We start from the raw sequence: 96,316 nt of genomic DNA on the forward strand, positions 1-96,316 counted from the left end.
CATCCTGATAGAAAATCGCCGGCGTCGCCTGCAACCCCATCTCTTCCATCAGCGCCATGTTCGCTGCCAGCTTCTGCTGCACCGCTTCCGGTACCTGTTCCAGTGCCTTCAACTTGCTGGCCTTGCCGGCCATTTCATGTTCCTGCAATGCCTTGGCCGGGTCTTTTGCTGCCAGCAGCGCCGCCGACTTGCCCGGGCTGTCTTCGCGAATGATGCCGACCATGATATGGCGCAATTGCACCTTGCCCGACTTCACCCACGGCCGCGCCTGTTCCCAGAACATGTTGCAGTACGGGCAGTTCGGGTCGCTGAACAGGTACACCTTGCGTGGCGCATCGGCCTCGCCATCGGCGATCCAGGCGGTTTTCTCCATCTTCGCCCAGATTTCCTTGCTCATCGGCGCATAAACCAGCTTTTCCAGCGGCTCGGCGCTCAGGTCCTTGCCTTGCTCGTCGAACAGGTTGCCAACCAGCACGTGCTTGCCGTCAGGGGTGAGGTACAGGGCCAGGGCGTTGTTCTGGTACTCGGCGGCGTAACCGCGCAGGCCATTGGGTGCATTGAAGCTGCCCTTGATCACGGCGCCCTTGGCTTGCAGTTGCTGAACGGCCTTGGGCAGCTCTTCGGCCTGCAAGGTCGGGGCGGCCAGCAGGGCCAGGGACAGGGGCAGCAGTGCAGTCAGTCGCATGTCAGTTTCCTTGTACGGCGGAGGTGGGCGCAGAGGCCCGGTCGAAAGGTTCCAGGGCGTGGCGCAGGCTGGCCTTGGACAGCTCGCCCAGGTGGCTGCCGACCAGCCGCCCTTCGGCGTCGTAGAACAGGGTGGTGGGCAGCGCCATGGAGCCGACGCGCTGCGCCAGCAGACCGGTGCCGTCGAACAGCACGTGGGTCAGGCTCAGGCCGGTAGTGGCAAGGAAGGTGCTGACGTTTTCCGGGGTCTCGCCCTGGTTGACGAACAGGAACGTCACGTGCGGATAGTCGCTTTGCGCCTGTTGCAGCACTGGCATTTCCCGGCGGCAGGGCGGGCACCAGGTGGCCCAGATGTTGATCACCAGCGGCTTGCCACGGTAGCTGTGCAATGCGACGGATTGGCCGCCAGCGTTGCGCAGGGCAAGTTCCGGCAGTTCGGTGCCTTTGCTGTACAGGTGCCCGCCCAGGCTGGCCAGGCCCCAGAACAATGCGCCACTGAACAGCGCCCAGCCCAGCGGGCGACGCAGGCCCGGCTGGCGCCAGCCCTGCCACAGGGCCGCGAGGACGATACCGGCCAGGCCCGACCAGAACAGGAAGCCACCGTCGCGGATGTCGATGATCTGCAACGGCTCATCGCGGTACATCGGCCAGTAGGCCAGCACGAAGCCTGCACGGGCAGCCAGCACGCCGATCAGGAACAGGTTGAACAGCGCAGATTCCGGGCTTTCACCACCACGCCGGGCGACCCACCAGCCGACAACGCAGGCGATTCCCAGGGCGGCGAGCATCAGCAGGTGGTTGAGGGCCATGGTCAGTGGCCCGAGGGTTACGGTCAGCATCAGCCTTGGCTCCTGGTCTGGGCCCAGTGTTGCTGGAATGCGGCGGCGTCGACTTCACCGGTGATACGCCGTGCACGGCGCTCATCGCCTTCCGGGCCGATCCAGATGATGCTGGGCGGGCCGGGTACCTGATAGCGTTGCAGCAGGGCCTTGCTGGCCGGGCTGTCGGCGGTCACGTCCAGGCGCAACAGGTGCACGCCGGCCAGGCCGGTTTGTACATCGCTGCGGGCGAACACCTGTTTTTCCATGACCTTGCACGACACGCACCAGTCGGCATAGTAGTCGAGCATCACCCACTGGCCACGGGCCTTGGCCGCATCCAGTTCACGTTGCAAGTCTTCGGGGCGGCTCACGGTCACGAAGCTCTCCTCGGCATGCTGACCAGCAACGGGCATACCACCACCGGCGAACGGTCGCAGCGGTTGCCACAGATCGTCGCCACCTGCCGCAGCGCCTACCAGCAACAAGCCGCCCCACAGGGCACCCAACAGTGGCACGGCGCGCAATGCTGGCAGGCGCTGCAGGGCCGGCCAGCTGGCCCAGGCCAGGGCGATCAGCCAGGCGCCGCTCAGCGCCAGCAGCAGGGTGGCGGGCAGCAGGCTGCGCAGGGTGTACAGCGCCATGGCCAGGAACACGAAGCCGAACACCGCCTTGACCCGCTCCATCCAGGCGCCAGGGCGCGGCAAGTAGCGGTTGCCCAGGGTGACCAGCAACAGCAGCGGCACGCCCATGCCCAGGCCGAGGCTGAACAGCACCAGCGCACCTTGCAGCACGTCGCCGCTCTGGGCGATGTACAGCAACGCGCCGGCCAGAGGCGCGGTCATGCACGGCCCCATCAGCAGGCCCGACAACGCGCCGAGCAGCGCTGCACCGTAGAGGTTGCCACCACGGGTACCTTGCCCGGCACGGTCCAGGCGGTCACGCAGGGCGGCAGGCAGTTGCAGTTCGAAGGCGCCGAACATCGGCAGGGCCAGCAGCACGAACAGCCCTGCCAGGCTGCCCAGCAACCAGGGTTGTTGCAGCCAGGCTTGCAGGCTGGCGCCCAGTAGCGCGGCGACTACGCCCAGCGCGGCGTACACCAGCGCCATGCTCAGCACATACACCCCGGCCAGCAGCCAGCCGCGTCGGGCGCTGGCACCATTGCCCAGCACCAGCCCGGCAAGAATCGGCAGCATCGGCAGCGAGCAGGGGGTAAAGGCCAGCAGCAGGCCCAGGCCGAAGAACGCCAGCAGGCTCCAGGCCAGGTGGCCCTGTTGCAGGCCACTGGCCAATGCCTGGTCGCTGGCTTGTTCGGCGGCCGGCGCCACGCTGCCGCCAAGGTCGATCGAGGTGGTTTGCGGCGGGTAGCACAGGCCGGCGTCGGCGCAGCCCTGCCAGCCCAGGCGCAACTGGCCCTGTGCATTGGCCGGCAGCAGCAGTTCGAGCTGGTCGCGATACACCGCGCTGTCACCGAAGAACTCGTCATGGTGGTTGAGCGCCGCTGGCAGTTGCGGGTGCTGCTCGGGCGGCAGCCCGTCGAATTTCAGGCGTTTCTGGTACAGGTAGTAGCCAGGCTTGATCTGGAAGTACAGGCGCATCTGGCCGTCGGCCTGGCGGTCGTGGGTGAGCACGAAAGCCTGCTCCACCGGCAGGAAGTCCGGTTTCACGTCGAACGGGTTGGCCTGCAACGGGCCGGCCAGCAGCAGTGTAAGGAAGAGCAGGAGAACGCGCATGTCTTCGCCTTGGCAGATCTAGGAATGGGGCCATGCTGGATTGGGTCGATTAAATGAAGGTTAACTCAGGTGACTGGTCAGAGAGCGCATCAGGGCTTACAGGCGCATGTCGTGTAATTGTGCGCGCCTGTGAGATCGAGCGCCGCCCGCGCGGCGCTTCGCGGGGCAAGCCCGCTCCCACATTTGTTTCGGGCCAATTATTCCTGAGGCAGGGGCGCGCGGCCCCTTGGTGCCCGTCTAAATAGCGAGTCGAACAAACAAGGCGGTCGCGCGCAAATGCCACAGGCCACACTGGCCCGAAACAAATGTGGGAGCGGGCTTGCCCCGCGAAGCGCCGCGCGGGCGGCGCTCGATCTCCCAGGCGCTGAAAATCCCCAGGCGAACACCTGCCAGCCACACCCCCAATCCCGCCCATCAGCCTGGACACACCGCGACATATTGTCGGCTTGACTTTGCTTATGCCCACATTCTTGTTATAAAGTTGACGCAGAAGTCAGTTTTTTCTGACTCGCGCGACAAGGTTCTCACCCTTCCGAGTTCCCCGCACAAGAATCAAAAAAAACATGGGCAGACCCCCTGCTGCCCAGAGGATCAAGCATGTCCAACCGTGATATTTCCCGGCGCGCCTTCCTGCAAGGCGGCCTGATCGCTGGTGTCGGCGTGACCATGGCGCCACTTGGCAGCCAGGCATTTGCCGCGCTGATGGAAGAACGCGTTACCACCTCGCCGCAGAAGTGGATGAACCATGACGGCAAGGCGCGCTTGCGTAACGATGCCCTGTCCAAGGTGTGCGGCGACAAGGTGTTCGCCCGCGACATCCGCGCCAAGGATATGCCCGGCTGGCCGGCGCAGCAGGGCCATGCGCTGTTGCTGAAGGCGACCAAGGCCGACCGCATTTATGCAGGCCATGACCTGAGCCTGCTCGGTACCGACTTGCAGCCCGACCGCATCGTCACTGCCGCCGACCTGGAAAACGACGGTATCGCCTGGCCCGAGGCGCACTCGCCCGACCCGCTGTTGCCGCCCGGCAAGGTGCCGATGTTCATCGGCCACCCGGTCGCCATCCTCATCTGGCACGACTTCGAACGCTTCCGCCAGGCCAAGCGCAAGCTGCAGTTCAACGACAAGGCAATCCGCTACGGTGCCCAGGCGCCGCTGTACCAGCGCGACCCTTACGGCAGCTTCCGCTTTGTGCGCGTGGGCGGTGCCACGCCGTTTGATGACGATGAGTTCTCCAGCCTGAAGAACTCCATGCTGTTCCCCACCATTCTCAACCGCAAGCCGGTGTGGTCGAAGCAGCCCAACCAGCATGGCGACCTGACCGAGCAGGGGCTGTTCTACGCCAGGCGCATGGCCGAGCAACTGGACAACCCGCCCGAAGACTGGCTGGTGTTCGACGAGCGCTACAAGACGCCGTCCATCGAACCCGCCGCGCTGGAGCCCGACAACGGCAATGGCTGGTATGACCCGGCCACCGGCACGCTGCACTTCGTGGTCGCCACCCAGTGCCCGTTCGAAGTGGCGCAGGAATGCGTGCACATGATCAAGCCGTCGCGTTTCGCCCTGAACACGCTGAACATGCACCCGGGCTACACCGTTGGCTACGGCTCGAAAGACAACAACATCTTCGTCTTCTACGCTGCCGTGGCCGCGCTGTATGGCGCCGGTGTGCCGATCCGCCTGGCCAACGACCGCTACGAGCAGTTCCAGAGCGGCATCAAGCGCCATGCCTTTGATATCCGCTACCAGCTGGCCGTGGACAAGAAGGACAACAGCTTCAGGATCTTCCGCGCCGACATGAGCTGCGATGGCGGCGGGCGCATCAACTACAGCCCGTCGGTAGCTGCGGTGGGGGCTACTGCCGCGCAATCGATCTATTACATGCCGCAGAACGACTTGTCGGTTACCGCCTACTATTCGCGCGGTGTCGAAGCCGGCTCCATGCGCGGCTACGGCACCTTGCAAAGCATGGCGGCCACCGAAATGATGGTGGACGAGATTGCCGGGCGCCTGGGCGTCGATGCCATCGACCTGCGCCGCGCCAACGCGCTGAAGTCGGGCATGAAGAACACCCAGGGCGCGGTCCCGGCCGGTGCCCTGCGCTTGTACGAGATCCTCGACAAGGCTGCCGTGGATGACCGGTGGCGCAACCGCGACGCCCGCAAGCGGCAGATGGACGCGCAGGATCAGGACCACTGGTACGGCGTGGGCTTTGCCATCTGCCAGAAAGACTTTGGCACCGGCTCTGAAGCACCGATGGCCAGCGTGGAATTCAGCCGCGACGGCCGCATCAGCCTGCGCCACATCGGCACCGAACTGGGCACCGGCATGTCCACCTCGCAGGCCTTGGTGGTCAGCGATTTCCTGGGCCGCCCGGCCGACGAAGTAAAAACCGCCGTGACCGAATGGCCAGAGCTGCAACTGAGCACCAGCGGCAACCCGTACCTCATCAGCCAGCCTGAACAGAACGCTGCGCTGCGCAACCCGCGTTGGGTGGGCAAGCTGGCGTCGCCCTCGTCGGCGACCAACTCGGCGTTCTACTTCAGCCATGCCACCCGCGAAGCGGCGCGCGTGCTGTTCAACCACGGCCTGTGGCCGGCAGCCATGGCCATCTGGAGCCAGGGCCCGCATGGCGGCCAGGCCAACCCGCTGGTGGTGCGCCGGGAAAACGCGGTATGGGTCAACGGTGAGCTGACCGGCAACGGCTTGCAGCCGATCCCGTTTGCCCAGCTGGCACAAAAGGCCCACGACATGGGCCTGGTCACCGGCGCCAGCGTGCACGGTTTCAACCGCTGGAGCTGGGCCGAGGCCGATTTTGTCATCGACGGCGTACGCGAGCGCTTGCCGCTCGATGCCCTGGCGGTGAAATACGGCGATGGCGCGGTGAACGCCAAGAAGGCGCAGATGAGCAGCCACGGCTACCAGCTGCTCGACCGGCAGAACGCCAGCTACCCCGACACCCAGCTGAACAATGCCATGGTCACCTACTACAGCCCTGTAGCGACCATCGTTGAGGTCAAGGTCAACAAGGGCACCTTCGAGACGCAGGTGCTCAACCACCACAGCTGGATCGAGTGCGGCCGGGTGCTGGTGCCGGAGCTGGTCAAGGGCCAGCTCGAAGGCGGTATCGCCATGGGCATCGGCCACGCGCTGACCGAAGAAATGCCGTTGTACGAGGGCGGGCCCGGGGAGGGCGACTGGAACTTCAACCGCTACCGCCTGCCGCATGCGCGCGACGTGGCAGTGTGGACGCAGACCAGCGAAATCCTCCCGCCGCTGTCACCGACCGACCCGTCCAAGGGCATCGCCGAAGTGGTGATGATCCCGGTCGTCGGTGCCATCGGCAACGCCGTCGCGCATGCCATCGGCAAGCGCGTGCGCGATCTCCCCATCACCCCAGCCCGTATCAAGGAGGCCCTCAATGGCTAACCGTCCACTGCAACTGACCCTCAACGGTCAACCGGTCGGCCCGGTCGAGGTCCCCGATGACCTGGCGATGATCGACTACCTGCACGAACACCAGAACCTCACTGGTTCGCGCCTGGGCTGTGGCCAGGGCATCTGCCACGCCTGCGTGGTGATCGTCGACAACCCCGACGGCACCAGCGAGGAAGTGCGCACCTGCATCACCGGTGCCCACTACTTCGAGGGCAAGAAGGTCCGCACCATCGAGGGCCACGCCAGGCGCGACGAGAGCGGCAACCTGACGCTGAACCCTATCCAGCAGAAGTTCGTCGAGCTGTTCGCCTTCCAGTGCAGCTACTGTGCACCGGGCTTCGTCAACGCCGCCACGGTGCTGGTGGAAACCGCCCAGCGCCAGCCGCTGAAGCACAGCGAGGTGCAAGACCGCATCGAGGCCAGCCTCGGTCACCACATCTGCCGCTGCACCGGTTACGTGCGTTACTACGATGCCACCCGCAAGGTGCTCGACGACCTCGGTCTGGTCAAGGAGGGTTGAGCATGGGTTTCGTACGTAGCGCACTCGCGCTGGCCCTTGGCCTGGCGGTCAGCTCGGTTGCCCTGGCGGCCGACGAGGCGCAGGTCAAGCGCGGTGAATACCTGGCCCGCGCGGCGGACTGCATGGCCTGCCACACGGCCGAAGGTGGCGCGCCGTATGCCGGCGGCCTGCCCATTCATTCGCCGTTCGGCACCATTTATGGCAGTAACATCACCCCGGACAAGCAGTACGGCATTGGCAACTACAGTGCCGACGAGTTCTTTGCTGCGGTTACCCAGGGCAAGCGCAAGGACGGCGCCAACCTTTACCCGGCGATGCCGTATACCTCGTACCACCTGATCAAGCGCGAGGATTCGGACGCGATCCTTGCCTACCTGATGACCATCCCGCCGATCAACCGCCCGGCCCCGCAGACCGCACTGCGTTTCCCGTTCAACGTGCGCATGGGCCTGAGTGGCTGGAACATGCTTTACGGCAAGAGCGTGCAGCTGCAACCGAGCGAGGGTAAAAGCCCGGCCTGGCAGCGTGGGCAGTATATGGTCGAGGTGATGGGCCATTGCGGCGAGTGCCATACCCCGCGTAACCCGATTGGCGCATTGCAGCAGGACCAGCGCCTGACCGGCGGCCTGCTTGGCGGTTACCTGGCGCCCAGCCTGCTGGCCCAGGACCTGGCCGAGCGCGGCTGGACCCAGCCGGACCTGACCACCTTCCTCAAGCATGGCATCAGCGCCCAGGGCAGCATGTTCAACGAGATGTTCCCGGTGGTGCATCACAGCACCCAACACCTGGAGGACGTCGACCTGGCGGCCATGGCCACCTACCTGCTGGGCGACCAGCCGCCCAAGGCCAAGGTGATCGAGGCGGTGCCGCTTGCGCAACTGACCGACAGCGCCAAGCGTGGCCGCCAGCAGTACCTGAACGTCTGCGCCGGCTGCCATGGTGTCGACGGCGAGGGTAAGCCGCACATTGCCGTGGCCATGCAGGGCAACACCGTGCTGCGCCAGGCTGACTCGCGCAACCTGGTCAAGGTTATCCTCGAAGGCATCCGTGAACAGCAGTTCACCGGCTTTGAGCGCATGCAGCCGATGCCAGGCTTTGCCGACAAGCTCGACGACCACCAGGTGACGGATATGGTCAACTACCTGCGCCAGGCCTGGGGTGGATTGCCCGGTGACCTGAACGTACAGCAGCTCGCCGAGCTGAAGGCGGAGTAAACGTGCAGCATCTCGATCTACAGGTGATCCGCCAGGCGTTGCAGTGGTCGTGCAATGGCCAGCGGGTGTGGCTGTGCACGGTGCTTGCCACCTATGGTTCGGCGCCGCGTGCGCCGGGCTCGCTGCTGGCGGTGAATGCCAGCGGTCAATGGCTGGGTTCGCTGTCGGGTGGTTGCGTAGAGGACGACTTCCTTGAGCGCGTGGGGTTGGGAGAATTCCCCGAGCCGGTGGCCATTGTGCGGTATGGCGATGGCAGCGACGCGCGTTCCAGCATCCGCCTGCCGTGTGGTGGCGTGCTTGAGGTGCTGGTGGAAAACCTGGCAGCCGAGTGCGAGGTGCAGGCGCATCTGCGTGAACTGGAAAGCGCCCTGTCGGGCCAGCGCCGGGTGCTGCGCGAGGTGCGCTTGCCCGAGGGAACTCGCCAGCTGGCCGTTGACCACAGCCAGGGGCCACGCGTCGAACGGCAAGGTGCCGGGGTGCGCCTGCGTGTCGGCGCTGCCCAGCGCCTGCTGCTGGCCGGCTATTCGAGTGTGGCGCATTTCTGTGCGGAGTTCGGCAGGGGCATGGGCTTTGAAGTCATCCTGTGTGAGCCGCGTGACGAGGTGCTCGACGGCGTGCGGCTGGACGGCATCGAGGTGCGCCGCGAACTGCCGTCGGAATTTATCGCCAAGGGCGGTTGCCATGCCGACACGGCGGTGGTTGCATTGACCCATGATCCGAAAATCGATGACCTGGCCATGCTTGAAGCGGTGCGTACCGACGCGTTCTACATTGGCGTGATGGGCTCGAAAGCCACCTCCGACAAGCGCCGCGAGCGGTTGCAGCGCATTGGCGGCCTGGGCGGTGCCGAGCTGGCGCGCATTCATGCGCCAATCGGCCTGAACCTGGGCAGCAAGACCCCAGCCGAAATTGCCCTGGCAGTGCTCGCCGATATCCTGCGCCTGCGCAACGGCATCGGGCGGGCTGCGCTGTGAGCGTGGTCGCGCTGGTGCTGGCGGCCGGGCGCGGTATGCGTTTCGGTGCTGACAAGCGCCGGGCGGCACTGACTGATGGGCGCAGCTTGCTGGCGCATAGCGTGGAGCGGGCGAGGGCGGTGTTCGACGATGTGCGCGTGGTGCTGCGTGCGGGGGAGCGGGCCGAGGATTTTGGTTTGCCTGCCGGTTGCCGGGTCATCGTCAGCCCGGATGCGGCGCTGGGGATGGGGCACAGCCTGGCGGCCGGGGTCGGGTCGTTGGGCGACAGCCACGCGCAGGCGGTGGCGATCCTGTTGGGTGATATGCCGTGGATAGAATCGGTAACCTTGCAGCGTCTGGTCGAGGCTTCCCGCGCTTCGAACATCGTGTTGCCGCGCCATGCGGGGCAGCAGGGGCATCCGGTGATCTTCGGGCGCGATTTCTGGCCGGCGCTGGGGCAGTTGTCTGGGGATGAAGGGGCGCGGGGGGTGGTGCGCGCGCAGCGGGATTGTTGTGTGGAGGTTGAGGTGGAGGATGCAGGGGTGTTGCGGGATGTGGATACGCCGCAGGGGTTGATGTAGGCCTGGGGTGTTCGCCGCAGCATGTTCTGCGCCTGTGAGATCGAGCGCCGCCCGCGCGGCGCTTCGCGGGGCAAGCCCGCTCCCACATTTGTTTCGGGCCAATCCATCCTGTGAGATGGCCTCTGTCCGCCTGGTTTGTTCCCTTCGATATTGAAGGGGTAGCAGTTTCTCTTCAGCAATCTCCTGTCATACAAAAGGGGCGCGCGCCTAAGGCACAGGAATAATTGGCCCGAAACAAATGTGGGAGCGGGCTTGCCCCGCGAAGCGCCGCGCGGGCGGCGCTCGATCTCACTGGCGCAGAATATGTTGTGGCGAACACCCGCCCCAGGCCGAACTCCCCCAACCCAGCCACAAAAGGTCCATAATCCCCCCTTAATCCCTGCATAGTGCAATGCCAGCCACACCACTCCGGGAGCCCCACCATGCACGTTCTGCTCTGCGAGGACGACGACCTGATCGCCGCCGGCATCTGCGCCGGCCTTACCGCCCAGGGCCTGACCGTGGACCGGGTGGGCAACGCCGCGGCTGCGCGGGCAATGCTGCAGGCCGCGCAGTTCGACGTGATGATTCTCGACCTCGGCCTGCCCGATGAGGATGGCCTCAAGCTGCTGCGCCGCTTGCGCGAAAAAGGCGAAACCTTGCCGGTACTGGTGCTCACTGCCCGCGATGCGGTCACCGACCGCGTCGACGGCCTGCAGGCCGGCGCCGACGACTACCTGCTCAAACCGTTCGACCTGCGCGAACTGGCCGCACGCCTGCACACCCTGCTGCGCCGGGTGGCCGGGCGGGCGGTGAATGTGATCGAGCACGGGCCGCTGCGGTATGACCCCAGCAGCTGCGAGGCAACCCTGGCCCGGCAACCGGTCGACCTGTCCCGCCGCGAGCAGGCCTTGCTCCAGGCGTTGTTGCAGAACCCTGGGCGGGTGCTGTCCAGCGAACAACTGAAAGACTGCGTGTACGGCTTCAGCGACGAAGTCGAGAGCAACGCCCTGAACGTGCATATCCACCATCTGCGGCGCAAGCTGGGCAACGGTATCGTCGAGACCGTGCGTGGCCTGGGTTACCGGCTGGGCCCGGCACAGGCACCGCAAGAGGCTGCATCGTGAGCCTGCGGGTACGCCTGAGCCTGATCCTGGGCAGCGCCTTTGTGATCATCTGGGTGCTGGCCGCTGCGTGGATGCTGCGTGACTTGCGCCAGCAGATGATGTTTTCCCTCGATCAGCGTCTGGTGGCGTCGGCACGCATGGTCGCCGGGCTGATCGACCAGTTGCCCCAGCCACTGACTGCCAAGGGCGGCGAAGCACACTTTTCCGCCGACCAGTTCAGCGTGCCGGATGGCATGGCCTGCCAGGTCAGCTCGCTGCGTGGCGAAATCCTCGCCAGCAACCATAAGCACGATGGCGCCATGGACGATGAGCGCAGTGGCTTCCGCGACCAGACCATCGATAACGCACTGTGGCGCACCTTCACCTATAACCATGGCGATGTACGCATCACCACTGCCGACCGGCACATGGAGCGCGAGGCGCTGAACCAGTCGATCCTGCTGGCGGCTTCGGCGCCGGTGCTGATGGCCCTGCTCGGCAGCCTGGGGCTGTTGTGGATTGGTCTGGGCAAGGGCCTGGAGCCGCTCAACCGTATGCGCGACGCCTTGCGCCGAAGGCGTGTGGACAGCGTCGAGCCGTTGCAGGTGGCAGGCATGCCCAGCGAGCTGCAACCCTTGCTGGAAACCCAGAACCAGCTGTTCCTGCGCATTGCCCAGACCCTCGAGCGCGAACGGCGCCTGACCGACGACGCGGCCCATGAACTGCGCAGCCCGCTGACGGCAATCAAGACCCACCTGCAAGTGGCGCGTATGACCGATGGTGCGGTGCGCGAGCAGGCGTTGGAACATGCCGAGCAAGGTGCCGACCGCATGCACCGCACGCTGGAGCAGTTGCTGATGCTGGCGCGGGTGGAGGGTAGCCTGTCGTTCGACGATGGCGTGCAGTGCAGCGCCGAGCAGGTGGCCCGGCAGGCAGTACAAGACGCCGGTGGGGGGGATAACCGCCGCATTGTCTTGCGTTTGCCTGAAGAGGCGACGCAGATTTACCTGGGTATGCCGGCACCGTTGGCGGTGGCAGCGCTGCGCAATCTGCTGGACAACGCCTTGCGCCATGGCGGCGATGAGGCGGTGGAACTGGAAGTGCAGATGGCTGGCGGGCAGGTGGGCTTCATGGTGCGCGACCATGGGCCGGGCATTGCCGAGGCGGACCTTGAGCATTTGACCGAGCGCTTCTGGCGTAACGGGCAGAGTGGTGGTTGTGGGTTGGGGCTGGCGATCGTACAGGCGATTGTGCAGCGGTGTGCCGGTAGCCTGCGCTTTGACAGCCGTAGCGATGGGTTGCGGGTGCTGTTGCAAGTGCCGGCGCGCTCGGGGCATTGATCTTCATCGCCTGTGCCGGCCCTTTCGCGGGCGCGCCCGCTCCCACAGGTACTGCACGGGTTTCAAGATTTGTGCGGTCCCTGTGGGAGCGGGCGTGCCCGCGAAGGGGCCGGCACAGGTAAAGCAAAATCCTGCAACAACGGCTAAATCCTCCCCGCACTCAAGCGTTTTCAAAGCGATAACCGCTCATTCGCTTGCTTGCGAGGATTCACCCATGTCCACCGCTTCCAGCCTTGCCCAGCTCCCGCCGGCCAGCGTGCCGCAGCCACTCTACGAATTCACCGACTCCCCGCTGTTGCAACGCCAGCAGCAACAGGAGTCCAACGCCCGCAGCTATCCACGGCGTATTCCGCTGGCGCTCAAGCGCGCCCGCGGCATCCATGTGGAAGATGTCGAAGGCCGCCAGTTCATCGATTGCCTGGCCGGCGCCGGCACGTTGGCGCTGGGCCATAACCACCCGGTAGTGGTCGAGGCGATCCAGCGGGTATTGGCAGAAGAGCTGCCCCTGCACACCCTGGACCTGACCACGCCGGTCAAGGACCGCTTCGTTCAGGACCTGTTCGGCATCCTGCCCGAGGCACTGCGCCGTGAGGCCAAGGTGCAGTTCTGCGGCCCGACCGGCACCGACGCGGTGGAGGCGGCGCTCAAGCTGGTACGCATGGCCACCGGCCGCAGCACCGTACTGGCCTTCCACGGCGCCTACCATGGCATGAGCCAGGGCGCGTTGAGCCTTATGGGCAGCCATGGGCCGAAGCAGCCACTGGGGGCCTTGCTGGGTAGCGGTGTGCAGTTCATGCCGTACCCTTACGACTACCGCTGCCCGTTCGGCCTGGGTGGCGAAGCCGGGGTCAAGGCCAACCTGCATTACCTGGAAAACCTGCTGCTCGACCCGGAAAGCGGTGTGCCGCTGCCGGCGGCGGTCATCCTGGAAGTGGTGCAGGGTGAGGGCGGGGTGGTTCCGGCCGATATCGAGTGGCTCAAGGGTGTGCGCCGGATCACCGAGCAGGCCGGCGTGGCGCTGATCGTCGACGAGATCCAGAGCGGTTTTGCCCGCACCGGGCGCATGTTCGCCTTTGAGCATGCCGGCATCGTGCCAGATGTGGTCACCTTGTCCAAAGCCATTGGCGGCAGCCTGCCGCTGGCGGTGGTGGTGTACCGCGACTGGCTGGATACCTGGAAGCCGGGTGCCCACGCTGGCACGTTCCGTGGCAACCAGATGGCCATGGCGGCGGGCTCGGCGGTAATCAATTACCTGGTGGAACACCGGTTGGCCGAGCATGCCGAGGCCATGGGGCTGCGCTTGCGCAAGCACCTGTTGCAGTTGCAGCGCGATTACCCGCAACTGGGTGATGTGCGCGGGCGCGGGTTGATGCTTGGGGTGGAGCTGGTGGATCCGCAGGGCAAGCGGGATGCCTTGGGCCACCCGGTTGCCAACCGCGAGCTGGCGGCCAAGGTGCAGCGTGAATGCCTGAAGCGCGGGTTGATTCTGGAGCTGGGTGGGCGGCATGGCGCCGTGGTGCGCTTCCTGCCGCCGCTGATCATCAGTGGCGAGCAGATCGATGACGTGGCGCAGCGCTTTACCGAGGCCTTCATCGCGGCAGTCTGACCGACCGCCGGGGCCGCTGTGCGGCCCCTGTGGGAGCGGTCGTGCCGAGGCGTCGAACCGCCGCGAACACCGGCGCAGCCGGTGCCATGCACCGCGTTGGATTCTTCGCGGGCACGCCCGCTCCCACAGGGTACGCGGTGCGCTCGGCATCAGTTCTCTGCGCGACAGCGCAGCCCAATGGGCTAGGCAATCTCCCACAGAGGTCCTGCTAAAATCAGTCGAATGTGCGCCCGGCCCGCCAATACCCCATCAAGGTCAGGCATTCACGCTGCAACCCGCGCTCCTTGATCAGATACCGACGAATATCCATCACCGTCGCCGATTCCCCCGCCACCCAGGCATGAAACGTACTGCTGGCGCTGCTGGCCTGTTCCCACAGGATCCGCGTATCGATATCCACGTCTTCCAGCTTCGCCCGGGGCGCGGCAGCACCCTGTGGCAGGCTGGCCAGTTCACGCACGGCATGTTGCATGGCGTGGCCATGTTCGCATTGCAGCACTTCGCGCGGCAGCCAGTGCAGCTGGGTGGCAGGGCCGTGGTGCAGGTCCAGGCAGTCGGCCTCCAGGGGCACTTCGATGAACGCCTGTACAGCCAGGTCAGGTTGCTTGCCAGCCAGTTGTTCAAGAATGCCAGCGATGGCCGGCAGCGCCGTCTCGTCGCCAACCAGCAGCACATTGTGCACCCCCTGTGGCGGTTTCCATTCGTAGCCGCCGGGGTCGCCTGCATAGGCCAGGTTGGGCGCGACCATCTGCAAGCCGTCACCCACCTGCGCATGGGTAGCCCAGGCCGAGGCCGGGCCGTTCACGCCATGCAGCACGAAGTCGACATCCACCTCCATGGCTTCGCGGCGCAGGGCGCGAATGGTGTAGGTGCGCATCGGCGGGCGCTGGGCGGCAGGCAATGCGCTGTGCGCGGTCTTCCAGTGCAGGTCGTTGCTCAGGCTGGGCAATGAGCCGTCAGGGGCGGGGAACAGCAGCTTGACGCGCTGGTCCGGCGCCAGCGTGCTCATTTCGGCGACATCCGGGCCGGTGAACACCAGGCGGGTCAGCGATGGGCTGAGTTGAATGCGGCGGACAAGCACCAGGTCGAAGATGCGGTAGGCGCCGGTGGCCGGCGTGCGGCCCTTGATCAGGCGGCGCAGGCCTTGCTGCAGCGCTTGGGTGATGCTGGCGGAGCTGGACATGCAGGAGCCTCTTGCTGGCGGTTTTCTCTAGGGACGAGCCGCCAGCACTGCAAATTAGCCCCGCACGAGTCGTTACCAGCCGCGCCCCGAGTTCACCCAGAAGTTCACCGACAGCGAGGTGGATACCGACTCCACCTGATGGAACCAGCCTTCAGGCAGGAACAGCAGGTCACCGGCCTGCAGCACCACGCGCAGGAACGGCACGTCGCGTGCTGCCGGGAAGCGCTGGTAGTCCGGGGCGTCGGGGTTGAAGTCGCAGCCGTCCAGGCCGCCTTTGGGGCTGGTCGACCAGGTGCCCACGGCCGGGCGGTGGTGCGGGGCGGCGAGGATGAACGACTTTTGCCCCCAGACCTGGGCAAACAGGTTGTCGGTGTCGTCACGGTGCAGGGGTGTCAGCGTGCCCTTGGGGCCGATCCAGATGCGCGGTGCGATGAATTTTTCGCGTGCGAAGTACTGCGGGTAGCGGATCAGCGTCAGCAGCTTTTCCGGCACGATGTTGTTGCCCATGTAGGCCGGGGTTTCACCTGGTTTTGCCGGGGTATCCAGCGAGGCGATGAACTCGGCCATGGAGGTGGAGCGGAAATCGCGGTCGGTGGAGAAGGTTTTCTTCACGTAGTCGCCGTGCCGGGTGATGCCCTGCAGCTCGGCGAAATGTTGCAGGGAGGCTTCGCGGCCCATGGTGAACAGCGGCCAGTCCTGCAGGGCATCGCTGATGACCACCGGGGTGCCATGCACCAGGTACTCGCTCTGGAAGCGTGCCAGCGGCATGTCGCTGCGGGCAATGCGCGCCACCTCGCGCTGCACCGGCAGTGCGGCCGATACCCGTTCGCTGAAGCGTGCCGGGGTGGGGTAGCGCTGGTTCATCGATGCCTTGGCAACCGGGGTACCGCGGCGGGCGTTGCTGATGATTTGCGGCAGCAGCGTGGCCAGGCCCATGTTGCCGGTGATTTTCAGGCGTGCGCTGGCGAACAGTTCCTCGACGTTGGCGGTGCCGCCCATGATGCCGAGGAAGTCGCGCTCGGCCACCTCGATGGTGACGTCCGGCGCGCTGTGCCGGCCGGCGCCAGTGCGGCTCATGTCGCGCACCTCCGACCAGAAGGCCCGGTCGTGGCCGAAGACGAACTGGAATACGCCTTCGATGCCGACGGCATGGGCGTTGGCGAACAGTTTGCTGAGAATGCTCTGAAGGTCCACGGTGTGCCTCTGGCGGTCTTTCGTTGTGCAGGGATAACGAGCGCCTGCGCCAAGGATTTAGCCGTTTGGGCGGGTAATTTTCCGGCGTGCTGCTACGTCCCGTAGGGATGCTCACATTGTTGACCCAAGGAACCCCTATGGCACTGCACCCTGATCTGGCGGCATTTCTGGAACTGGTCGAATTTGGCCGGCTGACGGGCAGGAGCCTGCCCATGCACGCGATGGACGTGGCCCAGGCCCGGGCCGAGTTCGCCGGCAGCTCGCAAGTGCTCGACCCGAGCCCGCCGGGCGACGTCCAGGTCAGTGAGCTGCGCATCACTGCGCGTGACGGGGCCAGCCTGGCGGCCCGCTTGTACCGCCAGGGCGATGCCGGCGATGCCCTGCAGCCGGTGATCCTCTACCTGCATGGTGGCGGCTACGTGGTTGGCAGCCTCGATTCGCACGATTCGGTGTGCCGTCGGCTGGCGGCCCTGGGCGAGTTTGCGGTGCTGGCGGCAGACTACCGGCTGGCGCCGGAGCAGCAGTTCCCGGTGGCCCTGCATGACGTGCTGGACGCCGCTAACTGGCTGGCGGAGCAGGCGGCGGCGCTGGGGCTGGATAACCGGCGGGTGGTGTTGGCGGGGGATAGCGTGGGTGCAAGCCTGGCGGCGGTATTGGCCATTACCGCTGTCGAGCAACCCGAAGCGCTGGCGTTCAAGCCGCTGGCGCAGTTGCTGTTCTATCCTGTGACGGATACTTCCTGCCAACGGGGCTCGCACCGCGAGCATGCCGAGGGCTACCTGCTGGAGACGCCAACCCTGGAGTGGTTCTACCAGCACTATGCGCCGCAGCCCGAGCAGCGGCTGGACTGGCGTGTGTCACCGCTGCTGTCGACGCTGCGCACACCGTTGGCGCCGGCGTACCTGTTCGTGGCCGAGTATGACCCGCTACATGATGAAGGCATTGCCTATCGTGACTGGTTGCTGGCGGGCGGGACGGCGGTGACCTTTGCCCGGATGGAGGGGCTGACCCATGATTTCCTGCGCATGTCGGGGATTGTTGGGCAGGTGGAGGGGATTTACCGGGACGTTGGGGAGTGGTTGCAGCGGGTAGCTGGCCAGTCTTGACTTGATATTGCCGGGGGCGCTTTGCGCCCCTATCGCGACACAAGGCCGCTCCCACAAAGACCTGTATGCCGCTGATCAATGTGGGAGCGGCCTTGCGTCGCGATGGGCCGCAAAGCGGCCCCAGGTGATCACCCGCGAACGCGCTTCTTCAGCACGTCCACCAACCGCTCGATCTCTGCCTCGGTATTCAGCAGCCCGGGCGCCGTACGCACCACCGGCCCGGCATCGCGCGACACCGCATCCACCACGATACGCTGGCTGTTGAGGTATTTGGCCACCTCATCGGCATCCTGCCCCTTGACCCGGAAGAAGCAGAACCCCGCCGAATAGCGGGTGCTGCGTGGCGTCACCAGCTCGATGCCCGACAGTGCCTCAAGCCGCTGCTTGAGCAAGTCGTTCAGCCCGTGAATGCGCGCCTGTACCGCCGCCTTGCCCAGTTGCAAGTGCAACTCGAACGCCTTGCCCAGCGCCCAGCGGTGCTCGAACGCATGGTAGCCACCGGGCGTCATCACCGTAGCGAAATCCTCGTTTTCGGAAAACGTGGCGATGGTCGGGGTCAGCTGCTTCAGCTCTGTAGACGCTGCGCAAATGATTCCGGTACCCCGAGGCCCGAACATCCACTTGTGCGTGCCGGCGATGAAGTAATCGCAGTTGAAGTCGGCAAAGCGACTATCTTCAACGCCAAAACCATGCACGCCGTCGATCACATAGATGATCTGGTCCTGCTCGTCACGCTGGCGATTGACCTCGCGCACGAGTTTGCCGATCTCGCCCACAGGCAACTTCACGCCACTGCCCGAGTGCACCCAGGTCATGCCCAGCACCCGGGTTTTCGGCCCGATGGCGGCTGAAATGGTAGCCAGCACCTGGTCGGTGCTGACCTTGGCGGGGTCTTCGAACAGGCGCAGGCGGCGTACGGGTGTGCCGTCGCGCGTGGTCCGAAAACCCATGGTATGGCGTGCTGCCGAGTGCTCGTGGACGGTTGTGAGTATTTCCTGCCCCGGCGCGATTTTCAATCCGCCATAGATCAGCCCCAGGCCCTCGGTGGTGCTGCCGGTCAGGGCGATCTGCCGTGGCGTTACTTCAAGGTAACGTGCAGCCCATTCGCGCACTGCGGCTTCGTGCTTCCACTCCGACTGGCTGTCCCAGTCGACCATGCGTGCCGGTTGTCGGTCGAATTGGCTGCGCAGGGCCTCGATGGCCTCGCGCACGGGCTTGGGGTGCGAGGTAATCAGGAAGTTGGCGAAGTGCGCATAGGCAGGGTCCAGCTCGAACAGGCCGCGAAACGCGGCCCAGTTATCTGCACTGGCGGGTTGCGCCGCTGCGGCACGGGCGGTAGGCAGCAGCGGGCCGGGGCCGGTCAGGGGCAGGGCGGCCGCCAGCAGGCCGGCCTGCTTGAGAAAGGTACGACGATGGTTCATCAAGGTGCTCGACAGGGTCAGTGGGACGAAGTGGCAACAGGCTGCCCGGCGCGCTGTACTTGCTCCCACACCCGCAGGAAGTTGCCGCCCCAGAGCTTGGCGATATCCGCTTCGGAGTAGCCGCGGCTGATCAGCTCGGCGGTGACGTTGCGGGCCTGGCTGGCGTCCTGCCAGCCGTCGATGCCGCCGCCTTCGTTGAAGTCCGAGCTCAGGCCGACATGGTCGATGCCCACTTTGCGCACGGTGTAGTCGATGGCATCGCCGTAGTCCTTCAGCGTGGCTGGCGGCTCTTCGTCGAGAATGCCGTACAGCTCGTTGGCGTACTGGCCAACCTTCTGCTCGGGCCAGCCGGCGATCACCGGGTCGCCGGGCATCAGCGCGTAATTGAGGTTGGCCAGCGGCGGCAGGTCGTAGCGGGCACGCAGGGCGTTGAGTTTGTCCTGGGTCTTGCTGGTCAGCGGCTTGAGGTAGGTGGAGAAGGCCACCAGCTGGATCACCCCGCCGCTGTCCTTGATCAGTTGCAGCTCCTTGTCGGAGAGGTTGCGGTTGATGTCGACCATGGCCCGTGGCACCGAGTGCGAGGCCACCAACGGCGCGCGGCTGAGGGCGGCCACCTGGGCCAGCGCCTTGCTCGACATCTGCGACACGTCGATGATCACGCCCAGGTCATTCAGCCGTTGCACCGCGCGCTTGCCGGTTGGTGACAGGCCATCCAGCGCATCGACGGTGTCGTTGAAGAACGGTAGCGGGCGTGAGGAGTCGGCCCAGCTGTTGTTGCCCACATAGCTGAAACCGAACATGCGTACGCCGCGTGCGGCCCAGCGGTCGAGCTGGTCGATATCATCGCCCAGCGCATAGGCGTTGAGCATGCTGAGGAATACCGCGAACTTGCCTTCGCCATGCAGGCGCCGCATGTCTTGCGGGGTATAGGCAATGCCGACCTGTTGCGGGAAGTCGCGGACCATGGCGGTGATGGCGTTGAAGCGCACTTCCTGGGTGTGGCGAGCGGCCTCGACAAAACCTGGGGTAGGGCGGTGCGGGCCATCGTTGCCGGTCCAGGATTCTGGCCAGGCGAAGATGGTCAGGGCGGCGCTCGACAGGCGCCCGCGGGCCGCCTTGGCCAGGTCGAAGCGGCCACCGCCGTCCTTGTCGGCTTCGCTGCCTTCAGTGCCAAACGTCAGCGGCAGGGTGATATGGCTGTCGAACGAGATGATGCGTTCCTGCAGGTCGTTGGCCTGGCGGGTCACCTCGCGGGAATAGCCGGCAGGTGTGGCCAGGTAATACCAGGCGGCAAACCCGGCGCCGGCGGCAACAGCCGTGGCCAGGCTGATAAACAGGGCTTTCTTCCAGCGTGGAGTCGTCATCTTGGTCTCAGTAGGTTCACCGTCGAGGGATGGGCACAGAGGCCGCCGCTACCTGCAGTGAACGAGCTCGCAGCCAGAAAATTTAGCCCACCACGGAGCCCGCCCGGGCTTAAATTTTGCCGGCCGTGCAACGTTCTAGCCTTGGACGGGCCGTGCTCCATGGCCGCAATGAATGCACAGGTATGCAATGACGATTTCCCGACGCGGTTTCATCGCCGGTGTGGCATTGACGGGTGTGGTGGTACCTGGCGCGCTGGGTGCGCTGTATGTGCAGCGCCAGCGCGAGGCCGAGGCATTTCCGGAAACGCCGGGCGAGGCCGTGGTGGAGTTGGCCGATACCCGGTTGCAGCAGTTGGGTGACACCTTGCGCGGCATCTGGCGCTGGACCCTGCAGGGCAAGGATGCGGGGCTGGATGGCCTGCCAGCAGGCGAACTGGAGCTGTTTCTTGACGTTGCCGCCAGCGGACGAGCCCTGCGCGGCTACCTGGATACCCCCGAGCGCCTGCGCGCAGACGAGGAGCCACGCTACCGTGTGGTGGGCGACCTGCTGGCGGACAAACCCGGCACGTTGCGCTGGCGCCTGTTTTCGGCCCAGGGGCGTTACGAGTGCCATATCGTGCTGGACGAGGTCTGGGGCCGCTTCGGCAATGCCGGGCCGGCAACCCTCAGCGGGCGCATTGCGCGCATGGACCGTGCCTTGACGCTGCCCATCGAGGATAACCACTTTTTGGCGTTGAAGCGCACGTTCCCTGAGGCGCGCGAGCGTACTCCGCTGAACCCGCAACTGCTGGCCTGGCTGATCGCTCCCGAGCATCGCCTGTTCCACCAGCTGTGGCATTCGTCGCGTGACAAGTGGCACAAGCTGGACAAGGACAAGCAGGGCGCCCTGCGTGGCCTGGGTTGGCAGCCGGGGCCGCGCGACGGCGAGCGCGATGCACGTGGCCGGCACAAGGACCGCAACGGCTCGGGCGAGGACTTCTTTTTCATGCACCGGCACATGCTTGGCAGTGCCCGCGCCCTGCAGGACTTGCCTTCATGGTCGCGGTTCCCGTTGCCGCAGCCGGAGCTGGAGCGTGACCGTGCCGGGTTTGCCCGCTACTTCGACAACCATGACGGCAATGCCCTGCCGCCTACCTGGCTGGCCAGCGGTGACGCGGACTACACCCAGTGGGTGCGTGACATCAAGACGCCAGATACCTTCCATGGCAACTTCCAGGTCTGGGAGTCACGCTACAGCGACCCGGAGTACCTGAGCACCCTGACCTTGGGCCAGTTCGGCTCAGAGGTGGAACTGGGCCTGCATGACTGGCTGCACATGCGTTGGGCATCGGTGCCCCGCGACCCGTCCAACGGCATGCCGGTGCCGACGGCACGCACGCCGGATGACTTTGCCGAGCGCTGGTTCGCGGCGGACAACGACTTCCTCGGTGACCCGTTTTCTTCCCATGTGAACCCGGTGTTCTGGCACTTTCATGGCTGGATCGATGACCGCATCGAAGACTGGTTCCTTGCCCATGAGCGGCTGCACCCGGGCGAAGTGCGGCGCCTGGAGGTCAATGGCGTGCAGTGGTTTGCGCCCGGGCGCTGGGTCGAGGTGGCAGATCCGTGGCTGGGGCCGGACACGCACGGTTGCTCGACAGTGCCGGGGTTGCGGCCCGGGCGCAGCGTGGAGATGGATCCTGAGACCATGAAGCTGGCATTGCGCATCATCTACAGCGATGAAGACCTGTTCGACAAGTTGCAGCCCAAAGTGCCGCAAAGGCCGTGGTATGCGCGTAACCTGAAGGTGGCGCGGCGTTCGGGCTGACGGGGGGGCGCGTCGCGCCCCAATCGCGACACAAGGCCGCTCCCACAGGTCGGCGCAAGGCTTTAATATTGCGTGGTCAATGTGGGAGCGGCCTTGCGTCGCGATTGGGCTGCGCAGCAGCCCCCGAAGGCGACCCGGACTAACGTTCGACCTGCCACCCCCCACCCAATGCCTTGTACAACGCCACACTACCCTGCAACCGGGCCAGGCGCAGTTGCGCCTGCTGGTCCTGTGCCACATACAAGGTGCGTTGGGTTTCCAGCACGCTCAGCAAGGTCTCGGCCCCCGCGCCATAGCGCTGCTGGGCCAGGTCAAACGCCAGCCGTGCCTGCTGCACTTCTTCATCCTGCCACTGCCGCTGGCGGTCTACACCCTGGATCGCATTCAGCGCTTTCTCGACATCGGCAAAGCCGGCCAGGATGCTGCTGCGGTAGGTTTCCAGCAATTCCGCCTGCTCGGCCTCGGCCAGTTCACGTGCGGCGCGTAACCGGCCGTTGTTGAAGATCGGCGCAACCAGCCCGCTGGTAAGGGTGTAGTAGGAACTGTCGAACAGGTGGGCAAAGGTGTTTGCACCTGCGCCCAGGCTGGCTCCCAAGGTCAGCTTGGGCAGCATGGCGGCGCGGGCAACCTGCACGTTGGCGCTGGCGGCGGCCAGCCGGGCTTCTGCGGCGGCAATATCCGGGCGGCGGGTGAGCAGTTCGCTCGGTACGCCGCTGCCGATGGCGGGCCACTGCAAGGTATCGATCGCCTCCCGGCTGGTGGGCAGTGACTGCACCGGGTCGCCCAGCAGGGTCGCCAGGGTGACCCGGCTGTCCTGCCACTTCTGTTCCAGCAAAGGCAACTGGCGTTGCTGGGTGGCCACCAGGCTGCGCTGTTGGGCCAGCTCCAGGCGGGTGGCGGAGCCGCTGCGTTGGCGCGCCTCGACCAGGCCCAGCACGTCCTGGGCATTGCGCAGGTTCAGGCGGGCGATACGCAGCTGTTCTTCCAGGGCCAGGCCTTGCAGGTAGCTGTCCGCTACCGCACTGACCAGGGTCAGTTCCACGGTCTGGCGGTCGAAGCGGCTGGCATCCAGGCTGCGCAAGGCGTTATCGCGGGTGGCGCGCAGGCCGCCCCAGAAGTCGATCTCGTAACTGGCGCTGAGCTGCGCGTCGAACGAGGTGCTGGTGGGTTCGTTGCGGCTGACGTCGAGCTGGTCGTTGCCGTCGCCGTGCAGCAGGCGCTGGCGGCTGCCATTCAGCCCCAGTTGCAGTTCTGGCAGCAGCGGCGCGCCGGCAATCACCGCTCGGGCCTGGGCCTGGCGTACCCGCGCCGTGGCGGCGGCCAGGTCGTGGGCGTTGTGCATGGCATGCTGCACCAGACGGTCCAGTTCATGGCTGGCAAACGCCTGCCACCACTGCGCTGATGGCGGGGTGGCCGCTTGGGCTGCGCCTTGCCAGGAAGCCGGAGCGACGATGCCGCTGGTGGGTGTCGGTGGCGTGCTGCAGGCGGCAAGGCTTACACACAAGGACAACAGGCAGATACGGCTAGGCAGTGTCATGGGTTATTCGCTGGTAAGGGCTTTGACCGGGTCGAGGCGGGCGGCTTTTCGCGCAGGCATGAAGCCGAACACGATGCCGGTTACGACGGCGCAGGCGAAAGCGCCGAGCATGGCAGGCAGGGCAAAGGCCACCGCCACTTCGGCCAGCATCAGGCCGCCGCCGATGGCCAGGGCCAGGACGATACCGGCCAGGCCGCCGACCATCGACAGCATCACCGCCTCGCTGAGGAACTGGCGCAGGATGTCGCGCTGGCGCGCACCGGTGGCCATGCGGATACCGATTTCCCGGGTGCGCTCGCGCACGGTCATCAGCATGATGTTCATCACGCCGATACCGCCCACCAGCAGCGAGATCGCGGCAATCGCCCCCAGCATCAGCGACAGGCTGTTCTGCGTGCGTGCCTCGGCCTGGATCAGCGCCGCGTCGTTGGTCAGCTCAAAGTCCTGACGGCCGTTGTGGCGCTGGCGCAGCAGGCGGTCGATGGCGGCTTCGGCTTCGTTGACCCGGGTGGAGTCCTGCGCAGCGACGGTGATGTAGTCCGGGTCGCGCTGGCCGAACAGGCGGATGGCGGCGGCGGAGTAGGGCACCGCAATGCGTCCGTCGCTATCCTGGTCGCCAGAGCTGGCACCCTTGCCGGCCAGGATGCCGACTACCTGGAACGGCACGTTGCCGATCAGGATGTACTGCCCCAGCGGGTCGCGCCCGGGGTCGAGCATCTTTTCCCGCACCTTCTGGCCGATCACGGCCACTGCCGCGGCATTGGCCTCGTCGGCATCGGTGAAAAAGCTGCCTTCCACCGCCGGCCAGTTGAAGATCTCGGGGAACCAGGTGTTGTTGCCGCCCACGTAGAACTGCTGGCTGCTGTTGCCGTGGCGCACCATCATCTTCTCGCCGATTACCGGCATCACATGCTTGACTTGCGGCAACTGGCCGATGGCGGCGACGTCATCCAGGGTGATGGTACCGGCCTGTTCGCCCAGGCTTGCCGGCTTGCCGTTGAGGTAGAGGATGTTGGAGCCGAAGGCGGCCATCTGCGCCATGACCTGCCGCTTGCTGCCTTCGCCCACCGCCAGCATCACCACGACCGAGGCCACACCGATGACAATGCCCAGCAGGGTCAGGGCGGTGCGGAAGCGGTTGACCCACATCACCCGCCAGGCGGCTTGCAGGGCTTCGATCAGTTCACCTTTCCATGCCCCGCGCAAGGTCGCGCCGCGGTCCAGGCGTTGACGCAACTGGTCGGCTTGCAGCCCTTGCCCAATCTGGGTCGCAGGTTGTTCGGCGGCCGAGTCGCTGATGATCAGGCCATCACGAATTTCGATCACCCGCTGCGCCCGCGCCGCCACATCACGGTCGTGGGTGATCAGGATGATCACATGGCCTTGGCTGGCCAGTTCGTCGAGCAGCGCCATGACCTCGGTGCCGCTGTGGCTGTCGAGGGCACCGGTGGGTTCGTCGGCGAGGATGATATGGCCGCCGTTCATCAGGGCGCGGGCAATCGACACCCGTTGCTGCTGGCCGCCAGACAACTGGTGCGGGCGGTTGCCGGTGCGGCTGGCCAGGCCCAGGCGGCCGAGCAGGGCGCTGGCGCGGGCGTGGCGTTCGCTGGCGTCGATGCCGGCGTAGATGGCCGGCATCTCGACGTTTTCCTGTGCCGAGCCCGAGGGGATCAGGTGGTAGCCCTGGAACACGAAGCCGAATGCCTCGCGGCGCAGCCAGGCCAGTTCGTCGCTGTCCAGCGTGGCCACGTCCTTGCCGGCGAAGCGATAGCTGCCGGAGCTGGGGCGGTCGAGGCAGCCGAGGATGTTCATCAGGGTCGACTTGCCAGAGCCTGAGGCGCCGACGATGGCGACGAATTCGCCAGGGTGGATGCTCAGGCTGATGCCGTGGAGGATGTCGACCTTGGGGGTATCGAGACCGCCGTAGGATTTGCGGATGTCGACCAGCTCGATCAGGGGGGCGCTCATTCAGCCTCCGCTCAGCGTGGGGGCACCGATGACCAGGCGCTCGCCTTCGTTGAGGCCGTCCAGTACCTGCACCCGCAGGCGGTCGCTGAGGCCGGTGCGTACCTGGCGCTGTTCCACCTTGCCGTCCACGGTCAGCACATGCGCCAGGCGCAGGCCTTCGCCGTCGTCCAGCGCCGCCAGCGGCACGGTCAACACTTGGTTGGCCTTGCCCGCTACAAAGAATACCTGTGTGGTCATCTCGGCCATCAGCGCACCGTCCGGGTTGTCGACATCCAGCAGTACGCTGTACTGCACCACCTGGCTGCCGGCGCTGCCATTGCTGACGCTGGCCGGGCTACCGCCACCCTGGCTGGCCTGCTCCAGCGGCTTGGGCGGAATCGGCAGCACTTGCCGCACGGTGCTGGTCCAGCGGCGCTTGCCGCCGGCCAGGGTGGTGAAGTAGGCGGTCATGCCCGGCTTGACCTTGCCGATGTCAGCCTCGGAGACCTGGGCCCAGACGGTCATCGGCGAGAGCTTGGCAATGCGCAGGATCAACGGGGTTTGCTGCTGGGCATTGAGGGTTTGCCCTTCGCGGGCATCCACGGCCACCACCGTGCCGTCCATGGGCGCGTAGATGCGCGTGTAGCCCAGCTCGGCCTCGTCGCTGCGCAGGCTGGCCTGGGCCTGGCGGATCTGCGCCTGGAACATGTCGATGCGCGCCTGGGTCACTTTCAACTGTGCGGCTGCCGTTTGCACGTCTTCTTCACGGGTGGCGCCGGCGGCGGCCAGGTCGCGCTGGCGCTTGAGCTGTTGCTGGGCCAGCAGGCCCTGGGCGCGCTGTTCGGCCAGTTGGGCCTTGAGGTTGTCGATCGAGTAGCGCCCGGCATCCAGCCGGGCTTGCTGGGTCGAAGGGTCGATCTCGACCAGCAACTGGCCTTTGCGCACCGTGTCGCCAACCTCGACGTGCAGCTTGTGGATCTGCCCGGAGGCCTGCGCGCCAACATCCACGTAGCGCCGGGGTTGCAGGGTGCCCAAGGCGGTAACGCTGCTTTCGATGTCGGCGCGTGTGACGGTCACCGTGCTCAGCGGCTGGGAGCCGTAGGGCAGGGCCTTCCAGGCCAGCAGGCAGCCCGCGCCGAGCAGGCCCAGGCCCGCGAGCACGACACGGCGGCGGGTGTTGGTTAAAGGTCGCATGCAGACTTCCAGCCAGAGTGAGGGCCGCGCGCTGCCAGGTGACGGCGCGCGCACCGAGGTCACAGATAGACGAAACCCCGACCAGTGGATTTAACCCAGGCAGGAGGAGTGTTGGCGTGTTGCTGAGAATCATTATAGTTTGTAAGATCGCACGTTGACATCACTCGGTCCCGCGCCGCTGCCTGAAAAGGCTTTCTGGCAAGGCTGGCAGGACATCTCAGGTAACGTCGTGGAACATTACTATCGCGAACTGGTGGGTTTCCTCTCCGCGCGCCTGGGCAGTCGCCAAGCTGCCGAAGACGTGGCGCATGATGCTTACCTGCGGGTGCTGGAACGCACCGATGCCGAGCGCATCGAGCACCCGCGCGCGTTTCTTTACCGTACCGCGCTCAATCTGGTGGTCGACCGCCACCGGCGGCATCAGGTGCGCCAGGCCGAGCCATTGGAAGTGCTGGACAGCGACGAGCGCTGGCACACGGCGGCGCCGTCCCATGATTTGCAGCTGGACCAGCGCCTGGCACTGATGCAGCGTGCGCTGGATGAGCTGAGCAAGGTGTGCCGTGACTGCTTCCTGCTGCGCAAGCTCGACGGCCTCTCGCACCCGCAGATTGCCGAACACCTGGGCATTTCCCGTAGCGTGGTGGAGAAGCACATCGTTAACGCCATGAAGCACTGCAGGGTGCGCATGCGCGAGTGGGAGTCCTGAAGGGCGCGTCAAAGGCAAATGAAAATTCCGTCAGTCAATCACTTGATTTATGCGGTTTTCCCGACTTCTATCAAAGGAGACCCCTGCCGACCGTAGCGTTGGCAGTAGCCGTCACTGGCGCAGTATGGTCATGGAGCGTAACCATTACCCAACTGCCCAGGTCCGACCATGGCTAACAAGACCCTGCGCATCCTCATCGCCGACTCACACCCCTGCCAGCGCCTCCAGCTGGAGCGGCTGCTCAATGGCCTGGGCTATTACCGTATTGCCCCCGTAGACAGCTTCGAGGAGTTGCAACGCCTGGTGCAGTGCGCCTTGCAGCCTTTTCACCTGCTGCTGGGCAATATCGAACTGGCCAGCCATGCCGGGGTCGACCTGGCGCGCTTCTGCCGCGTCAGTACGCAGATCCAGCACGCCCTGCTTTACCACTCCGCGCAGTTGAAAGTGCCTTCAGTGCCGCAGACTGAACGGCAGGCGGTCAGCCTGAGCTTGCCGCAGGTGCCCGATAACGAGGCGCTGGAGTCGTTCATGGCGATCATCGACGCGCCGCTGCTGGTCGGCAAGCTACCGCTGCCAGGCGCCATGCCGGTTGCCACGGCCCGGCCCCGGCCACGGGCCAACTTTGCGCACACGGTGTTCAGCCGCTAGCGCCGTAACAGCCTAGCACCATGGGGCTGACTGAGTGGCATTAGGGGCAAGGGGGCAGCTATTTGCTATCCTCTTGCCCTTTGCCGATTTGCGGACCTTGCCATGACTGCCATCGATACCGCTCGCCCGCCCCGGTTCAGCCGCGGCGACCACCGGACCCTGGGCCTGGCGGCGCTGGGCGGCGCGCTGGAAATCTACGATTTCATCATTTTCGTGTTCTTTGCGCTGACCCTCAGCCAGCTGTTCTTCCCACCCGAGATGCCTGAGTGGCTGCGCCTGCTGCAAAGCTTCGGCATTTTCGTCACCGGCTACCTGGCGCGGCCGCTGGGCGGCATCCTGATGGCGCACTTCGCCGACCACCTGGGGCGCAAGCGGGTGTTCAGCCTGAGCATCCTGATGATGGCCTTGCCATGCCTGCTGATCGGGGTGATGCCGACCTATGCCGACATCGGCTATGCCGCGCCGCTGATCCTGCTGGCGCTGCGCATTCTCCAGGGGGCGGCTGTGGGGGGCGAGGTGCCGAGTGCCTGGACCTTCGTCGCCGAGCATGCGCCCGCCGGGCGGCGGGGTTACGCCCTGGGCTTCCTGCAGGCCGGGCTGACCTTTGGCTACCTGCTGGGGGCGCTGACCGCGACCTTGCTGGCGCAGGTGTATACCCCACAGGAAATCCTCGACTACGCCTGGCGCTACCCGTTCCTGCTGGGCGGGGTGTTTGGTGTGATCGGCGTGTGGCTGCGCCGCTGGCTCAGCGAAACGCCGGTGTTCCTTGCCCTGCGCGCACGCCAGGAGCAGCCTGTGACGTTCCCGCTGCGGCGGGTGCTGGGTGAACACCGGCGGGCATTGGTCCCGGCGGCGCTGCTGACCTGTGTACTGACCTCCGCCGTGGTGGTGCTGGTGGTGATTACCCCGACGGTGATGCAACAACGCTTCGGCATGACAGCCGGGCACACCTTTGCCCTGAGCAGCGTGGGCATTGTCTTCCTCAACATTGGCTGTGTACTGGCAGGGCTGCTGGTCGACCGCGTGGGTGCCTGGCGTGCGTTGATGTTCTACAGCCTGCTGCTGCCGCTGGGTATTGGCGCGTTGTACGCCAGCCTGGTAGGGCAGTGGGGCATGACCTGGCTGGCCTATGCGCTGGCGGGGTTGAGCTGCGGCGTGGTGGGGGTGGTGCCGTCGGTGATGGTCGGGTTGTTCCCGGCTGAAATCCGAGTGTCGGGCATTTCCTTCACCTACAACGTGGCCTACGCACTGTGGGCCAGCACCACGCCGCTGGCACTGATTGCACTGATGCCGTGGAGCCCGTGGGTGTGTGTCGGCTTTTGTCTGGTCATGGGCACCGTGGGGTTGCTGACGGCCTTGTATTTCGGGCGCCGTGAGCCGTTGGCGTTTGCGGCGGAGCCGATGCCGATCATGTGCGGTGACAAATGAGCCGGAAACGGCAGAGGGATAGTGAGGCAGACTTCCGGGCGAGGGTTATTGGAATAACCTATTAGCCAAATTTAACCTGGAAGGTTAATTTCTCATGGAAAAGAGAACGCCTCATTGCTCGCTGGTGCGGGTAAAAGAGCTGGCTAGCGCTGGCCGCATCAGTCCTACCACTGCCGCCCTGCGAGGCGCGCAGGCTCTGGATATGGCGTATACGGACATGCTTGCTGTGGTCTGTGCGCTGGAGCGCAGAGATTTTTATAAAAGCATGACCAGTTATACCGACCACCGCGTATGGCAAGATGTTTACCGGCCGCTCACGGTGAAAGGCTACCTGTACCTGAAACTGTCTGTGGTAGATGACGTGCTCATCGTGTCATTCAAGGAGTTGTGAACATGAGATGCCCGATTTGTGGGGGTGCCGAGCTCGCACCAGACACCAAGGACATGCCATACCGGTACAAGGGGCAATCGACCGTGATCCCTGATGTCGCAGGTAATTACTGCTCTGCCTGTGGTGAGGCAGTACTAAGCCATGACGAGGCAATGCGTATCAGCGATCTTATGTCGGCATTCAACCGACAGGTCAATGCGCTAGAAGTCGATCCTGAATTCATTATTTCCGTGCGCAAGAAATTTGATCTGGATCAGCGGGAAGCAGGGGAAATCTTCGGTGGCGGGGTCAATGCTTTTTCACGCTACGAGAATGGCAAAACGAAGCCACCAGTGGCACTGGTAAAATTGTTCAAGCTTCTTGATCGTCACCCGGAGTTGTTCGAAGAAGTCAGAACCGCCTAACCCGGGTCGATGCAAAAAAGCCCCCGGTTTTTACGAGCCGGGGGCTTTTTGTTGCAGCAAGAGCTGGGGCGTTACATGTTCGGGTAGTTCGGCCCGCCAGCGCCTTCAGGGGTAACCCAGGTGATGTTCTGGGCCGGGTCCTTGATGTCGCAGGTCTTGCAGTGCACGCAGTTCTGCGCGTTGATCTGGAAGCGCTTGTTGCCGTCCTCCTGGGTGACCACTTCGTACACGCCGGCCGGGCAGTAGCGCTGGGCCGGTTCGTCGTACAGCGGCAGGTTGCTGGCGATCGGCACGTTCGGGTCGGTCAGCTTCAGGTGGCAGGGTTGTTCCTCTTCGTGGTTGGTGCTGGAGAGGAATACCGAGCTGAGCTTGTCGAAGCTGAGCTTGCCGTCCGGTTTTGGGTAATCGATCTTTTTCGAGTCCGCCGCGAGCTTGAGGCAGGCGTAGTCCGGCTTGGTGTCGTGCAGGGTGAACGGCAGCTTGCCGCCGAACCAGTTCTGGTCGACATAGTTGAACGCGCCACCGAGCAGCGGGCCGAACTTGTGCAGCGCCGGGCCGAAGTTGCGGCTGGCGAACAGTTCTTCGTACAACCAGCTGGCCTTGAAGGCGCTGACGTAGCCGTTCAGCTGGTCGCCGCCTTCGCTGCCGGCGATCAGTGCGTCGGCCACGGCTTCGGCCGCGAGCATGCCCGACTTCATCGCGGTGTGGCTGCCCTTGATCTTGGAGAAGTTCAGGGTGCCCAGGTCGCAGCCGATCAGCGCGCCGCCGTTGAAGACCATCTTCGGCAGCGAGTTCAGGCCGCCTTTGCAGATGGCGCGGGCGCCGTAGCTGATGCGCTTGCCGCCTTCGAGGTACTGGCTCATCACCGGGTGGTGTTTCAGGCGCTGGAATTCATCGAACGGCGACAGGTACGGGTTGGCATAGGACAGGTCGACGATCAGGCCGACCACTACCTGGTTGTTTTCCAGGTGATAGAGGAACGAACCACCGGTGTTGTCCTTGGCTACCACGTCCAGCGGCCAGCCGGCGGTGTGCACCACCAGGCCTTGCTCGTGCTTGGCCGGGTCGATTTCCCAGATTTCCTTCAGGCCGATGCCGTAGTGCTGCACATCGGACTCGTTGTCCAGGTTGAAGCGCTTGATCAGCTGCTTGCCGATATGGCCACGGCAGCCTTCGGCGAACAGGGTGTACTTGCCACGCAGCTCCATGCCCGGGGTGTACATGCCGTCTTTCGGGTTGCCTTCACGGTCCACACCCATGTCACCGGTGACAATGCCGCGCACCACGCCATTTTCATCGAACAGCGCTTCCTGGGCGGCGAAGCCCGGGTAGACTTCCACGCCCAGGTTCTCGGCCTGCTGGGCCAGCCAGCGGCACAGGTTGCCCAGCGAGATGATGTAGTTGCCATGGTTGTGCATGGTCTTGGGCACGAACAGGTCAGGCACCTTGGTGGCGCTGCCGGCATCCTTGAGCACATAGATGTCGTCGCGCTTCACTTCGGTGTTCAGCGGGGCGCCGAGTTCTTTCCAGTCAGGGAACAGCTCGTTCAGCGCACGGGGCTCGAACACCGCGCCGGAGAGGATGTGGGCGCCGACTTCAGAGCCTTTTTCCACCACGCAGACGCTGATTTCGCTACCGGCTTCGGCGGCCTTCTGCTTCAGGCGGCAGGCGGCGGACAGGCCCGCCGGGCCGGCGCCGACGATGACCACGTCGAATTCCATGTATTCGCGTTCCACTGGTTCTCTCCTACTCATCAAGGCTCGTGCTGTTGCTTTGTCTTATGGGTGCTTGCGCACAGTGGCTCATCACGGGAGCGAAACTGTAGCTGCGCAAATGACGGACTACACCGTTTTGTCTTGGCCGCGCATTATATCTACACCACTTGGCGGGTCCAATACAAACGTTTGTTTGAATTTGCCGCAGGCCAGTAAAATCACAGGAACGCGGCTGGAGGGTGACCGATTTGCCGTATTGACCGGATGGGGTGTTACGGTCAAGATACGAGCGGTTTTACGTTCGCCGTAGGCTTGCAGCCGGGCGCAGGTACACCTCTAAAGACCAGGTGTGGAGCAGGGTTTTGCGGCCTTTGGCCGGCTTGTAGTGGAGTTTACACGCCACGACAGGAAATGACCCGTGAGTATTTGTCGCAATAGTCCGGACAAGACTGTTCGGTCACAGTGAAGATACTGGCTCCCGGTACGTTTTTAGAGGTGCCCTTGTACCCACGCGCATCGCCGGGCTCAGCCCCAGGCGACTATCTATTCACCGGAGAGTAACGAGGAATCCATGAAGGTTCTTGTAGCTGTCAAACGAGTGGTCGACTACAACGTCAAGGTTCGCGTCAAGGCGGACAACTCCGGCGTCGACCTTGCTAACGTCAAGATGTCCATGAACCCCTTCTGCGAAATCGCCGTGGAAGAGGCTGTCCGCCTGAAGGAAAAGGGCGTTGCGACCGAGATCGTCGTCGTTTCCGTTGGCCCGGCCACTGCCCAGGAGCAACTGCGTACCGCCCTGGCCCTGGGTGCCGACCGTGCCATCCTGGTAGAAGCCGCTGACGAACTGAACTCCCTGGCCGTTGCCAAGGCGTTGAAAGCCGTTGTCGACAAGGAGCAGCCGCAGCTGGTCATCCTCGGCAAGCAGGCCATCGACAGCGACAACAACCAGACCGGCCAGATGCTGGCCGCGCTGACCGGCTACGCGCAAGGCACCTTCGCCTCCAAGGTCGAAGTCGCTGGCGACAAGCTGAATGTCACCCGTGAAATCGACGGCGGCCTGCAGACCGTATCGCTGAACCTGCCAGCCATCGTCACCACCGACCTGCGCCTGAACGAGCCGCGCTACGCGTCGCTGCCGAACATCATGAAGGCCAAGAAGAAGCCGCTGGAGACCGTTACTCCAGACGCGCTGGGCGTTTCCCTCGCCTCCACCAACAAGACCCTGAAGGTTGAAGCCCCGGCTGCCCGCAGCGCTGGCATCAAGGTCAAATCGGTGGCCGAACTGGTCGAGAAGCTGAAGAACGAAGCGAAGGTAATCTAAATGACTATCCTGGTTGTCGCTGAATACGAGAACGGTGCCGTAGCCCCGGCCACCCTGAATACTGTCGCTGCTGCCGCCAAGATCGGTGGTGATGTGCACGTACTGGTCGCTGGCCAGAACGTCGGTGGCGTTGCCGAATCTGCTGCCAAGATCGCTGGCGTGGCCAAGGTGCTGGTTGCCGATAACGCAGCCTACGCCCACGTGCTGCCAGAGAACGTCGCGCCGCTGATCAAAGAGCTGGCGAGCGGCTACAGCCACGTGCTGGCACCGGCCACCACCAATGGCAAGAACATCCTGCCTCGCGTTGCCGCGCTGCTGGATGTGGACCAGATCTCCGAGATCATCTCGGTCGAGTCCGCCGACACCTTCAAGCGCCCGATCTACGCCGGTAACGCCATTGCCACCGTGCAATCGAGCGCTGCGGTCAAGGTCATCACCGTGCGTACCACCGGCTTCGACCCGGTCGCCGCCGAAGGTGGCTCGGCCGCTGTTGAAGCTGTTGGTGCTGCGCACAACGCCGGCATTTCGGCCTTCGTTGGTGAAGAGCTGGCCAAGTCCGACCGCCCAGAGCTGACCGCTGCCAAGATCGTCGTTTCCGGCGGCCGCGGCATGGGCAACGGTGACAACTTCAAGCACCTGTACAGCCTGGCCGACAAGCTCGGCGCTGCCGTTGGTGCCTCGCGCGCTGCGGTCGACGCAGGCTTCGTGCCGAACGACATGCAGGTCGGTCAGACCGGCAAGATCGTTGCACCACAGCTGTACATCGCCGTCGGTATCTCCGGCGCGATCCAGCACCTGGCCGGCATGAAGGACTCCAAGGTGATCGTTGCGATCAACAAGGACGAAGAAGCGCCGATCTTCCAGGTAGCCGACTACGGCCTGGTTGCCGACCTGTTCGAAGCGGTTCCGGAGCTGGAAAAGCTGGTCTGATCCGCCTGCTTCACTTATAAAGAACCCGGCCCTCGTACAGGGGGCCGGGTTTTTTTTGGCCTGTACCGGCCCTATCGCCGGCAAGCCAGCTCCCACAGTTACAGCACTGCCCTTGAGCGCTGTGCTGTACCTGTGGGAGCTGGCTTGCCGGCGATAGGGCCGGGTCAAGCAATACAAGGAGTGAGGGATGATGTTGCGCGGAACGGGCAGGGCGCTGGCGTGTGTGGCGCTGTTGATGTCACCACTGGCCATGGCGGCAGGCAAGTGCGAACGCCTGGTGGCAACGGGCAGCCCGGATGCGCCGCCCTATTCGTGGCAAGATCCGAAAGACCCGAAACACCTGATCGGCGCCAACGTCGACCTGTTGCGCCAGGTGGCTGGCGAGCTGGGTGTAAAGGTGGAAGTGCTGAATGCCGGCCGTCGCGACCAGGCACTGGAGGAAGTGCGCAGCGGGCGTATGGATCTGCTGCTCGATACACCGATGCAGGTCGAGCAACTGACTGCGCTGGACTACATCCATCCGCCGTTGCAACTGAATGAATACCTGGTGTGGACCCGTCACGATGCCGAGCTGACCTTCGACGGCCCGGCGGACCTGGCCAGGTATCAAGGCAGTTTGTCTGAGCGAGCGCGGCTGACCCCGGCCTTTACCGCCTTCGCCAAGGCCCAGCTCAAGCTGGTGCCCGCGCAGAACCTGACCCAGGCGTTCCAGAAACTGGTGCTCGGCCAGGTGGATTATGTGCTGGCCGGGCGCTATTCCGGCATGGCCATGGCCCAGAGCCTGGGTATGAACAATGACCTGATCGCCCGTGGCCTGCCGGTGGACCGGCCGGGCCTGTACCTGGCCCTTTCGCACAACTCGGCATGCAATGACAGCTGGTTGCGTGGGCAATTGGCGAAAAAACTGACAGAATTGCCGATCTCCGGTGCGTCCGAGGCCGTCCTGCAACGCAATGTAGAGCGCTGGAAAGCGCAGTTGCAGGTACCGGCGGATGCCCCCAAACACTAGGAAGATTGCGTGAGAACCCAACCCTTGATTCTTGCCTTGGCCGTGCTTGGCCTGGCTGGCTGCGCCAATGATCCGGCTCCTGAAGAGCAGATGCGCATTTCCGAACAGGCACTGGAGCAGGCCAGGGCCGTAGGTGCCACCGAGCAGGTCGAAACGTTGAAACTGGCTGAAGACAAACTGGCCCGTGCCAAGAGCAACATGCTGACCGAAGACTACCGCGATGCACGCATGCGCGCCGAGCAGGCCGAGCTGGATGCTCGCCTGGCCGAGGCTCAGGTGCTGAACCAGAAGAGCGAAGAGCAGCTGCAACTGCTGCAATCGCGGGTCAAGCGCTTGCGCAAGCAACTGGAGGTGCAGCCATGATCCGCCGTACTCCATTGGCTGCGCTGGCCTTGCTGGTGCTGGCGGCAGGCTTGCAAGGCTGCGCCAGCCAACGCAGCTCGGCCGCGCTGGATGAAGCCAGTGCCGCCTTCGCCAAGGTCAAGGATGATTCCGATGTGCTGCGCAGTGCACCACGTGACGTGATCCGCGCAGGCGAGTCGCTGGCCCGTGCCGAGCGGCTGTCCAGCTACATCGGCACCGGTTCCGATGTACGTCATTACGCTTACCTCAGCCAGCGCTACAGCGAGATCGCCAGTGAGCATGCCAAGCTGGCGCTGAACCAGGAGCGCCAGGCCAAGCTTGACCTTGAGCGCCAGCGCCTGCAATTGGCGCTGCGCGAGGCCAAGCTGGCCAGCGTGCAGCAGCAGGGCAAGTGGGTCGAGTCGCAGATTGCGGCGCTGGCATCGGAGCAGAGCGACCGTGGCCTGGTGATGACCCTGGGTGACGTGCTGTTCGATACCGGCCGTGCGGACCTGAAGAACTCGGCCAGCCGCACGGTGCTCAAGCTGGTGCAATTCCTTCAGCTGAACCCGCGGCGGGTGGTGCGTATCGAGGGCTATACCGACAGCACCGGCGCGGCCGAAGACAACCTGAAGTTGTCCCGCGACCGTGCGCAGGCTGTGGCCGACATGCTGGTGGACCTGGGTATCGACGAAAAGCGTCTGCAGGTCGAGGGCTATGGTGACCAGTACCCGATCGAGGCCAATGCCTCGGAGCGGGGCAGGGCGCAGAACCGCCGGGTCGAGATCGTGTTCTCTGATGAGAAGGGCAAGCTTGCGCCAGCGCGCTGAGACTGGGGTGTTTGCCTCGGCATTGGCTGCGCCTATGAGATCGAGCGCCGCCCGCGCGGCGCTTCGCGGGGCAAGCCCGCTCCCACATTTGTTTCGGGCCAGTAAAGCCTGAGCCATTGTCGCGCGGCCCTTTTGGCGTTCACCTCGATATCGTGTGGGGCAAACAAGGCGATCGCGCGCGACGGTGCAGGCATAACTGGCCCGAAACAAATGTGGGAGCGGGCTTGCCCCGCGAAGCGCCGCGCGGGCGGCGCTCGATCTGGCAGGCGCCTTAGATGTTGTGGCGACCACACCATCTGTCCCAGTACACTTTGCAACTGTTACGGTATCCTCTACCGTCACTGAGCCGTACAAGAACAACGAGCCTGCCGCCATGACCAACCTGCTGCTGTACCAGCGTATCGCCCAGCAACTGGCCGATGACATCCGTCGCGGTGTCTACCAGCCAGGCGAGCGGGTACCCTCCGTGCGCAAGATGAGCGCCCAGCTCAATGTCAGCCATGCCACGGTGCTGCAGGCGTACGCCAACCTCGAAGACCAGGGGTTGATTCGCGCACGGCCACAATCGGGCTACTACGTGCACCAGACGCCCGCCCTGACCGCACAGACGCCGGACATTGCCCGGGTCGAGCGCCCGGGCCTGGTCACCCGTGCCAGCATCATCCAGCAAGTACTGACCGAGGCGCGCCGTGATGGCGTGTTCCCGTTCGGTGCTGCGGTACCGCATGTCGATTACCTGCCGGTGCGCGCACTGCATCAGCAAATTGCCAAGGTCACCCGCTTTCACAGCCCGCGTGCCTTCAGTTACATGTTCAGCCCGGGCTTCGAGCCGCTGCGCCGGCAAATCGCCATTCGCATGCGTGACGCCGGTGTATTGGTCGACCCGCGTGAAGTGATCGTGACCCATGGCTGCGTCGATGCCCTGCAGATGTCGCTGCGCGTGCTGACCCGCCCCGGCGACCTGATCGCGGCCGAATCGCCAACCTATTACGGCTTGCTGCAACTGGCCGACCTGCTTGGCCTCAAGGTAATCGAGATCCCCAGTGACCCGTCCACCGGTATCAGCCTCGAAGCCTTGCAGCTGGCGGCCAACCAGTGGTCGATCAAGGCCCTGGTGCTGACTGCGCGCCTTAGCAACCCGCTGGGCGGTACCGTCCCGGAAGAGCGGCAGAAACAGTTGCTGCGCCTGGCCTCGGACTTCGATATCCAGATCATCGAAGACGACATCTATGGCGAGCTGATGTTCGAGCAGGGCAAGACCAAGGCACTGAAAGCGTTCGACCGGCTGGACCGGGTAATCTACTGCTCCAGCTTCTCCAAGACCTTGTCCCCCGGCGTGCGGGTCGGCTGGATGATTGCCGGCCGTTACCAGGACGAGATCCAGCGCCTGCAGACTTTCACGACTCATTCGGCCTGCAGCGTGACGCAGATGGGGGTAGCGGCCTACCTGGAAAATGGCGGCTACGACCGGCACCTGCGCTACATTCGCCAGGAGTATCGCAAGAACCTCAGCGCCTATCAGTTGGCGGTGCAGCAGCACTTCCCCGAGGGTACGCAGATGACCCGGCCAACGGGCGGCTTCATCCTTTGGGTGAGCTTGCCTGGGCGGGTCAATACGCAGGAGTTGCATGTGCGGGCGCTGGAGCAGGGCATCAGCATTGCACCGGGGCTAATATTCAGTAACACAGAGCAATTCAACCACTGTATCCGCCTCAATTGCGGTATCCCGTGGAACAAAGAGGCCGAGCGGGCAGTGATTACCCTCGGCTTGCTGGCCCAGCAGTTGTGCCGGGAGCCTGCGCTCACACTTTTGTAAGGCTTGCCAGCCGCCTTTGGAACATGGAGCATACGCACCTTTCCTGCCAGTCTGTCCATTTGCCATGAATGCCTTGCGCTGTTTTGCCCTGATCGTGTGTCTTGCACCGTTATGCTACCCGGGCAGTCCAGCCTTGGCTGCGCAGCCGGCAGGCCAAGCGCACGCAGCCCAAAGCAAGCCGGTGCAAAAAAAGGCGGTAGCCAAGCCTGCGCAGAAGCAGGCGGCAAAGAAGGCCGGCAACAGCAAGGCAAAGGCGCACAAGCCGGTCAGCAAGGCGGTCGCCAAACCATTGCCCAAGGCAAAACTGGACCTCAGCCTGCCAGCGAATATGGTCAATGACCTCGAGCCGAACGTGGGTACCCCGTCGCCCATCCAGCGCCGCAAACCTTTGCTGCCCCCCATGTTCAGCGAAAAGCCAGAAGCCAACGACAGCCCGTTCCAGCTCAATGGCCGGCTGATCAACAACGAAATGCAGCTGCAACTGCGCAATGACAGCCGTCGTGACGTGGAAGGGGCGGCCATCGATTTCGAGTATCGCCAGTAGGCGGCAACTGACTGCCTGGTCACGGCAGATTTCATCGTGCCAGCAATTTCAAACAGCTGTTTGAGCCGTTACTATCCAGGGACGCTCGTCCCGTTTTGTTCCAGGGAGTCCTGATTTTGGTGAATAGCCATGAACTGCCGTGAGGGCTGCGGTGCCTGCTGCATCGCCCCGTCCATCACGTCTGCGATGCCGCGCATGCCCAATGGTAAGCCGGCGGGTGAGCGCTGCCTGCACTTGACGGCTGCCAACCTCTGCGACCTGTTCGGCAAGCCTGAGCGGCCGGCGGTATGTGGTGGCTTCAAGGCAGATGTCGAGGTGTGCGGCAGTGATCGTGACGAGGCAATCAGGATTCTTGGCTGGTGGGAGCAGATGACGGCGGCGTGACAGGCTGGATCTTCGACAACAAGGATAAACATGATGAGATCGTTCAAGCGTATTGGACTGCTATGTGGCGTGGGTGTTCTGCTGTCGCCTGCTGCCTGGGCCGAAAACTGGCAAGTGGCCAAGGATGAGGAGGGGATCAAGATTTCCCTCAGCGAAGTGGCGGGTTCCAAGTACAAGGCCTATCAGGGTGTTACCGTGATCAAGGCGCCGCTGGCCAAGGTGCAGGCGTTGCAGGAAGACGTGGCTGGCGCCTGCGCATGGATTCATGAGTGCAAGTCGCAGAAGCTGCTCAAGCATGAAGGTGACCAGAGCTGGACCTACACCCAGTTCAATACGCCTTGGCCGGTGACGCCGCGCGATTCCGTGCTGCATATCACTACGGTCAAGGGTGCTGATGGCAGCCTGACCCGTAATCTGGTCGAAGAGCCGACCTATGTCCCGGAAGAGAAGGGCTTTGTGCGGGTGGCCAAGGTCGAAGGCTTCTGGAAGCTGGTGCCCAAGGGCGATAGCACTGAAGTGACCTATCAGGTGCATACCGAGCCGGGTGGTAGTGTGCCGGCGATGGTGGCCAACAAGTTCGTGGTGGATGCGCCGTTCAATACCCTGAAAGGCTTGCGCGAGCGGGCTGAGAAAAACTGAGGTTTTGTGCTGCCTGTGCCGGCCTTTTCGCGGGCTTGCCCGCTCCCACAGGTACGGCGCAGGTTTCAGCATCTGTGCGGTTCCTGTGGGAGCGGGGAAGCCCGCGAAGAGGCCGGCACAGGAGTGCGGCAATAAAAAAGGCTGCCCAAGGGCTAATGCCAGTCAGTTAAGCAATTTTGGGCCGCGTTGCGGCCCATCGCCGGCAAGCCAGCTCCCACAGGTACAGCGCATGGCTTGAGTTCAGTGCAATCGGTGTGGGAGCTGGCTTGCCGGCGATGGGCTGCGCAGCAGCCCCGGCAGTCTTAACTGACTGGCATTAGGCCATGTACCGGGCTTTTTGTTGCATTAAGTTTTAATTCAGCGATCGTCGCTAATCTGGTCCCATCGAAACCCAAACAGGACCCGATTCTCATGAAAGCTCATTACGTCGCTCTTATCCTAGCCCCTCTGTTCACTACCAGCGCACTGGCGGCGACCTACACCGGCCCCGGCGCCCAGTCGGTCACCACCGTGGCCGCTGCCAACGACGCTGCGGATGACACCCCGGTCGTCCTGCAAGGCTTTGTGACCAAGAAGATCAACAACGACGACAAGTACGAGTTCAAGGACAGCACCGGCACCATTACCGTCGAGATCGATGACGAAGACCTGCCGCCGACGCCGTTCAACGACAAGACCAAGGTCAAACTGACCGGTGAGGTGGAAAAGCACCTGATGAGCCGGGAGGTGGATGTCGACCTGGTTGAAATCATCAATTAACGCCGCGCATAAGCTACTGGATCGCAGGTTTTTTCTTACATATCGCCACCAGGTCCCTGATTAGACTCGCGCTTCGATGTCGGGCTTCCCGACGCAGTTCGAGCGACCTGGGGGTGCTATGAATAAAAGAAAGAGTTTGCGCAGGTTTGTTGCCAGCAGCGCCTGGCTACTAGTTGCCGGGGCTGGTATGCATGCCCAGTTGGCGAGCGCGCATGGTTATACCAGCGCGCCGCCGTCTCGCGCGTATGCCTGCAGGCTGGGGGCGAACACGGCGTGCGGGCAAGCGACCTACGAGCCGCAATCGGTCGGTGAAGCCCCCAAAGGCTTCCCTCAGTTTGGACCATTGGATGGCAAGATCGCAAGCGGGGGCGTTCGCCCGGACTTTGCTCCGCTTGACGAGCAGTCGGCCAATCGTTGGAACCTTACCGTGCTCAAGCAACGCGAAGTTGAATTTGATTGGTTTTACACGGAAGGGCACCCGACAACCGGTTGGCAGTATTTCGTGACCAAGACGGGTTGGAATCCCAATGCACCCTTGGGCCGTGATGCTTTCGAGCTGACCCCTTTCTGCACGGTCGATGGTCAAGGAAAGCCCGCGCGCGGCGAGGGGCAACCCACCAATGGGCCAGCCCTGGAAAAGCACCAGTGCCTACTGCCGGCTGATCGGTCGGGCCATCACATCATTCTTGGTGCATGGACTATCGCGGATACCGGGGCTGCCTTCTATGACGTAATGGACGTGGACATTCAGGCCGAGGGTGGGCCAGCCCCGGAATGGCCACTGGTTGGCGCGATCAACCCGCACCGGGACTTGCAGGTGGGAGACAAGGTCAAGGCTCGCGCCTTTGTAGCAGGCTCGGAAAGCCCGCAATACAGCGCCAGTATTACCATCGAAAATACCGATGAGGGGCTGGCCCCCAATTGGTCGTACAAGCTGGCCAGGCGTATCAACGAAACCCTGACACTGGTGCAGTCTGGTCAACTCGACAACGATGGCAACATCAAGCCCGTGCAGGGCGCCAACAACATCTACGCCAAGCCAGAGACTGGTATCAGCAGCTATCAGTTGGACTTTGAAGGCGTGCCGATCGATGACAGCTACATGCACCTGCATGACCTCAAGCCTGAGTACAGCTTGACGGACGGCAAGACCACCGTTGACTTCACCGTGATGACCAACCGTAAGTTGCAGGTCAGTACACGGCTGTTCGACAGCGCGAACCAGCAGGTCGGCTTCGTTCGCCAGGAAGTGGATGCCACCACCAGCCCTGTCGCGCTGTCAGTGACCAGTGCCGAGGGTGAGCACCTGCTCAAGGTGGTAGGTGTGAACAAGACCGGGCGCATTCTATTGCAGGAAGAGCGCACCGTTCAGCTGAAGGCCGCGGGTGGTGAAGGCTACGACTTCGAATTCCCTCAATCGATTGCAAGTTACCAGGCGGGCACACGTGTCCTGCAGCCGAAGACGGGTGAAGTGTTCGAGTGCAAGCCGTTCCCGTTCGAGGGCTGGTGCAAGATCTATTCGGAAAGTGCCAGCCAGTATGAACCTGGTGTAGGCAGCAACTGGCAAGACGCCTGGATCAAGCGCTGAAGGAATGTGCCCTGGCAGCCCGATCAGCTGCCAGGGCACAACACGGTATTTTCGATGCAAGTACACAAATATTGCTGGCAGCAGATCCTGTTGCACTGGGTCTCTGCCTTGGTGATCGGCTGGGCGCTGGTCAGTGGCTTTTATGTTTCCGGCTTTGATGTCGAGCCCGCCACTGCCCAGCTGGTCGGTTTCGTGAATGTCGGGCTGACCACGCTGTTCATCCCGATTTTCTTGCTGCGCTGGCTGGTGCGATTGGTCAAGGCCAGGCCGGCTGCGCTGAATGCGAGCCTTAGGGCGCGCCGGGCTGCCCATGTTGTACACGAAGGTATGTACTGGCTCACAGCGCTGGTGCTGTTATCTGGCGTACTGATGATGGACCGCCAAATCGACGTGTTCGGATGGTTTGCCATCTCGCCGTTGATCAGCGACCCGTCATGGCTCAGTGCCTGGCTCAAGCTGCATGTTGCCGCCAACGTGGTGCTGACCATGGTTGTGTCGCTGCATGTTGGCGCCGTCATTCTTCACGAGTGTTCTGGGCGGCAGGTGCTGCGCCGGATGTTGCCCTGAGCCTATGAAGCCGTTTTCGCTCTTGCCCTGGGTGGCTGCCCCCCTCTTGGCGTTTGCCTTTCTGGCCGTGCGAGAAACAACCCGCCCCATGGCTGAGGGTGTGGCGCAGGAGCAAATCGTGCCCGCAGCAACTGCCCAGCAACCATTACCCATGGCAAGCCTGGCACTGGCGTTTGGTTACAGCGAACCTGTCGGCCAGGCTGCCAGCCAGGCGGAACTGGTTCTCAAGGCGTGTTTCGTCTCGAGCCTGGGCCACGCCCGTGCGCTGATTGCAAGCCGCGAGGGAGAAAGCCTGTACCGGGTTGGCGACCGTATACCGGGCGGCAGCGTGTTGCGTCGCATCGAAGTGGGTTCCATCACCCTTTGGGACGGTGAGCGTGAGCAAGGGCTGGCGTTGTCCGGTAGCCGCGCCAACGTCTTCGTCCAATCGGGCAGTACCCACGCGCGTGGTTCTGCCTCTGCCGATTCACCCCGCCTGCTGCGGGAGGTGCAATGACATTTCAACGCTTTCTACGGGGGGCCTCGTTCGGGGTCTGGCTGACTTTGACCTGCCCGCTGGCCCTGGCTGATGAGCCGACCTGGCAACTGGCGATGAGCGATGCCGATGTGCGCGATGTGGTGCGTGAAGTCGGGGCCATTCTTGACCAGACGATTGTGCTTGACCCGCGCGTGCAGGGCCGGATTACAGTCTTGTCCAATGAAGCGCACGATCGCGAGGGCGTGCGCCGGCTGTTCTACTCGGTGCTGAATGCGCAAGGGTTCGCCGCGGTAAACGATGGTGATCGCTTGCTGGTGCTGCCGGCGAGTGAGGCAAAAGCCTGGGCCAACCAGCAGGTCGATGCCATTCCTGCCGCATTCACAACGCGTGTGTTCAGCTTGTCCGGTAGCACTGCCGCTGACCTGGCGGGCTTGCTCAGGCCGCTGGTGTCCGGCAACGGTTACATCGGCCCGTCCAGTTCGGCCAATGCCTTGGTCGTTACCGATTCGGCTGCAAACCTGGAGCGCCTGCAAAGCCTGGTGGCGCAACTGGACAGTGGTCAACGTCACGATTATGAGCTGGTGACCTTGCGTATCGCACAGGCAGTGGACGTGTTGCCTGTGGTAGAGGCTTCGGCGGGTGGCCCGGACAGTGGCGTGCGGGTGTTATCCGATTTGCGCAGCAACCGCCTGCTGATACTTGGGCCGCAAAAGTCCCGGCAACGCCTTGCCCGCCTGGCCCGCGAGCTGGATGTGCCCGCGCCTGCAAGTGCGCAGAACTGGCGAGTGGTGCGCCTTCAGCATGGCAATGCCGAGCAACTGGCCGAGGTGCTCAGTGAAGTGGGCAAACGGCTGGATGGCAAGGCCGCTACTGAAACCTTGGGCCAGCCGCTTGCGGCAGGGGCCATGGTCAGGGCCGATGTCAGCCAGAATGCGCTGGTGCTTCTGGGCGAGCCCCAGACGTTGGGGAATGTGGTACAGATCATCGAGCAGCTCGACCAGCCACGCGCGCAGGTGCTGATACACGCGGCAATCGTCGAGGTCAGCGGGGATATCAATGAAGCCCTGGGGCTGCAGTGGGGGATAGACACAGGCAGCCTCAAGGGCGGCGTGACATTCCCAGACAGCGGTGTGGCGTGGGCTGACCTGCTGGGCGCGGACAAGGCACTGCCGAGCGGTGCGGCACTGGCATTGGGTTCTGACCGTTTCGGCCTGCTGGTTTCCGCGTTGGCCAGCAATACTCGCAGCAATTTGCTGTCCACCCCCAGCCTGCTCACGTTAGACAACCAGGAGGCGCAGATCCTGGTGGGGCAGAACGTGCCCTTCAAGACAGGCTCGTACACCACATCAGGCAGTGGCGCCGACAACCCGTTCACGACCGTGGAACGCAAGGACATCGGTATTAGCCTGAAGGTGCGCCCGCACATCAATGAAGGCAGGAGTTTACGCCTGGAAGTCGAACAGGAAAGCTCCGAACTGGCACCTGGCACGGTCGAGGGTGACCTGATCACCAGCAAGCGGACACTCAAGAGCACCATCCTGGCTGCGGATGGGGAGATCATCGTGATCGGCGGCCTGATCAAGGACAGCGTACGGACAGAACAGCGCGCAGTGCCGTTGCTAAGCCGTATCCCACTGCTCGGTGGCTTGTTCCGCTGGAGCAGGGACACTCAGGAAAAGACCAACCTGATGGTGTTCCTGAGGCCTACCGTCTTGCGTACCCAGCAAGACCTGATCGAGTCCGGCCGCCGCGCCTACAGCGACGTGCACGCTTCCGACCCGGCACGAGTACCGAACGACCCCCGTCAAATGTTCGAGGCGCGCGCTGTACCGATGGGTGAGGAACCTGGCCGGTGAGCGGTTTACTTCCATTCGCCTTCGCCCGGCGATTCGGCATTTTGCTTGATGGCCACACACTGCTGATGCGCAACGGCGCCTCGCTGGAGGCGCTTTCCGAAGCGTTGCGCGTGGTCGGGCAGCATTTTGCGCTGCGGCTGGTGGACGATGACGAGTTTGCCATCCGCCTGGCCGGTTGCTACAGCGCAGGCCAGGATGCGGCGCAGTCGGTTATCCAGGAGCTGGATGAACACATCGACCTGTCACGCTTGGCTGAGGGATTGCCGCCGGCCAGTGACCTGCTCGATCAACAGGACGATGCGCCGATCATCCGGTTGCTCAATGCGTTGCTCAGCGAAGCGGTCAGGTCACGCGCTTCCGATATCCACCTGGAAACCTTCGAGCAGCAGTTACGTGTTCGCATGCGCATCGATGGTGTCATGCGTGAAGTGCTGACACCGCCCAGGGCGCTCTCGGCACTGCTGGTATCGCGCATCAAGGTCATGGCACGCCTGGACATTGCCGAAAAACGTGTGCCACAGGATGGCCGCATCAGCTTGCGGCTGGCAGGCCATGAGGTGGATGTGCGTGTGTCCACCTTGCCAGCGGCCCATGGGGAGCGGGTGGTAATGCGCTTGCTGGATAAGCAGGCGGTCCGCCTGGACATTCAGCACATGCAGATGCAGCCCTCTGTGCAGAAGGCTTTCCTGGCATTGCTGGACAAGCCCCATGGCATTTTCCTGGTGACCGGCCCCACCGGCTCTGGCAAGACCACCACGTTGTATACGGCATTGTCGGTACTCAACCGTGAGTCGCGCAACATTCTCACCGTCGAAGACCCGGTCGAATACCACCTGCCTGGCATCGGCCAGACTCAGGTCAACACCAAGGTGGAGATGACCTTTGCGCGCGGGCTGCGGGCGATCTTGCGGCAGGACCCGGATGTCGTGATGGTGGGTGAGATCCGTGACAGGGAAACGGCTGACATTGCCGTGCAGGCATCGTTGACGGGCCATCTGGTGCTGTCGACCCTGCATACCAACAGTGCACTGGGCGCCATCATGCGGTTGGCGGATATGGGGGTGGATACCTGTCTGCTCGCCTCATCGCTGGCTGGTGTCATGGCCCAACGGCTGTTACGTGTGTTGTGCCCGCATTGCAAAGTCGCGTGCGAGGTGGATGACGCAATGGCGACTGCCCTGGGCAATCCCGATGACCTGCCGCGAAAGCTCTACCAGGCTGTTGGCTGTGAGCGGTGCCAGTCGGGTTACAGCGGGCGCGTGGCTTTGCACGAAATGGTCGTGATTACCCCGCCGCTGGCACAGGCCATTCACGGCCGCGCATCCCTGGCACAGATGCGGGCCTTGCTGTGCCCGCACTCGACCAGCTTGTTTCAGCATGGCCTCGAACGTGTCTGCCATGGGCAGACCAGTGTCGAGGAACTATTACGCGTCACAGGCCAGGACTGAGCATGGCGGCTTTCCGTTATCAGGCTCAGCGCATCGGCGGCGCGCGTCAGCGCGGTACGCTAGAGGCAGCCAATGCACGCCAGGCCCGGCAGCAGTTGCGCGAGCAAGGCTGGTCGGTGCTGATGATCGAAGAGGTACAGCCGTCGCCCTTTGCCGCGCAGGTTGCCCGCAACCGCCTCTCCCTCGTGCATCGCTGCCTGCTGACCCGGCAGCTGGCAACGCTGTTGCAGGCCGGCATACCGCTGACTGAAGCATTGCAGGCGGTGGCTGCGCAGAGCGGCCAGCGCCAGGTCAGGCAGGTGTTGCTTGGCGTGGCTGAGCGGGTCGCCGAAGGTAATACCTTTGCTGATGCGTTGGCACATTACCCATCGGCATTCCCGCTGGTCTACCGTGCCACGGTCGAGGCGGCGGAGCGCTCGGGGCACCTGGACGGCGTACTGGAGCGGTTGGCAGAGCATGGCGAGAATCAGCGGGCCCTGCGCCAGAAAGTGCAACTGGCGATGCTCTACCCAATGATCCTGACGGTCGTGGCACTGCTGGTGGTGGGGTTTCTGCTTGGCTATGTGGTGCCGGACGTGGTGCAGGCATTTGCCCGCGACCAGGCGCAGTTGCCGCTGGCAACGCAGGTGCTGATCGCGCTCAGCGACACCTTCGGCCGCTTTGGGCTGTGGGCCTTGATGGTGATGCTGGCCGGGGCGACCACCATCGCCTTGCTGTTGCGCAAGCCAGCACCACAAAGGCGATGGCATGTCATGGCCCTGCGCATACCCGGTTATGCCGGCTTTGTGCTTGCCAGTGAAGCCGCGCGTTTCATCAGCACCCTGGCGATTCTTGGTCGCAGTGGCGTCGTGCTGGTCGATGCCATGAACATCGCGGCAGGTGTCGTGGGCAACCTGGTGCTACGCGAACGTTTGCAAGCCGCTGTGCGTGAAGTGGGCGAAGGCGCAACCCTGGCCCATAGCCTGGCACGTAGCCAGACCATGCCTGATCTGATGCTGCACATGATCGCCAGTGGCGAACGCGCCGGAGAGCTGGACGGCATGCTGGAACGTGCCGCCGATCTTCAGGCCAGGCAACTGGCCGGTCGTATAAGCCTCCTGGTGAGCCTGTGTGAACCCCTGATGCTGTTGCTGATGGGCGGCATCGTACTGTTCATCGTGCTGGCCATCCTGCTGCCCATTCTCAACCTCAACCAACTGGTCAACTGATATGTCCCATGGCTTTGCACGCCGCGCACAAAGCGGTTTCACGCTTATTGAAATCATGGTGGTAGTCATAATCCTGGGCGTACTCGGTGCCTTGGTGCTACCCAATGTGATGAGCCGCCCCGACCATGCCAAGCTCACTGCAGCGCGTACCGATATCCAGTCCATTGCCACGGCGCTGGAAATCTACCGCCTGGACAATGGGCGCTATCCCACCACGGCTCAAGGCCTGGAGGCGCTCGTCCGGCGTCCAACCTTGGCGCCATTGCCTCGGCAGTGGAGCGCCCAGGGCTACCTCAAGCGCCAGGCGATGGACCCGTGGGGAGCGCCTTATCAGTACGCCAACCCAGGTACGCGATCAGGCCAGGGGTACGACCTGTTTTCTTTGGGGGCCGACGGCCAGCCCGGGGGTGAAGACGCAGATGCCGATATCGGTAACTGGGTCGAATGAAGCAGCGCCGGTCGCGAGGCTTCACCCTGCTTGAAATCATGCTGGTGTTGTTGCTGGTAGGCGTAGTCCTGGCCATGGCCGGACTACAGGTGGGACAGGGCCCCCAAAGGTTGGCACAGCAGGAAGCCGGCCTGTTTCTGCAACTGGTCCAATATGCCAGGCAGCAGGCAGTGTTGGAGGGGCGGGAATTGGCTGTGCATGTCGACCCCCGCGGCTATCGGCTGGTGAAGGGTGAAGGGCACGGCGTAGCAGCGCAGGGGCCGCGCCGGGACACCGGGCTGGACCTGCGTCTCGAAATCGACGGGCTGGCAGTGATGCCCGGCAGGCCGGAAGTTACTGCGCAACTGGTGTTTTCCCGTAGCGACGAGCACACCCCGTTTTCGTTGTCATTCCATGAGGCCGGCGTCAGCCTGGCCCGGGTATCTAGCGATGGCCTTAATAACCCCTGGCTCGAACGTTGAACGTGGGTTTACGTTGCTGGAAGTACTGGTGGCGCTGTCTGTTTTTGCCGTGCTCGCCGCAGCTGTGACCACTGCCAGCCAGCATGTCCTGGAGCAGTCGCAGGGCGGGCGTGACCGGCTGTTCGCCAGCTGGATCGCCGATAACCACCTTACTGAACTGCGTCTGCACGCGCCTGCGGCTGCACAGCGGCGCTCCCTGGAGGTCCGGTTCGATGAGCGGGCGTGGGTGTTGGTCGAGGCGAGACATCCTCTGGCCGATGCGCGCCTCGTCGAGGTGAACGTGAGTGTCGGCTTGGCGTCGGATCGGCAGCCGCTTCATCACGCCGTGGGTTGGTTGGAGGTTGTCGATGCCGCGCCGTGAGCCAGCCTCTACCCAACGCGGTTTTACCCTGCTGGAGTTGTTGCTGGCCGTCGCCATCTTCGCCTTGTTGGCGGCAGGCACCAGCCAGTTGCTGGCTGCATTCACTCGTGCCGATGCCGCGCGCCAGGCCCACGCCGACGAGTTGCGTGCGCTGGGGCGGGCAATGAGTGTGATTCAGCGCGATGCATTGCAAGGGTACTGGCCCGCGGGCGGCAAGCATGGCGAGGGCCTCGGCATTGCCTTGACGCCATACCGGGTCAGCTGGTTGCTGGGTGCCGAGCGTGATCGGCAGCCCCTGCCGCGCAGCAATCTGAGGGTTGTCGAATACTGGCTGGAAGACGGTGTGCTGTGGCGCCAGCGGCGTACTCTGGAGCATGGGCAGGTACGCCCGCAGCGTCTTCTCGACGGTATTGTGGCGTTGCACTGGCGAATGTATGGCGCAGAGAGTGGCTGGGTTTCCAGCTGGCCGGCTGCGCAGCCGCCGCAGGCGCTCGAAATCACGCTTTCGACCCGGCATTTCCAGGGCATCCGCCGCGTGTTGCCAATGGCGGGGGCAAGCCTGTGAAGAACACTCGGCAGCGGGGCGTGGCGCTAATCACCGTGCTGATGGTCATGGCGCTGCTGACCATGCTGGTTGCCAGCATGTTGCGTAGCCATCAAGGCATGCTGGGTAGCATCAGGCAGCAAATCGATGCCTCGCGCCTGCTGCAGTTGGCGCACGCGGGGGAACGCCAGGCCTTGATGCAACTGAAACAGCAGGCTGCAACCCTGCTGCAAGTGACCCATGGCGGGCAACCTTGGGCGAACGCCCGGTTGCTGGACCTTGAGCAGGGGCAGGTTCGCCTGCGTCTGGAAGACCTTTCCGGGCGTTTCAACATCGCTGCGCTGACTGCACGGAAAAATCTCGACCCTGTGCTGCTAAAGCGTTGGCACCGGTTGTGCCAGGCGTTGCAGATCGAGGCGCCGGTGCTGGACTCCCTGGCAGGCCAACGCATGCTCGACCCTAGCCAGTTGCGCGCCCTGCCCGGCGTTGATGATGAAGTGATGAGACGCCTGCAGCCATGGGTGGTGGCGTTGCCTGCGAATGCGGGGCTCAACGTCAATACCGCCCTGGCGCAGGTGCTCGTAGGCCTTGAAGGCGTGGAAGCATCCACGGCCCGGCGTTTGATAGGCGAACGGCCCGAAGACGGCTTTGCCAGCGTTCAGCAGTTTCTGGCGCAACCGCGTCTGGTCGGGCTTGGCATCGACAGCCATGGTCTGTCAGTGACCAGCCGCTGGTATCGCTTGGAGGTGCGCGCAGCGCTGGCAGGCAATCTTGGCTATCTGTACAGCGACCTTGAGATCGACGTGAACACGCATCAAGTGCGTGTGTTGCGTCGTGCTTTTTCTGCACAGCCGGAGCAAATGCCAGATGAGTGATGTTTATCTGTTTCTACTGGCGCAGGGTATGGCCGCAGCCGACGGTACATGGCCGGTGCTTGTGCGAACAGCACAGGGCCACCTGGGCCGGACAACGTTGGGCGATCTGCCACCAACGTTGGCCGATGCTGGCGTGGTGCTCGTCCTGCCGATGGAACTGGTGGGGTACTGCAGGATCGGGCCTGTGCCGGGCAGGCGCCCTGGCCGGGAGGCGTTGGGCTATGCGGCCGAAGAGCAGTTGGCAGCACCTTTGGAGGCCTTGCACCTGGCGTTTGGGCCAGCGGATGATGAGGGGCGGCGAAAGGTGCTGGTGATGGCGCTGGAACGCTTGCGGCCGTTGATGTCGCTGCTGCTTGAGCAGGGTATCGACCCGGTCGCGGTGCACGTCGATGCCGACCTGCTGGGTGCCGCACAGGCGTGCGCCCTGTGGTTCGAGGGGCGCTGGTTGTTGGGGGGCACCGAAGGTGCGCGCCTGGCTGTCAGTGCCCAGGCTGCTCAGGTACTGAAGCAGAGCCATGCGTCGATACCCTGGATAGCCGAGGCAGGGGCAATGGGGGCGGATTGCTGCGATCAGCAGGTGGCCTGTGCCGCGGAACTGCTGGTGCAGGGTACAGCTGGCGCGGTGGACCTGCGCCAGGGCACCTTGTGCCGACGGCGCAGTGCGCCGGCGTGGCAGGCGATGGCAGGTGGAGTGGTGTTGGCATTGCTGATGGTTTGCCTGGCTGAATACGGGCGAACCGAGTGGTTGATGCGTCAGGCATTACTGCAGCACACCGACAATGTTCGGGTGCTGCAACGCTGGGCGCCTGAGCAGCCGACCGGGGGCGACTTGGCCATGCAAATCCGGTTGCTGGAATACATGCCCAGGCAGCCGACTGCTGTGGATCAGCTCGCGCAATTGTCCGAGCAACTGGTCAGCAGCGGTAATCTGGTGATTGAGCGAGCGGAAACAACAGCCGGCCAGGGCTGGCGAGTCGATGTCATCGCCCACGGCCTTGACGATCTCGAACGGCTGGCTGGGCGTGTTGCCGGCATGCGGATGGAACAGGCTCGACAGACTGACCAGGGTGTGCGGGCAACCCTCGTCTGGCAGGAGGCAGAATGAAGCACCTCAACGAACATACATGGGTTCGCCAGTGGAAAGAGATACCGGCAGGCCGGCGTGCGCTGTTGAATGCAGCGTGCTGGGGCTTGCTGTTGATAGTGATCTGCCAGTTCCTCTGGCTGCCGGGGCAGGCCCGCATGCAGCAAGCGGAACAGGCGCTGGCGCGTGAGCATGAGCTGGCGGCCACGTTGCAGCGAATTGTACAGGGGCCGCGCCGGTCGCCAGGCACCGTCGAGTTGCTGACACCGGCTGGGCTGAACGAGCGCGCCAAGGCGGCAGGGATCCACATCGTCAGCCTGGAAGCCAAGGCTGGGCAAGTGGATGTCAGCCTGGAGGGGCCCGTCGCTACAGTGCTGGCCTGGCTGCACGGACTCGAGCATGACGGTGGCGAAGCGCTGAACATTCAGTTGCAGGCCGAAGGCGAGCTGCTTCAGGCGCGCTTGGTGATGGCGCTGCCCGAAGCCTGAGCACGGGCGCCTATGCCTTGGGAGGCAGCTTGCTCAAGTGCAATGCCACCAGCAACGCCACCGTCAGCAAGCTGCCGATGAACAACCCGATGCCATTCCAGCCCCACTGGTGCCAGAACACCCCGCCCGCCGTACCCGCCACACTCGACCCGGCGTAGTAACTGAACAAGTACAGCGACGACGCCTGTCCCTTCGCCTTCAGCGCCCTTCGCCCGATCCAGCTGCTGGCCACCGAGTGCGCGCCAAAGAAGCCGAAGGTGAACACCAGCATGCCCACGATCACCATCGCCAGCGGGCTGGCCAGGGTCATCAGCAAACCACCCGCCATCACCACGATACTGGCCCAGAACACCTTGCGCCGGCCCAGCTTGTCGGCCAAGGCACCCACCTGTGCCGAACTGTAGATGCCCGACAGGTACACCACCGAGAGTAATCCGACCAGCGCCTGGTTCATGTGGTAGGGCTCGGCCAGCAGGCGGTAGCCGATGTAGTTGAACAGGGTGACGAAGGCGCCCATCAGCAGGAACGCCTCGAGGAACAACCAAGGCAGGCCGGCATCCTTGAAGTGCATGACAAAGCCGTCCAGCAGGCTGCGTGGGTTCATCAACTGTGGGCGGAAGTTGCGCGATTCGGGCAATACCTTCCAGAACACCAGCGCGGCCACCAGCGCCAGGCCGCCGATGGTCAGCATCGCCGTGTGCCAGCTGACGAAGTCGATCAGTACGCCGGTGATCAGCCGCCCGCTCATGCCGCCAATCGCGTTGCCGCCGATGTACAGGCCCATGGCCAGGCCAATGTGCTGCGGATGGATTTCTTCGCTCAGGTAGGTCATCGCCACCGCCGCCAGGCCGCTCAGTGACAGGCCGACCAGTGCGCGGGTGACCAGTACCAGCTCCCAGCTTGGCATCACTGCGCTGGCCAGGGTGGAGAGGGCTGCACAGACCAATGCAAAGACCATCACCGGCTTGCGCCCGATGCGGTCGGAAATAGGGCCAGTGATCAACAGGCCGAACGCCAACATGGCGGTGGACACCGACAGCACCAGGCTGCTTTGCGCCGCGTTGATGGCAAATTCCTTGGACAACAGCGGCATCATCGGCTGTACGCAGTACAGCAGGGCGAAGGTGGCGAAGCCGCCGCTGAACAGGGCCAGCACGGTTTTCATGAAGGCGGGGGTGCCTTTTTCGATCCACATTTCGTTCAGGGGAGCGGGTTCTGGCTCGGCGGGAAGGGGGGCTACAGCAGTTTTCACGGGCGGGTACCTCTGGCGCAATGAAAAAAGCATATAGCTGGCTAATGATTAGATCCAATATATTATTCGACCTATTTAAGACGTTTTGCGACCTGTTTGGAGGTGATCATGGAACTGCGCCATCTGCGTTACTTCATCGCCGTGGCCGAGGAACTGCACTTTGGCCGCGCCGCCCAGCAGTTGGGTATTTCACAGCCTCCGCTCAGTCAGCAGATCCAGGCGCTGGAGCAGGAACTGGGCGCGCGCTTGTTCGAACGTACCAACCGTCGGGTCGAGTTGAGCGAGGCGGGGCGGCTGTTCCTCGAAGAGGCCCGGCAGGTGCTGGCGCAGGTAGAGAAGGCCGCCGACGTGGCCCGACGTGCACAGCTGGGTGAGCTGGGCGAGATGAAGATCGGCTTCACGTCGTCTGCGCCATTCACCTCGAAGATTCCCAAGGCCATCCACGCCTTTCGCCAGCGTTTCCCGGCAGTGCACCTGAACCTCAAGGAGATGAGCAGCCGCGATGTTGCCGAAGGGGTATCCGACGAGTCCATCGAGGTGGGGCTGATGCGGCCCATGCCGCTACCGGAGGGTTTGCTGGCCACCGAGTTGTTCCGGGAGCCGCTGGTCGCGGTAATCAATGCTTCGCATCCGCTGGCTGCAGGCACCGAGCAGGGTGTGCACATGGCGGCGCTGGCCCATGAGCCGTTCGTGTTCTTCCCGCGCAGTTACGGCAGCGGCCTGCATGCGCAACTGCTGAGCCTGGCGCGGCAGGCGGGCTTCAGCCCGCATTTTGCACAAGAGGCGGGGGAGGCGATGACCATCATTGGCCTGGTGTCGGCGGGGCTGGGGGTATCGGTGCTGCCGGCGTCGTTCCAGCGCATGCGCATTGAAGGGGTGGTTTACCGCACCTTGCTCGATGAAGGGGCGATGACGGCCGTGTGGCTGGTGCAGCGCGAGCGAGGTGGATCGGCAATGGCCAGGGCGTTTGCGCAATTGGTAACAGGGCAGGCCTATGCATGAAGCCAGCGCAGTAGCTGTGGGAGCGGGCGACGCGTTGGATGGCACCGGCTTTGCCGGTGTTCGCGGGCACGCCCGCTCCCACAGGTACTGCGCAAGCATTTAGATTTGAGCAAGGCAGTAGCAGGCCATACGGCAAATGGCACTGGCCATTGCTACGGCGCCGCCACATACTCGGGCATTCGTAGAAACACGGAGGTCAATCATGCGGCGCGTGGTGTTCAATCAGAAAGGTGGTGTGGGCAAGTCGAGCATTGCCTGTAACCTGGCGGCGGTCAGTGCCAATGAAGGCTACCGGACCCTGCTGATCGACCTGGATGCCCAGGCCAACTCGACCCAGTACCTCACCGGCCTTACCGGCGAGGACATCCCCATGGGCATTGCCGATTTCTTCAAGCAGAGCCTGTCCAGCGGGCCGTTCAGCAAGAAGAACAAGGTCGATATCTACGAAACCCCGTTCGACAACCTGCATGTGGTCACCGCCACGGCAGAACTGGCTGACTTGCAGCCCAAGCTTGAAGCCAAGCACAAGATCAACAAGCTGCGTAAGTTGCTGGACGAGCTGGATGAGGATTACGACCGGATCTATATCGACACCCCGCCAGCGCTGAATTTCTACGCGGTCTCTGCACTGATCGCCGCCGATCGCGTCCTGATCCCCTTCGACTGCGACAGCTTCTCGCGCCAGGCCCTGTATGGCCTGCTGGCCGAAATCGAAGACCTCAAGGAAGACCACAACGAAGACCTGATGGTCGAAGGGATTGTGGTCAACCAGTTCCAGTCCCGCGCCAGCCTGCCGCAGCAGATGCTCGACGAGCTGCAAGCCGAGGGCTTGCCGGTGCTACCGGTGTACCTGAGCAGCTCGGTGAAGATGCGCGAGTCGCACCACGCCAGCCTGCCGCTGATTCACCTGGAGCCCAAGCACAAGCTGACCCAGCAGTTTGTCGAGTTGCACTCGCTGCTCGAAGAGAACGCCTAGACCCCTTGGCTACGCAACCATTCCAGCAACGACTGGAGTGGAAACGCCCCGGCCTGGCGGCTGACTTCGCGGCCGTTCTTGAACAGCAGCAGGCTGGGGATCGAGCGGATGCCCAGTTGCCCGGCCAGGTTACGGTTGGCTTCGCTGTCTAGCTTGGCCAGGCGGCAGCGGCCGGTCAGTTGGCGAGCGGCTTGTTCGAAGGTGGGGGCGAAGGATTTGCACGGGCCGCACCAGTCGGCCCAGATGTCGACCAGCAGCGGCAGGTCGCCCTTGATCTGGCTGGCGTAGCTGGCTTCGGTGAGCTCGAAAGGGGTGCTCAGCAGCACATCCTGTTTGCAGCGGCCGCATTTTGGCGCATCGCCCAGGCGTTCGGCGGGCAGGCGGTTGAGGCCGTTGCAGTGGGGGCAGGGGATTACCAATGGCTCGGACATGTTGTTTCCTTGAGATTTTTGGGGCTGCTTTGCAGCCCATCGCGACACAAGGCCGCTCCTACAAGGGTACGCGGACTCCTGTAGGAGCGGCCTTGTGTCGCGATGGGCCGCAAAGCGGCCCCAGGATTCATGATGAACAGCTGATTTCCAGGTGCTTGCCCCACTCCGGCGGGCGCTCGGCATAGGCCTGCATCCCGGGCTGCTCTTCGAAAGGCTTGCTCAGCACTTGATGCAACCGCCGCACCTCGCTGTAATCCCCCGCTTCAGCCGCTTCGATGGCCTTCTGCGCCAGGTAGTTGCGCAGTATGTACAGCGGGTTCACCGCATGCATGCGCTCACGCCGCCCTTCGGCATTACCGGCCTCACGCTCGCAACGGGCCAGGTACTCCGCGCCCCATGCATCGAAACCAGCCAGGTCGATGAAATCGTCCCGCACCACTTTCAACGCGTTGGCAACCGGCTGGTCACCGAGCTTGCGCAAGAACAGGTTGTAGTCCACACCACCACGCTGCATGCACTGCAACAGGCGTTCGACCAGCGCCATGTCGCCGTCCTCGGCAGTGGTCAGGCCCAGGCGCCGGCGCATCAGGTCCAGGTAGTGGGCCTGGTACAGCGGCAGGAACAACCCCAGCGCTTCCTTCAGCGGCTCCACCTCGATCACCGTGGTCAGTGCCTGGGCCAGCGCGCTGAGGTTCCAGTGGGCGATGGGCACCTGGTTGGCGTAGCTGTAGCGGCCGCGGTCGTCGGAGTGGTTGCAGATGAAGTTGGCGTCGAAGTCGTCGAGGAAGGCGTAGGGGCCGAAGTCGAAGGTGATGCCCAGGATCGACATGTTGTCGGTGTTCATCACCCCGTGGCAGAAGCCATAAGCCTGCCAGCGGGCGATCAGTTCGGCATTGCGCTCCACGATGGTGCGGAACATGGCCAGGTACGGCTGCTCGGCATCCTGGCATTCAGGGTAATGCTGCTGCAGTACATGGTCGATCAGCACGCGCTGCTGCTCTGGCTGCTTGGTGTAGTAGAAGTATTCGAAATGGCCGAAGCGCACATGGCTTTGTGCCAGGCGGGTGAGCATGGCAGCACTTTCGCGGGTTTCGCGCCATACCGGGGTGCTGGAACCGATCACGCACAGCGCCCGGCTGCTGGGGATGCCGAGGGCGTGCAGGGCTTCGGAGGCAAGGAATTCGCGGATCGACGAGCGCAGCACGGCACGGCCGTCGCCCATGCGTGAGTAAGGCGTCTGGCCGGCGCCCTTGAGGTGCAGGTCCCAGTGCTCGCCGGCATCGTTGAGCACTTCGGCCAGCAGCAGGCCGCGGCCATCACCCAGGCGCGGGTTGTAGGAGCCGAACTGGTGGCCGGAATAAACCATCGCCCGAGGGTCGGCTTCTGCCCACAGCTTGTGGCCGCTGAACAGCTCGGCAAACACCGGCAGTTCGGCCTGTGCAGGGTCGAGGTCGAGCAGGGCCATGGCCGACTCGCTTGCTACCACCAGGCGTGGCTCGGCAATTGGCTCGGGCAAGACCTGGGTGGAAAACGCGTCGCCAAGGCGGGCGAAGCGGTTGTCGAAGGTGAGTTGGTCGAGGGCTTTCACGGGCCGGCTCCAGAGTTTGATTGGCTGGGGCCGCTTTGCGGCCCTTCGCGGGCACGCCCGCTCCCACAGGAATTAGCGCTCGCCTTGTGGGAGCGGGCGCGCCCGCGAACGAGGGCGGAGCCCTCGCAGGGTTTCAGCACAGAATAAAGGATTCAGGCCGAAGCAGTGCCATCGGATTTCGGCTGCTCCATGGGAATCAACTGCTGCTTGCCGCCTTTGGGGTCCATCAGGAACACCTCCACCTGGCGTACCGAGATCTTGATGTCATGCGCCTTGAACTCGCGGCTGATGTAGCGGTTGAGTTCGTCCAGCGTCGGGTTGCGGTCGCCCAGGTCGCGTACGTGCATGCGCAGCTCGTGGTCCAGCGAGCTTTCGCCGAAGTTGAGGAAGTACACAATCGGCTCCGGGTCCTTGAGCACCCGTGGGTTCTCATGCGCGCCCTTGAGCAGCAGGTCGCGCACCAGGTCGAGGTCGGAGCCATAGTCGATGCCCAGCTTCAGCGTCACCCGGGTGACCGTGTCGGTCAGCGACCAGTTGATCAACTGGCCGGTGATGAAGGTCTTGTTGGGGACGATGATGTCCTTGCGGTCGAAATCGGTGATGGTGGTGGCGCGGATGCGAATCTTGCTGACCGTACCCGACAGGTTGCCGATGGTGATGGTGTCGCCGATACGCACCGGGCGCTCGAACAGGATCATTATGCCGGAGATGAAGTTGGCGAAGATTTCCTGCATGCCGAAGCCCAGGCCCACCGACAGCGCGGCCACCAGCCATTGCAGCTTGTCCCAGCTTACCCCCAGCGTGGACAGGGTGCTGACGATGCCGACGCCGACGATGGTATACGACAACAGCGTGGTGGTGGCGTAGGCGCTGCCCTGGGCCAGGTTGAGGCGTGACAGCACCAGCACTTCCAGCAGGCCCGGCAAGTTGCCGGCCAGGGCAAAGGTGATGCCGACGATGACCAGCGCACCCAGCAGGTCGCCAAGGCTGATCGGCACCATGCTGGCGGCGGCACCGGTGCCGCTGGTGTATTCATACAGGACGAAGTTGTTGAGGTAGGCGAACACCGAGATCAGGTCTGCCCACACCCAGTACAGGCCGGCGATGAAGCCGCCGAGCAGGGCCAGGCGGATCAGGCGCAGCGACTGCTGGTTGACCTGTTCGATGTCCAGCGTTGGCTCTTCGGTGATGACTTCGCCATCCAGCCCTTCCTTGGCTGCTGCGCGCTTGCTCAGCGCCCGCTGGTAGGCCAGGCGCCGAGCCGCCACTGACAGGCCGCGCACGAACGCGGCCTCGATCACCAGCCAGAACAACAGCAGGTACAGGGTGTAGATCAGCCGGTCGGTGAGCTTCAGCGCGGTGTAGTAGTAGCCGAAGCACACGGCGACGAACAGGGCGATGGGCAGGGCGGTGAAGGCGACGCCGACGGCCCTGCGGAACAGCGAAGTGTCACGGTGTGCCGGGCTGCTGAGCAGCAGGCGGCTGAGCAGCCAGGCCATCAGCGCGTAGCAGGTCAGCACCACGCCGATACCCAGCACGTCGTCGGCCAGCGCCGACGGCTGGTGCTCGGCCACCGCCACCACGCCGACCAGTGCCAGCACCACGGTACCCAGGCGGCGCACCCAGCCGCGCAGGAACTCGACCTGCGGCTTGTGCCAGCGGAAGTGGATTTCTGCCACGCCACCGGGGGCGAGGATGCGGTAGGCGGTGTAGAACACCAGCCAGGCCTGGGCCAGTTGCCAGAGCGCTGCGCCCAGGTTGGCGTTTTGCCCGCGGGCGTCGATCTGCAGGGCATAGCTGCACAGTGCCAGGCCAAGGCTGACCGGCATTGCCAGCAGGATATTGATGAGGATCGCCTGGGGCGTGTGCCACTGGCTGTCACGGCGGAAGTGGCCGATGTCCTGATGCACCTTGCCCAGCCGCTGGTACAGGTATTTACGCCGCCACAACAGGCCGCCGATCACCAGCAGCAGGGGCAGGAACAGCAACGGGCGCTGGCTGAGGCCGTCTGCCAGCTCCTTCAGGCCCGAGCCCCACGGCAGGTTGGCGACCTGGTCGGCCAGGCGCTCGGGTACATAACTCAGCCAGTCCCAGTCCAACGGCTTGTTGCTGGGGATCCAGAACATCTGTTCGTCGAGGGTTGTACGCAGGCTCTGCGCGGTGCCCAGCAACTGTTTCTGGTTGAGCTGCAGGGTGATCGATTCGTTAAGCAGCGCCGACAGTTCGCGGTTCAGCCGTTCAAGCAGGTCGCTGCGGTTGATGGCGACTTCCAGCAAGGCTTTGCGCAGTTGCGGGCTCACTTCTTCCTGCGGCTGCACGGCCAGCAGCTTGTCGACATAGGTGACCGGGCTGCTCATCTGCTCGCGTTGCTGGTTGACTTCGAACTGGTACAGGCGGGTGTCGGCGATCTGGTCGGCCAGGTCGCGGTCGACTTTCAGGTGCGGCAGGGTCTGTTTCTGCTTGTACAGAATCTTCGACAGCAGCAGGCTGCCCTTGAGCACGTTGATCTGCTCGTCCAGTGCCTGGTCAGCCTGGGTCAGGCTGTCGAGCTGCTGTTTGGTGCGCAGGTTCTGCTGGGTCAGTTCGTTGAGGCGGTCGGTGCTTTTCAGCAGGTAGTCGGACAGCTTGAGGTTGACCGCGCTTTCGGTGGCCAGCAGGCTGCTGCCGCCGGCCTTCTGGGCCTCGATCGATTGTTGGGTGACCGCCTCCTGTGACTGGGCCAGGCGCTTGTCGTTGATTAGCGTCTGCAGGTCTTGAATTTCCTGCTCCAGGCGCGCGGCGCGTTCGATCAGCAGGTCATGACGGGCGTTGCCCAGGTCTTGCAACAGGCTGTTGCCGGCCAGCTCCTGACGGCGCAGCAGGGTCAGTGCGTTGAGCGAGGCCAGTTCGGCGTTGAGCTGGTTGCGCTGGTCGGCGTTGATGGACTTGCCGCCGTCCTTGCCGGTTTTGAGAATGTTGTTGATCTGCTGTGTGCGTGCCTGGCTGTTGCTGATTTCGGCCTGGGCACGTTCTGGGCGGGTTTGCGAATTGATGATCAGGCTGTTGGCTTCGGACAGCGCCTTCTGCAGTTCGCCCTGCTGGGTGTTGCGTTCGCTGAGCATCTGCTCAAGCTGCGGCACGGCCAGTGTGGCGTAGCGCTGGGCGACGGGCTGGGCCTTGGTTTCCTTGAGCCGGGCGAGTTCTTTCTGGCTTTCGCTGGTTTCCTTTGGCGCGCCGGCCAGTTGCTGCTTCAGCGCGGCCAGCTTCTTCTCATTGTCTTCCTTGCTGGCGAGCAGGCTCAAGGTCTGTTCGAGCACCTGCTGCAGGGCCTTCTGGTCGGCCTCGGGCAGCTTGCGCTCGGCGATCTTGTCGAGGCTGTTCTGGATGCTGGCGGTGGTCGGGGCCTCTGCGGCAGTGGCGGCAAAGGAAAGGGACAGGCACAGCCCGAGCAGGGCTGTGCGAAGGTACACGCGCAGGGACATAGGCAGACTACTTGTGGATCCGGCAGAAACGAAGTTTAGAGGAACAATCCTGGTCCGGGTCGCGTTCCTTCGGGGAATCTGACGCCTACTTTCTGGATCTTGTTCCCGTCCATGGTCGCCACGGTCCAGATCGTGCCATGCCATTCGACCTGGTCACCTACTACTGGAGCGCCTCCGACCTTCTGTCGGATGAACTGCGCCAATGGCATTTTCGCGTCCAGGCCGTCGAGTTTCAGGCCATAGAGCGCGGCCACTGCGCCCAGTTCGGCATCGCCTTCGAGCACGAAGTCGCCGAAGAAGCGCAGGTCCAGGCCACGTTGCGGCGCCTGGCTGAACAGTTTGCCCAGGGCCGGCAGGTTGTGCTCGTGGCCGATCACGCAGAGCATGTCGCCCACCTCCAGCACGGTACTGCCCGACGGGTGCAACAGTTGCTCGTTACGGAACAAGGCGGCAATCCGCGTGCCTTCGGGCATTTTCAGCTCGCGCAGGGCGGCGCCGATGCACCATTTTTCAGCACCCAGGCGGTAGACAAACAGTTCCCACTCGCTGGTGATGTGCACTTCCAGGGCGGAGCGTGAAATCGGTGCCGGGTCTGGCGGTACGGTCACTTTCAGCAGTTTGGCCATCCACGGCAGGCTGGTACCTTGCACCAGCAGCGACACCAGCACGATGAAGAACGCCAGGTTGAAGAACAGCTGGGCATCCGGCAGGCCGGCCATCAGCGGGAACACCGCCAGAATGATCGGTACCGCGCCGCGCAGGCCGACCCAGGAGATGAAGCCCTTCTCGCGGCCGTGGAAGGCCTTGAACGGCAGCAGGGCAGCGACCACCGACAACGGCCGTGCCACCAGGATCATCCACAGCGCCAGGCCCAGCGCCGGCAGGGCGATGGGCAGCAGGTCGTGCGGGGTGACCAGCAGCCCCAGCACCAGGAACATGCCGATCTGGGCCAGCCAGGCCATGCCGTCGAGCATGTGCAGGATGCCGTGACGGCTGCGGATCGGCTTGTTGCCCAGTACCAGGCCGCACAGGTAAACGGCGAGGAAGCCGCTACCGTGCAGGGCGTTGGTCAGGGAGAACACCACCAGGCCGCCGGCTACCACCAGGATCGGGTACAGGCCGCCGGCCAGGTTGATGCGGTTGACCAGTTGCAGCATCAGCCAGCCGCCGCCCAGGCCCAGCAGCCCGCCGATACCGAACTCGCGCAGCAGGTGACCCAGCAGGCTCCAGTGCAGGCCGGTCTGGCCACTGGCAATCATGTCGATCAGGGTGACGGTGAGGAACACTGCCATCGGGTCGTTGCTGCCCGATTCGATCTCCAGGGTGGCGGTCACCCGCTCATTCAGGCCTTTGCCGCCCAGCAGCGAGAACACTGCCGCAGCGTCGGTGGAGCCGACAATGGCGCCGATCAGCAAGCCCTGGATCAGGCTCAGGTTGAACAGCCAGGCGGCGACCAGGCCGGTGAGGGCAGTGGTGATCATCACCCCGACTGTGGCCAGCGACAGCGCCGGCCACAGCGCCACGCGGAAGCTTGCCACCCGCGTGCGCAGGCCGCCGTCGAGCAGGATCACGGCCAGGGCCAGGTTGCCCACCAGGTAGGCGGTCGGGTAGTTGTTGAAGATGATGCCGCCACCATCCACGCCGGCGATCATGCCGACGGCGAGGATGATGACCAGAATAGGGATGCCCAGCCGTGACGATAGCGAGCTGACCAGGATACTTGCACCCACCAGCAATGCGCCGATCAGAAACAGGCTGTTGATGGTGCTGGCATCCAAAGGCAGTTACTCCGGTATAGCGCGGGGAAGAGGACCTGGACTGGCAAGTCGCGTGCCAATCGATTCTAACCTGATGAATTGCCAGCATGTAAAGCGTTTCTGCAGATGTGCAAAAGGCACCGCGGTGGGTGCCTTTTGTTGTGTTGCCTGGGCGGGCCTCTTCGCGGGCTCGCCCGCTCCCACAGGGATCTTGCAAGGCCTGCTGGCGATGCAACACCTGTGGGAGCGGGCAAGCCCGCGAAAGGGCCAGTGCGGGCTTACGCCTGCTTCACTTCACGCATCGGCTTGCCTTTCACCGGCGCATCCCCTGCCACGTAGTACTTGGCAGTGCTGCGTGCCAGCGGCTTGCGGCCACGGATCTTGTCCGAGATTTTCTCGGCGATCATGATCGTGGTGGCGTTGAGGTTGCCGGTGATGATCAGCGGCATGATCGACGCGTCGACCACACGCAGGCCTTTCATGCCATGCACACGGCCTTCGCCGTCAACCACTGCCATGTCGTCGGTGCCCATCTTGCACGAGCAGGACGGGTGGAAGGCGGTTTCGGCGTGCTCGCGAATGAACTTGTCCAGCTGCTCGTCGGTTTGCACGTCGGCGCCCGGGCTGATTTCGCGGCCACGGTACGGGTCCAGCGCCGGCTGGGCCATGATTTCGCGGGTCAGGCGGATGCCGTCACGGAATTCCTGCCAGTCCTGCTCGGTGGACATGTAGTTGAACAGGATGCTCGGGTGCTGGCGCGGGTTCTTCGACTTGGCCTGGATGCGGCCACGGGCAGGCGAACGCATGGAGCCCATGTGCGCCTGGAAGCCGTGCTCTTTCACGCCATTGGAGCCATTGTAGTTAATGGCGACCGGCAGGAAGTGGTACTGAATGTTCGGCCACTTGAACTCAGGGCGGGTACGGATGAAACCGCCAGCCTCGAACTGGTTGCTGGCGCCGATGCCGGTGCCGTTGAACATCCACTCGGCACCGATGGCCGGCTGGTTCCACCACAGCAGCGATGGGTACAGCGACACCGGCTGGGTGCAGGCGTACTGCAGGTACAGCTCCAGGTGGTCCTGCAGGTTTTCGCCAACCCCCGGCAGGTCGTGCACGACCGGGATGTCGAGGCTTTCCAGCAGGGCGCGCGGGCCGACGCCGGAGCGTTGCAGCAGTTGCGGCGAAGCGATGGCGCCAGAGCTGACGATGACTTCCTTGCGGGCACGGGCTTCAACACGCTCTTCGCTGTCGCCGACCAGGTAGGTCACGCCAATTGCGCGCTTGCCGTCGAACAGCACGCGGTCGCTCAGGGCGTGGGTGACGATGGTCAGGTTCGGGCGCTTCTTGGCCTGGTCCAGGTAACCACGGGCGGTGCTGGAGCGGCGGCCGTTCTTGGTTACCGAACGGTCCATCGGGCCAAAGCCCTCTTGCTGGTAGCCGTTGAGGTCTTCGGTGCGCGGGTAACCGGCTTGCACGCCGGCTTCGACCATGGCGTGGAACAGCGGGTTGTTGCCGGCTTTTGGCGTGGCAACGCTGACCGGGCCTTCGCCACCGTGGTAGTCGTTCGGGCCGATGTCGCGGGTTTCGGCTTTACGGAAGTACGGCAGGCAGTCGAGGTAAGTCCAGTCTTCCAGGCCTGGCTGTTCTGCCCAGCCGTCGAAGTCCATGGCGTTGCCGCGGATGTAGCACATGCCGTTGATCAGCGACGAGCCACCCAGGCCCTTGCCGCGGCCACACTCCATGCGGCGGCCGTCCATGTGCGGCTCCGGGTCGGTCTCGTAGGCCCAGTTGTAGCGGCGGCCTTGCAGCGGGAACGCCAGGGCGGCTGGCATCTGGGTGCGGAAGTCGAAGCGGTAGTCGGGGCCACCGGCTTCCAGCAGCAGTACGGTAACGCCGGCGTCTTCGGTCAGGCGGGTGGCCAGGGTGTTACCGGCCGAACCGGCACCGACGATGATGTAATCGTATTCCATGGGTTTCTCCCATATGAGCGGCAAGCTTCAAGCTACAAGCTGCAAGAAGAAGCAGTCGTGCGAAGCTCGCGAATGGATGAGGCTTGCAAGGGCCGGTGGCATACGCCGACCGGCTCTTTCTTGCAGCTTGAAGCTAGCGACTTGCAGCTGTCGGTCAGAAGACCGACGAGTAGCCGCCCAGCTCGACCTGGACCGACTTGATGCGGGTGTATTGAGCCAGCGAGCTCACGCCGTTCTCACGGCCCACGCCCGACTGCTTGTAGCCACCAACCGGCATTTCGGCTGGCGATTCGCCCCAGGCGTTGATCCAGCAGATACCGGCTTCCAGCTTGTGGATGATGCGGTGGGCGCGGGTGATGTCGTTGGTGCACACACCGGCGGCCAGGCCGTACTCGGTGTCGTTGGCACGACGGATCACTTCTTCTTCGGTTTCGTAGCTGAGGATGCTCATCACCGGGCCGAAGATTTCTTCCTTGACGATGGTCATGTCGTCGGTGCAATCGGTGAACACGGTTGGGGCCACGAAGGCGCCCTTGGCGAATTCACCGGCAGTCAGACGCTCGCCGCCGCACAGCACGCGGGCACCTTCTTCCTTGCCCTTGGCGATGTAGCCCAGCACGTTTTCCATGTGCGGGAAGCTGACCAGCGGGCCGAAGTTCGTGTTTTCGTCTTCCGGGTTGCCAACGCGAATGCGGGCAACGCGCTCGGCGATCTTGGCTTCGAATGCCGCCTTCATTTCAGCCGGGATGAACACGCGGGTGCCGTTGGTGCACACCTGGCCCGAGCTGTAGAAGTTGGCCATCATGGCGATGTCGGCGGCCTTGTCCAGGTCGGCGTCGGCGCAGATGATCAGTGGCGACTTGCCGCCCAGTTCCATGGTCACTTCCTTGAGCGACGAGCTGGAGGCGCTGGCCATGACCTTCTTGCCGGTGGTGGTGCCGCCGGTGAAGGACACCTTTTCAATGCGTGGGTGCTCGGTCAGCCAGGTGCCGACTTCGCGGCCGCTGCCGGTCAGGACGTTGAACACACCGTTCGGCAGGCCGGCTTCGGTGTAGATCTCGGCCAGTTTCAGGGTGGTCAGCGAAGTGACTTCCGACGGCTTGAAAATCATCGCGTTGCCAGCGGCCAGGGCAGGGGCGGATTTCCACAGGGCGATCTGGATCGGGTAGTTCCAGGCACCGATACCCACGGTCACGCCCAGCGGCTCGCGGCGGGTGTAGACGAAGGACGATTCACGCAGCGGGATCTGCTCGCCTTCGATGGCCGGTACCAGGCCTGCGTAGTACTCCAGCACGTCGGCGCCGGTGACGATGTCGACGTAGCGGGTTTCGGAGTACGACTTGCCGGTGTCCAGGGTTTCCAGCATGGCCAGCTCGTCGTTGCGCTCACGCAGGATGTCGACGGCGCGGCGCAGGATGCGCGAGCGCTGCATGGCAGTCATTGCTGCCCAGACTTTCTGGCCGCGCTCGGCGCTTTCCACAGCCTTCTCGACGTCGGCCTCGGTAGCACGCTGTACGTGGGCGAGGACTTCGCCGGTGGCCGGGTTGATGGCTTCGAAGGTGGCATCGCTGCCAGCGTCGACGTAAGCGCCATCAATGTAGAGTTTTTGCGTTCCGAAACGGGCCATAGTGTCCTCGCAAGTGCAGTGTGTGGTTTGGCTTGCGCGTCACGCTCCTGCCGGGTTGGCAAGGGCCGTGCGCGCTTGGTCAGCAGCCTGGTCGTTGGTACTCAGGGTGTGCTGTTTAGCCAGTTGTAGATCCATGTATTCGTAAGCAATCCGTATCGCCTGGTCGGTGTCGAATGCATCACCCGACAGGGCACCACGCAGCCACAAGCCGTCGATCAGGGCCGCCAGGCCGCGGGCTGCCTTGCGCGCATGGTAGAGCGGCAGGGCGCGGCGGAACTGGCAGCACAGGTTGGAATACAAGCGGTGGTCGTTGATCCGCTGCAACCTGTGCAAATCGGGCTGGTGCATGCTGGAAGCCCAGAAGGCCAACCAGGTTTTCATTGCCGGGCCGTTCACCTGGCTGGCATCGAAGTTGCCCTCGATGATCACTTTAAGGTGAGCGCGCGGGCTGTCCTCCGTCAGGGCCTGGCGACGTGCTCGAACGCCTTCGTTGAGCATGTTCATGATGTAACCCATCGTCGCTGCGATCAGGCCGTTCTTGTCCCGAAAGTAGTGACTGATGATGCCGTTCGACACACCGGCCAAACGGGCAATCAGCGCAATGCTGGCGTCCCCCAGACCGACCTGATCGACCGCCTGCAACGTGGCTTCGATCAACTGCTGGCGGCGGATGGGTTGCATACCGACCTTGGGCATCTTGCTATCTCCTCAGGCCTGCGAGCAGACGACGGGCGGCTGACTCGGCGAAGGCCAGTCTATTTTGTTTTGATTGAACGTTCAATCAATAAAGAATAAGCTCTGCGACAATTTGTGCCATTGACAGTTTTTCAGGCGGTCGAGAAGGCACGGATTGACACCCCAGGAAATCGCGTAACCCCCGGAATACAAGGCGTTGACGGGCATGAGCGATGCGAAATGCAGATTCTGCCGTACGGTCACTGGCCCTGCGACAGGCCCTTGGAGCGGGCGGGGTGATCTGTGACGAATGCGCGCACCTCAGCTGAGGCGTGGCATTTTCAGCAGGCCACCTGTCTGTTTTTTTGCAACGTATCGATTCGGGATCACGGTTTCCAGGGTGCTTTTATAACACCTGACGCAGTGGGGATATTCCACCAATTGCTCGGGAAAGACTGATTAGCCTCCACAGCCGTACTGCCCGGAGCATTCGTGCAATGAGTTCTGCCTCACTTACCAAGCCCCCCGCCGAGAGGGTCCGGGTCAACCGCGTGGTGTTCTTCACCTCCGCGCTGATGATCCTTGTTCTGACTGCCTTGCTGATCGCTGTACCCGAAACTGCCGGCCAGGTGCTGGGCGTGGCCCAGAAATGGCTGACGCGCACCTTTGGCTGGTACTACATGCTGGTCATCTGCGGCTACCTGGTGTTCGTCGTCTACCTGGCCTTCTCCGACTACGGCAGCCTCAAGCTGGGCGGCAAGGACGACCAGCCGGACTTCAGCTACGGCGCCTGGGCCGGCATGCTGTTCTCCTCCGGTATCGGTATTTCGCTGCTGTACTTCGGTGCGTCCGAGCCACTGGACCACTACTTCAACCCACCGGAAGGCACCCCGGCCAGCCTCGAAGCGGCGCGCCAGGGCCTGCAGCTGACCTTCCTGCACTGGGGTCTGCACGGCTGGGCGATCTATGCCCTGGTCGGCCTGGCCGTGGGGTACTTCGCCTACCGCCACAACCAGCCGCTGGCACTGCGCTCGGCGCTGTACCCGCTGGTGGGTGAGCGCTGGGTCAAGGGTGCCGCGGGCAATGCCGTGGACATCTTCGGCATGTTCGTCACCCTGTTGGGCCTGGTGACCAACCTGGGGATCGGCTCGATGCAGGTGTCGTCCGGCCTGGAATACCTGTTCGGCATGGACCACAGCAAGACCAACCTGCTGGTGGTGATCCTGGTCATGGCCGGCGTGGCGACGGTGGCGGCGGTTTCCGGTGTGGAAAACGGCATTCGCCGCCTGTCCAACCTGAACATCATGCTGTTCAGCGGCCTGTTGATCTTCGTGCTGTTGGGCGGCGAAACCCTGCACCTGCTGAACGGCTTCGTGCAGAACGTCGGCGACTACCTGAACGGCATCGTGCTGAAAACCTTCGACCTGTATGTGTATGAAGGCGAGGCCGGCAAGTCCGAGCGCTGGCTGGGCCTGTGGACCGTGTTCTACTGGGCCTGGTGGATTTCCTGGGGCCCGTTCGTCGGCATGTTCATTGCCCGTATCTCCAAGGGCCGCACCGTGCGCCAACTGGTCATGGGCGTACTGCTGATCCCGCTGGGCTTTACCCTGGCCTGGCTGTCGATCTTCGGCAACACCGCGCTGGACCTGGTGATCAACCAGGGCGCCGTGGAGCTGGGCAAGACCGCGCTGGAGCAACCGTCGATGTCGATCTACCAACTGCTGGAATACTTCCCGGCGGCGAAGATCGTGATCGGTGTGGCGGTGTTCGTGGGCTTTGTGCTGTTCCTCACCCCGGCCGACTCCGGCGCGGTGATGATGGCCAACCTGTCGTGCAAGGGCGGCAAGGTCGACGAAGACGCCCCGCACTGGATGGTGGTGTTCTGGTCGGTGGTCATTACCCTGGTCACCATTGGCCTGCTGTTTGCCGGTAACTTCGAAGCCATGCAGACCATGGTGGTGCTGGCCGGCCTGCCGTTCTCGGTGGTGCTGGTGCTGTTCATGTTCGGCCTGTACAAGGCCATGAAGCAGGACGTGGCAGTGGAGCAGGAACGTGCCGAGCTGGCTGCCCGTGGCCGTCGCGGCTTCAGCGAGCGCCTGACCCAGCTGGAACTGCAGCCAACCCAGGCCGTGGTGCAGCGCTTCATGGACAAACAGGTCACTCCGGCCCTGAAAGAAGCCGCTGCGCAGCTGCAGACACTGGGCTTCGAGGTGGAAACCCGGGTTGGCCAGTCGCGCAACATGATGGGCCTGCGGGTGATGATGGACGAGGGTAACCCGTTCGTATACGAAGTGAGCCTGGACGGTTACATGGCCGCACCGAGCGAAGCACCGGTGGAAGGCGAACCGGAAGTGCGCCAGCGCTTCTACCGTGCCGAGGTGTACCTGCACGATGGCAGCCAGGAGTACGACCTGATGGGCTTTACGCCTGAGCAGATCGTGCGTGATGTGCTGGACCAGTTCGAAAGCCACCGCCAGTTGCTGGGGCGTGTGTACAGCTGAAGCTGATGCGCTGAACAGAAGGCCCTGCTCAAACTGAGCAGGGCCTTTTTTTTGCTCAAGCAATATGTAGCGCGGGCATCGACCCCGTGTGTTGCAGCCTCCCGGGTTTTCATGGAGGCACACACGCTATGAGCAGTACGCAGAACCGCACATTCGACTTCAGGCAAACTGTTGCCAGGCAATTCGCAGGCCGGCCAACCCTGCGCCAGGTCGCCAGCGAAGAACTGTTGAAACTGATGCTGGCCGAGTTGCCGTGGCTGGCTGATGTGACACCGTCCCTGACAACCGCCGAGCCGTTGATGCTGGATAGCCCGGACCCTGACACGGCTTACTGGGGCACGAAGCCCTTCCTCGACCGGGTACTGTATGCGTTGCTGGAGCCGAAGCTGCTGAGTATCGAACCCTTGGCCGACGGGCGGCACTACAACCTCGCATTGACAGCGTCATACCGCTTTGCAGGCTCACACAGTGAGCTGGATACCCGGCAACTGGAGGGGCTGTCAGACGCGCTGAATGAACTGGTCGAGCGCTTGCCGCAGTGCTTTGCCGAGGCCCAGCTCAAGTACTGGGCGGCAGAGGATAGCGCGGGTGTGAGCCGGGACCGCTGGTTGCAACTGTTGCTGAAAACGGCCCTGCTGCGCGGCTTGCCCCTGCAGCACCTGGATCAGCAGGAACAGGCTTGCATTCGCGGCCTTGTCCGGGGTGGGGCCGACCAGCCATCGGTGTTCCTCATCAAGGCGCAACTGACCAGTGCCTCGCTGCAGCATGATGAACTGCTGTGCCACCTGCTGGTGCTCGGTGAACGGGATGAGCGCCAGGTTGTGTTGTGGTGCGCGCCGTCTGGCGTGGTGCGCAGCTTTTCTTCGCTGGCTGCATTCGGTGAGGCCTTGCGTGACGAGCTGGCGCAACGTTACACCTTCGAGCAGATGAGCTGGCAGCGATACCCTGTAGAAGGCAACGTATTTGCCCAGCAGGTTGCCCTGTTGCTTGAGACCTTGTTCAGCAGGGTTGACCGGGCAGGTTGCGGCGCACTTGGCAGCATCAGCGAACTTGAGCAGCGTTTCGCCCAGTTGAGCGACCTTTCGCCATGGTTCGTCAGTTACGAGAACGATACCCCAGCGGTAAAACTGCCATTGGGTTTGCGTGCCAGTAGCGCCCAGGACAGCTTTGCCTGGAGCGCCGCGCTGCTGCAGATTGCTACTTACCAACTTGAGGCTGACGGTATCGCCGCGCTGGAGGGTGTTCAGTCCTTGCATGACTTCACCCGCCAGCGGCTGGCGCAGCAGATTCGCATTGACCATGACGATGTCTGTTCACCAGACGACCTGCTGCTGGACCTGTACCTGGCGCAAGGTATGCCAGGCGGTGCAGCCACCGGCACCGGGGGCGGCGAGCCGCTGGTGTACGTCGGCAGCAAGACCCTCAGCGAATTTGCCATCGGCAACCTTGCCTCCCTCAAGGGGGCCATCATCAAGCGGCTGCGCTGCCGCGACGGCAGCCCTGTGCCACAGTGGCTGACTATCGATGCGGCCAAAGGCCTGGTAGCCAAGGTGGATATCGGCGGCCATTACCCGGCCTACGTTGCCACGCAACTGGATGACCCTGGCAAGCGCGCAGAGCGAGTCACCCGGCTGGGAAGGGAGTGGCGCAGCGCAATGCTTGCCAGCGCGGTCACCGCCAGGCTCGAGCGCAAGGTTTCCGAGGCAGGGCTGCAATGCGTGGTCGACTTCTGTGCCGGGCATGTAGACCCGCAAACGCCGCGGATGATGTTGTTCCCTTTGGCTTTCAAGCGCAGCCCGACGTCGCAGAAAACCGATACCGTGCGTGGCATGTACATCCTGTATTGCGCCGAGCCGTCGCTGGTGTTGCTGTATCGCCCTTTGTTCCGGCAGGACACCCTGCGTGAGTATGCAAGCCTTGCGGCCCTGCTGGAGCATGCCCGCGCGTCGACCTTGTTGCAGGACAGCATCGTTGACTGGATGGCTCCGGCGGCTCGCCCGATCTATCAGAACGGTGGGCTCCTGGAGCCCCACATCGCTGTTATCGGTATCGACTTCTATACGCCCCCTGCAACGCCTGAGCCTGCCGCGTTGGCTATCGGGTTCTGGCGCAACGACCTTGACGAAAGGCTCTATGGCGCGAATCGCGACTTGCTCTTGGAACTTGCGCAAGAACAGTCGGTATCCAACAGCGAAAACCGCTGGCAGACGTTGTGCGAAGGTGCCTGGCTGTTGTTCGATGTGGTGACGTTGCTGATTCGTGGGCCTGTGGCTTCTGTGGCCTGGCTCGTTCAGTTGCTTGGGTCCCTGAACAACGACCTGCAGGCGCTTGAGCAAGGTGACGAATTTGGCCGTTCGGCTGCTGTTGTCGACCTGATGTTGAACATGGGCATGGCGTTGCTGCATGCAGGCCAACCCCCGCAAGCAGTGCCGCTTCATGAATTTCCCGATGCAGCGGTGTTCGAATGGCCTGGAGCGCAGCGCGGGGCCTATGCCGAAATGGCGGTCACCCCTGTCGAGCAAGCGGTAGTTGCGGGCGAAGTGCCGCTCGGGCGCTGGCTTGATTTTTCCTGGCGCGGCCAGAATGGCTTCAACTGGCTACCGCCCAGGCAACGGCAAGCACTGCAGGCCATGCGTTCAAATGTGTCCCTCAATGGCCAGAGAGCGCTGGGGAGTGGGGCGGCGACGGGCTTGTACCTTGTCGATGGCAACTATTACGCAGGTCTGGCGGGTGACACCTATCGCGTTGAGCTATTGCCGGTTGGCGTTCGGGTAGTTGATTCCAGCGGCGCCCCCGGCCCGTGGCTGAGCCTTGCCGATGGCGTGTGGCGAGTGGACACCTCGCTTCGCCTTGCTGGTGGCATGAAGCAAAGCGCGGCCCGGGCTCGGCTTGCAACCCGGTTCCATGAGTTACATGTAAAGATCAACCAGCTAGACCAACAGGTTGACCATTCAAGGGCGCAGTTTGGCAGCATGGCCCAAAGCTCGCTGGAGTCGCGAAAAAGGCTGAAAAACCTCAAAGACCTCAGGGCCAAAACAGCCGAAGATCTAAACGCGCTGCCGGATGGCGTTGACGCGGCCAAGTTGCAGGATCTGCTCCAGCAATACGATAAACGCATAGCCGAGTGGGAGTTGGAGGGTTCCAGGCAGCGGGATGAGTCGCTACAACAGTTAGAGGCCGGTGTCGGGGCCGAAAAGGCAATACTGCCGTTGCTGGCGGCTCTCAAGGAGCCAAAGTATGCCAGCGAGCGCCAGACGGGCAATTGGGATGACATTATTCCGCAACACGAGCTGAATACTCGCGAGAGCCTCATCCGTAATAACGACTTCATCATCAATGAACTATGGAACCTTACCGATTACCCACAACTTGCCGAAATGCAAAGGGCGATGGATGGTCAGCCAATCGCTCGCGTCCCTGAGTTGTATCAGCGGTTTCGCATCAAGCTGGAGGCCGTTGTCGGGCTTCAGGAGCGCATACTTGCGCGCTACGAGCATCTTGATGAATTGTTAGCTGAAACAGCAGAAGACTTCGAGATTGCCGGTGCACCAGGGGAGCCTGCACGGACCGTTGCGCAATTGATTGCCTTGCGTAGCTTCAATACGGTTCAGTTGCGTACTCACCAGGTGTTGAATCTAGCTGACCTTGCGTTGCACCTGGACAGCGGCACCGGGGCAAATACGCTTGCCGGCTACAGAGAGGAGCTGGTAGGCCTGAACCTGCGCAATGCAGCCGATACCCACGGGCAACTGGACTTCGCCAACCTGCCGGCACAGGACAGGATTGTCGTTTTGCAGGAGGCCTGGGATGAATACACTGCCGCGCTGCTCAACAGCGATCGGATCCGCAAAGAAGGCGGCAGACTGATTGAGCCGGCAATGATCGACCGCTACCGCGAACACGTCGGCAAGCTCAAGCTGGACGCGGGAAACCGCTTGGTCGAGGCGGTTCGCGAGCAGGATGAAGGCCACGCGCCGGCAAGGCGTTCACCCTACACGGTGTCCAGCGTGCCGCAACGGTTGGTGCGCAATGCTCAGGGGCAGCTGCTGATCGGAACGGAAACCGAAGCGCAGGGCCAGCGCCTGCTTGAGGTGCGTGAGGCGTTCAGCGGTGAGGTCCTGGCCACCTTCGAAGAGGTGCAGGGCCAATGGCATGAGCGAGAGGAAAAACGGCCCGCGTTGCCAGCCGAGCCCCCCTCGGGCGATCTGCCCATGTGGGTACAGTCACTACTGGACGAAGGCAATGGGCTGCGGATAAAGGCCCGGTCGTACGTCGAGAACGATATCAAGGGTGCCTTGCTCGCCCAGTTGTTCGACCAGCAGCTGGGAAAACTGGACCAGGCGGCGAATACCGTACGCACTGGCGGAGGCAACGATTCGCTGCTGCGGGCCCTGGAGCGGGAGGCAGACGCATTGCGTGCAGAGAAAAAGCTTCAATTGACCACCCTCTACACCGACACCCGCTATCCCACCGCCGAAGCCCTGCGCTTTCTGCACGCAGAGGGTTTGATCACGGTGGAATACGGCGAACGGCGAACCATGCAGGACGGCAGTGCTTTTGACGAATACCGGGTTCTACGCCTGCCGAGCCGGCGCAATCTCTGGGCGGCACATTTTCATTTCCGCTCGCCTGACGCCTTTGCCCAGGATTTCAATGCCGGTCACTTGAAGACCTGGAGCCAACGCCGCATGAGTAGCCGCCTTGCTGCTGTTGCCGGTCAACGCCTGCACCGTGGCAAGCTGACGCTGGAGCAAGCCAGGGGAATCATTCCGTTCCATTGAGCGGGTCTGCGAGTGTGCAGCCCGCTCAGCGGTTGCTGTAACGGCCATGCTTGCCATGCGCGGGCATGGCCTGGTTGCTTCGCTCGGCGATCATCTGTTGCAGTTTGACCAAGGTGATACCCTGGCTTTTCAGGCGTGGCAACTCGCGTTCCAGTACTTCAAGCGTTTGTGGGTAAGGGTGGCCGATCAGCACAGCCGAGCCCTGCTTGCGGGCCAGGGCAATACCTTGCTGCAGTTGCCCGTTGATCGCCTCGGCGGTGCGCACATCGTCGAGGAACACATCCCGTGATACATGCGCCAAAGCTTGTGCCTGTGCTTCAGCAGCCGCAACCGTGGCGGCACTGGTGCGGCTGTCGACGAAGAACAGATGACGGCGCTGCAGCTCGCCCATCAGCCAGGTCATTGGCTCGCGCTGGGCGGTCATGCGGCTGCCCATGTGGTTGTTGATGCCAGCGGCGTAGGGCACCTTGAGCAAGGCGGCGTCCAGGCGCCTGGCCAGTTCCTCGATGGGGATGCCGGGGTGCCAGGCATAGGGCCCGGTGGCCGGGTCCATGGGCATGTGCAGGATCACCGTTTTGCCAGCCTTGTGTGCCTGGCGGGCAAAGTCGGTGGCGTGCGGGGTGTCGGGCATGATCGCCATGGTCACCGGGCCTGGCAGGGCCAGGGTACGGCTGTCACGCTCGGGGCTCTGGCCCAGGTCGTCGATGATGATGCTCATGTAGGCTTTGCCGGCCGGCGCCGCTTGCGCGACCCCGGCCAACAGGCAGAACAGCAGGCACAGCAGATAACGCATGGGTTGCATCACTTGCCCGAGGTGATGTTCAGGCCCTTGAGCAGGCTCAGGGCCTGGCTCAGCTGGAAGTCGTCATCCTGCGGGCGCTCCTTGCGCTTGCTGCTGCCGGTCGGGCGGTCGGCGCCGCCGTTGCCGTTGCCGAGGTGACCTTGCAGGTCGGCTTCCTTGAAGTTGTCGGTGTCGACTTCGGCGGTGAGCTTGGCTGGGCGCACTTCGATGTCGGGGACAATGCCCTGGGCCTGGATCGAGCGGCCGTTGGGGGTGAAGTACAATGCAGTGGTCAGCTTCAGTGCCCGGTCGTTGGCCAGCGGCAGTACGGTCTGCACCGAGCCTTTGCCAAAACTGTCGGTACCCATCAGCACGGCGCGCTTCTGGTCCTGCAGGGCGCCGGCGACAATTTCCGAGGCCGAGGCGCTGCCGCCATTGATCAGCACCACCAGTGGTACGCCTTCGCTGGCGTCGGCCGGGTCGGCCGAGAAGCGCAGCTCGGAGTTGGCGATGCGGCCCTTGGTGTAGACGATCAGGCCTTTGGTCAGGAAGTGGTCGGCCACTTCCACGGCCGATTGCAGCACGCCGCCCGGGTTGTTGCGCAGGTCCAGCACCACGCCGCGCAGCTTCTTGCCGTTGTCCTTGCGCAGCTTGGCCAGGGCCTTGCCCACCTCGTCGCCGGTCTTGACCTGGAACTGGGTGATGCGGATGTAGCCGTAGTCGTTCTCCAGCAACTGGCTCTTCACGCTCTTGACCTGGATAACCGCGCGGGCCAGGGTCACGTCAAACGGGTTGCCGCCGTCGCGCACCAGGGTCAGGGTGATTTTCTCGCCAATTTTGCCGCGCATCTTGTCGACGGCTTCGGTCATGGTCTGGCCGCGGGTCGGTGCGCCGTTGATCTTGACGATCAGGTCGCCAGCCTGCACGCCTGCACGCGAGGCCGGGGTGTCGTCGATGGGCGAAACCACCTTGATGAAGCCGTCTTCCTGGCCCACTTCGATGCCCAGCCCGCCGAACTCGCCGCTGGTGCTTTCCTGCAGCTCCTGGAAGTCTTCGGGGCCGAGGTAGGCCGAGTGCGGGTCAAGGTTGCTGAGCATGCCCTTGATGGCGTTTTCCAGCAGGGTCTTGTCATCCACCGGCTCCACATAGGCCGCCTTGATGCGGTCCATGACCTCGGCAAAGGTGCGCAGCTCTTCCAGCGGCAGCGGCGCCTTGGCGGTCACCTCGGTGGCGGGCACTGCGGCGGCCTTGGCCGGCTCGGCGGCGGTGGCCAGGGGCGCGCCGACCGCCAGGGCGATGGACAGGGCCAGCTGGGTGAGACGAGGCGAGTGCAGCATGTCGAACGAACTCCTGATCCTGTAGGCGCTCCCTGGGGAGCATCGGCGCAGCATTCAGGCTACGCCGTAGAAATTTGACTAGCCCCGGCACCACTGCGCAGGGTCGGTCGGCCGGCCCTGCTGGCGGATGGCGAAGTACAAGCCTGCCGCGTCCTGGCCACCGCTGTCGCCTACGGTGGAAATGGCTTCACCGGCCTTGACGATATCACCGGCACTCTTGAGCAGGCTCTGGTTGTGGCCGTAAAGGCTCAGGTAACCATTGCCATGATCGAGAATGACCAGAAGCCCGGCACCGCGTAACCAGTCGGCAAACACCACACGCCCACCGTGTACGGCGCGTACCTGGGTGCCTGGGTTGGCGCTGATCATCACGCCGTCCCACTTGGCCCGGGCATCGCTGCCGCGCGCATCGCCGAAGCGTGCCAGCAATCGACCATTCACGGGCCACGGAAGTTTTCCCCGTGCGGAAGAAAATGCGCCGCCGTAGCTCGCGCCGTCGGTGGAAACCATCGGGCCGAGGGTGGTGCGGGCCTTCTTCGGTGGCTCCACCGGCTCCTTGGCCTCTTCGCGGGCAGCGGCGGCGGCCAGGGCCTGCTGCTGGCGGCGTTTTTCCGCTTCCTGCTGGGCCAGCAAGGCTTTCTTGCGCGCTTCTTCGGCTTCGCGGGCTTGCCGGGCCAGGGTTTCCTCGATGGTCTTGAGTACTTTGGACAGGTCGGCCTGGTCCTGCTCGCGGGCCTGCAGCTTCTGGTCGCGGTCCTTCATGTCGCCATTGAGCCTGGCCAGTACCTGCTGGCGCTTGCCACGCTCGGCCTCAAGGGCCTGGCGACGGCTGTCGAGGTCGGCGCGCTGGGCCAGCAGCTGTTGCTGTTGGGTGGCCATTTCCTGCTCGACGTTGGCCAGTTGGCGCAGGGTTTCGTTGAAGGTGCGCAGTTGCTCCAGGCGCGCCTTGCTGATGTAGTCGTAGTAGGTGAGGGTACGGGCGAATTTCTCGGGGTTCTGCTGGTTGAGCAGCAGCTTGAGGTATTCCTCGCGGCCATTGTTCTGGTAGGCCGAACGGGCCTGGATGGCGATCAACCGCTGCTGTTCAACGCGGGCGCTCTGGAGTTTTTTTTTCTCGGTATCAAGGCGCTCCAGATCGCCCTCGGTCTTTTTTAGTTCTTGCTGCAGCGCCTCCACCTGCTTTTCGAGGTTGCCGATGTCGGTCTCGGTGGTTTTGAGGTCCTTTTGCACACCGGCCTTTTCTTCCTGGAGCTTGCCCAGCGTTTTCTTGAGCTCGGCAATGTCCTGGCGGGTGGCGTCCAGTTGCTGCTGGGTCTGTGCACGCTCATCGGCGAAGGCCGGGCTGAGCAGGCAAGACAGGGCGAGTAGGATCAGGGCGCGAAGCATGGGGTTTGGCGTACCAAGGATGGAGACTGGCCTAGTATGCCCGCCCGGGCGGGCAAAAAAAACGCCTCGCTGCGGGTGCAGGGGGGCGTTTGTCTGGAATTCATGTGTTATTGGGGCTGCTTTGCAGCCCTTCGCGGGCACGCCCGCTCCCACAAAAGCAGCGTGTGTCGCCGACCCTGTGGGAGCGGGCATGCCCGCGAAGGGCCGCAAAGCGGCCCCAATACACTGATCAGGCGTCAACCAGAATCGAAGTACCCGTCATTTCCGCAGGCTTTTCCAGCCCCAGCAGCTTCAACATGGTCGGCGCAACATCGGCCAGCACGCCGCCATCACGCACTTTCACATTGCGCTTGCCCACATAGATGAACGGTACCGGCTCGGTGGTATGCGCGGTGTGCGCCTGGCCGGTGCATTCGTCTTCCATCTGCTCGACGTTGCCGTGGTCGGCAGTGATCAACGCTTCGCCGTCCACTTTGGCCAGCGCATCGACGATGCGGCCGACGCAGGTATCCAGCGCTTCAACCGCCTTCACCGCAGCCTCGAACACGCCTGTGTGGCCGACCATGTCGCCGTTGGCGTAGTTGACCACGATCACATCAAAGCGCTGCTGCTCGATGGCCTCGACAATGCGGTCGGTCACTTCCGGCGCGTTCATTTCCGGCTGCAGGTCATAGGTGGCGACCTTCGGCGACGGGATCAGGATGCGCTCTTCGCCTTCGAACGGCTCTTCGCGGCCGCCGGAGAAGAAGAAGGTAACGTGGGCGTACTTCTCGGTTTCGGCAATGCGCAGCTGGGTCTTGCCGTTTTTCGCCAGGTACTCACCCAGCACGTTGTTCAGGCTCGATGGCGCAAAGGCCGCCGGTGCCGCGATCTTCGCCGAGTACTGGGTCAGGCCGATATAGGCCGCCAGTTTCGGCAGGCGCGCGCGCGGGAACTCGTTGAAGTCGGCTTCCACGAACACACGTGACAGCTCGCGGGCACGGTCGGCGCGGAAGTTCATGAAAATCACGGCGTCGCCGTCTTCGACCTTGACGGCCTCACCGATGCGCGTGGCCTTGACGAACTCGTCGCTCTCGTCGCGGGCGTAGGCAGCTTCCAGGCCGGCCTGGGCGCTATCCGCGGTGTATTCGGCAGCGCTGTCGACGATCAGGTTGTAGGCAGCGCTTACACGGTCCCAGCGGTTGTCGCGGTCCATGGCGTAGTAGCGGCCGATCAGGCTGGCGATGCGGCCCTTGCCCAGCCTGGCGAAGGTGGCGTCGAGCAGTTCGATCGACGACTGCGCGCTACGTGGCGGGGTGTCGCGGCCATCGAGGAAGGCGTGCAGGTAGATTTTTTCGGCTCCACGCTGCGCGGCCAGTTCGGCCATGGCAACGATGTGGTCCTGGTGGCTGTGTACGCCGCCATCGGACAGCAGGCCAAGGATGTGCACGGCCTTGCCGGCACTGGCTGCCTTGTCGACTGCGCCGGTGAGCACCGGGTTCTGGAAGAACTCGCCGTCGCGGATGGCCTTGGTCACCCGGGTAAAGTCCTGGTAGACGACGCGGCCCGCGCCCAGGTTCATGTGACCGACTTCGGAGTTGCCCATCTGCCCGTCCGGCAGGCCGACATCCATGCCTGAACCGGAAATGAGGCCATGCGGCTGGGTGGCGCGCAGGCGGTCATAGACCGGTGTATTGGCGGCAAAGATGGCGTTGTGTTCGGGGACTTCGCTGTGGCCGAAGCCATCCAGGATGATCAGGACCAGGGGTTTGGGCGTACTCGTCATCAATCAAACTCACGGTTGTTCAAAGATGATAAAGAAACGCATTTTAGGGCAAATACGCCACCTGCGGCGAATAATCGTCCCATTCCCCCGACCGGCGCGCCGGTGATGGCAACATGAAGCTGGCTTTGTGGCCGGCCCACCGGGCTTTGGTGGCACCAAGGGGCTGTGTATACTGGCCGGCATTTTCAATCGCCTGGAACACCGCTGATGGTTGCTCACCTGATTCAATTCGCGACAGATCACTACATCCTGGTTGCGATCTTCCTCATTCTGCTGGTCCTGCTGCTGATCAATGAAATCCGCCGTGGCGGCCAGAGCCTGAGCAATGGCCAACTGACCGCCCTGGTCAATGCCGACAAGGCGCTGGTAGTCGACATTCGCCCGGCCAAGGAATACTCCGCCGGTCACATCGTCGGTGCGGTGAACATCCCGCAGGACAAGCTGGCCACTCGCATGGGCGAGCTGGAAAAGCACAAAGAGAAGACCCTGATCATCGTCGATGCGATGGGCCAGCAGTCCGGCACCCACTGCCGCGAGCTGCTCAAGGCTGGTTACAACGCCGCCAAACTGAGCGGTGGCGTTTCCAGCTGGAAAGCCGATAACCTGCCCCTGGTGAAGTGATATGAAGCCCGTCATCGTCTATTCCAGCGACTACTGCCCCTACTGCATGCGCGCCAAGTACCTGCTTGAGAGCAAGGGCGTGGCCTTCGAGGAAATCAAGGTCGACGGCAAGCCGCAGGTTCGTGCCGAGATGAGCCAGAAGGCCGGCCGTACGTCGGTGCCGCAGATCTGGATCGGCAGCACCCATGTCGGTGGATGCGATGACCTCTATGCCCTGGAGCGCGCCGGCAAGCTCGACGCGTTGCTGGCGGCCTGATTTGCACTGCATTCAAAAACATTAGGATAAGGATCTGCCATGACTGACCAACAGACCAACGGCGCTGCTGCAGAAGACAACAGCCCACAGTTTTCCCTGCAGCGCATCTACGTGCGCGACCTGTCTTTCGAGGCCCCGAAAAGCCCGCAGATCTTCCGCCAGAGCTGGGAGCCGAGCGTTGCGCTGGACCTGAACACCAAGCAGAAAGCTCTGGAAGGCGACTTCCACGAAGTGGTACTGACCCTGTCGGTTACTGTCAAAAACGGTGACGAAGTGGCCTTCATCGCTGAAGTGCAGCAGGCGGGTATCTTCCTGATCGCCAACCTCGATGCCCCTTCGATGAGCCACACCCTGGGCGCGTTCTGCCCGAACATCCTGTTCCCGTATGCCCGTGAGACCCTGGACAGCCTGGTGACCCGCGGTTCGTTCCCGGCACTGATGCTGTCGCCGGTCAACTTCGATGCCCTGTACGCGCAAGAAATGCAGCGCATGCAGGAAGCGGGCGAAGCGCCGACCGTGCAGTAATCGCTGCCGGTACCAGGAAAGCGCCTCTCGGGGCGCTTTTTTGTTGGCTGTTAGGGCCCTTTCGCGGGCATGCCCGCTCCCACAGGTGTTGCGCTTTACTCAAGCCTTGTATGGTCCCTGTGGGAGCGGGCGAGCCCGCGAAAGGGCCAGCACAGGCGCCCCATCAACTCCCGGCAAACCCATTCTGCCGCCACGCCTCGTACACGGTCACCGCCACGGTATTCGACAGGTTCAGGCTACGGCACCCCGGCCGCATTGGCAGGCGCAGGCGTTGCTCGGGCGGCAGGCTGTCCAGCACCTCGGCTGGCAACCCGCGGCTCTCCGGTCCGAACAAGAAGGCATCGCCCGGCTGGTAGGCCACTTCATGGAACGGGTGCGAGCCTTTGGTGGTGAAGGCGAACAGCCTTGGGTTACCCAGGCTTTCCAGGCATCCGGCCAGGCTCTCGTGGCGCTTGAGCGTGGCATACTCGTGGTAGTCCAGCCCCGCGCGGCGCAGGCGCTTGTCATCCAGTTCGAAGCTGATGGGTTCGATCAGGTGCAGGTGGCAGCCGCTGTTGGCGCACAGGCGAATGATGTTGCCGGTATTCGGCGGAATTTCTGGTTGAAAAAGGATGACGTGAAACATGCACGGCTCCAAGCGTGAAGATGACGGGCATTCTACCCCTGAACCGGACGTGCGATCGAAGGCGATGCCGCGGATGATGCTGTCGCTGGCGATAGTCGGGGTGATGGTGGGGCTGATGATCGGCCGTCTGACTGCGCCCGACGAGCGTGAGTTGCAGCAGGTGCAGGTGGTAGAGAACGGCCTGGAACTGTGGTTCAACGAAGAGCCCAAGCTGCATGGCGAGAATGTCGAAGGTACGGTGGCGTTGCTGTTCCAGGCCGAAGGCAAGGCTCAGCAAGGGCAACTGAGCCTGCAAGGCAAGCCGGTGAGCTGGCGGGTGCAGCACAGCAAGGAAGGCTTGTTGCTGACGGTGGTGGCCGCGCGCCCCCTGCACGGCGAGTGGGCCGGTGCAGAGGACGCTGGGCGTTGGCGGGTGCAGGTGAAGCTGCACGAATAAAAGAGGGGATATCCCGGCCTGCCTGTACCAGGGTCCCCAAAAGGGCTACGGCGTACTGCGTGTAAAGAGGGGATGGCCCGGCCTGCCTGTACCGAGGTCCCCGAAACGGGCGGTGCTGCAAATAAAAGAGGGGTTCACCCGGCCTGCCTGTACCAGGGCCCCCGAAACTGGGTATGTATTAGCTATTGCAGGGGGCGTGCCAGTTTTGCACAACCTGCAAATACTGGGCTTTGAGGGGGATTTGGCCGGGTTTTGAGGGGATTTGTGCCTTCGCGAGGTGCATGGGGCACAGGATCGGTGCATCGGAGCTGAAATGGCTGGGGCCGCTTTGCGGCCCATCGCGACACAAGGCCGCTCCCACAGGGACCGCATCAGCCCGAGGGCAGAGGTGATCATGTGGGAGCGGCCTTGCGTCGCGATGGGCTGCAAAGCAGCCCCAAAGATCTTGCAGGATTACTGAGGATTAGTGCTCATCACCTTCCTCGTCATCCCCCCCAGCCACATTCATCCCCAGTTCCTTGATCTTGCGCGTCAGGGTATTGCGCCCCCAACCCAGCAACAACGCGGCATCCCGACGCCGCCCGGCGGTGTGCTTGAGGGCCGTCTCGATCATGATCCGTTCAAAGCTCGGCACCGCACTGTCCAGCAGGTTGGACTGCCCACGGGCCAACGCCTGGTCGGCCCACTGGCGCAGGGCCTGCTCCCAGTTGGTCACCGGCGCGGCATCTTGTGGCAGGTTCAGCAGTTCGGGCGGCAGGTCGCCGATCAGCACTTCACGGCTGGAGGCCATCACCGTGATCCAGCGGCAGGTGTTCTCCATCTGCCGCACGTTGCCTGGCCACGGCAGGTTGCGTATGAACTCTTCGGTTTCCGGCTTGAGGATCTTCGGCTCTACCGCCAGTTCCTGGGCGGCACGGGCGAGGAAGTGGCGGGCAAGGGCAGGGATGTCCTCGCGGCGGTCTGCCAACCGTGGAATATGAATACGAATCACGTTCAGGCGGTGAAACAAGTCTTCGCGGAACTTGCCGGCCTGCACCAGCGATTCCAGGTTCTGGTGGGTCGCGGCAATGATGCGCACGTCGACCTTGACTGGCACATGGCCGCCAACCCGGTAGAACTCGCCATCAGCCAGCACACGCAGCAGGCGAGTCTGGGTGTCGGCGGGCATGTCGCCGATCTCGTCGAGGAACAAGGTGCCGCCGTCGGCCTGTTCGAAGCGGCCCCGGCGCAGGTTGGCAGCACCGGTGAAGGCGCCTTTCTCATGGCCGAACAGTTCGGACTCCATCAGGTCCTTGGGGATGGCTGCCATGTTCAAGGCAATGAACGGCGACGCCGCCCGCGGGCTGTGGCGGTGCAGGGCGTGGGCCACCAGTTCCTTACCGGTGCCGGACTCGCCGTTGATCAGCACGGTGATGTTGGAGTGGCTGAGGCGGCCAATGGCGCGGAACACCTCCTGCATGGCCGGTGCTTCGCCGATGATTTCCGGGGTACGCGCCAGGTTCTGCGGCACATCCAGCCCTTGCTGTTCCTGCGCATGCTGGTTGGCACGTTTGACCAGCGAGACCGCCTCGTCCACATCGAACGGCTTGGGCAGGTACTCGAAGGCGCCGCCCTGGTAAGACGCCACGGCGCTGTCCAGGTCGGAATGGGCGGTCATGATGATGACCGGCAAGCGCGGGTGCTGCTCGCGGATCTGCGCCAGCAGGTCGAGGCCGCTGGCGCCCGGCATGCGGATGTCGGAAATGATCACGTCCGGCTGCTGGCGTGCCAGGCGGCCCATTACACCGTCTGCGCTGTCGAAGCTCTGGGTGGTCATGCCTTCCTGTTGCAGGGCTTTTTCCAGGACCCAGCGGATGGAGCGATCATCGTCGACGATCCATACGGTTTCACTTCGGCTCATGAGGCGGTGGCTCCTTGTTCCAGGGGCAGGTAGATCGAGAAGGCGGTATGGCCTGCGTGGCTTTCACACTCGATCAGGCCCTGGTGCTGGCTGATGATGTTCTGGGTAATGGCCAGGCCCAGCCCGGTACCGTCCGGGCGGCCACTGACCATGGGATAGAAGAGGGTGTCTTGCAGTTCCGGCGGAATGCCCGGGCCGTTGTCGATGATCTCGACCCGCGCGACCAGGCGATGGCGCACGTGGCCGATGGTGAACTGGCGCAAGGCGCGGCTGCGCAGGGTGATGCGGCCCAGGCGCAGTTCGCTCTGCGAACTGATCGCCTGCATGGCATTGCGCACGATATTGAGTACGGCCTGGATCATCTGCTCGCGGTCGATCAGCACGTCCGGCAGGCTTGGGTCGTAATCGCGCACCAAAGTGATGCAGCCCTGGCTTTCAGCCTCGACCAGGCTGCAAACGCGCTCCAGTACTTCGTGGATGTTGGTCATGGCCAGCGACGGCAGCTTGTTCGAACCGAGCATGCGGTCGACCAGGTTACGCAGGCGGTCGGCCTCTTCGATGATCACGTTGGTGTAATCGCGCAGGCCGTCCTCGGGCAGTTCGCGTGACAGCAACTGCGCTGCGCCGCGGATGCCGCCGAGAGGGTTCTTGATTTCGTGGGCCAGGCCACGCACCAGCATCTTGGTGGTTTCCTGCTTGCTCAGCTGGGCCTCTTCCTTGGTGATGCGCAGCAGCCGGTCGCGTGGGTGCACCTCTAGCAGCAGCAGGGTCTGGCCCTGGTTGAGGATAGGGGTTACCGCGTAATCGACGGTGATGGTCTGCCCGGTCAGCGAGGTCAGCTGCGCTTCGCGCTTGGTGAACGGGTGCGCCTGTTCGACCGCCTGGCGCAACGAGCTGAGCGCCTCGGTCGACTCGGTGAACAGCTCGCTGATGAACTGCCCATGGCTGCGTTGGCCGCTGACGGCCAGCAGCATTTCTGCGGCCGGGTTCATGTACTCCAGGCGCAGCTCGGCATTGAGCAGCAACGTGGCGGTGGTCAGGTTGTCCAGAAGCAGACGGTGCTGCGCATCGCTGATGGTCATAAGGCGTCGTTGACCTCTTTTGGCGCTTGCCTGGCACTGCTTTGGCCAGGGCCAGGTGCGGTGGCCCCGCTGGTGCGAAGCTGTCTACCCGCAAGAAATGCAAGAAACAAACCAAAGCTCCGAAAAGAAGCGGGATTTGCCGATAAAGGCCTGTATCTGCGCAAATTCGGATCAGAAACTCTGGATGAAACGTTTCATGTGAACCAGATTGGGGAGCAAATAGGGGCAGGGTGCTTTTTGCTGCACCAAGATAGAGCATAGCGTGGCGAGGGTGGTTTTTACCTGGTGCAAAAACGAAAACGGCCTCCCGAAGGAGGCCGTGTTGATCATCTCATCGGCGCCAGGCGCCGGTCAGATCAGCAGCTGTAGTACAGCTCGTATTCCAGCGGGTGTACGAAGGTGCGGACCTTGATTTCTTCTTCCGACTTCAGCTCGATGAAGGCATCGATGAAGTCATCGGAGAACACGCCGCCCTTGGTCAGGAACGCACGGCCTTTGTCCAGCTCTTCCAGGGCTTCTTTCAGGCTGCCGCACACTTGCGGAATGTCCTTGGCCTCTTCTGGTGGCAGGTCGTACAGGTTCTTGTCGGCAGCATCGCCTGGGTGGATCTTGTTCTGGATACCGTCCAGGCCAGCCATCAGCAGGGCCGCGAAGGCCAGGTACGGGTTGGCCGATGGGTCCGGGAAGCGTGCTTCGATACGGCGGGCTTTCGGGCTGCCGACGTAAGGAATACGGATCGAAGCGGAGCGGTTACGCGCCGAGTAGGCCAGCATTACCGGGGCTTCGAAGCCTGGTACCAGACGCTTGTACGAGTTGGTCGACGGGTTGGTGAAGCCGTTCAGGGCCTTACCGTGCTTGATGATACCGCCGATGAAGTACAGGGCGGTGTCGGACAGGCCGGCATAGCCTTCACCCGAGAAGGTGTTCTTGCCGTCTTTCCAGATCGACATGTGCACGTGCATGCCCGAGCCGTTGTCGCCGTACAGTGGCTTCGGCATGAAGGTGGCGGTACGGCCGTAGGCGTCGGCAACGTTGTGCACGACATACTTCAGGGCCTGCACTTCGTCAGCCTTCTTCACCAGGGTGTTGAACTTGACGCCGATTTCGTTCTGGCCGGCAGTCGCCACTTCGTGGTGGTGCACTTCGACGGTCTGGCCCATTTCTTCCAGTGCGTTGCACATGGCAGTACGGATTTCGTGGTCGTGGTCGAACGGCGGAACCGGGAAGTAGCCGCCTTTCACGCCTGGACGGTGGCCTTTGTTGCCGCCTTCGACGTCAGCGTCAGACATCCACGAGCCTTGCTCGGAGAAGATCTTGAACATCGAGCCGGAGATGTCCGACTTGAACTTCACTTCGTCGAAGATGAAGAATTCTGGCTCTGGGCCGGCGAATACGGTGTCACCGATGCCGGTGCTCTTCAGGTACTCTTCGGCGCGCTTGGCGATTGCCCGTGGGTCGCGATCGTAGCCCTGCATGCTCGACGGGTCGACGATGTCGCAGGTGATGATCAGGGTAGGTTCTTCGGTGAACGGGTCCAGTACGGCGGTGTCGTCAACCGGCATCAGGATCATGTCGGAAGCTTCGATGCCTTTCCAGCCAGCGATGGAGGAGCCGTCGAACATCTTGCCGACTTCGAAGAAGTCCTCGTCCAGCGCATCACGCGACGGCATGGTCACGTGGTGCTGAACGCCTTTGGTGTCCGTGAAACGCAGATCAATCCACTTGACGTCATGATCTTTGATGAGTTGAACCGACTTCGACATATTGTCCTCCGGATGGTCTAGAGCGCGGTGGGCCGCTGCCCTGGAAAAAGGGTGTTGCCGGGCGCGGATAGTCGGCCAAGCTTACCTGCCTCACAAGGGAGCAAATTGCATGCCAGTGCCCGAAAATGGCGAGCCAGGGATAAAAGGGGGCGTTTGCGGGCATTTGGCGGTGGGTTGGGATGTAAAAGTGCACTCTTTAGATGCGGATTTTGGCATTGATGCACTAATGTGGTGCATGGCTTGAGGGGTGTGCTTCCTTTGAGGGCCTCATCGCCGGCAAGCCAGCTCCCACAGGTAGGGCGCAAGTCTTGAGGCCTGTGGATGACCTGTGGGAGCTGGCTTGCCGGCGATGAGGCCAGTGCAGGCAATATAAATCCGACCTTCTGTACAAAAGTTGGTCAAATCCTGAGCAGTTTCCGCTATAATTCGCGCCCCACATTTTCGGCAGGCCCTGCGCGCGCTGTTAACCAATGAAACTTATCGTCAAAGTCTTCCCAGAAATCACCATCAAGAGCCGGCCGGTGCGCAAGCGTTTCATCCGCCAGCTCGGCAAGAACATCCGCAACGTGCTCAAGGACCTCGACCCTGAGCTCGCGGTCGATGGTGTCTGGGACAATCTCGAAGTGGTCACCCGCGTCGAAGACGAAAAAGTCCAGCGCGAGATGATCGAGCGCCTCACCTGCACGCCGGGTATCACCCACTTCCTGCAGGTAGAGGAATACCCGCTGGGTGACTTCGACGACATCGTCGCCAAGTGCAAGCACCACTTCGGCCACTTGCTGGCCGGCAAGCGCTTCTCGGTGCGCTGCAAGCGCGGCGGCCACCACGACTTCACCTCGATGGACGTCGACCGCTACGTCGGCAGCCAGCTGCGCCAGCAGTGCGGCGCCGCCGGCATCGACCTGAAGACGCCTGAAGTGGTAGTGCGCATGGAGATCCGCAACCAGCGCCTGTACGTGATTCACAACCAGCACAACGGCATCGGCGGCTACCCGCTGGGTGCCCTGGAGCAGACCCTGGTGCTGATGTCCGGTGGCTTCGACTCCACCGTGGCGGCCTACCAGATGATGCGCCGCGGCCTGATGACCCACTTCTGCTTCTTCAACCTCGGCGGCCGTGCCCACGAACTGGGCGTGATGGAAGTGGCCCACTACCTGTGGAAGAAGTACGGCAGCAGCCAGCGCGTGCTGTTCATCAGCGTGCCGTTCGAAGAAGTGGTTGGCGAGATCCTCAACAAGGTCGACAACAGCTACATGGGCGTGACCCTCAAGCGCATGATGCTGCGCGGTGCCGCGCACATGGCCGACCGCCTGCAGATCGACGCGCTGGTGACCGGCGAAGCGATTTCCCAGGTGTCCAGCCAGACCCTGCCGAACCTGTCGATCATCGACTCGGCCACCGACAAGCTGGTGCTGCGCCCGCTGCTGGCCAGCCACAAGCAGGACATCATCGACCAGGCCACCGAGATCGGCACCGCCGACTTCGCCAAGCACATGCCGGAATATTGCGGCGTGATCTCGGTGAACCCTACCACCCATGCCAAGCGTCACCGCATGGAGCACGAAGAAAAGCAGTTCGACATGGCCGTGCTGGAGCGCGCCCTGGAACGTGCCAAGTTCATTTCCATCGACCACGTGATCGATGAACTGGGCAAGGACATCGAAATCGAGGAAGTAGCCGAGGCGCTCCCCGGCCAGATCATCATCGACATTCGTCACCCGGATGCCCAGGAAGACGAACCTCTGGTGCTGGAAGGTATCGAAGTCCAGGCCATGCCGTTCTACGCGATCAACAGCAAGTTCAAGCACCTGGACCCAACGCGCCAGTACCTGCTGTATTGCGACAAAGGTGTGATGAGCCGTTTGCACGCACACCACCTGCTCAGTGAGGGACATGCCAATGTGCGTGTTTATCGTCCGACATAAGACGCCGGGGCTGTATGGCGGCAGTATCCGCCATCGCCCTCCCGACCACCGGGCCCGCTGAGCCTTAAACAGTACATATTGGCCGCCTACACTGGGCGGCAACCGAATCCTCTGATCGAGATACACTTGTGATCGAAAATCTGCGTAACATCGCCATCATCGCCCACGTTGACCATGGTAAAACCACCCTGGTCGACAAACTCCTGCGTCAGTCCGGCACCCTGGAGCGTAACGAGCTCAACGACGAGCGCGTCATGGACTCCAACGACCAGGAAAAAGAGCGCGGTATTACCATTCTGGCGAAAAACACCGCCATCAACTGGAACGGCTACCACATCAACATCGTCGACACCCCCGGCCACGCCGACTTCGGTGGCGAGGTTGAGCGTGTAATGTCGATGGTCGACTCCGTGCTGCTGCTGGTCGACGCCCAGGACGGCCCGATGCCGCAAACCCGCTTCGTGACCAAGAAGGCGTTCGAAGCTGGCCTGAAGCCAATCGTCGTGATCAACAAGGTTGACCGCCCGGGCGCGCGTCCTGACTGGGTTCTGGACCAGATCTTCGACCTGTTCGACAACCTCGGCGCTACCGACGAGCAGCTGGACTTCAAAGTGGTCTACGCCTCGGCCCTGAACGGCATTGCCGGTCTGGACCACACCGAAATGGGCGAAGACATGACCGCGCTGTACCAGTCGATCGTCGACAACGTACCAGCCCCGGATGTTGACCGTGACGGTTCGTTCCAGATGCAGATCTCCGCACTGGACTACAACAGCTTCCTCGGCGTTATCGGCGTTGGCCGTATTGCCCGTGGTCGCGTCAAGCCGAACACCCCGGTTGTTGCCATCGACACCAACGGCAAGAAGCGTAACGGCCGTATCCTGAAGCTGATGGGCCACCACGGCCTGCACCGTGTAGACGTTGAAGAGGCCCAGGCTGGCGACATCGTCTGCATCAGCGGTTTCGACGAGCTGTTCATCTCCGACACCCTGTGCGCCCCGGATGCGGTAGAAGCGATGAAGCCGCTGACCGTTGACGAGCCGACCGTTTCCATGACTTTCCAGGTCAACGACTCGCCGTTCTGCGGTAAAGAAGGCAAGTTCGTCACCAGCCGTAACATCAAGGACCGCCTGGACAAGGAGCTGCTGTACAACGTAGCCCTGCGCGTTCAGGAAACCGATTCCCCTGACAAGTTCAAGGTATCGGGCCGTGGTGAGCTGCACCTGTCGGTACTGATCGAAACCATGCGCCGTGAAGGCTTCGAGATGGCCGTAGGCCGCCCTGAAGTAATCATCCGTGAAGTTGACGGCGTGAAGCAGGAACCGTTCGAGAACGTCACCATCGACATCCCTGAAGAATCCCAGGGCAAGGTCATGGAAGAGATGGGCCTGCGTAAAGGCGACCTGACCAACATGGTGCCGGATGGTAAGGGCCGTGTGCGTCTGGAGTACAACATTCCAGCCCGTGGTCTGATCGGTTTCCGTAACCAGTTCCTGACCCTGACCAACGGTGCAGGCATCCTGACCTCGATCTTCGATCGTTACGACACCATGAAGTCGGGCCAGATGTCCGGCCGCCTGAACGGCGTACTGGTTTCGGTCGAGACCGGCAAGGCACTGACCTACTCGCTGGAAACCCTGCAGGCTCGCGGCAAGCTGTTCGTTGAACACGGCCAGGAGATCTACAACGGTCAGATCATCGGTCTGAACAGCCGTGACAACGACCTGGGTGTGAACCCGACCAAAGGCAAGAAACTCGACAACATGCGTGCTTCGGGCAAAGACGAAGTCATCGCCCTGGTACCGCCAGTTCGCCACACCCTGGAACAGGCCCTGGAATTCATCCAGGACGACGAGCTGTGCGAAGTGACGCCTAAGTCGATCCGTCTGCGCAAGAAGATCCTGGACGAAGGCGAGCGTACCCGCGCTGCCAAGAAAGCCAAGAACTGAGTTAGCTCAGGCTGAATGAAAACGCCTCCGGTCGAAAGGCCGGGGGCGTTTTTTTATGCCTTGATGTTTCTATGGAAGTAATTGTTTACCAAGCAGTTTTTGGCAATCGCCGATAGCCACAGTAGGCTGCCTGCTGGAAATTGCTTGAGACTGACAATGAAAGGCAAGGGGTGGAAGGAGCATTTGGCCCGTGGCCAAATTGAGGTTGCCGGTACCCGCTGGAGCTTGCTTCATTTGCGCCCTGAATCACACCTACTGGCAATCCCAGGGCTTGAAGCACAAGGGATACAAGCTTTGACATTGGTCGTGGAGTACTCGAGCCACTGCGTAAGCTATGGCCCTAAGCAAGGTATGGAGTTGGATTTTCATGATATTGGCCAAGATCGTCTGCTGATTGACCATCGAGGCATTCGGCGAGCGTTTTGTCCGGTGCGACACAGCCTTTCATTGCAGTTGCCGGCCATCATGGCTTCGTTGGCCGATCGGCAATGCCTGTTTACTGGTCATAGCAACTGGCTGACGTTGGAAGGTAATCAGTTTGGCTATCCAGAAGGGAGCCGATACGAGGTGTATTTCAACCTGCGCGGTGATTCCGCCCGTACCTTGAAGGTGCATGTTGAAAGTGCCTATGTACGGGACCAGGACCATCCCTCAAGCCGGCCGACGAACCTGAAAAGGCACGAGAAAATCAAGGGTTGGCTGCTGATGTTGAAGAAGCTGAGGAATGAGCCGATTCGACGACCTGTAAGGCGTTAGCAGGCCGTAAAAATACGAAACCCCCAATGAAGGGGGTCGTATCGCGGATGCCCTCAGGGATCTCTCCCATCAACCGGCACGGCCGGAACCAAGTGGCGGCGTCTAGACACTTCCTGAAGGAAGCTCCGTGTACATCAAGACGACTAAAAGTCTATTCAGTCTTAACGCAGGCGTCAACGCCCAACCACCTTGGGCTTGTACGCACAATACCCCGGCCGCGGCCCGACCTTGGGGTGGTTGCGGCAGGTATCCGGGCGCTTGTCATAAATGGTGCACAGGCGGCTTTTACGATCCAGGTACATGCAGTCATCGTTGCTCATCCGGGTCAGGGTGAAGATCCCCGACTTCTGGTTGAAGCGCTCGATGATGCCTTCCTTCTGCAGGCGTTTGGCCACGTTCTTCGGCGGTTCGTCTTTTTCGAACTCGTCTACCACGCCGATACGGATCAGATCCTTGATCTTCACCTCCACCGGCAGGGTGCAACAGGTCGAGTGGCAGCCACCGCACATGTGGCTGGCGTAACGCTGCCAAGTCTCCAGGCGGTCGACTTCGGCGGCGGCGATCAGGGTCGTTTTCATCTTTATAGGGTGGATCACGGTCTTGGGGCGCGCGATGATACCGGAATTGTTCAAAATATGAACAACCTTTTGCCGAATTCGCAGAGTGGGCATGAAAACTGCGAACAGTAACCGTCGCTCCCTGTCGAAGGGTCTAGTCTCATCACTCTCCCTCCGCTTTCGTCAACTTGCCCGAGGATGTCGCATGTCCCAGGAACCTAAAGCACGTGACGCCGAAGTCGCGGATTTTCGCGCCGCCGTACTGAACAAGCTGACCTATGCGGTCGGCAAGGACCCGGAGCACGCCTTCGACCATGACTGGTTCGAAGCCATTGCCCTGGCTGCGCGCGATCACATGGTCGACCACTGGATGGACCATACCCGCCAGGCCTATCGACGCAGCCAGAAGCGGGTGTACTACCTTTCCCTCGAGTTTCTCATCGGGCGCTTGCTTTACGACAGCTTGAGCAACCTGGGGCTGCTGGACATCGCCCGTGATGCCCTGGAAGGGCTGGACGTGGACCTGGAGCGCATCCGCCTGCTCGAACCCGATGCCGCGCTGGGTAATGGAGGCCTTGGTCGACTGGCAGCGTGCTTCATGGAAAGCATGTCCACCCTGGGTATTGCCGCCCATGGTTACGGCATCCGCTACGAGCATGGCCTGTTCCGTCAGGCCCTGGTCGATGGCTGGCAGCAGGAACAGACCGAAAACTGGCTTGATTTCGGCAACCCTTGGGAGTTCGAGCGTGCCGAGGTGATCTACCCGATCAGTTTCGGCGGCAGCGTCGAAACCGTGAGCGATGGCAACGGAGCCCAGCGCCAGGTCTGGTCGCCGGGTGAAACGGTGCGGGCGGTAGCCTACGATACGCCCGTGGTCGGTTGGCGCGGCTCCAGCGTCAACACCTTGCGCTTGTGGCGTGCGCGGGCGCTGGAAGAGTTGCATCTGGAGCGCTTCAACGCGGGTGATCACCTGGGGGCTGTGGCCGAAGTCGCCCGTGCAGAGAGTATCTCGCGGGTGCTATACCCGGCCGACAGCACCGAGGCCGGGCAGGAGCTGCGCCTGCGCCAGGAGTACTTCTTTGTGTCGGCTTCGCTGCAAGACTTGCTGCGTCGCCACCTGAACATGCACAAAGACCTGCTCAACCTGCCCGACGCGGCGGCTATCCAGCTTAACGACACCCACCCTTCGATTGCCGTAGCCGAGTTGATGCGGTTGCTGGTGGATCAGCACGAAGTGCCGTGGGAAAAGGCCTGGGAGCTGACCGTCGGCACGCTCGCCTACACCAACCACACCCTTCTGCCCGAGGCCCTGGAAACCTGGCCGGTGGCACTGATGGAGCGCATGCTGCCACGGCACATGCAGATCATCTACCTGATCAACGCCTACCATATCGACGCCTTACGGGCCAAAGGCCTGCACGATTTCGATGTGCTGCGCGCGGTGTCGCTGATCGAAGAAGACAACGGCCGCCGGGTGCGCATGGGCAACCTGGCGTTCCTTGGCTCGCACAGTGTCAACGGTGTGTCGGCACTGCACAGCAAGCTGATGAAGAGCACGGTTTTTTCCGAGCTTCACAAGCTTTACCCGCAGCGCATCAACAACAAGACCAACGGCATTACCTTCCGCCGCTGGCTGTACCAGTCGAACCCTCAGCTGACCGATATGCTGGTTGAAGCACTCGGGCCAGAAATCAAGGACGACCCTGAAGGGCGTCTGGCTGGCCTGGTGCCATTTGCCGAAAAACCCGGGTTTCGCAAGCAGTTCGCCGCGCAGCGCCTGCACAGCAAGCGCGCCCTGGCCAGCATCATCCAGGACCGCATTGGCGTGACGGTAAACCCCGAGGCGCTGTTCGACGTGCAGGTCAAGCGCATCCACGAATACAAGCGCCAGTTGCTCAACCTGCTGCACACCGTGGCGTTGTATCAGGCCATACGCAACGACCCTGGCACCAACTGGGTGCCGCGGGTGAAGATTTTTGCCGGCAAGGCTGCGGCCAGTTATCACCAGGCCAAGTTGATCATCAAGCTGACCAACGACATTGCCCGGGTGGTGAACAACGACCCGACCGTGCGTGGGTTGCTGAAGGTGGTGTTCCTGCCCAACTACAACGTCAGCCTCGCTGAAAGCATCATTCCGGCGGCAGACCTTTCCGAGCAGATTTCCACGGCCGGTTACGAAGCCTCTGGTACCAGCAACATGAAGTTCGGCCTGAACGGTGCGCTGACCATCGGTACCCTCGATGGTGCCAACGTGGAGATGTGCGAGCAGGTGGGTGCCGACAACATGTTCATCTTTGGCCTGACCGCCCAGCAGGTCGAGGCCCGCAAGAAGGCGGGTGATTTTGGCGCCAGTGCGGCGATTGCTGCGTCCAATCGCTTGAGCGATGTGCTGCAGGCGATCCGCAGCGGCGTGTTCTCGCCGGACGACCCTTCGCGCTATACCGGGTTGATCGACGGGCTGGTGGCCTATGACCGCTTCCTGGTCTGTGCCGACTTCGATGCCTACTGGGATGCCCAGCGGCGGGTCGAGGAGCTGTGGCACACGCCGCAGGAGTGGTGGCGCATGGCGGTGCTGAACACGGCGCGGATGGGCTGGTTCTCGTCGGACCGCACCATTCGCGAATATGCGACCGATATCTGGAAGGCACTGGATTGAGGTAGGCCTGTGCTGGCCTATTCGCGGGCACGCCCGCTCCCACAGGTTTTGTGAATCACCTGTGGGAGCGGGCGTGCCCGCGAATGGCTCCACAACCTGACCACCGGCCTGGCGCATGCTGAACTACCGACCTATTGTGCCGTCAGAGAGCCGTGGCGAGTCTCATCACTCGCTAGCCTGCAACTCTCCCTGTAAACTGCGGGGGTTTTTCATCCCCCAATCCGTTCGGAGCCATACATGTCCCGCGTTACCCTGAGTCGCTATCTGATTGAGCAGACCCGCAGCAACAATACACCTGCCGATCTGCGCTTCCTGATCGAAGTGGTGGCGCGTGCGTGCAAGGAAATCAGCCATCACGTGTCCAAAGGCGCCTTGGGTGGTGTGCTGGGCAGCATGGGCACTGAAAACGTGCAGGGCGAAGTCCAGAAGAAACTGGACGTGATCTCCAACGACATCCTGCTGGAAGCCAACGAGTGGGGCGGCCACCTGGCCGGCATGGCCTCCGAAGAAATGGACAACGCCTACCAGATCCCGGGCAAGTACCCGAAAGGCGCCTACCTGCTGGTCTTCGACCCGCTGGACGGCTCGTCGAACATCGACGTCAACGTCTCGGTCGGCACCATCTTCTCGGTACTGCGTTGCCCTAACGAGTACCTGAGCCAGAACGAAACCCTGAACGAAAACGCCTTCCTGCAGCCAGGCACCCAGCAGGTCGCCGCCGGTTACGCCATCTACGGCCCGCAGACCATGCTGATCCTCACCCTGGGCAACGGCGTCAAAGGCTTCACCCTGGACCGCGAGCTGGGCAGCTTCGTGCTCACCCACGAAAACATCCGCGTACCGGAAACCACCGCCGAGTTCGCCATCAACATGTCCAACCAGCGCCACTGGGAAGCCCCGGTACAGCGCTACGTGGGCGAACTGCTGGCAGGCGAGACCGGCCCGCTGAAAAAGAACTACAACATGCGCTGGATCGCCTCGATGGTGGCCGACGTGCACCGCATCCTGACCCGTGGCGGCCTGTTCATGTACCCACGTGACGCCCGCGAGCCAAGCAAGCCGGGCAAGCTGCGCCTGATGTACGAGGCCAACCCGATGTCGTTCATCATCGAGCAGGCCGGCGGCGCCTCCACCAACGGTTACGATCGCATCCTCGACATCAAGCCAGAAAGCCTGCACCAGCGTGTGTCGGTCATCCTCGGCTCGAAGGAAGAGGTCGAGCGCGTTACCGCCTACCACAAGGAGTAAGTCATGCTCGCACCTTGGCAGCCGTTGCTGGAGTGGTGGTTCGGTTGGGGCACCAGTGCCCAGGCCGTGGCTGACGAGAAGAGCACGCTGTGGTTCGGCAAGCATTACGATGCCGATGCCCAGGCGCTGTTTGGCGACCTGGTCGAGCACGCCCTGGCGGGCGGGCTCGACGAATGGCAGCAAAGCCCGCAGGGCTGGCTGGGCCTGCTGATTCTGCTGGACCAGCTGCCGCGCATGATCTACCGCGACACGCCGCGCGCCTTCGAGGGTGACCGGCGTGCCCAGGTAGTGGCCATGCAGGGCCTGCAGAAGGGTTGGGACTACCAGCTGCTGCCGATTCAGCGGGTGTTCGTGCTGCTGGTGCTGGAGCATGCCGAGGTGTTGGACTGGCAGAACCTGTGCGTGGAGCGTTATCAGACGCTGCTGGATGAGCAGCCCGAGGCCAACCGCCGGCTGTTCGAAGGCTTCCTCGACTATGCCGAGCAGCACCAGCGGGTGATTACCCGGTTCGGGCGTTTCCCGCACCGCAATCTGGTGCTGGAGCGGCCGAGCACCAGTGAAGAGATGGACTTTTTGCTGGAGCCTGGGTCCAGGTTCTGAGATTGCAGGGGCCTGCTGCGCAGGCCATCGCGACGCAAGGCCGCTCCTTGTATCTCGACTTTCGCCTCTCAAAAGGCGAAAGTTCTCGACTGATCATCGAGGGAAGGCCTTGAAGCCGAGCCGCTCCAAG

At 63.0% G+C, this 96,316-nt stretch carries 80 protein-coding genes; 52 read left to right on the plus strand and 28 right to left on the minus strand.

Features of this window, described 5'->3' with window-relative positions; translation table 11 throughout:
* From dsbG to dsbD, 3 genes are all read right to left on the minus strand, one after another.
* The coding region (gene dsbG / locus ACIQUI_RS17290; RefSeq protein WP_403200738.1) for a thiol:disulfide interchange protein DsbG at nt 1–685 on the minus strand (685 nt) is incomplete at its 3' end.
* Nucleotide 686: 1 nt separating this feature from the next.
* Nucleotides 687–1,523, minus strand: a complete 837-nt coding sequence (locus tag ACIQUI_RS17295) for a prolipoprotein diacylglyceryl transferase family protein (RefSeq protein ID WP_403200741.1) — start codon at nt 1,521–1,523, stop codon at nt 687–689.
* The gene (gene dsbD, locus ACIQUI_RS17300) at nt 1,523–3,235 is read right to left on the minus strand and encodes a protein-disulfide reductase DsbD (RefSeq protein WP_403200743.1); all 1,713 of its coding nucleotides are present in this window, start codon (nt 3,233–3,235) and stop codon (nt 1,523–1,525) included. The genes ACIQUI_RS17295 and dsbD overlap by 1 nt, the downstream gene beginning before the upstream one ends.
* A 597-nt stretch (nt 3,236–3,832) precedes the next feature.
* Here dsbD and ACIQUI_RS17305 point away from each other — a divergent pair.
* From ACIQUI_RS17305 to ACIQUI_RS17340, 8 genes are all read left to right on the plus strand, one after another.
* Nucleotides 3,833–6,664, plus strand: a complete 2,832-nt coding sequence (locus ACIQUI_RS17305; RefSeq protein ID WP_403200746.1) for a xanthine dehydrogenase family protein molybdopterin-binding subunit — start codon at nt 3,833–3,835, stop codon at nt 6,662–6,664.
* Complete coding sequence (locus ACIQUI_RS17310) at nt 6,657–7,193, plus strand: (2Fe-2S)-binding protein (protein ID WP_403200748.1); 537 nt, start codon at nt 6,657–6,659, stop codon at nt 7,191–7,193. The genes ACIQUI_RS17305 and ACIQUI_RS17310 overlap by 8 nt, the downstream gene beginning before the upstream one ends.
* Before the next feature lie 2 nt (nt 7,194–7,195).
* Entirely contained in the window at nt 7,196–8,407 is a 1,212-nt protein-coding gene (locus ACIQUI_RS17315; protein ID WP_403200751.1) for a cytochrome c, read from the plus strand.
* 2 nt (nt 8,408–8,409) lie between these two features.
* Entirely contained in the window at nt 8,410–9,381 is a 972-nt protein-coding gene (locus tag ACIQUI_RS17320; RefSeq protein ID WP_403200753.1) for an XdhC family protein, read from the plus strand.
* A complete protein-coding gene (locus ACIQUI_RS17325) occupies nt 9,378–9,941 on the plus strand; it encodes an NTP transferase domain-containing protein (RefSeq protein WP_403200756.1) in 564 nt (187 codons plus the stop codon). The genes ACIQUI_RS17320 and ACIQUI_RS17325 overlap by 4 nt, the downstream gene beginning before the upstream one ends.
* A gap of 422 nt (nt 9,942–10,363) precedes the next feature.
* Complete coding sequence (locus tag ACIQUI_RS17330) at nt 10,364–11,047, plus strand: response regulator (protein ID WP_403200758.1); 684 nt, start codon at nt 10,364–10,366, stop codon at nt 11,045–11,047.
* Nucleotides 11,044–12,366: an ATP-binding protein gene (locus tag ACIQUI_RS17335; RefSeq protein ID WP_403200761.1), complete on the plus strand. Its 1,323-nt coding sequence runs from the start codon at nt 11,044–11,046 to the stop codon at nt 12,364–12,366. Before ACIQUI_RS17330 ends, ACIQUI_RS17335 begins: the two co-directional genes overlap by 4 nt.
* Before the next feature lie 214 nt (nt 12,367–12,580).
* A complete protein-coding gene (locus ACIQUI_RS17340; protein WP_403200764.1) occupies nt 12,581–13,972 on the plus strand; it encodes an aspartate aminotransferase family protein in 1,392 nt (463 codons plus the stop codon).
* A gap of 214 nt (nt 13,973–14,186) precedes the next feature.
* Here ACIQUI_RS17340 and ACIQUI_RS17345 read toward each other — a convergent pair whose 3' ends face one another.
* A complete protein-coding gene (locus tag ACIQUI_RS17345; protein ID WP_403200767.1) occupies nt 14,187–15,155 on the minus strand; it encodes a siderophore-interacting protein in 969 nt (322 codons plus the stop codon).
* Nucleotides 15,156–15,227: 72 nt separating this feature from the next.
* Complete coding sequence (locus tag ACIQUI_RS17350) at nt 15,228–16,349, minus strand: cupin-like domain-containing protein (protein WP_403200770.1); 1,122 nt, start codon at nt 16,347–16,349, stop codon at nt 15,228–15,230.
* A gap of 137 nt (nt 16,350–16,486) precedes the next feature.
* On the opposite strand from ACIQUI_RS17350, the gene ACIQUI_RS17355 reads away from it, so the two are divergent.
* Nucleotides 16,487–17,455, plus strand: coding sequence for an alpha/beta hydrolase (locus tag ACIQUI_RS17355; protein ID WP_403200773.1), 969 nt, complete (start codon nt 16,487–16,489; stop codon nt 17,453–17,455).
* A 128-nt stretch (nt 17,456–17,583) separates the two neighbouring features.
* On the opposite strand, the gene ACIQUI_RS17360 is transcribed toward ACIQUI_RS17355, so the two are convergent.
* Nucleotides 17,584–18,876, minus strand: coding sequence for an aminotransferase class V-fold PLP-dependent enzyme (locus ACIQUI_RS17360; RefSeq protein WP_403200775.1), 1,293 nt, complete (start codon nt 18,874–18,876; stop codon nt 17,584–17,586).
* Nucleotides 18,877–18,893: 17 nt separating this feature from the next.
* Nucleotides 18,894–20,240 carry a dipeptidase gene (locus ACIQUI_RS17365; protein ID WP_403200777.1) on the minus strand — a complete coding sequence of 449 codons (1,347 nt, stop codon included), beginning with the start codon at nt 20,238–20,240 and terminating at the stop codon, nt 18,894–18,896.
* 187 nt (nt 20,241–20,427) lie between these two features.
* Here ACIQUI_RS17365 and ACIQUI_RS17370 point away from each other — a divergent pair, with 187 nt between their 5' ends.
* A complete protein-coding gene (locus ACIQUI_RS17370; RefSeq protein WP_403200780.1) occupies nt 20,428–22,047 on the plus strand; it encodes a PvdJ/PvdD/PvdP-like protein in 1,620 nt (539 codons plus the stop codon).
* A gap of 139 nt (nt 22,048–22,186) precedes the next feature.
* Here the strand turns inward: ACIQUI_RS17370 and ACIQUI_RS17375 are convergent, their stop codons facing one another.
* From ACIQUI_RS17375 to ACIQUI_RS17385, 3 genes are read right to left on the minus strand one after another with little or no spacing between them, the layout of a single operon-like run.
* A complete protein-coding gene (locus ACIQUI_RS17375; protein WP_403200783.1) occupies nt 22,187–23,584 on the minus strand; it encodes an efflux transporter outer membrane subunit in 1,398 nt (465 codons plus the stop codon).
* A 3-nt stretch (nt 23,585–23,587) separates the two neighbouring features.
* Nucleotides 23,588–25,552: a MacB family efflux pump subunit gene (locus ACIQUI_RS17380; RefSeq protein ID WP_403200786.1), complete on the minus strand. Its 1,965-nt coding sequence runs from the start codon at nt 25,550–25,552 to the stop codon at nt 23,588–23,590.
* On the minus strand, nt 25,553–26,725 hold the full coding sequence (locus ACIQUI_RS17385; protein WP_403200789.1) for an efflux RND transporter periplasmic adaptor subunit: 1,173 nt from the start codon (nt 26,723–26,725) through the stop codon (nt 25,553–25,555).
* 178 nt (nt 26,726–26,903) lie between these two features.
* Between ACIQUI_RS17385 and ACIQUI_RS17390 the strand changes: the two genes are divergently transcribed.
* The 5 genes from ACIQUI_RS17390 to ACIQUI_RS17410 all read left to right on the plus strand — a co-directional run bounded on the left by ACIQUI_RS17390 (nt 26,904) and on the right by ACIQUI_RS17410 (nt 30,302).
* Nucleotides 26,904–27,431, plus strand: a complete 528-nt coding sequence (locus tag ACIQUI_RS17390) for a sigma-70 family RNA polymerase sigma factor (protein ID WP_403200905.1) — start codon at nt 26,904–26,906, stop codon at nt 27,429–27,431.
* Nucleotides 27,432–27,599: 168 nt separating this feature from the next.
* On the plus strand, nt 27,600–28,079 hold the full coding sequence (locus ACIQUI_RS17395; RefSeq protein WP_403200790.1) for a histidine kinase: 480 nt from the start codon (nt 27,600–27,602) through the stop codon (nt 28,077–28,079).
* A 102-nt stretch (nt 28,080–28,181) separates the two neighbouring features.
* Nucleotides 28,182–29,507 (plus strand): MFS transporter, encoded by a 1,326-nt coding sequence (locus ACIQUI_RS17400; protein ID WP_403200793.1) that lies wholly within the window; start codon nt 28,182–28,184, stop codon nt 29,505–29,507.
* A gap of 94 nt (nt 29,508–29,601) precedes the next feature.
* Nucleotides 29,602–29,898 carry a type II toxin-antitoxin system MqsR family toxin gene (locus tag ACIQUI_RS17405; RefSeq protein ID WP_403200795.1) on the plus strand — a complete coding sequence of 99 codons (297 nt, stop codon included), beginning with the start codon at nt 29,602–29,604 and terminating at the stop codon, nt 29,896–29,898.
* A 2-nt stretch (nt 29,899–29,900) separates the two neighbouring features.
* On the plus strand, nt 29,901–30,302 hold the full coding sequence (locus ACIQUI_RS17410) for a type II toxin-antitoxin system MqsA family antitoxin (RefSeq protein ID WP_403200797.1): 402 nt from the start codon (nt 29,901–29,903) through the stop codon (nt 30,300–30,302).
* 71 nt (nt 30,303–30,373) lie between these two features.
* On the opposite strand, the gene ACIQUI_RS17415 is transcribed toward ACIQUI_RS17410, so the two are convergent.
* Nucleotides 30,374–32,056 (minus strand): 4Fe-4S dicluster domain-containing protein, encoded by a 1,683-nt coding sequence (locus ACIQUI_RS17415; protein WP_391127867.1) that lies wholly within the window; start codon nt 32,054–32,056, stop codon nt 30,374–30,376.
* A 532-nt stretch (nt 32,057–32,588) separates the two neighbouring features.
* Between ACIQUI_RS17415 and ACIQUI_RS17420 the strand changes: the two genes are divergently transcribed.
* The 23 genes from ACIQUI_RS17420 (at nt 32,589) to ACIQUI_RS17530 (ending at nt 51,997) form a co-directional block, all read left to right on the plus strand.
* Nucleotides 32,589–33,338, plus strand: coding sequence for an electron transfer flavoprotein subunit beta/FixA family protein (locus ACIQUI_RS17420; RefSeq protein WP_391127870.1), 750 nt, complete (start codon nt 32,589–32,591; stop codon nt 33,336–33,338).
* Nucleotides 33,339–34,268 (plus strand): electron transfer flavoprotein subunit alpha/FixB family protein, encoded by a 930-nt coding sequence (locus ACIQUI_RS17425; RefSeq protein ID WP_201203943.1) that lies wholly within the window; start codon nt 33,339–33,341, stop codon nt 34,266–34,268.
* A 187-nt stretch (nt 34,269–34,455) separates the two neighbouring features.
* On the plus strand, nt 34,456–35,277 hold the full coding sequence (locus ACIQUI_RS17430; RefSeq protein ID WP_403200802.1) for a substrate-binding periplasmic protein: 822 nt from the start codon (nt 34,456–34,458) through the stop codon (nt 35,275–35,277).
* A gap of 9 nt (nt 35,278–35,286) precedes the next feature.
* A complete protein-coding gene (locus tag ACIQUI_RS17435) occupies nt 35,287–35,640 on the plus strand; it encodes a DUF4398 domain-containing protein (protein WP_403200805.1) in 354 nt (117 codons plus the stop codon).
* A complete protein-coding gene (locus ACIQUI_RS17440) occupies nt 35,637–36,449 on the plus strand; it encodes an OmpA family protein (protein WP_403200808.1) in 813 nt (270 codons plus the stop codon). Before ACIQUI_RS17435 ends, ACIQUI_RS17440 begins: the two co-directional genes overlap by 4 nt.
* Nucleotides 36,450–36,822: 373 nt before the next feature.
* Nucleotides 36,823–38,265 carry a PLP-dependent aminotransferase family protein gene (locus ACIQUI_RS17445; protein WP_012273358.1) on the plus strand — a complete coding sequence of 481 codons (1,443 nt, stop codon included), beginning with the start codon at nt 36,823–36,825 and terminating at the stop codon, nt 38,263–38,265.
* Between the two features lie 64 nt (nt 38,266–38,329).
* Nucleotides 38,330–38,809 carry a hypothetical protein gene (locus ACIQUI_RS17450; RefSeq protein WP_403200811.1) on the plus strand — a complete coding sequence of 160 codons (480 nt, stop codon included), beginning with the start codon at nt 38,330–38,332 and terminating at the stop codon, nt 38,807–38,809.
* Between the two features lie 129 nt (nt 38,810–38,938).
* Complete coding sequence (locus ACIQUI_RS17455; RefSeq protein ID WP_009684718.1) at nt 38,939–39,193, plus strand: YkgJ family cysteine cluster protein; 255 nt, start codon at nt 38,939–38,941, stop codon at nt 39,191–39,193.
* 30 nt (nt 39,194–39,223) lie between these two features.
* Nucleotides 39,224–39,832, plus strand: coding sequence for an START domain-containing protein (locus ACIQUI_RS17460; RefSeq protein WP_403200814.1), 609 nt, complete (start codon nt 39,224–39,226; stop codon nt 39,830–39,832).
* 411 nt (nt 39,833–40,243) lie between these two features.
* Complete coding sequence (locus tag ACIQUI_RS17465) at nt 40,244–40,591, plus strand: YgiW/YdeI family stress tolerance OB fold protein (protein ID WP_403200816.1); 348 nt, start codon at nt 40,244–40,246, stop codon at nt 40,589–40,591.
* 118 nt (nt 40,592–40,709) lie between these two features.
* The gene (gene gbpA / locus ACIQUI_RS17470) at nt 40,710–42,179 is read left to right on the plus strand and encodes an N-acetylglucosamine-binding protein GbpA (protein WP_403200908.1); all 1,470 of its coding nucleotides are present in this window, start codon (nt 40,710–40,712) and stop codon (nt 42,177–42,179) included.
* 54 nt (nt 42,180–42,233) lie between these two features.
* A complete protein-coding gene (locus tag ACIQUI_RS17475) occupies nt 42,234–42,746 on the plus strand; it encodes a cytochrome b (protein ID WP_403200818.1) in 513 nt (170 codons plus the stop codon).
* Nucleotides 42,747–42,864: 118 nt separating this feature from the next.
* Nucleotides 42,865–43,242 carry a type II secretion system protein N gene (locus ACIQUI_RS17480; protein WP_403200820.1) on the plus strand — a complete coding sequence of 126 codons (378 nt, stop codon included), beginning with the start codon at nt 42,865–42,867 and terminating at the stop codon, nt 43,240–43,242.
* Entirely contained in the window at nt 43,239–45,080 is a 1,842-nt protein-coding gene (gene gspD / locus ACIQUI_RS17485; protein WP_403200823.1) for a type II secretion system secretin GspD, read from the plus strand. The genes ACIQUI_RS17480 and gspD overlap by 4 nt, the downstream gene beginning before the upstream one ends.
* Nucleotides 45,077–46,528 carry a type II secretion system ATPase GspE gene (gspE, locus tag ACIQUI_RS17490; protein WP_403200825.1) on the plus strand — a complete coding sequence of 484 codons (1,452 nt, stop codon included), beginning with the start codon at nt 45,077–45,079 and terminating at the stop codon, nt 46,526–46,528. The genes gspD and gspE overlap by 4 nt, the downstream gene beginning before the upstream one ends.
* Nucleotides 46,529–46,530: 2 nt before the next feature.
* Nucleotides 46,531–47,736 carry a type II secretion system inner membrane protein GspF gene (gene gspF / locus ACIQUI_RS17495; RefSeq protein ID WP_403200828.1) on the plus strand — a complete coding sequence of 402 codons (1,206 nt, stop codon included), beginning with the start codon at nt 46,531–46,533 and terminating at the stop codon, nt 47,734–47,736.
* A gap of 1 nt (nt 47,737) precedes the next feature.
* Nucleotides 47,738–48,184 (plus strand): type II secretion system major pseudopilin GspG, encoded by a 447-nt coding sequence (gspG, locus tag ACIQUI_RS17500; protein WP_403200830.1) that lies wholly within the window; start codon nt 47,738–47,740, stop codon nt 48,182–48,184.
* Nucleotides 48,181–48,645, plus strand: a complete 465-nt coding sequence (locus ACIQUI_RS17505) for a GspH/FimT family protein (protein ID WP_403200833.1) — start codon at nt 48,181–48,183, stop codon at nt 48,643–48,645. Before gspG ends, ACIQUI_RS17505 begins: the two co-directional genes overlap by 4 nt.
* The gene (gspI, locus tag ACIQUI_RS17510) at nt 48,614–49,006 is read left to right on the plus strand and encodes a type II secretion system minor pseudopilin GspI (protein ID WP_403200835.1); all 393 of its coding nucleotides are present in this window, start codon (nt 48,614–48,616) and stop codon (nt 49,004–49,006) included. The genes ACIQUI_RS17505 and gspI overlap by 32 nt, the downstream gene beginning before the upstream one ends.
* Nucleotides 48,993–49,571 carry a type II secretion system minor pseudopilin GspJ gene (gspJ, locus tag ACIQUI_RS17515; protein WP_403200837.1) on the plus strand — a complete coding sequence of 193 codons (579 nt, stop codon included), beginning with the start codon at nt 48,993–48,995 and terminating at the stop codon, nt 49,569–49,571. The genes gspI and gspJ overlap by 14 nt, the downstream gene beginning before the upstream one ends.
* Before the next feature lie 20 nt (nt 49,572–49,591).
* Nucleotides 49,592–50,425: a general secretion pathway protein GspK gene (locus ACIQUI_RS17520; protein ID WP_403200839.1), complete on the plus strand. Its 834-nt coding sequence runs from the start codon at nt 49,592–49,594 to the stop codon at nt 50,423–50,425.
* Entirely contained in the window at nt 50,418–51,530 is a 1,113-nt protein-coding gene (gene gspL / locus ACIQUI_RS17525) for a type II secretion system protein GspL (RefSeq protein ID WP_403200841.1), read from the plus strand. The genes ACIQUI_RS17520 and gspL overlap by 8 nt, the downstream gene beginning before the upstream one ends.
* Nucleotides 51,527–51,997 (plus strand): hypothetical protein, encoded by a 471-nt coding sequence (locus tag ACIQUI_RS17530; RefSeq protein WP_403200843.1) that lies wholly within the window; start codon nt 51,527–51,529, stop codon nt 51,995–51,997. The genes gspL and ACIQUI_RS17530 overlap by 4 nt, the downstream gene beginning before the upstream one ends.
* 10 nt (nt 51,998–52,007) lie before the next feature.
* Here ACIQUI_RS17530 and ACIQUI_RS17535 read toward each other — a convergent pair whose 3' ends face one another.
* Nucleotides 52,008–53,192: an MFS transporter gene (locus tag ACIQUI_RS17535; protein WP_403200910.1), complete on the minus strand. Its 1,185-nt coding sequence runs from the start codon at nt 53,190–53,192 to the stop codon at nt 52,008–52,010.
* 165 nt (nt 53,193–53,357) lie between these two features.
* On the opposite strand from ACIQUI_RS17535, the gene ACIQUI_RS17540 reads away from it, so the two are divergent.
* Together ACIQUI_RS17540 and ACIQUI_RS17545 are read left to right on the plus strand one after the other, a co-directional pair.
* The gene (locus tag ACIQUI_RS17540; protein ID WP_403200846.1) at nt 53,358–54,251 is read left to right on the plus strand and encodes a LysR substrate-binding domain-containing protein; all 894 of its coding nucleotides are present in this window, start codon (nt 53,358–53,360) and stop codon (nt 54,249–54,251) included.
* A gap of 202 nt (nt 54,252–54,453) precedes the next feature.
* The gene (locus ACIQUI_RS17545; protein WP_403200848.1) at nt 54,454–55,227 is read left to right on the plus strand and encodes a ParA family protein; all 774 of its coding nucleotides are present in this window, start codon (nt 54,454–54,456) and stop codon (nt 55,225–55,227) included.
* Here the strand turns inward: ACIQUI_RS17545 and trxC are convergent.
* The 7 genes from trxC to betI all read right to left on the minus strand — a co-directional run bounded on the left by trxC (nt 55,224) and on the right by betI (nt 66,757).
* On the minus strand, nt 55,224–55,658 hold the full coding sequence (gene trxC / locus ACIQUI_RS17550; RefSeq protein ID WP_403200851.1) for a thioredoxin TrxC: 435 nt from the start codon (nt 55,656–55,658) through the stop codon (nt 55,224–55,226). The genes ACIQUI_RS17545 and trxC overlap by 4 nt on opposite strands.
* 127 nt (nt 55,659–55,785) lie before the next feature.
* Nucleotides 55,786–57,246, minus strand: coding sequence for a protein adenylyltransferase SelO (gene selO / locus ACIQUI_RS17555; RefSeq protein ID WP_403200853.1), 1,461 nt, complete (start codon nt 57,244–57,246; stop codon nt 55,786–55,788).
* A 152-nt stretch (nt 57,247–57,398) separates the two neighbouring features.
* A complete protein-coding gene (gene mscK, locus ACIQUI_RS17560) occupies nt 57,399–60,707 on the minus strand; it encodes a mechanosensitive channel MscK (RefSeq protein WP_403200856.1) in 3,309 nt (1,102 codons plus the stop codon).
* Between the two features lie 35 nt (nt 60,708–60,742).
* Nucleotides 60,743–62,485, minus strand: coding sequence for a potassium/proton antiporter (locus ACIQUI_RS17565; protein ID WP_403200858.1), 1,743 nt, complete (start codon nt 62,483–62,485; stop codon nt 60,743–60,745).
* A 257-nt stretch (nt 62,486–62,742) separates the two neighbouring features.
* Nucleotides 62,743–64,434 carry a choline dehydrogenase gene (betA, locus tag ACIQUI_RS17570; RefSeq protein ID WP_403200861.1) on the minus strand — a complete coding sequence of 564 codons (1,692 nt, stop codon included), beginning with the start codon at nt 64,432–64,434 and terminating at the stop codon, nt 62,743–62,745.
* 154 nt (nt 64,435–64,588) lie between these two features.
* The gene (gene betB / locus ACIQUI_RS17575) at nt 64,589–66,061 is read right to left on the minus strand and encodes a betaine-aldehyde dehydrogenase (protein ID WP_403200864.1); all 1,473 of its coding nucleotides are present in this window, start codon (nt 66,059–66,061) and stop codon (nt 64,589–64,591) included.
* Between the two features lie 39 nt (nt 66,062–66,100).
* The gene (betI, locus tag ACIQUI_RS17580; RefSeq protein ID WP_403200867.1) at nt 66,101–66,757 is read right to left on the minus strand and encodes a transcriptional regulator BetI; all 657 of its coding nucleotides are present in this window, start codon (nt 66,755–66,757) and stop codon (nt 66,101–66,103) included.
* A 533-nt stretch (nt 66,758–67,290) separates the two neighbouring features.
* Here betI and ACIQUI_RS17585 point away from each other — a divergent pair.
* Nucleotides 67,291–69,237 carry a BCCT family transporter gene (locus ACIQUI_RS17585; RefSeq protein WP_403200912.1) on the plus strand — a complete coding sequence of 649 codons (1,947 nt, stop codon included), beginning with the start codon at nt 67,291–67,293 and terminating at the stop codon, nt 69,235–69,237.
* A 128-nt stretch (nt 69,238–69,365) separates the two neighbouring features.
* Nucleotides 69,366–74,018 (plus strand): hypothetical protein, encoded by a 4,653-nt coding sequence (locus ACIQUI_RS17590; protein WP_403200868.1) that lies wholly within the window; start codon nt 69,366–69,368, stop codon nt 74,016–74,018.
* 25 nt (nt 74,019–74,043) lie between these two features.
* Here ACIQUI_RS17590 and ACIQUI_RS17595 read toward each other — a convergent pair whose 3' ends face one another.
* From ACIQUI_RS17595 to gpmI, 4 genes are all read right to left on the minus strand, one after another.
* Complete coding sequence (locus tag ACIQUI_RS17595) at nt 74,044–74,811, minus strand: divergent polysaccharide deacetylase family protein (protein ID WP_403200871.1); 768 nt, start codon at nt 74,809–74,811, stop codon at nt 74,044–74,046.
* A gap of 8 nt (nt 74,812–74,819) precedes the next feature.
* The gene (locus tag ACIQUI_RS17600; RefSeq protein ID WP_403200874.1) at nt 74,820–76,136 is read right to left on the minus strand and encodes a S41 family peptidase; all 1,317 of its coding nucleotides are present in this window, start codon (nt 76,134–76,136) and stop codon (nt 74,820–74,822) included.
* A gap of 78 nt (nt 76,137–76,214) precedes the next feature.
* Nucleotides 76,215–77,522 carry a murein hydrolase activator EnvC family protein gene (locus ACIQUI_RS17605; protein ID WP_403200877.1) on the minus strand — a complete coding sequence of 436 codons (1,308 nt, stop codon included), beginning with the start codon at nt 77,520–77,522 and terminating at the stop codon, nt 76,215–76,217.
* A 229-nt stretch (nt 77,523–77,751) separates the two neighbouring features.
* Nucleotides 77,752–79,287: a 2,3-bisphosphoglycerate-independent phosphoglycerate mutase gene (gene gpmI / locus ACIQUI_RS17610; protein WP_403200880.1), complete on the minus strand. Its 1,536-nt coding sequence runs from the start codon at nt 79,285–79,287 to the stop codon at nt 77,752–77,754.
* A 207-nt stretch (nt 79,288–79,494) separates the two neighbouring features.
* Here gpmI and ACIQUI_RS17615 point away from each other — a divergent pair, with 207 nt between their 5' ends.
* From ACIQUI_RS17615 to secB, 3 genes are read left to right on the plus strand one after another with little or no spacing between them, the layout of a single operon-like run.
* A complete protein-coding gene (locus ACIQUI_RS17615) occupies nt 79,495–79,908 on the plus strand; it encodes a rhodanese-like domain-containing protein (protein ID WP_403200883.1) in 414 nt (137 codons plus the stop codon).
* 1 nt (nt 79,909) lies between these two features.
* Entirely contained in the window at nt 79,910–80,164 is a 255-nt protein-coding gene (gene grxC, locus ACIQUI_RS17620) for a glutaredoxin 3 (protein WP_003249204.1), read from the plus strand.
* Between the two features lie 39 nt (nt 80,165–80,203).
* The gene (secB, locus tag ACIQUI_RS17625; RefSeq protein WP_391126407.1) at nt 80,204–80,689 is read left to right on the plus strand and encodes a protein-export chaperone SecB; all 486 of its coding nucleotides are present in this window, start codon (nt 80,204–80,206) and stop codon (nt 80,687–80,689) included.
* Nucleotides 80,690–80,852: 163 nt separating this feature from the next.
* On the opposite strand, the gene trmL is transcribed toward secB, so the two are convergent.
* Entirely contained in the window at nt 80,853–81,314 is a 462-nt protein-coding gene (trmL, locus tag ACIQUI_RS17630) for a tRNA (uridine(34)/cytosine(34)/5-carboxymethylaminomethyluridine(34)-2'-O)-methyltransferase TrmL (RefSeq protein ID WP_403200886.1), read from the minus strand.
* On the opposite strand from trmL, the gene ACIQUI_RS17635 reads away from it, so the two are divergent.
* Nucleotides 81,313–81,750, plus strand: coding sequence for a hypothetical protein (locus tag ACIQUI_RS17635; protein WP_403200888.1), 438 nt, complete (start codon nt 81,313–81,315; stop codon nt 81,748–81,750). The genes trmL and ACIQUI_RS17635 overlap by 2 nt on opposite strands.
* Before the next feature lie 463 nt (nt 81,751–82,213).
* On the opposite strand, the gene ntrC is transcribed toward ACIQUI_RS17635, so the two are convergent.
* The 3 genes from ntrC to glnA all read right to left on the minus strand — a co-directional run bounded on the left by ntrC (nt 82,214) and on the right by glnA (nt 86,495).
* The gene (gene ntrC / locus ACIQUI_RS17640; RefSeq protein ID WP_110740883.1) at nt 82,214–83,650 is read right to left on the minus strand and encodes a nitrogen regulation protein NR(I); all 1,437 of its coding nucleotides are present in this window, start codon (nt 83,648–83,650) and stop codon (nt 82,214–82,216) included.
* Entirely contained in the window at nt 83,647–84,732 is a 1,086-nt protein-coding gene (gene glnL, locus ACIQUI_RS17645) for a nitrogen regulation protein NR(II) (protein ID WP_403200891.1), read from the minus strand. Before glnL ends, ntrC begins: the two co-directional genes overlap by 4 nt.
* 356 nt (nt 84,733–85,088) lie before the next feature.
* Entirely contained in the window at nt 85,089–86,495 is a 1,407-nt protein-coding gene (gene glnA, locus ACIQUI_RS17650; RefSeq protein ID WP_403200894.1) for a type I glutamate--ammonia ligase, read from the minus strand.
* Between the two features lie 470 nt (nt 86,496–86,965).
* On the opposite strand from glnA, the gene thiI reads away from it, so the two are divergent.
* From thiI to ACIQUI_RS17665, 3 genes are all read left to right on the plus strand, one after another.
* Nucleotides 86,966–88,420, plus strand: a complete 1,455-nt coding sequence (gene thiI, locus ACIQUI_RS17655; RefSeq protein ID WP_403200897.1) for a tRNA uracil 4-sulfurtransferase ThiI — start codon at nt 86,966–86,968, stop codon at nt 88,418–88,420.
* Between the two features lie 128 nt (nt 88,421–88,548).
* A complete protein-coding gene (typA, locus tag ACIQUI_RS17660) occupies nt 88,549–90,369 on the plus strand; it encodes a translational GTPase TypA (RefSeq protein WP_201203572.1) in 1,821 nt (606 codons plus the stop codon).
* A gap of 156 nt (nt 90,370–90,525) precedes the next feature.
* On the plus strand, nt 90,526–91,125 hold the full coding sequence (locus ACIQUI_RS17665; RefSeq protein WP_403200899.1) for a hypothetical protein: 600 nt from the start codon (nt 90,526–90,528) through the stop codon (nt 91,123–91,125).
* 173 nt (nt 91,126–91,298) lie between these two features.
* Here ACIQUI_RS17665 and ACIQUI_RS17670 read toward each other — a convergent pair whose 3' ends face one another.
* Nucleotides 91,299–91,703, minus strand: coding sequence for a YkgJ family cysteine cluster protein (locus ACIQUI_RS17670; RefSeq protein ID WP_016712459.1), 405 nt, complete (start codon nt 91,701–91,703; stop codon nt 91,299–91,301).
* A gap of 184 nt (nt 91,704–91,887) precedes the next feature.
* Here ACIQUI_RS17670 and ACIQUI_RS17675 point away from each other — a divergent pair, with 184 nt between their 5' ends.
* From ACIQUI_RS17675 to ACIQUI_RS17685, 3 genes are all read left to right on the plus strand, one after another.
* Complete coding sequence (locus ACIQUI_RS17675) at nt 91,888–94,338, plus strand: glycogen/starch/alpha-glucan phosphorylase (RefSeq protein ID WP_403200901.1); 2,451 nt, start codon at nt 91,888–91,890, stop codon at nt 94,336–94,338.
* 237 nt (nt 94,339–94,575) lie between these two features.
* Nucleotides 94,576–95,586 (plus strand): class 1 fructose-bisphosphatase, encoded by a 1,011-nt coding sequence (locus ACIQUI_RS17680; RefSeq protein ID WP_009681216.1) that lies wholly within the window; start codon nt 94,576–94,578, stop codon nt 95,584–95,586.
* Between the two features lie 3 nt (nt 95,587–95,589).
* Nucleotides 95,590–96,186: a DUF924 family protein gene (locus ACIQUI_RS17685; protein WP_403200903.1), complete on the plus strand. Its 597-nt coding sequence runs from the start codon at nt 95,590–95,592 to the stop codon at nt 96,184–96,186.
* Nucleotides 96,187–96,316: the final 130 nt, after the last annotated feature.

Source organism: Pseudomonas sp. NPDC090592 (assembly GCF_044769185.1).
In the GTDB taxonomy this organism is placed as follows: Bacteria; Pseudomonadota; Gammaproteobacteria; order Pseudomonadales; family Pseudomonadaceae; genus Aquipseudomonas.

Coding starts and splice junctions, on each gene's coding strand:
- ACIQUI_RS17295 (WP_403200741.1), bottom strand. CDS start 1,523: ATGCTGACCGTAACCCTCGGGCCACTGACCATGGCCCTCAACCACCTG.
- dsbD (WP_403200743.1), bottom strand. CDS start 3,235: ATGCGCGTTCTCCTGCTCTTCCTTACACTGCTGCTGGCCGGCCCGTTG.
- ACIQUI_RS17305 (WP_403200746.1), top strand. CDS start 3,833: ATGTCCAACCGTGATATTTCCCGGCGCGCCTTCCTGCAAGGCGGCCTG.
- ACIQUI_RS17310 (WP_403200748.1), top strand. CDS start 6,657: ATGGCTAACCGTCCACTGCAACTGACCCTCAACGGTCAACCGGTCGGC.
- ACIQUI_RS17315 (WP_403200751.1), top strand. CDS start 7,196: ATGGGTTTCGTACGTAGCGCACTCGCGCTGGCCCTTGGCCTGGCGGTC.
- ACIQUI_RS17330 (WP_403200758.1), top strand. CDS start 10,364: ATGCACGTTCTGCTCTGCGAGGACGACGACCTGATCGCCGCCGGCATC.
- ACIQUI_RS17340 (WP_403200764.1), top strand. CDS start 12,581: ATGTCCACCGCTTCCAGCCTTGCCCAGCTCCCGCCGGCCAGCGTGCCG.
- ACIQUI_RS17345 (WP_403200767.1), bottom strand. CDS start 15,155: ATGTCCAGCTCCGCCAGCATCACCCAAGCGCTGCAGCAAGGCCTGCGC.
- ACIQUI_RS17355 (WP_403200773.1), top strand. CDS start 16,487: ATGGCACTGCACCCTGATCTGGCGGCATTTCTGGAACTGGTCGAATTT.
- ACIQUI_RS17360 (WP_403200775.1), bottom strand. CDS start 18,876: ATGAACCATCGTCGTACCTTTCTCAAGCAGGCCGGCCTGCTGGCGGCC.
- ACIQUI_RS17365 (WP_403200777.1), bottom strand. CDS start 20,240: ATGACGACTCCACGCTGGAAGAAAGCCCTGTTTATCAGCCTGGCCACG.
- ACIQUI_RS17370 (WP_403200780.1), top strand. CDS start 20,428: ATGACGATTTCCCGACGCGGTTTCATCGCCGGTGTGGCATTGACGGGT.
- ACIQUI_RS17375 (WP_403200783.1), bottom strand. CDS start 23,584: ATGACACTGCCTAGCCGTATCTGCCTGTTGTCCTTGTGTGTAAGCCTT.
- ACIQUI_RS17380 (WP_403200786.1), bottom strand. CDS start 25,552: ATGAGCGCCCCCCTGATCGAGCTGGTCGACATCCGCAAATCCTACGGC.
- ACIQUI_RS17385 (WP_403200789.1), bottom strand. CDS start 26,725: ATGCGACCTTTAACCAACACCCGCCGCCGTGTCGTGCTCGCGGGCCTG.
- ACIQUI_RS17395 (WP_403200790.1), top strand. CDS start 27,600: ATGGCTAACAAGACCCTGCGCATCCTCATCGCCGACTCACACCCCTGC.
- ACIQUI_RS17400 (WP_403200793.1), top strand. CDS start 28,182: ATGACTGCCATCGATACCGCTCGCCCGCCCCGGTTCAGCCGCGGCGAC.
- ACIQUI_RS17405 (WP_403200795.1), top strand. CDS start 29,602: ATGGAAAAGAGAACGCCTCATTGCTCGCTGGTGCGGGTAAAAGAGCTG.
- ACIQUI_RS17410 (WP_403200797.1), top strand. CDS start 29,901: ATGAGATGCCCGATTTGTGGGGGTGCCGAGCTCGCACCAGACACCAAG.
- ACIQUI_RS17415 (WP_391127867.1), bottom strand. CDS start 32,056: ATGAGTAGGAGAGAACCAGTGGAACGCGAATACATGGAATTCGACGTG.
- ACIQUI_RS17420 (WP_391127870.1), top strand. CDS start 32,589: ATGAAGGTTCTTGTAGCTGTCAAACGAGTGGTCGACTACAACGTCAAG.
- ACIQUI_RS17425 (WP_201203943.1), top strand. CDS start 33,339: ATGACTATCCTGGTTGTCGCTGAATACGAGAACGGTGCCGTAGCCCCG.
- ACIQUI_RS17430 (WP_403200802.1), top strand. CDS start 34,456: ATGATGTTGCGCGGAACGGGCAGGGCGCTGGCGTGTGTGGCGCTGTTG.
- ACIQUI_RS17440 (WP_403200808.1), top strand. CDS start 35,637: ATGATCCGCCGTACTCCATTGGCTGCGCTGGCCTTGCTGGTGCTGGCG.
- ACIQUI_RS17445 (WP_012273358.1), top strand. CDS start 36,823: ATGACCAACCTGCTGCTGTACCAGCGTATCGCCCAGCAACTGGCCGAT.
- ACIQUI_RS17450 (WP_403200811.1), top strand. CDS start 38,330: ATGAATGCCTTGCGCTGTTTTGCCCTGATCGTGTGTCTTGCACCGTTA.
- ACIQUI_RS17455 (WP_009684718.1), top strand. CDS start 38,939: ATGAACTGCCGTGAGGGCTGCGGTGCCTGCTGCATCGCCCCGTCCATC.
- ACIQUI_RS17460 (WP_403200814.1), top strand. CDS start 39,224: ATGATGAGATCGTTCAAGCGTATTGGACTGCTATGTGGCGTGGGTGTT.
- ACIQUI_RS17465 (WP_403200816.1), top strand. CDS start 40,244: ATGAAAGCTCATTACGTCGCTCTTATCCTAGCCCCTCTGTTCACTACC.
- gbpA (WP_403200908.1), top strand. CDS start 40,710: ATGAATAAAAGAAAGAGTTTGCGCAGGTTTGTTGCCAGCAGCGCCTGG.
- ACIQUI_RS17475 (WP_403200818.1), top strand. CDS start 42,234: ATGCAAGTACACAAATATTGCTGGCAGCAGATCCTGTTGCACTGGGTC.
- gspD (WP_403200823.1), top strand. CDS start 43,239: ATGACATTTCAACGCTTTCTACGGGGGGCCTCGTTCGGGGTCTGGCTG.
- gspF (WP_403200828.1), top strand. CDS start 46,531: ATGGCGGCTTTCCGTTATCAGGCTCAGCGCATCGGCGGCGCGCGTCAG.
- gspG (WP_403200830.1), top strand. CDS start 47,738: ATGTCCCATGGCTTTGCACGCCGCGCACAAAGCGGTTTCACGCTTATT.
- ACIQUI_RS17505 (WP_403200833.1), top strand. CDS start 48,181: ATGAAGCAGCGCCGGTCGCGAGGCTTCACCCTGCTTGAAATCATGCTG.
- gspI (WP_403200835.1), top strand. CDS start 48,614: ATGGCCTTAATAACCCCTGGCTCGAACGTTGAACGTGGGTTTACGTTG.
- gspJ (WP_403200837.1), top strand. CDS start 48,993: ATGCCGCGCCGTGAGCCAGCCTCTACCCAACGCGGTTTTACCCTGCTG.
- gspL (WP_403200841.1), top strand. CDS start 50,418: ATGAGTGATGTTTATCTGTTTCTACTGGCGCAGGGTATGGCCGCAGCC.
- ACIQUI_RS17530 (WP_403200843.1), top strand. CDS start 51,527: ATGAAGCACCTCAACGAACATACATGGGTTCGCCAGTGGAAAGAGATA.
- ACIQUI_RS17535 (WP_403200910.1), bottom strand. CDS start 53,192: ATGTGGATCGAAAAAGGCACCCCCGCCTTCATGAAAACCGTGCTGGCC.
- ACIQUI_RS17540 (WP_403200846.1), top strand. CDS start 53,358: ATGGAACTGCGCCATCTGCGTTACTTCATCGCCGTGGCCGAGGAACTG.
- ACIQUI_RS17545 (WP_403200848.1), top strand. CDS start 54,454: ATGCGGCGCGTGGTGTTCAATCAGAAAGGTGGTGTGGGCAAGTCGAGC.
- trxC (WP_403200851.1), bottom strand. CDS start 55,658: ATGTCCGAGCCATTGGTAATCCCCTGCCCCCACTGCAACGGCCTCAAC.
- mscK (WP_403200856.1), bottom strand. CDS start 60,707: ATGTCCCTGCGCGTGTACCTTCGCACAGCCCTGCTCGGGCTGTGCCTG.
- betA (WP_403200861.1), bottom strand. CDS start 64,434: ATGGAATACGATTACATCATCGTCGGTGCCGGTTCGGCCGGTAACACC.
- betB (WP_403200864.1), bottom strand. CDS start 66,061: ATGGCCCGTTTCGGAACGCAAAAACTCTACATTGATGGCGCTTACGTC.
- betI (WP_403200867.1), bottom strand. CDS start 66,757: ATGCCCAAGGTCGGTATGCAACCCATCCGCCGCCAGCAGTTGATCGAA.
- ACIQUI_RS17590 (WP_403200868.1), top strand. CDS start 69,366: ATGAGCAGTACGCAGAACCGCACATTCGACTTCAGGCAAACTGTTGCC.
- ACIQUI_RS17595 (WP_403200871.1), bottom strand. CDS start 74,811: ATGCGTTATCTGCTGTGCCTGCTGTTCTGCCTGTTGGCCGGGGTCGCG.
- ACIQUI_RS17600 (WP_403200874.1), bottom strand. CDS start 76,136: ATGCTGCACTCGCCTCGTCTCACCCAGCTGGCCCTGTCCATCGCCCTG.
- ACIQUI_RS17605 (WP_403200877.1), bottom strand. CDS start 77,522: ATGCTTCGCGCCCTGATCCTACTCGCCCTGTCTTGCCTGCTCAGCCCG.
- gpmI (WP_403200880.1), bottom strand. CDS start 79,287: ATGACGAGTACGCCCAAACCCCTGGTCCTGATCATCCTGGATGGCTTC.
- ACIQUI_RS17615 (WP_403200883.1), top strand. CDS start 79,495: ATGGTTGCTCACCTGATTCAATTCGCGACAGATCACTACATCCTGGTT.
- grxC (WP_003249204.1), top strand. CDS start 79,910: ATGAAGCCCGTCATCGTCTATTCCAGCGACTACTGCCCCTACTGCATG.
- secB (WP_391126407.1), top strand. CDS start 80,204: ATGACTGACCAACAGACCAACGGCGCTGCTGCAGAAGACAACAGCCCA.
- ACIQUI_RS17635 (WP_403200888.1), top strand. CDS start 81,313: ATGCACGGCTCCAAGCGTGAAGATGACGGGCATTCTACCCCTGAACCG.
- trmL (WP_403200886.1), bottom strand. CDS start 81,314: ATGTTTCACGTCATCCTTTTTCAACCAGAAATTCCGCCGAATACCGGC.
- ntrC (WP_110740883.1), bottom strand. CDS start 83,650: ATGAGCCGAAGTGAAACCGTATGGATCGTCGACGATGATCGCTCCATC.
- glnL (WP_403200891.1), bottom strand. CDS start 84,732: ATGACCATCAGCGATGCGCAGCACCGTCTGCTTCTGGACAACCTGACC.
- glnA (WP_403200894.1), bottom strand. CDS start 86,495: ATGTCGAAGTCGGTTCAACTCATCAAAGATCATGACGTCAAGTGGATT.
- thiI (WP_403200897.1), top strand. CDS start 86,966: ATGAAACTTATCGTCAAAGTCTTCCCAGAAATCACCATCAAGAGCCGG.
- ACIQUI_RS17665 (WP_403200899.1), top strand. CDS start 90,526: ATGAAAGGCAAGGGGTGGAAGGAGCATTTGGCCCGTGGCCAAATTGAG.
- ACIQUI_RS17670 (WP_016712459.1), bottom strand. CDS start 91,703: ATGAAAACGACCCTGATCGCCGCCGCCGAAGTCGACCGCCTGGAGACT.
- ACIQUI_RS17675 (WP_403200901.1), top strand. CDS start 91,888: ATGTCCCAGGAACCTAAAGCACGTGACGCCGAAGTCGCGGATTTTCGC.
- ACIQUI_RS17680 (WP_009681216.1), top strand. CDS start 94,576: ATGTCCCGCGTTACCCTGAGTCGCTATCTGATTGAGCAGACCCGCAGC.
- ACIQUI_RS17685 (WP_403200903.1), top strand. CDS start 95,590: ATGCTCGCACCTTGGCAGCCGTTGCTGGAGTGGTGGTTCGGTTGGGGC.